Raw genomic sequence first — 113842 nt, 5'->3', positions numbered from 1 at the left:
GCGCCATCTCCTCAACGGTTGGGAGGCCTTTTCTCAGCGCGATAGCGAGATGCTGGCGGATTATCCGACAGATATGCGGCAGCTCTGGATCGAACACATCTTTCGGCCGGGCAGGTGGGCGGCCGACACGTCGCCTTGGGCGATGCGGGCGATGGCGCAATGGCTGGGAGGGCAGACGACGGAGAACGTCTTCGGCGATATCCTGCGCTCCAAGCCGTGGCAGGCGTTGCGCGGGGACAGTGGGCGCTTCGAAGCCGATATCGCCGACAGCATGGCCGTCCTGTGCCCGTCATCGATGCGTTCGACGCTGCGCGCCGAGCTTACCGGGCTCGATCCTGCCAAGAGCAGCAATGCCATTGTTTTCCTCAACCTCATGGACAGCCTGGAGACCGCAAATGCCTGAAGCCCAACTTCGCCGTCCTGCAGAACAGGTATACGCTGGCGAGCTGGCCGCCCTTGCGAAGGGCGACGACCGGCCCCGGCCCGCCAACTGGAAGCTCTCTCCGCAGGCGGTCGTCACCTATCTCCTTGGCGGAAAGGCTTCCGATGGAACACCGGTATCGGCCAAATATGTCGGAAACCGGCGATTGATCGAAACGGCCGTCGCCACGCTCGCGACGGACCGAGCACTGCTGCTGCTTGGCCTGCCGGGGACAGCGAAATCGTGGGTTTCCGAACATCTGGCCGCGGCGATATCAGGTTCGTCGCAACGCCTGATCCAGTGCACGGCCGGTACGGACGAAAACCAAATCCGCTATGGCTGGAACTATGCCTTACTGCTCGCCAAGGGGCCATCGCCGGAGGCGCTGGTCAAGACGCCCTTGGTGCGGGCGATGGAGGAGGGAACGCTGCTCCGGCTCGAGGAACTGACCCGCATGGGTTCCGACGTGCAGGACACGCTGATCACGGTTCTTTCGGAAAAGATCCTGCCTGTACCGGAACTCGATTTCGCAATCGATGCCGAACGCGGCTTCAACGTCATCGCCACGGCCAATAATCGCGACAAGGGTGTCAACGAGCTTTCCTCGGCACTGAAGCGGCGTTTCAACGTCGTGGTCCTGCCTTCGCCGAGCACGCTCGAGGAAGAGACCCAGATCGTCGTCAAGCGCGTCGGCGAGATCGGCACCAACCTCAGTCTGCCGCCGATCCAGCCCGCGGACAAGGAACTCGCCCGCGTCGTTACCCTGTTCCGTGAAATTCGCGACGGCAAGACCCTGAACGGCAAGACGAAACTGAAGACCTCGACCGGTACGCTGTCGACCGCCGAGGCGATCTCCGTCGGCGTTTCGGCCTGGGCGGAAGCCGCTCATTTCGGCGATGGCCGCATCGATGCCAATGCGCTTGCCACCAATATTGTCGGCGCCGTCATCAAGGATCCGGTGCAGGATGGCGTCGCCTTGTCGGAATATCTCGAAACCGTGGTGCGCACCCGCGACGGCTGGCGCGATCTTTACGAGGCCATCCGCGAGGTGATCTGAACCATGAAGCGGAAGGCGCATCTCTTTGGCATCCGCCATCACGGGCCGGGTTCGGCGGCGCTTCTGAAGGGCGCGCTTGACGCGCTCGATCCGGCCTGCGTGCTGATCGAAGGCTCGACGGAAGGCGATGTGCTGATCCAGCATGCGGCGCTGCCCGGCATGAGGCCGCCATTGGCCATGCTGTTTTACGCGGCCGATGAGGCCGCCAATGCCGTCTTCGCGCCTTTTGCGGAATTCTCTCCGGAATGGGTGGCCATGCAATGGGCGCTTATGCACGGCCGTCCTGTTCGTTTCATCGACTGGCCGGCCGCCGTGTCTCTGGCACTCACCAAAGAGGCCCGGGAGGCACGTCTTGCCGTCCTCGAACCGAATGCGGCGGAGATCGGAGAGGATAGCGTCGGCGAAGATTTGGAAGACGCTCCGGACGCGCCTGCGGTCCGCCTCGACCCTCTCGATCTGCTTGCCGAGGCCGCAGGATATGGTGATGGCGAGAGCTTCTGGAACGGATTGATCGAACAGCACGGCAGCGGCCAGTCGCCGCTTGAAATTTTCGCCGCCATCGAAGCGGCAATGGCGGAAGCACGTCAACATCAAGCGGATGCCGGCGGCATGAGCAATGCCGAATGGCTGCGTGAAAAGCGCCGTGAGGCCTTCATGCGCGGGCATATCCGGGATGCGCTGAAGCAGCATGACGGCGAGGTCGCGGTCGTGGTCGGCGCTTGGCATGTGGGTGGGCTGCGCGCCGAGACGACGGTCGCCGAGGACCGCGCGGTCGTCAAGGATCTGCCGAAGGTGAAGGTGGAAGCGACCTGGGCGCCCTGGAGCGACGGGCGGTTGAGTTATGCCTCCGGCTATGGCGCAGGCGTCATTTCGCCCGGCTGGTATCGGCATCTTTGGGGCCTCTATTCCAACGATCGTCATGACGGGCCGGAAGCTTTTGCCGCGGTCTGGCAGGCGCGGACGGCAGCTCTTTTGCGGCAGGAAGGTTTTGACGCTTCGACAGCCTCTGCCATCGAGGCGGCCCGCCTTGCGCTTGGGCTCGCCAGCATGCGGGGGCTGAGCCTGCCCGGACTGGCCGAAATGCGGGATGCCTCGCTTTCCAGCCTATGCCATGGCGACGAGATCCCGCTCGCCATGATCGAACGCAAGCTCTATATCGGCAGCCGGATCGGCGAGATCGACGAAGCGGTGCCGCAAATGCCGCTCGCCAAGGACTTCGAGCTGTGGTGCCGCAAGACACGGCTGAAGCCGGAAGAGACGGCAAACGAGATCAAGCTCGATCTGCGCAGCGAGGCTGGGCTGCTCAAATCGACCTTCCTGCACCGGCTAAACCTGATCGGCATCCATTGGGGCCGGTTGATCGACGCGGAGGCCGGACGCGGAACCTACCGCGAAATCTGGACGCTCACTTGGTCGCCGGACATGTCCGTCGGCCTGGCCGAGGCGCTTGTCTGGGGGTTGACGATCGAACAGGCCGCAGCGGTGGCGACGATCGATCGAGGCCGAAACGTGAATGGAATCGCGGCGCTTTCGGAGCTCGTGCGCGGCGCGCTGGTTGCCGATCTCCCCGAAGCCGCCAGCGCCTGCATCGATCTTCTGCAGGCCGCCGCCGTGCAGAACAACGACATTACCGATCTGATGAACGCCGTCGCGCCGCTCGTGCGCATTGTGCGCTACGGAACCGCCCGCAAGCTGCCGGAGCCGGAGCTTCGTGCGCTGATCACCGCGCTCAGCGTCGAAGTGAATGCCGGGGTCCGGATCGCCTCTCGCCAGCTGGACGACGAGGCCGCATCTCAGCGCATCATCGCCATGCGCGCCTATGACGAAGCTCTTGGCCTGTTTGGCGATCCCGCGCTGCTTGCGGAATGGCGGCGCCAGCTCGCCCTCCTGGTCGACGACGAGCAGGCGGCGGCGCCCGTCGTGGGCTTCAGTCTCCGCCGTCTGCATGACCTTAGCCTTTGGGACGAGCCGCGGATCTCGGCTGCCTTCTCGCGGCAGATCGTGGGCGAGAGCCCCGCACGGGCCGGCGCCTTCATCGAAGCCTTCATTTCGGGATCTGCGGAGGTGCTGATCCAGGATCAGAGGCTGCTCTTCCTCATCGACGAATGGCTTTGCGGGCTGGACGAGGAGGTTTTCGTCGAGAGCCTGCCGCTCTTCCGGCGTGCGCTGACCGGTTTCGATGCGGTCGGCCGCAAGCGGATCATGGAACGCATCGCCGGTGGAAAAACGGAACGATCGGCCGCGCCTGATCTGATCGAGGACAACCCTGCCTTCGAACGGGCGCTGCCTTTGCTGAAGACAATCCTGGGAATCGACGCATGACTTCTGAACGTATCCGACGCTGGAGGCTGGCACTTGGCGACGATGACATGGAGGGTCTCGGAGAGCGGGATCAGCGCCTGAGCCGGGCGCTGTCGGTCCTCTACGAATCCGAAGGGCGCAAGGGGCGCGGTGGCCTTGGCGCGTCCTCGCCGAAAGTCTCGCGCTGGCTCGGCGACATCCGCGAATTCTTTCCTTCCCCTGTCGTCCAGGTCATCCAGAAGGACGCGTTCGAGCGCCTCAATCTGAAGGCGCTGATGCTGGAGCCGGAGTTTCTCGAGACGCTGGAAGCGGACGTGCATCTCGTTGCCGATCTGATCTCGCTGCGCGGTGCAATGCCGGCCAAAACCATGGAGACCGCCCGTGCGGTGGTCAACAAGGTCGTCGAGGATCTGATGAAGCGATTGCAGTCCAAAATGGTGGAGAAGGTGACGGGCGCCCTGAACCGTTCGCAGCGCACCCGCCGGCCTCGTCACGCCGATATCGACTGGCCGAGGACGATCCGCGCCAATCTTCGCCACTACCAGGAGGATTTCCACACGATCGTGCCGGAGACCTTAGTGGGGTTCGCGCGCAAAACCCGCACGCAGGCCGATCTCGATCATGTCATGCTCTGTGTCGACCAGTCGGGTTCGATGGCATCTTCGGTCGTTTACGCATCGATCTTTGCCGCCGTCATGGCCTCGCTTCCGGTCCTGTCGACGAAGCTCGTCTGTTTCGACACAGCGATCGTCGACCTGACGGAAGATCTGGCCGATCCGGTCAAGGTTTTGTTCGGCGTGCAACTCGGCGGCGGCACGGATATCAATGCGGCGCTTGCCTATTGCGAGACCAAGATCGACCGACCGAACAAGACCCATCTCGTTCTCATCACCGACCTTTACGAAGGCGGGGATGCCGGCTCCATGCTGGCGCGTGTCGCCGCGCTCAAGCAATCCGGCGTCAACGTCATCGTTCTGCTGGCGCTCTCCGACGACGGCAGGCCGGGGTACGACGCCCGCCACGCCGGCGCGATCGCCGCCATGGATTGCCCGGTCTTCGCCTGCACGCCGGATCAATTTCCTGACTTGATGGCCGTTGCCCTGACGAAGCAGGATATCGGACAATGGGCAAGCGCAAATGGAATCGGACTTGTGCGCGGTACCTAGTCCCCTTCAAAGCCGTTCAGTTCAGGCCGATCGCCCTGAGCAACGCTACGCAGACGACGCCGGCCGCGACGGAGACCAGCATCGGCAAGCGAAGGGCCGCGAGCGCGGTAACGGCACAGGCGGCGCTCTCCGCGATCCCTGTCGCAAAAGCGGTCGGCGCCACCACGGCCATGAGCACTGCGGGTGGAATGGATTCGATCGCTTTGCGCCTGCTGCCGTCCAGCGACACATACCGCAGCAGAAAGAGCCCGCTGACACGCGTCAGGATCGTCGCAGCCGCCATGGCCAGAATGGCGAACAAGGTCTGCAGGTCGAGCGTCATGGCGTCACCTCCAGGCGGCGCATACCGCTGAAGGTCGCGGCCGCGACACCGGCAAGAGCACCGGCCGCGACATACCAGACGCCGGGTACGAAGTGATGGGTAAGCACGGCCGCCGCCGCACTCGCAAGCAGAACGGCGCCGGTCTCGCGTCCCTTCCAGAAACCCATGACGAGCACGATGAAGACGGCCGGAAAGGCAAAGTCCAATCCGAGCGTTGCGGGATCGCCGAGGAACGTCCCGAGTGTGGCGCCCGCCAGCCCGGAAAGAACCCATGCCAGGTAGAAGGGCGCTGCCAGCCCAGCAAACCATGCCGGTTTCAGCCTCGCCACCCCGGCGCGGAATTCCGCCATCGCCCAGATTTCATCGGCCAGAAAAAGTATCGAGAGATAACGGGCGCGCGGTGAAAACGACTGCATCTTTGTGACGATCGATGCTCCCATCAGCACATGGCGGATGTTGACGAGAAGGGCTGCCAAGCCGAGGCTTGTCCAGGAGGCGGGATGTGTCCAGATATCCATCGCCACGAATTGCGAGCCGCCGGCAAAAACCAGCGCGCTCATCAGGCCGACTTCAAGAGCCGAGAGCCCCTTCGTCGCGGCGACGGCGCCGAACACCAGCCCAATGGGGATGACGGCGGCAACGAGTGGCGCGATCGCCCGCATTCCGCCTGAAAATTCGGCCCAGATTTTATTTTTGCGCACGTTCGAACCTCCGCTTGATGCCGAGGTCATAGAACCGTGGCGAAGCGACGTCTTGAACGAAAGTGATTATCGCGCCCGGTACTGGCCAGGGGTTAATCCCGTGCGCGCCTTGAAGTGCCTGGTGAAATGGGCCTGGTCGGCAAAACCGCATTCCAGCGCGACCTCTGCCGGCAGGTCACCCGCCCGTAGCCGGCGGCGCGCGCTCCTGATGCGGACATCGGTCAGGAAGGCGTGCGGCGTGATATGGAATTCCTTGCGGAAGGCGCGGATCAGATGCGCGCGGCTGAGGCCGGCGACGGCGGCGAGTTCTTCCAGCCCCAGATCGGTCGCATAGTGTTCCGTCAGATAATCCCGCGCGCGCCGAACCGCTGAACGCTCCGAGGTGTCGGTCGGCACGATGATCGAGCTTCCATGTTGGCGAAACATTGCGTCGAGCACCAGGAACATGCTCTGGCTGGTCTCCAGTGCCCCGACTCCGGCCTCCAAGGTCCGGTGGGCACCAAGAAACGCCGCGGCCAGTTTGGGATCATGAAGGATCTGCTTGCCGAAGGCCGGCGTGCCGTGAAAGACGCGCCCGGTGACATCCTCGAGGATTTCGCGAAAGAGCGACAGGTCGGGATAGATCATGCGATAGCGATAGCCGCCATCGGTCGGCGCCCCGTCATGCGTCTCGCCTGGATTGATCAAATAGAGATCGCCGGGGCCGGAGGCTTCGCGAGCACCGCAGATCGTGGCGATCTGGCTGCCGCTCTCGATGGCGCCGATGCTGAACGTATCATGGGCGTGCGGTGCGAACTCATGCGTCAGGAAGGTTGCGCTCAGGCATTCCATGCCGCCGAAGCGCGGATCGCGCCAAAAGCGCGTCGTCTCTGCTCCCGCGAGTGGCATGGCTTCGGTCGCCTGTTCCTGGGAAATATTCTGCATCGGGCGGATATAACAGTTTTACCGCGACGCTTCTTGAACAAAAGTGATCAGCGAAACCGGCCCTTTTGCCTTCGGAGCTTCGGCAACACATTCCCAGCCGGTCGCCAAAAGATATCGGTTTCTGGAACCGTTGCTCGAGTTATGCCGCGTTCAGACGTTCGGCGCTCACCGGCATGCCCATATGAAAGCCTTGGACGCGATCGATGCGAAGATCCTTCAGCAGGGACAATTGTGCAGCAGTTTCGACGCCTTCCACCAGGATCGTATTGCCACGATTGCGGATGAGCGCAACCATGTCCTGAAGCATCGTCAAACCGCGTTGGTTGGAGCAGTCGTGCAGGAAGGTTCGATCGACCTTGACCGTCTGAAACTCGATCGCCCTCAGCCAAGAGAGACCGGCGAAGCCGGAGCCGAAATCGTCAAGCCAAATTTCGACGCCGAGAGCCCGCAGATCTGCAATGCATTTCAGCACCTCCGACTGCATATCCATGTCCAGACCCTCGGTGACTTCCAAGGCCAGCCGCGACCCGGAGACCCCGCACCGAGCAAGAATATCAGCGACGCTCGCGGCGAAGCCGGGGGAGCGCAGTTGTATGGGCGACACGTTGACGCTGACGGTGGCCATCCGATCCGTCATCAGTATGTCACGGCACGCCGCCTCGATCGCCCACTTGCCCAATTCGAGGATAGCGCCGGTTCGTTCTGCAACCGGAATGAATGTCCTCGGCGAAACCGCAGTGCCATCCGGCATCCTGAGGCGCATCAAAGCCTCGACGGCTTTTGCTCTCTCGTTCGTCAGGTCGAAGATCGGTTGGTAGACGAGCGAGACCAGTTTGCGGTCAATGGCGGCTGTCAGCAGCGGGACGAGTTTACCAGCGTTGTCGTCGGGCCGAGGCAACGAGGGATCAAACCTGCGAATGCAATTTCGGCCACTCGCTTTGGCATTGTAGAGAGCGAGATCGGCTTCTCGCACTATTCGTTCAACTTTCTCTCCAACGTCCTCGCTGGTGAAAGCGACGCCAATGCTGACGGTTACGATCGCGCTGTCATCTGGTCGCTCGTCATGAGCGATCGCAAGAAACTCGACTTCCATCCTGATCCTCTCGGCCAGGCTCATCGCGACCGAGGGGGTTTCGGCCGGCATGACCACGATAAACTCCTCGCCGCCGTATCTGCCGATCATGCCGCCGGACGATTCTACAACCGCCTTCAGCAGATTGGCGATCACAGCCAGGCATCGGTCCCCTTCCTGATGCCCGTAGCGATCATTGAAGCGTTTGAAAAAGTCGACATCGATGAGGAACACGACGAAGTCGCGGCCCTCGTCTTTCCAGGCGGCCCAGCATTCGTCGAGACGCCGATCGAGCGCACGCCGGTTGTTTATCCCCGTCAGGTAGTCGGTATTTGAAAGCTCGAGCAGCGACCGTCCGCGCTCGGACGCTTCCCAGTGCTGATAGCGCGCCTCCGCCGCATTCAGCAACACGCTTCGACGCTCGACATTCAATCGCCAATTGATGGAAGAGGTGAATACAAAGCAGGAAATGTAGAACATCCCGAAGGCAATCTTGTAGACTTGGCTGGAAGGGAAATACGTCTCGATCGTGACGAAAAATGCGCAGAGCACGACGCTGGAGGTGATCACCGACAGCCGAAACGAGAAACTGAAAAAGAGGTTGGCGCCCATCATGAAGATGGCGCCGAAAATCATATAGTAAGACATGGCAGCGACGTCACGGGTGCCGATCGCCGGATAAAGCCAGCCCAAATAGCCCGCAAGCAATGCCGCGGCGCACGTGATGTCGAGCCAGACGATTTTCGCTTTTGCCAGTCGCAGGGCTTCGAAAGCCAGCAGCGCCATCACTGCGACGACGACTCGCGCGGCGATCGTCACAGGAGCAACGTCGGGGATAAGCCACTGGTCGGGAAGTGCGAAGGACACATAAACGGCGACGGCGATCCAAAGACCATGCCGTGCGCTTTGCCTTCTGACAGAATCATTTTCGGCTTCCAGAGACTTGCAAGCCTCCGCAAATGAAAAGCTGTCGGTTGATTCATCGCACCGCACAGTCGGGTAAGCCGCGCTCATGTAACGATGCCAGCCCGGCTACGATCTATCGAAACTAAACTGCAAGCCATGCTTCGGCGCCCTCCAGAATTTCGTTCGGCAACCTGCAACGGGTTTGTCTTATTATTTAACCTTCGTAGAGAAGCAGGTTCCCACCCGCAACAGTAGAATTACCCTTATCCCGTGTAGATTCTAGTCGCATCCTGTTTCGAGGTTGATTATGCTTAACGCTAGGTCAAGGAGTCTCGAAATGGCACGAAGTCTTGTCTTGGATGGTGAAAGTCTTGTGGCGCCCGGTGAAATTCGTCAGGCAACGAGGAGGTTTGCCGCGCCAAAGCCCGGCGACCTTATTGTTGCCAAAGCCGAGCTTGCCCTCAGCCTTGACCTGTCGATCCGTCAGTTCAAATCCGGCGTCGAGCCTGGTGCGATAATCCAGCGTCTCACCGACGCCCTGCATCAGTTGCGGCGCCGCTTTCACCCCGACGTGTGGGACGTCATCGTTCCGATCGCGCAATCTCATCCGGTTGCCGACTATCTGCATCAGGATCCATTGACCCGCTGGTCGTTTGAAAAGCCGCGCGGCTATTCTGGCGACGCACGTCTTCTCGACTTCATCTACGGCAGGCCTGAGATCGAGGACGCAGTCGCATCATCGAGCAAGTTGGGACGTTCGATCTACGCCTATACCCGAAACGCTTCGTCATCCCTAGCGGTAAGGGAGCGTCGAGATATTCTGGCGCGCCGCGTCGACGAAATCGCTTCGGTTCGGCCGGGCTCCACCGAGATCCTGGCCATTGCGTCGGGGCATCTTCGGGAAGCGCCTTTGTCGCGCGCGCTCGGCGCCGGCGCGATCAAACGCTGGGTGGCTTTGGATCAGGACCCAATGAGCGTCGGAACCGTAGCCCGCGATTTCGCCGGTACGCCTGTCGAGGCTGTGAACGGGTCGGTCAAATCCCTGCTCGGTGGAAGGCATGCGCTCGGAATGTTCGATTTCGTCTACGCCGCCGGTCTCTATGACTATTTGCCGGACGCGGTCGCCGTCAAACTGACCAGGAAGTGCGTCGGCATGCTTAAGCCCGGCGGCACGTTCCTCTTCGCCAACTTCTCACCGGCAACGGATGTCGATGGTTACATGGAGACATTCATGAACTGGGCGCTGCTGTTGCGGTCAGAACACGAGATGGGGTTGATCGCAGGTGAAAGCGTGACTGGGGCGGATGTGAAGGTGTCGGTATGGTCCGGCTCAAATCGCAGCATTGTCTACTGCGAAATCGAAAGAACGTCCTAGGGCGCCCTTTGGCCGACACGCAACGGCGTTGGCGCCAAGTTAGCGCACAGGAGAGCGGCACGGACCCTGCAGAGCGGCTTTACTGAAGGATTGTTTGCCATTGCTCCCTAAGTCCCACCACCAGGTCTTTACAACTAACATGTTAGTCTGCTAAGCCTGATCCACTAGATGGGGAGGAATGATATTGCCAACAAAATTCGGGCTGTCTGTCGCCCTTGCCACGCCGTTTGACGGCAATAGCGATATCGCCCCCGAGGCAATGATTGCGCAGGGGCAACGGTGCCTGGCTGCTGGCTGCGCCAGCGTGACGCTGTTCGGCACGACGGGCGAGGGCTCGTCCATCGGAAGTCGGGAACGCGAGCGCGTGCTCGCGGACTTCCTCGACGCAGGCATTGTCGCAGAGGACATCATCGTCGGCGTGCTGGTCGACTCAGTGGAGGATGCGGCGATACAGGCGGGTCATGCCCTTTCGCTCGGAGCGAGGAACATCCTTCTGGCTCCGCCGTCCTATTTCAAAAACGTCGGCGACGAGGGCGTGTTCCAGTGGTTTTCAGCGGTCTTCGCCATGCTGGGCGATCAGGCGCGGGACATCATCGTCTACAATATTCCCTCGATCACCATGGTCCCGCTGACGGTGTCGCTGATTGGCCGCTTGCGGACTGCCTTTCCGAACATCGTCACAGGCGTCAAGGATTCTTCCGGCGACTGGCCGTTCACGGAAAGCCTGCTCAAGGCGCATGGCGACCTCATCATCCTGATCGGCGACGAACGCCATCTCGCCAGAGGCGTTCGGCTTGGCGGCCAGGGGGCGATCTCTGGCATGGCGAATTTCGTACCCCGCGACGTCAAGCTGATGGCCGAAGACGGCAAGGACGACCCCCGCATCGAGGCATTCGTGGACGAACTGCTCAAATTTCCGGTCGTCCCAGCCGTGAAAGCCATGGTGGCACATCAGACATCGGATGAGATCTGGCTTGCGGTTCGTCCGCCGCTCGTTTCAATATCGGGGGAGGGGCAGGCCCAGCTCGCCCGCGCTTTCGACGATCTTTTCCGGTCGAAAGCCGCGTAGGTCGGACATGTTGCTGGAGGAGGCGATGGACGGAACGGACGAGCAGCCGACGCTGCGGGAAAAGGCCTATGCAAGTTTCACGCGCCACCTGCTTGCGCGTGACGTGCGTCCCGGCCAGTTCGTTTCGCAGCGCCGTCTCGTGGAATTGACGGGACTGACGCTCGGCGCCATCCGCGAGCTCATCCCGAGGCTTGAAGCCGAGGGGCTGATCAAGACGGTGCCGCAGCGGGGCTTGCAGATCGCTCACATCGATTTGAACCTCATTCGCGAAGCCTTCCAGCTGCGCGTGTTCCTGGAGAAAGAGGCCGTGGCGCTCTTCACCCGGTCAGCGTCGGACGAGACGATCGCCAGGCTGTTGAAGCAGCATCGAGATATTGCCGAGGCCATCCGAAACGGCGATGGCTCGCACGAATTGGAGCTGCGTGCCCAGGCCGTCGATTGGGGCATGCACGATGCCTTTATCGATGCCCTGGGAAATACCATTATTTCGAACGCCTACCGCGTGAATTCGATCAAGATGCGCCTGATCAGCCAGGATCGCTTTCGCATCGACGGTCACGTCGGACCCGTTATGGGCGAGCATCTGAAAGTGCTCGAGGCAATCGAACGACGATCGGCGGAGGACGCCGTCAACAGCCTTGTCGCACATATCAATCATGCAAGGGATCGTGCGCTCAGGATATAATCGGGAATGAACAGCCGGGGATGAGGAGATCGCCGGCAACAGGAGGAGGATCAACATGCCATCATTCTTCAATCCGACACGCCGCGGTTTTCTGGCGGGGACTGCCGCGCTTGGGGCCAGCAGCATGCTCGGCATGCGCCCGGCCGCCGCTGCCGTCGATTGGAAGCGCTTCACCGGCACCACGCTCGAAGTCAACCTGGTCAAGAGCCCGCGCAGCGAAATCCTTCTGAAGTACCTGCCCGAATTCGAGGAGCTCACCGGCATCAAGGTCAATGCCGAAGCGACGCCCGAACAGCAGCAGCGCCAGAAGACGACGATCGAGCTCAGCTCCGGCAAGCCGAGCTTCGACGTGGTCCACATGAGCTACCACGTCCAGAAGCGGCAGTTCGAAAAAGGCGGCTGGCTTGCCGATATCAGCGGCTTCCTCAAGGATCCCGCGCTGACCGATCCGTCGCTCGTGGAAAGTGATTTCGCTGAAGCCGGGCTTGCCTTCGCCAAGGACGGTGACGGCGTGCTGCGCTCTCTCCCCTTCTCGGTCGATTACTGGATCATCTACTGGAACAAGACGCTATTCGAGAAGAAGGGCCTGGCCTACCCGACCAGCTTCGAAGAGCTGGCAAGTGCTGCCGAAGCGCTGACCGATCCCTCGACCAACACCTACGGCTTCGTAGCCCGCGGCCTGAAGAACGCCAATACGCCGGTCTGGACGTCGCTGCTGCTCGGCTATGGCTCGAGCCCGCTCGGTCCCGACGGCAAGCTGCGCACGACATCGCCGGACGCTATCGATGCGGCCAAGCTTTACCAGAAGCTGATGACCAAGACCGCCCCTCCCGGCGTCTCCGGCTTCAACTGGGCCGAGGCGCAGTCGGCTTTCCTGCAGGGCAAGATCGGCATGTGGCTCGATGGCGTCGGTTTTGCGCCGCCGATCGAGAACCCGGAAAAGTCGCGCGTCGTCGGCCAGGTCGGCTACGGCATCATGCCGAAGGGTCCGAAGGCACAGGCCGCAGGCACCTTTGGCGACGGGCTCGGCGTCGTCGCGGCAAGCCAGAAGAAGGAAGCCGCCTATCTCTTCTGCCAATGGGCGATTTCCCATGAAATGGGCGCCCGCTTGCTGCAGGCCGGCGCCGGCGTTCCGTTCCGCCAGTCCGTGCTCGAGGATGCCAAGGTCCGCGAAGGCGTCAAGATGCCGGCCGCCTGGCTCGATGCCGTCGTCGGCTCCGGCAAGATCTCGCAGCTCGCCCTGCCGGTCATCATTCCGGTCACCGAGTTCCGTGATATCTATGGCGTCGGCCTCACCAACATGATCGGCGGCGCCGATCCTGAAGCCGAACTGAAGGCGGCGACGGCGCAGTTCGAACCCGTCCTGGCGAAAAGCGAGGGATAATGGCCTCGGCAAGCATCGAAACGGCCGCAGTGGCCAAGGCGCCGAAAGGCGGGAGCAAACCGGACCGGTTTGCTCCCAACTACTGGCCCTTCGTCATCCCGGCGCTCATCGTCATATCAGCCGTCATCGTCTTTCCATGGGTGTTTACGGTGTGGATGAGCGTCAACAGCTGGACGCTCGGTCAGTCGCAGGTCTTTGCGGGGCTCGACAATTATGTCCGTCTTGCTACCGACATGCGCTTCTGGGAGTCGCTGTGGCACACGGTGCTCTATACGACGCTCTCCGTGGTCGTCCCCCTGTTTTTGGGCACGCTCGCCGCGCTGATCTTCGATGCCCAATTTCCGCTCCGCGGTGTTATCCGCGGCATATTCGTGATGCCGATGATGGCGACCCCGGTCGCCATCGCGCTCGTCTGGACGATGATGTACCACCCGCAGCTCGGCGTGCTCAACTATCTCCTCTCCTTCGTCGGCATCGGCCCGCAGGAATGGATCTACAATCAGAGCAGCGTCATTCCCTCGCTGGTTCTGGTCGAGAGCTGGCAGTGGACGCCGCTCGTCATGCTGATCGTGCTCGGCGGCCTGGCGGCGGTTCCGCGCGAACCTTATGAAAGTGCGGAGATCGACGGCGCCAATGTCTGGCAGAAATTCCGCTATCTGACGCTGCCGATGATCGCGCCATTCCTGATGATTGCGGCGATCATCCGCAGCATCGATGCCGTGAAAAGCTTCGACATTATCTACGCCATGACCCAGGGCGGCCCGGGCACGGCGTCTGAAACGATCAACATCTATCTCTACAACACCGCCTTCGCCTATTACGACATCGGCTACGGCTCGGCCATGGCGGTCGTCTTCTTCATCCTCATCGTCCTGCTCTCCTTCGTCCTTATGATGATCCGGCAGCGCGTGAACTGGTCCGACGGGGAGGCACGCTGATGAAGCGCAAGACGCTCGATCGCATCGGACTGCTGTTCGTCGCGCTGGTGATGATCTCGCCGGTCGTCCTGTTTTTCCTTTGGATGATCTCGCTGTCGCTGAAATACGAGATCGACAACGGCGCCTATCCACCGATCTTCGTTCCGGAGCGTTTCGCCTGGACGAACTATCTGAAGGTCTTCGAGGAGAACAATTTCTTCCTCTATCTCTGGAATTCAGTGCTGGTGACGGGATCGGCCACGCTTCTGGCGCTGCTGATCGGCGTGCCGGCGGGCTACGGCATCGCGCGACTGAAGGCCGAGAAGTCCGCCATGGTCATCATGATCGCGCGCATGACGCCGGGCCTGTCCTTCCTTATTCCGCTCTTCCTGCTGTTCCAGTGGCTGAACCTGCTCGGCACGCTGATGCCGCAGATCATCATCCACCTCGTGGTCACCGTGCCGATCGTCGTCTGGATCATGATCGGCTATTTCGAGACGACGCCGATGGAGCTGGAAGAGGCGGCGAGCATCGACGGCGCCACGCCGTGGCAGGTTTTCCGCCTTGTCGCCCTGCCGATCGCAAGACCCGGAATCGTCGTCGCCTTCATCCTGTCGGTCATCTTCTCGTGGAACAATTTCGTCTTCGGCATCGTGCTCGCCAGCCGCGAGACGCGCACACTCCCCGTCGCCGTCTACAACATGCTCTCCTTCGAACAGGTCAGTTGGGGGCCGCTTGCAGCGGCGGCGTTGATCGTCACCTTGCCTGTGCTGATCTTGACCGTGTTTGCGCAACGGCAGATCGTGGCGGGGCTAACGGCCGGCGCCGTCAAATGAACGGGCGAGGCGACCGTCGATGACTTCCTCTGGCTTCGACCTGCCGCCCAATCCGGCGCGCCGCGTCCTATGCGTCGGCGCGGCGGTTCTCGATACCCTCTTCCGCGTGCACTCGCTGCCCACGGGCCAGGGCAAGATCCTGCCTTACGAGATGATGCAGGTCGCCGAAGGCATGGCGTCGAGCGCGGCATTCGCCGTCGCCCGGCTTGGCGGCCATGCCAGCCTCTGGGGCGCGGTTGGCGACGATGCCACAGGCGAACGCATCATCTCCGATCTCGGCGATAGCGACATAGACACGAGCGGCATGACGGTTGTGCAGGGCGCCGGCTCGGCCGTCTCGACGATCCTCATCGATGATGAGGGCGAGCGCTTGATCGTGCCCTTTTACGATGCGCGGCTGCACGATACGGTCAGGCCGGTCACCGAGCAGGAGATTTCTGCCTTCGACGCCGTGCTTGTCGACGTCCGGTGGCCGAAGCTTGCGCTGCGGACGCTGATCGCGGCCGGCAAGGCTGCCAAGCCGGCCATTCTCGACGGCGACGTTGCGGGCGAGGGCGTCATCGAGATGCTGGCGCCGGCGGCCAGCCACATCATCTTTTCGCAGCCTGCAGCCGAGCGGCTTGCCGGGACCGCTGATCTCGTCGGCACCGTCGGCCTTCTGAAGCGGAAATTCGCACATGCCTTCATCAGTGTCACGGCTGGCGAGAACGGTTCGCTGTGGTTCGATGATGCAAGCGGCGACATCCGTCGTCTTGTCGCTCCGAAGGTAAGAGCGATCGATACGCTTGCGGCGGGCGACATCTTCCATGGCGCTTTTGCGCTGGCGATTGCGGAAAACATGCCGATCGAAGAAGCGATGCGATTGTCATCGATGGCGGCGGCTCTGAAATGCCGGAAGTTCGGCGGACGCATCGGCGCACCCACCAGAGTGGAAGTCTGCGAAGCACTGCGCGACTGGGACGTGGGCGCCGTCTCGGCAGGCAAGCGAAATCGAGAACGGTAGTCCGTACCGCGATACTGTCGCCAAGCTCCAATGACAAGCAAACAACAAACCAACGAGAAAACAGCGGCTTATACCTTTTACGGCTTCTGAAAGCAGATATCGCCGGCGACCACTCTGTTAGTCTCAGTTGCACCGAAACCAGAAGATGGAACTGCTCCGCGCCGATTTACTTGGTCAGCAGGCCTCTGGTCCGCTAGAGTCCCAAGTCTCCACCTGGCCGCAGACCGAAAAGCAGGAATACGCTTATCTCATAGTAAGCTGATGCATCTGGAGCGCCTATGATGAAGCCGAGCGGATCCACCGAGGCAGTGAGAATCGAGGACCTTGACGACGCGGGGCTGGTTGAACACGCGCGACATCGAGACTCCGCCGCATTCTGGCTGATCATCAAGCGTCACAATCAGCGGCTTCACCGGGTCGCCCGCGCCATCCTGAATGACGACACCGAGGCGGAGGACGTACTTCAGGAGACCTATATCCACGCCTTCACCCATCTGGCCGAATTCCGCGCGGAGGCGCGGCTGTCGACCTGGCTCACCCGGATCGCGCTGAACGAGGCGCTGGGACGCCGCCGGAAAAGGCGACCCACCGTGGACGCGAAAGTCATCGAAGGCATGGTCGCTCCGTTCAGCGCACACAAGCCTGATCCCGAAGAGGCGGCCGCTCTCGCTGGAATCCGCGGCCTCCTGGAGCGAGCCGTCGGTGACTTGCCGGAGCCGTTTCGCATCGTCTTTGTCATGCGGGACGTCGAGGAAATGAGCATTGAGGAAACCGCTTTTCTTTTGGCATTGCGACCTCAGACAGTGAGCACCCGTCTTTATCGCGCACGCCGGCTGCTCCGCGAGGCGCTGGAGGACAAGCTCGCAACCGTGTTCACGGATACGTTTCTCTTCGCCGGCGCTCGTTGCGACCGCCTCGCGCAATCAGTCCTCGCTCGGCTCGCAATCCTTGGTTCCAAAGGATCTGTTGAACGCGGCAACTGAGCGCAGGTAGACGCCGTCCACGCCGAGATTACGCCGGCTCCTTTCGCAGGGCCTTTGTAGCGGGACGCGGGAATATTTTGGCGGCCCGGACCATCTAATCGTCAGGCAAATGCATTCGGTGCCGCGGTGCTGACAGCGGTGTTGAATCAACAAACATAGGAGACCGCCATGCACGGCGCACTTCACCTATCCCGGCGTCAGTCGCTTCAGGGACTTATCGTACTCGGTGCCGGAGCGGCACTGAGCGGAATCGCGCGGCCTTCTCCGGTATTGGCACAGGACATATCGGTCGAGGACATTTTCCGTTTTGCGCTCAACCTCGAATATATGGAGGCTGAATACTACCTGCGCGGCACCACCGGAAAGGGCATCGACGCAGCCGATGCCGGTTCGAAACCCGGCGACGTCGTTGGTGGAAAGCAAGTCTCGTTCGAGACGCCCGCCATCGGCGAATTCATGCAGGAAGTGGCGGAAAATGAACTCGCGCACGTCCGCTTCTACCGCAAGACGCTTGGAACCGACGCGGTTGACCGGCCGGCCATCGATTTCGATGCGGGCTTCAAAGCCGTCGCGCAAGCAGCAGGCCTCGGGCCGGATTTCGACCCCTTCGGCAACGAGACGAACTTCGTTCTCGGCGGGATGTTGTTCGAGGATGTCGGCGTCACCGCCTATGCCGGTGCGGCGACAGTTCTGAAAAACAAGGACTTCCTCGCCGCAGCCGCAGGCATCCTGGCGGTCGAGGCCTATCACATGGGAATGGCGCGATCTACGCTATACCGAAAGGGAGAGGAAGCCTGGAAGGCCGCCAACGCTGTCTCCGATGCGCGAGACAAAATCGACGGGTCAGACGACAAGGACCAGGGGATTCAGGCGGACGGAAAAGCCAACATCGTTCCCTCGACGCCCGATGCGATCGCGTTCACCAGAACGCCGCAGGAGGTGCTGCGGATCGTCTACCTCACCGACAAGGACGGAGTGAGCAAGGGCGGCTTCTATCCGGAAGGGATGAACGGTACGCTCAAGACCACCTGAGCCAGTTGGTTCGACTACCCTTCAAGGCGAGGGGACTATAATTTGTCCGGGGCGCCCGACAAGGCAGGCCATCGCGTCTGAATGTTCAGTCGATCGCAAAAACGCCGATCCGAGAGATCGAGGCGCAGGGAAACGCGTCATTCGTTGACAATCCACCGCGTGGCACTCACCTGGTTCATGGCGGCTTCAGTGATCGCAATGGCATTGGCACCTGGAGATTTACGCCGAAACAAGCCGCAACCGTTCATGGCGAATGCGGATGTCGAGGCGGACGCCATGTGGGGTGCGGTTAGGCTGGCACTGGAACGAAATTTGTCCGCACAAGTTCGGGTCTGTTGAGCGAGAAGGCCCGCAAGCATGAAGATTCTGGTTATCGGAGCGACAGGGCTGGTTGGTAGCGCCGTCTGCGCCGGGCTGGCGACGGGCGGACATAATGTCATCAGCGCGGTTCGTCCTGGCAAACAGCCCGATGGAGGGCTCGGCACCTGGGTTGAAGTCGACATAGCAAAGGCGGTTGAACCCTCTGACTGGCTGCCTCACCTCGAAGGAATAGATGCGGTCGTCAACTGCGCCGGGGCGCTGCAGGACGGAATGAGGCACAACATGACGGCCGTCCACGCGCAGGGACCGCGAGCCTTGTTCAGTGCATGCGAGCAATCCGGTGTACGCCGAATTATTCATTTCTCGGCGATCGGGGTGGATCGGCAGCAGCCGTCAGCGTTCTCACGCACGAAGCTTTCCGGCGACATGGCTCTGATGGAGACGAATCTCGATTGGGTGATCCTGCGTCCCGCCGTGATCCTTGGGGACGCCGCGTTCGGTTCCAGTGCATTGTTCCGGGGACTTGCCGCTCTGCCGGTTCTGCCGGCGATGCCGTCGACCGGGAAACTTCAGGTGGTGCAGCTCGAGGACGTCACGGAGACCGTCCTTCGTTTTGTCGACAAAGCAGACCCATCGAAACTCTCGCTTGAAATCGTCGGCCCGCAACCGCTTGATTTCGACGAGATTGTAGCGCGGTACCGGAGATGGCTTGGCTGGCCTCCCGCCAAGCGCTATCTGCTGCCCCGCCCGCTCGCCAGCCTTCTCTATCGGCTCGGCGATATCGCAGGATTGCTGGGATGGCGGCCGCCGGTTCGAAGCACCGCCGCAAGGGAGATCGTCCGCGGCGCCGTGGGCGATCCAACGGATTGGACCGCCGCTACCGGAATCCGGCCGTTATCGTTGGACGATGCTTTGGCGCGTCGCCCTGTTTCGGTCCAGGAGCGTTGGTTTGCCAAACTCTACTTTCTGAAGCCGGTCATTTTTCTGCTGCTGCCACTCTTCTGGATAGCGACCGGGATAATTTCGCTGACGTCGGGTTTCGAGGAGGGCGTCGAACTGATGCTGGCGGGCGGCGCAGGTTGGCTCGCGGCACCAAGCGTGGTTGCCGGAGCTCTTGCAGACATCGTGGTCGGATGCGCTATCGCTTTGCGCCGCACAGCGCGTTGGGGCCTCTACGCAGCTGTCCTGCTATCACTCTTCTATGCAGCAGCCGGCACGGCAATATTGCCGGAGTTGTGGAATGAGCCCCTCGGCCCGCTGACCAAGATATGGCCGATCCTCGTGCTACACTTGGTCGCTCTGGCGATTCTGGAGGAGCGATGATCTATTTCGTACTGAAATTCCTGCATATCATCGGCGCCGCTGTTCTTCTCGGCACCGGCGCGGGGATCGCCTTCTTTATGTTGGTGGCGCATCGCACCGGCAATGCGATCACCGTAGCCGCCGTCGCGCGGATCGTGGTGCTTGCGGATTTCGTCTTCACGACAACGGCCGTGATCGTTCAGCCGATCACCGGCATAGCGCTGGCCTGGCATGTCGGTTATTCCCTTTGGGATCGTTGGATATTTTGGTCGATCATCCTCTATCTGGTCACGGGCGCCTTTTGGTTGCCGGTCGTTTGGATGCAGATGGAGATGCGCAATATCGCGAAGCAAGCAGTGGTGAAGGGTGAGCCGCTGCCGGCGCGCTATCACAAGCTATTTTGGACCTGGTTCTGTTTCGGCTTTCCGGCTTTCGCTGCGGTCCTGGCAATTATCTGGCTCATGATTACACGCCCGGCTTGATGAGAGCGCGGCTCTTGTTGTCTTTGCGCTGACGCGCTTTGTCATGCCGCTATGACATCAGCAACACCTTCAAAAGGGATTGACCAAGATTGATTATTGACTCATCACGCAATGTGAACATAATAGGAACATCGGCGAGGCGGCCGCCAATCTGAAAACGAATGTATAGAGCACGGATATGCGCGAGCAGCCGACCGGCAAAGTCGTGGAAGACGAAGGGCTCGAGTAATCGCTATCACAGGGGCGATATGCCAGCAGCAAGAGCAAAGTGCTGGACGACATCCGCCACCTGCGTCGGCAGTTGGCACTGACAGAAGGCGCTATGAGCCCGCGGTTGGCCCGAGCTACGATCGAGACCGATAATGCCGGAAATGAACATATCGAAGAAGCTGTCGCGCTGGTCGTTGGAGGAGGCACGGCAAGTAGGACACCTACTGGTTATCCGCTGCGGGCTTTGCAATATTACACGTCGGTTTCTGCCGGATGACATTCTTAAGCTCCATAGGAACACCACCTTGAGCCGCCTGAGGTTTGTCTGCCAAGAATGCAACAAGAGTGCTTACATCGAGGTGAACGTCTATTGCCCGTCATCATGGGAAGTCGGAAAGCTTGAGGTCCGGCGGCTGGCCGGAATGCGAGACGTCCGGAAGCCTATATAGCGAGACGGAACCCTTTAGAAGGCCGCAGCGGCGCAGAGACGCCAAGGGATCCAGCGCCGCGGGATCCAGCATCAAGCAAACGCTTAGCCGGTGATACGAGCCGGAGCCGCCCATACTGCGAAGGGCAATAGCCGGGTACTACCGACATCAAGCCCGTTCGATGTAGTTGTCGTTACGGTGTCCGACGCGGGGTTCGCCGGCTAAGGGTTGCAACCATGGGCCTCGCATCGTGCGTTTCTGCTTCAAACTCGATTATGCGGCCGTACACTCCCACGTCAAAGCCGCACCTGAATTTCACCAGGTGCGGTTTATTGGCGCTGGATGGGGAGACTCGTGATCTATTCAGCAGTTGATGTGGCCAATTGCGGACCTTCGGAAAGGGGAGAGAGTGGCTCAGGCCGGTCTTCGAGGTCGTTCAGCAGTGCCGTCCATAGCGAGACGCATAGTCCGACCATCACGACGAGGAAGGGTGCTGCGGCGATAATCGACGCGGTCTGCAAGCCCTGCAAGCCTCCCATCACCAGCAGCACACAGGCCGACGCTCCGGCGAGGCCACCCCACAGCACGACGACGCCGCGTGCGGGCTCAAGCGTGCCGCGAGACGAGAGCATGCCCATCACTATCGAGGCGGCATCCGCGCCCTAAAGAAGATGGCGACAAGGAAGATCGCGACGAATGAGGTGAGCGCGGTTGCAGGATATTGTTCAAGCAGGGCAAACAGCGAGATGGCGGCCCCCTTGGTGTTGACGGCCTCGACGAGGCCGCCGGCTCCCATCAGTTCGGAATGTAGCGCTGTGCCACCCATGATCGTGAACCAGAGGAAGGTTACGCCGCTCGGAATGAGCAGAACGCCGATGATGAATTCACGGATCGTACGCCCCTTGGAGATGCGTGCAATGAAGACCCCTACGAAAGGCGCCCAGGAAACCCACCAAGCCCAGTAGAAGATTGTCCAGCTGCCCAACCATTTAACGTCGCTGAAGGCGGCGGTGCGGAACGACATGGTGACGAGATCGGATAGATAGTCGCCAAGCGCCTCGGTGAAGGTGTTGAGGATGAAGATGGTCGGCCCGACGATGGCTAGGAACAGTAGCAGCACGGCCGCGATCACCATGTTCATGTTGCTCAGGAACTGAACGCCCTTGCCCACCCCGGAAACTGCCGAAAGGATAAATAGCACCGACAACACCGCGATGATCGCAAGGGCCACTCCCGTCCCCTCACCGATTCCCCAAAGAAAATTCAGACCGCTGTTGATCTGTTGGGCGCCAAGGCCGAAGCGATGTCGCCGTGCCGAACAGCGTGGCTATAACGGCGAGAATATCGATCGTCTTACCGATCGGTCCGTTGACGGCGCTACCGAGCAGGGGGGTGAATGCGCTCGATATCAGGATAGGCAAGCCCTTACGGTAGGTGAAGTAGGCGATCGCCAGCCCGACAATGGCATAGATCGCCCAAGGGTGCAGCGCCCAATGAAAGTAGGAGTATTTCATTGCGACTAGCGCAGCTTCCCGGCTTTGCGCGGCCGCCAGACCGTGAGGAGGTGCGCCAAAATGGAAAACTGGCTCGGCAACGCCCCAGAACATCAAGCCGATGCCCATGCCGACGCTGAACATCATGCAGACCCACGAAGCCGTCCGGAATTCCGGAACCTCGTCATCGGCCCCAAGCCTGATCTTGCCGAAACGGCTGATCGCCAGGAACCCGGCAAAGATCAGGAAGAACGCGGTCGAGACAACAAAGCCCCATCCGAAATCGCCGATAATCGCCGAAAGCGCAGCTTGGGTGACGGAGGCAAGGCTCTCCGGAGCCACCGCTCCCCATGAGATGAACCCGGCCGCTATTGCTATTGCCGGCCAGAATACCGCCGGATCTATGCTGCGGAGTCTGTTCGCAGTCGACATGCTTATCCCTCCAAGGTTTATGTGCTGACGTTCCCTTTGAATTTTAAAATCGGCATCGCGATAGAACCTGTCCGAGAGGCCAAGTCATGATGCCAATGCCGTAAAGCTAACGACGCTGAACGCGCCTTTGTGACCTTGCGGCTCTGGGGCCGCCTTCTTTATGTGACTAGCAGATCACCCGGTTTCCACTCGCCTCCGTTACGACCGTCGGCTTGTCGAAAACCGACCTCTGCTAGACAGAACCGACATTCATTGCAGCGATCAGCTGGGCTGCGATGTGGCGAAAACTGTGAAATTGATGGTTCCTGGGGGATGGCGAAACGCAGCAGACCAGCCAGCTGCGACGGCAAATTTCCATCCGGAGCGAGCTGAACCGGATGAATGCCAAGCCAAATGCGCAGAAGGAACTTGCTTGGCCTTTTTTATCCGTGTCCGGGGCATTGACGTCGTGTACAACGCCAGCCGTGAGACCGAAATGCAGGGGGCTGTAAGCTCGCCGCGACAAGCCGATCTGGCGAGGCTGGGTCACCATGGCGGGCCGCGGCGGATTGCTCAAAAGAGGAGCATCAGTTCTCGGTTTACGGAAACCGCCGCCTTTAGCCGAGCCGCTCGGATTTTTTCCTTCAGTTCTAAAATAACGACGCGCAACTACATCCTACAGGGACAAGGGTCGTCATAAGGCGCGTCTTTAGAGCTGCGGAAAAAAAGCCTCGGTCATTTGAGCCGAGGTCCGACGGTTGACCATTCCTGGAAACTCGAGCTCCCATGAAAAAATGCCGGCAGGTTTTTTGACATCGAGACCTGCCGGCGACCCGTCTTAATGGGCCTTGCTTGAGTAGAGCAGAGTGGCGGCTGCAAGAACGCAACCTACTGCGCCGACCGCCGCGAAGATGTAGAAGTTCCATTGCGGGGCGAGACCGGCGCCAAGCACGGCGCCGCCGATGGCTGGGCCGATCATGCCGCCGATACGGCCGATGCCAAGCGAGAAGCCAAGGCCCGTGCCGCGGATTTCGACCGGATAGAGACTGCCGACGAGAACATTGGCAAGAATCTGTGTGCCGATGGTGCCGGTTCCAGCGAGCGCCACGAGTCCATAGACCTGCAAGCCCTCATCGACTTGCGTCAGCAGCCAGATGGCGCAGGCACCGAGCGCGAACATGCCGGCGACGACCAACTTGACATTGCCTCGGTCAGCGATCCTAGCGCCGATCAACAGCCCGATCGCCGCGCCAAGATTGAGCGTCACCGAGAACAGCAGCGCAGAGCCAAGGTCGTAGCCCATCTTGTTCATGATGGTCGGAAGCCAATTGACCATGCCGAAGGTCAGCAGAAGCGAACAGAAGTGGATGCCCCAGGCATTCAGCGTCGGCAGAAGACGACCCTCGGAAAACAGCGACTTTACGCCGGCCTGGCGGTCCGCTGCAGGGCGGGGGTCGGGCGGGGCAGGCCGAATTGGGTAGCGATCTCGTTGGCTTCGGCCTGACGGTCCTTGCTTGCCAGCCATTCGGGCGATTCAGGGATGAGGCGCAGGAAGAGCGGCAGGAGCAGGATCGGCGCGCCGCCGATGATCATCAGTGGCCGCCAACCATAGGTCTGAACCAGCAGGATACCGAGAATGCCGGACAGGATACCGCCGATCAGATAGCCGAGGAGCGTGATCGAATAGGCCATGGCCTTCCGTTTCGGCGGAGAGAATTCAATGATCAGCGCGGTGACGGTCGGGAACAGTGCGCCGAGACCCAGACCGGCGAGAAAGCGCGTGCCCTCGAAGGCGAGGAAGCTCGGCGCGAAGCCGCTGCCAATCATCATGACGGAAAAGCTCAGCAAGCTGCCGATGATGACCTTGCGACGACCGATCCGGTCGGCGAGCGTTCCGGCGACAAGCGCGCCGAGCAGCATGCCGAACAGGGTGATAGAGGCGGCGCGTCCGACCATGCCTGGTGTCAGCGCCCAGCTCGCCTCTCTGAGCAGTGCTGGCGCGACTGCGCCATAGACAATCAAGTCGTAGCCATCGAAGAGGATCAACAGGCCGCAAAGGGCGACGATCATGTTCGAGCTGCGCACGCTTTCCTTGACGATAGCAATATCTTGTATGGCCATTGGTTCCTCCCCATACTTCCGAGTACAGGAAGTACGCTCCGCCTGCGGCAAGTTGGCGTCAATCCGTGTACAAATCCTCCAGGATCGTTGCCGGCATGGTTCCTCCCAGCGCCGAACCTCGCCCCTCCACGGACGATGTCAAAGCAACGACTAGGCGCTATTAAATACTTGCGAATAAAATATTTGCAACTGCAAACTTACCGCTCCGCACTTTTTCCTTTGGTCGAGATGGCGGGCAGGTTGCTGTGCATCCGGCGTAGCGCCTTCTTCAGCGCTTCGATCTCCTCGTCGGACATGTCCTGAACGGCGGTTCGTTCCAACTCCACCGCCAGCGGCATGAGTTGTTGGGTCAGCGCCTCGCCCTGCGGGGTAAGCCGCACGATCACTATACGGCCATTGTCTTCCGGCCGCGTCCGGGACACGAGCTTGCGTTTCGCCAGAGTGCCGACGAGGCGCGACAGCGTCGAGATCTCAACCGAGACGACGTCGGCAAGGTCGCCCAGCGTACTCTCGTTTCGCTCCTTGAGCATGGCCAGAACCCGATACATGGCGACGGTGAGGTCATGTTCGGAAATTCTCTGCGCGAACACTTCGGCAATTCGAACGCCGGCGCGGTTGAGAAGGTATGGAACGGAATCGGTAAGTTTATACATGTGCCTGATCTGCCGGTGGGATTCCGCCTGCTTTGTTCAGTCTTCGACATGCACGCAATTGACCGCGATGACAACACGGTCGTCTTTTCACGGCGCTGAAAACCGGACCATACCCCGTATTTTTTCCAACCCGAATAAATTTGCGTTGACAATAGTTGCAAATGCAATAATTTATGCCCAGGAGACACGGGAGGAAATCATGTCTGCCACAGCTTCCATCGGCGTCGTGCCGACAGCCGCCCCAAAATCCGCGGTCACGTTGGCACACCCAATGATCAGCGATGCGTTCCGCTCCATCATGCGCAGATTTCCCGCCACGGTTACGGTGATTTCAGCGTGTCGCAACGGCGCCGACCACGGAATGACGGCCACCGCCGTGACGTCGCTTTCGATGGAGCCGCCTTCACTGGTCATCTGTCTCAACAATCGCACCTACCTGCACGACATGCTGCTCGAGGCCCCGGAATTTGCCGTCAACGTGCTGACCGACCGCCAGGTGGCGGTTTCCGAAGGGTTCAGCGGCAAGGTTGCGCCGGAGCTTCGCTTCGACTCGAGCGAATGGGTGCGCCATGGACGCGGCATGATGGTGCTTGAAACTGCCCATGCTTCGGTCGTTTGCCGCCGCATGGGCGCCGTTCCCTATGGCACCCACACGATTTTCATCGGTCAGGTAATCGACACCCGCCTTTCAGAGGCGACCGTGCCGCTGATGTACGAGAACGCCAGTTATTGCGCGCCGCGGCACGCGCTTTCCACATCCCAGAGCTAAAGGGTAACCCATGACCAATACAGCAGGCCTGTTCCCCGCGCCGGTGCGGGCAGAAAAAGCATGTCTTGCAGACCGTATCGCCCCGGTTCTCGAAGAGATTCGCGCCAGTGCGCGCGAAACGGAAAGGGCGGGCAGGGTGCCCACGCGCAATATCGACCTGCTCCGCGGCGTCGGGTATTTCGACATTGTCAAGCCTGCACGCTTTGGTGGCGAGCAGGGTTCTTTCGCAGAACTGGTCGCTGCCAATATTGAACTATCGGCGGCCTGTGCGTCTACCGGCTGGGTCGCAGGCCTCTTGTCGGCTCATCAGTGGCTTCTGGCGATGTTCCGCGAACGGGTCCAGGAGGACGTGTGGAACGCCAATCCCGATGCGCTGCTGTGCGGCTCCTATGCGCCGGTGCGCATGGCCGAAAGGGTCAAAGACGGATTTCGCCTGTCCGGTGACTGGGCGTTCGCAAGTGGTTGCGAGAATGCCCAGTGGGCGCTTTGTGCGGCGATCCTTCCGCCGCACAGTGAAGGTGAGCGGCCGGTTCCGGCCTTCCTCCTTGTCCCTGCCACCGATTACGCGATAGCAGAGACCTGGGACGTGGTCGGGCTTGGCGGCACTGGCTCGAAAAGCCTGACCCTCAACGACGTCTTCGTTCCCGAATACCGCACCCTGACCTTCCCGGACGCCACAACGGGCCGTACGCCTGGCGGTAGGTTTTACAAGGGAATTGGACTGTTCAACATCCCGCTTCTGATGGGTGTCCCGTTCTGCCTCGCCAGCACGGCGGTCGGTGCTGCAAAGGGCGCGCTGTCGAGCTATCTCGACCACATGGGCAGCCGCGTGACGCGCGGCGCTGTCGCTGGCGGCAACAACAAGATCGCCGAGTTTCCGACGATCCAGCTCCGCGTCGCCGAGGCAGCCGCCTCGATCGATGCGGCGCGCGAGATCATGCTGCGCGACATCGCCCGCGCCCAGGACCTCGCTCAGCGACGCGAAGACGGCACGGTTGAAATCACCGATGACGACCGGCTTCTTGCGCGCCGCACGCAATCATTCGGCGTAGGCCTCGCGCTGCGTGCGGTCGAGGCCATGAACGCTTCAACGGGCGGGCTCGGTCTGCAGATGTCAAATCCCGTGCAGCGAGCATGGCGGGATGCGAACGCCGTCGGACGCCACATCTCCATGAACTGGGACGCCGTAGGCACGATGGTCGGCCAGCAGCTCCTCGGGCTTCCACCCAAGGGCCAATACTGACCGCTGCATAAACACCGATTTAGCGAGAGAAAGAGAGCATATCGTGCAAGGTAAGATCGCACTTGAAGAACATTTCGCCATTCCCGACACGTTGCAGGATTCGGCAGGCTTCGTGCCGGGCGACTACTGGACCGAACTGTCTGCCCGCCTTCTGGATATTCAGGACAAACGTCTGAAGCTGATGGACAACTACGGGATCGAGAAGATGATCCTGTCCCTGAACGCGCCGGCCGTCCAGGCCATTCCTGATAAAGCGCATGCAATTGACATCGCTCGCCGCGCGAACGATTTCCTGGCGGAACAATGCGCGAAGAACCCAAACCGCTTCCTCGGATTTGCAGCTCTGCCGCTGCAGGATCCGGAGGCAGCGGCAGAGGAATTGCGGCGCTGCGTCACGACAATGGGTTTTGTCGGCGCACTGGTGAACGGCTTCTCGCAGGAAGGAGATGGACAGACGCCGCTGTATTACGACCTGCCGCAATATCGGCCGTTCTGGGCAGAGGTCGCGAAGCTCGATGTTCCCTTCTACCTGCACCCGCGCAATCCGCTGCCGCAGGACAGCCGCATTTATGCCGGTCATTCCTGGTTGATGGGGCCTACCTGGGCCTTCGCGCAGGAGACGGCAGTCCATGCCCTGCGCCTGATGGGTTCGGGTCTGTTCGACGAGCATCCGTCGCTGCGCATCATTGTCGGCCACATGGGCGAGGGGCTGCCTTACATGATGTGGCGCATCGACAACCGCAATGCCTGGGTAAAGGTCGAAAAGAGCTACCCCGCTAAACGGCGCATTGCCGACTATTTCAACGAGAACTTCTACATCACCACGTCAGGCAACTTCCGCACCCAGTCGCTGATCGACGCGATGCTGGAAATCAGTTCCGGCCGCATTCTGTTCTCGGCTGACTGGCCGTTCGAGAACATCGACCATGCGGCAGACTGGTTCGACGGCGCGACGATCGCGGAAGCGGACCGACTGAAGATCGGCCGTACCAACGCGATGTCACTGTTCAAGCTCGATCGATAGCATGGTCGCGCCCTTCACCTATGCCGTCAGTCCGGCCCGTATCGTTTTCGGGGCGGGCTCGGTCGGCCGGCTTGCCGAGATGGTCGAAGCCCAAGGCTGCAAGCGTGCCCTTGTCCTGTCGACCCGGCCGCAACAGCAGATGGCGAACGAGGTTGCCGGACGGCTCGGACCGCTCGCGGCTGGGGTTTTTGCCGAGGCGGCCATGCACACCCCGGTCGACGTGACCGAACGGGCAATAGCCGCTTATCAAGATACGAGCGCCGATTGCCTCATCGCCATCGGCGGCGGCTCGACGATCGGGCTCGGTAAGGCGATCGCCTATCGCAACGACGCGCCGCAGATCGTCATTGCGACCACCTATGCGGGTTCGGAAGTGACGCCGATCCTCGGCCAGACCGAGAATGGCGTAAAGACGACGGTCCGGCATCCGCGCATCCTGCCGGAAGTCGTGATCTACGATCCCGATCTGACGCTCGGCCTACCGGTCGCCATGAGTATCAGCAGCGGTCTCAATGCAATGGCGCATGCAGTCGAGGGACTTTATGCGCAGGACCGCAACCCGATCTCGTCCATGATGGCGATGGAGGGCATCCGCGCACTGAAGCAGTCGCTGCCAAAAATCCTGTTGCGGCCGAGTGACATCGATGCCCGCAGCCAGGCGCTCTACGGCTCCTGGCTGTGCGGAACGGTGCTTGGAGCTGTTGGAATGGCGCTGCATCACAAGCTCTGTCACACGCTGGGCGGCAGTTTTGACCTGCCGCACGCGGAAACCCACGCTGTCCTGCTGCCGCATTCTGCAGCCTACAATGCAAAGGCCGCCGCCGAGGCTCTGGCACCTGCGGCCGATCTGTTCGGCGGGCCAATAGGCGGCGGGTTGCATAAGTTCGCCGCGTCGCTCGGTGCGCCGCTCACGCTGAAGGATCTGGGGATGAAGGAGGCGGATCTCGACCGTGCGGCCGAACTCGCTACGCGGGCGCCTTACTGGAACCCGCGTCCGATCGAGCAGCAAGCGATCCGCGCCCTGTTGCAAGCTGCCTGGGAAGGTGCGCGGCCGCAATGACCTGTTTGGAGGAAACTGCCATGTCCGGATATTTCAGCGAGGAGAAATCCGTTGAAACCGTCAATGCGAGGATGGGGAAGGACATCAACCCGCGTCTCGCGGAAGTCATGGCGTCGTTGGTCAAGCACCTCCACGCCTTTGCCAGGGATGTCGCCCTCTCCCAGGCCGAGTGGGAACTGGCGATCGCCTTCCTCACCCGTACCGGCCATCTGTGCCATGACGAGCGGCAGGAATTCATCCTGCTCAGCGATACGCTCGGCTTCTCCATGCTCGTGGATGCGATCAACAACCGTCGCCCGCCGGGCGCGACAGAAAACACCGTATTCGGGCCGTTTCACGTCGAAGGCGCGCCGATCCGGCAGATGGGCGACAATATCTCCCTCGACGGAAAGGGCGAGAGCTGCCTATTTAATGGCCGCGTGCTCGACCTCGAGGGACGGCCGATAAAGGGTGCTCGCATCGACGTCTGGTCCGACAATGCCGACGGCTTTTATGATGTGCAGCAGCCCGACACCCAGCCGAAATGGAACAATCGCGGCATCTTCATCACCGGCCCGGACGGCGTCTACAGCTTCGTCGGCATCAAGCCGGTCTCCTATCCGATCCCGGACGATGGCCCCGTCGGCCAGATGCTGAAAGCGCTCGGCCGACATCCATACCGGCCTGCCCATACCCACTATCTGGTCACCGCCGAAGGTTACCAGAAGCTCGTCACCCACACCTTTGTCGGCGATGATAACTATCTAGGTTCAGATACGGTATTCGGGGTTAAGTCGAGCCTCGTGGCGCCGTTCGAAAGGATCGAAGACGGCCAGACGATTTGGCGTTCAGATTTCGATTTCATTCTGACGCCAGTGGATCGGACACGATGAGTATTTTGAGGCGCGCAATTAATCGCGGAAGGGACGGATTGCTTTTTACACTGCCCATCCTCGCTTGAGCGGGGTATCGTCCTCAAAAGGCAAAAATCCCAACCGGCACGTGGTGTGACTTGCACGAAAATCGAGCTATGCCGCAGGCGGTACACAGAACAGAGCCTGTCGGCGGCGAAAACCTGTGCGATCGCCATGTTCAGGGGCGGCGCGTGCGGAAGTCAGTCCGGGGCCGGTGGCGACAATCGATACCGGATCCGTCTGCAGAGTAGAAATCGGGCGATTTAGGAATGCGCGCTGGCAGGCTGAGTTGCGACTCAATCCAAAATAAATTCATTGGCTAAGTTGTTCCCAGGCGGTTTGTTTTGCGCCACTCTTCGTACTCTCCGCGGGCATCGTCATGCAGCGGATAGTAGCGCTGCAACGACCCGCCCGCCATCAGCTTCACTCGCGAGAATTCCTCCCAATCATGATGCTTCTGCGATTCTTCGACTACCTCGGGGGCCATTGCGACGGGAAGCACCACCACCCCATCATCGTCGGCGACGATGATGTCTCCGGGGATTACCATGACACCGCCGCAGGCAATCGGAACGTTGACGGCGTTGGGATAGATGCCAGTCTGCACATGATAGTTGGGCGTCCAGCCGCGCAGCCATAAAGGCAGATCCAGCTTCTCGACATTGGGCCGGTCGCGCATGCACCCATCAATCACGATCCCAGCGCCGCCTCGGCCCTTGAAATAGGTCGACATCATATCACCGAAGACGCCCGAACTCATGTCGGCGCGCGCGTCGACCACGACCACATCGCCCTCCTGCACGTGATAAAGCACATGGCGGTGCAGCTGCGTCTCCGGATCGGCATATTCTCCCTCGGTGAAGAGGTCCGGCCGCTGCGGCAAGAATTGAAGCGTCAGGGCCGGCCCGACGATCGACTTTCCGCGATTCTGCGACACCGGACCGACCATGTGCGGATTGCGGAAGCCCATGTGGCCAAGCGTGCCGGAAACCGTCGCGGCGCCGATCTCCTTCAGTGCGTCGATCAGCTCTTTGGACGGTCGCGTAATGTCGGGCGTATGGGTCATTTTAGGCTCCGGTGGATGAAACTACCAGTTTGTGACAGAACCGTCGCGGCGCTTCAGGTGAGGCGCTTCCCAGAAACGAAAGCTCTCCGCCTTGACCGCCTCTTCGTTGACCTCGACGCCAAGCCCCGGCTGATCGCTGACCGGGTAGTCGGGGCCGTCGAGCCGTGGTTGCACGGGGAAGAAGTCGGAATTATCGAAGCCCAGCTTTGCCTCTGGCGCTCTGGTCTCGAGCCAGGCGAAATTCGGCACAGCGGCGGCGAGATGGATAGTCGCGGCCGTGCAGACTGGGCCCAGCGGATTGTGCGGCATCAGGTCCACATAGTGCGCCTCGCTCCAACCAGCGACCTTCATCGCTTCGGTGAGCCCGCCAACATTGCAGACATCGAGCCGGTTGAACTGATGGATGCCGCGCTCGATGTAGGGCAGGAATTGCCATTTGCTGGCAAATTCCTCACCGATGGCGAACGGGATGTCGGTCATCGTGCGTAGGGATTCGTAGGCCTCGGGTGTCTCGTCCCGTATCGGCTCCTCAAGGAAATCAAGCACGCCGCGGCCGAGCTTGTTGCAGAAGCTCGCCGCCTCTGCCACCGAGAGCCGATGATGATAGTCGATGCCGAGGACGACGTCGTCGCCCAGCGCCTCGCGCGCCTTGTTCAGCATCGTCGCGGTCGCGCCGATCGACTCGCGCGGCTCAAAAATGTCCTTGCTGTTTTGCCCGATGGGGAAGAAGCGGATCGCCTGCCATCCTTGTGCACGTAGTTCGCGGGCGCGTTCGATGGCTACTTCGCCCTCGGCCTCGTCGCCGGTCGAGGCGAAGGTGGGAATGAGGTCGCGCTGCTTGCCGCCCAAGAGTTCGTAAGCCGGCACCCCCAGCGCCTTGCCCTTGATGTCGTGAAGGGCAATGTCGATGGCAGAAATCGCCGCCTGCAGAACCCGCCCGCCTTCGAAGTATTGGCTGCGATAGATTTCCTGCCAGATCCGACCGATCTGCATCGGGTCGCGGCCGATGAGAAACTCGCGATAATGCTCAATCGCGCCGGCCACGGCCTTTTCGCGACCGCTCAGGCCGCTCTCGCCCCAGCCGAAGACGCCGGTGTCGGTCTCGATCTTGACCAGCATCTGGTTGCGCGTTCCTACCCATACCGGATAGGGCTTGATCGCCGTGATCTTAAGCTTCGTAGTCATCCAGGCCCTCGTTTCACACGCATCCGCTTGGCCTCAGTGGGCTTTGAGGGCCATTTCTGTTTCGCCGTCGAACAAATGCATCCGCTCCTGATCGAATTCGAGCCAGATCCGTTCGTCGGGCGCGACGGCAATGGTCGGCGGCACGCTAACATTGACGATTGCGCCGGACAGAAACGCCTGTACGAAGGTGACGTCTCCGGTCGGCTCCACCGTATAGGCCCTGGCAGGGACGCTTCCAGGCGTCGCGCTCTTGTGCAGCTTGATCGTCGAGTGACGGGCGCCGAGCACGATTCTCTTGCTTCTTGCCCTCGCGACCTTTTGGGCGTTGGTTGGCGAGAGGTCGAGGCGCCAGCCCTCCGCGCTCGTCAAGACAGTGTTGCCGCTTGCCGTTGATGCCTCCAGCGGAACAAGGCTCATCGCCGGGCTGCCGACGAAGCTCGCGACGAACATGTTCACCGGATGGGCAAAGACCTGCGCCGGGGAATCATATTGCTGCAGGTAGCCGCCGTTCATCACCGCCATCCTGTCGGCCATGGTCACGGCTTCGAGCTGGTCGTGCGTCACGTAGATGATCGTCGCCTTGAGGTCCTGGTGGAAACGCTTGATCTCCGACCGCATTTGCACGCGCAGCTTAGCGTCGAGATTGGAGAGTGGTTCATCCATCAGGAATACCGCCGGATCGCGAACCAGGGCACGGCCCAGCGCCACCCGCTGCTGTTGCCCGCCCGAAAGTTCGCGTGGCTTGCGCTCGAGCAATTGCGTCATGTCGAGCACCCGCGCCGCTTCCTTGACCTTCTTGTCGATCTCGTCTCTCGGCAGTTTGCGCATCTGTAGCGGGAAGGCCAGATTTTTGTAGACCGATTTCTGCGGATAGAGCGCATAGTTCTGGAACACCATCGCGATATCCCGGTCCTTGGGGTCGAGGTCGTTGACCACCCGGTCACCGATGACGATGTCGCCAGATGTGATGGGGATGAGCCCCGCCACAAGGTTGAGCGTGGTCGTCTTGCCGCAGCCGGAAGGGCCGACGAGCGCTACGAATTCGCCGTCGTTGACCGTCAGCGAAACATTGTTGACAGCTTTGAAGCTGCCATAGGTCTTGACCAGATTTTTGAGGACCACGTGGGCCACCGGCAACTCCCTAGTGCTTGACTGCGCCTTCCGTGAGGGCGCGTACGAAGTATCGTTGCAGGACGAGGAACAGGACCACGACCGGCACGCTCATCATGAAGCTGGCCGCCATCAGGCCCGGAAAGTCCGTCGTATTTTCTGAGAAGAAGCGCTGGATGCCGACCGGCAGTGTCAACTGGTCGTTTTTGGAGAGGAAGGTGTAGGCGTAGATGTACTCGTTCCACGCGCCGATGAAGGAATAGATCGCCGTGGCGATGATGCCCGGCGCCGAAAGCGGCATGACGATCAGGAGAAAGGCCTGGAACCGCGTTGCCCCGTCGATGCGCGCGGCCTGCTCGAGTTGCACCGGGATGTTGTCGTAGAATCCCTTAAGGAGCCAGATTGCCAGCGGCAGGCCGAATGTGAGGTAGGTGAGGACGAGCGACCCATGCGTGTTCACCAGCCCGATTGCGCGCATCAGGATGAAGAGCGGCACAAGAAAGATCACTGCCGGGAACATGTTCCGAAGCAAGACGGCGAAGAACAGAAAGTTGCGCCCCGGGAAGGTGAAACGCGAAAACGCGTAGGCCGCGGGAACTGCTACGATCACCGAAAGGATGGTCGTGGCGGTGGAGACGAAAAGGCTGTTCCAGAAGAAGCGCAAGAAGTCCTGGCCGACGCTGTTTTGCGGATCGAGCAGTTTTTGGTAGCTGGCGAGGGTGGGCTGGTCCGGCCACCATTGCGGCGGGAATTGCATGGCCGCAAAGCCGGACTTGATCGAGGTGATCAGCATCCAGATCATTGGTAATGCGGTGTAAAGCAGCATGAACACCAGGAAAATTCGTCCGCCCCATCGCCATCCGTCGATGCGCATAGGGCGACGGGCGTGGGCACGATGAGCAGTCTCGGCATTCGTGCTCATTGGCTCTCGTCCTTCCGCTCGTTACCGTTCAGCGCACGGACGTAGAAGTAGCCGAGCGACATCAGGATCAGGAACAGCAGCACCGAATAGGCCGATGCCACCCCCCAGCGCTGGCGGCCGAAGGCGAGTTCGTAAATGTGGGTGATCCAGATATGTGATGCGTTCGAAGGCCCGCCGCCCGTCATGATCCATGGGATGATGAAAGAATTGAAGTTGGCTACTGCAAGCAGAAGGACCGTCACCGTCGACACGTTTCTCAGGTGCGGAAACGTTACGTGCCAGAACCGTTGCCATGCGTTGGCACCGTCGACCTTCGCGGCGCGCAGCAACTGGTCGGGTACCGTCTGCAGGCCGGCCATCATCATGATCATGGCAAACGGGAACTCCCGCCAAATATTGACGACGATCAGCGAGGGCAGCACTGTGCCGACACTGTCGATGAAATTCGGCGGCCTGTCTGCCCATCCGAGGCCGACCAGCACCGCGCCAACGATCCCAAAGTCGGAGTGGTAGATCCACTTCCAGATATAGGACGCGGCGACCGCGCTGATGACCCAGGGAATGATCAAGATGGCGCGCAGGATGCCTCGGCCGACAAATTCACGATGGAGAGCCAGGGCGCAGGCGTAGCCAAGGACAAATGCGATCAAAGTTGACGCCAGTGTCCAGATGAGAGTGTTCGAGGTGACCTTCCAGAACACCGGGCTTGTGAGAATTGCGGTGTAGTTGTCGAAGCCGACGAAGATCTTGTCCCGGAGCTGCAGGCCAGGCGGAGTATTAAAGAACGACAGCTCGATCGTGTAGTAGATCGGGTAGGCTATGACGATGAGCATCACGGCGAGCGCAGGCAGCACGTAAGCGTAGTCAGCGCGATGCTCCCACGTCTTTCGCAGGGCGCCGAGCCTATCGGGTTTTGGTCTTTGCCGAGGCTCGGCCTTGCCAGTCAAGATCGTCACTGTGCCGTGCCCTTATTCTTCGGAGAAAACCGGCTGCAATCGAGGCGCAGCCGGTCGGAGCGTCAGGCTTGGACTAGAGTCCGCCGTCCATCAGGTCTTCTACCTTCTTGGCTGCGTCGTCCGCCGCTTGGTCGACGGTCATGGCTCCGGTCAGGGCATTTTGCAGCATGTCCGGGATGATGATGTTCATGATCTCGGGGGACTGTGGCAGCGCCGGGAAGGGGATGCCGTATGGCAGCATCGAGGTCGTGACATCGAGGAACTTGATGCTGTCCAGACGTTCCTTCATCCATTTGGTCTTGAAGCCGTTAAGGTTCCCCGGGTTCGACCCGGCATAAGCCATCTTCAGCGACCATTCGGGGCTCGTCCACATGCAGATGATGGCTTTTGCAGCCGGCTCGTCTACCTTGCCGCCCTCAACATATTCGGGCTTCAGGATGTGAATGTTGGAGCCGCCGAACACGACGGCACGCTTGCCGTCCGGGCCGGTCGGAATGAGGCCGTAGCGCATGTTGTCGATCACCGTCTGCGCCTTGTCCTTGTCGGTATCCGTCGCCTTTTTCTGCAGATCGAGCATGACGTTGTAGTCGGACGGATGCGAGATCATCATGCCGAGCTGGCCAGCGAGGAACAGAGGCTGGTTGTCGGCCTGCTGGTTGGTGAGCGCCGAAACCGGAACCGACTTGTCGCGTACATACATATCATAGGAGGCTTGCAATGCCGCCTTGCTCTGCGGGCTATTGAGCTGAACCTCCTTATAGGTCGGGTTGGCAGTAGCTTCGTCGAAAACGCCGCCGCCATAGGCCCACAGCTGCGGCATGAAGCGGTATGGCGTATTTCCGGCATTCTTGCGAGCCACGAGGCCGTATCCAGCAATGCCGAGCTTGTCGTGGATCTGCTTGGAATACTTGACGACGTCGTCCCAGGTTGCCGGGGCCTTGTCCGGATCGAGGCCTGCACGCTTGAAGATGTCGGCATTCCAGATGAACGCCATCGTCTCGTTGTTAGTTGGAATGCCGTAGGTCTCCCCCTCCCAGCTTACAGCCTTCATTGCGCCGGGCCAGAAATCCTCGGCCGAATATCCTACGTCCTCGGGTTTGAGAGGCTGCAAATAGCCCTTCGCGGCGAACTCGGTACCACCCAGGATTTGCAGGCGAACCGCCATGGGCGCTGCATTGCCAAGGAGCGCGGTCCGGAACTTGTCCAGCAGGTCATTGTAGGTGAGGGCTTGTTCCTCAAGCTGGATGTTTGGATAGGTTTTGCGGAAGGTCTCGAAGAAGTCCTTGTAATACTGGCGCAGGAGGTCGGGGTCGCCCTCGAACACGCCCTGATACCAGAAAGTCAGTCGCCCCTTGTAGTCGAGCGGGGTGACCTTGGAGCAATCGGCCGCCGTGTCAAACTCCTGTGTCCCCGCAATGGAGCGCACATATTGCGGCGACCACTTGCTCAAGTCGACCGGCGCGCTGAGCGCAGACACGGACATCAACGATACCATCAAAGCAGTGGATACAGTGCCGCGTACCACGACACCGCCGAGCGAAAGACTCGTCATAGGTATTCTCCCAGGTTTCTCCCAAGCCGCTCTCAATCAAGGCGGTCTTGCTCCCAGGCCGTGGGATTCTCCCACTTAATGTATCCCTTCGACCTTATCATACGTTTTCACGTCAAAGATTGTCTGTCAACTGAAGAAATCGTACATTGTTTTGAGGGGATTTGCGTGATATCCCCAGGATATGTGTATGGATTGGGGACAGTCTTGGCTGAAACAAGTGAATTTAAAGCACAGCCCCCCGAGGGGATCGACGCTACCGGGGCCTCGAGCGAGGGCGCCTCTGTCTACCAGCTGATCAGGGACGACATCATCGAAGGGAGGCTCGCGGCCAACGAGCGGCTCGTCATCACCGATCTCGCCCGGCGCCACGGCACCTCGACCAACCCCGTGCGGGAGGCTTTGCAACTGTTGCGCGGCGAGGGCTTCGTCACCTTCGTTCCCAACCGCGGAGCGCGCGTCCGGCCCATCGATCAGGACTTTGTTCGGGATATCTACGAGATAGGAGTTTTGATCGAACCCTCACTGACGCGCTGGTTCGTGAATATGGCCACCGTCGAGGACATTGCTGAACTCGAACGCATCCAGGGCCTGATTGAAGAGAACGACTTCGCCGACACGTTCAGGCACAGCGAGCTGGACACCGCCTTCCACACCGTAATGTACCAAAGGCACTACAACCGCCACGCAGCCGAGCTTTGGTGGAAACATCGCGAAGTGCTTCGAGCCGTGAGCCGGCGTTTCAACTTCACGCTCGCCCGGCGTGCCGCGATCCTTAGCGAGCATCGCGAGCTCATCGCGCATGTCAAAGCCGGGAATGCTGACGAAGCAGGCGAACTCATTGCGCGCCATGTCGAGGGCTCCGGCAGGCACATCCTCGAACACATGCGTGCGCGTAATGCCGCCCGCGCAGGGTAGAATACCGGGCCTGGAATATCGTTTATCCCGACCACTTGAAGGGCAGTTGAGATGAAAATCACCAGCGTTCGGCCGTGGCTAATCAAGTCCGATGCTTCTTATTGGGGAGAGTTTCTGTTCGTCGAAGTGACGACTGACGAAGGGCTGAGCGGCTGGGGTGAGATCACGACCACGACAAGGCTCGCCAATCGCGCCCTCTGCACGATCCTGCGTCAGATCGGTGCCGCTTTGACAGGCGAGGACCCGGCTCGTATCGAGTATCTGTGGCACAAGATATTCCGCAGCTTCACCTATATGGGCAGTCGCGGCGCCGCAGTGGAATGCGTCAGCGCCGTCGACATAGCCCTGTGGGACATTCGAGGCAAAGTCCTTGGTAAGCCGATTTACGAGCTGTTGGGTGGGCCGGTACGCGATGAAATTTCGCTCTACACCCATCCCAACCAGGCCAAATTTACCAGCAATGAGGCTGTGGTCCGCGAGATTCGAGACATAGTCGATTCCGGCCACACTGCGCTCAAGTTCGATCCTTTCCCTTACCAGGGACGCACCGCCGATGGAATGCCGCGCGAACAGCGGGACGGCTACCTCGATGGCGGCATGACCCGCAAGGACGAGCGCGAAGCTGCCGAACTCACTTCTCTGATCCGTGAGACAGCGGGGTCTGATGTCGACATCCTCATTGATGCGCATGGCCGGTTCGACGTACCCACCGCCATTCGCCTTTGTCGGAGCCTTGAGGAAGCTGGTCAGATCGACTGGTTCGAGGAGCCTTGTCCACCGGAGAGCCTCAACGCTCTCAGACAGGTCCGCGAGAAGGTCACGGTCCCCATCTCGTGGGGCGAGCGCGGCCACACGAAGTGGGATTTCGTGCCGGTGCTGGAAAACAAGCTTGCCGACTACATCATGCCGGATGTCACCTGGACCGGCGGCATTACCGAACTCAAGAAGATTTCCGCCCTCTGCGAAGCCTACTACATCCCGGTCTCGCCGCATGACGCCGCAGGGCCGATCAACGTGGTTGCGGGTGCGCAGGTGATGATGACCGTTCCCAATTTCTACAAACTCGAAACGTCAGAGTGGAACCTCGGCAAATACGATCACCTCATCGACAGGCCACTCGATGTTTCGAACGGCAGCCTAAAGCTTTCGGCAAAGCCTGGTCTCGGGGTCGAGATGAACCGCGACTACCTTGAAAGCCACGAGATAGAGCTGGACTAGCAACACTCCATGTCGCCCAGCGCGGACGGCGACGAGCCCGCCTACCGAAACGAGGTAAATCATGCCAGAGGCATATGGAGCCGACCAGGCGCTCAATCGGGTGAACACGCATTCCAAACCGTCCGACCTTCGCATAACCGACATGCGGGTAGCCGAAATTGTCGACGCGCCGTTCACCTCAGTGCTGCTGAAGATTTACACGAACCAGGGCATCGTCGGGCTCGGCGAGGTGCGCGACGGCGCCAGTGCCACCTACGCGCTGATGCTGAAGAGCCGGCTGCTTGGTGAGAACCCTTGCAACATCGATCGACTGTTTCGACGGATCAAGCAGTTCGGCGGGCACGGTCGACAAGGCGGAGGCGTATCGGCGGTTGAGATCGCGTTGTGGGATCTTGCCGGCAAGGCCTATGGCGTTCCCGTCTATCAGATGCTCGGCGGCCGGTTCCGGGAGAAAGTGCGCCTCTACTGCGATACTGACGCCACGGTGCCGAGCGGCACCGAGACCGGCAGACGCCTCAAACGGCGCATGGAGCTCGGCTTCACCTTCCTTAAGATGGATCTGGGCCTGATGCAGATCGCGGATGTGCCGGGTGCTGTCGTTTTTCCTGCCGGCTCACTTGAAGGGTACCGCGACCGCCCCGGCCGCGGACCGCTGAAGACCATTGAAGAGCGGCGCGTCCGCAATGCTACCTACGATCTGCACAACGTCGCGCACCCATTTACTGGTCTCCACTTTTCCGACAAGGGCCTCGACCTGCTTGAGCAATACATTGCCGAGGTTCGCGAGGTCATCGGCATGCAGGTTCCGCTCGCGATCGACCACATCGGCCATATTTCAATGCAGAACGGCATTCGCCTTGCCAGGCGAATTGAAAAGTATGTGCCGGCCTGGCTCGAGGATGTGATCCCATGGCAGTATACCGAGCAGTACCGACAACTACAGGACTCCACCACGGTGCCGATCTGCACCGGCGAGGACATATACCTCAAGGAGGGCTTCGAGCCTCTGCTCAAGAGCAGCGGCGTCTCGGTTATCCATCCGGACCTCCTTACCAGTGGCGGCATCCTCGAGACCAAGAAGATCGGCGATATGGCACAGGACCATGGTGTCGCCATGGCCATACACATGGCGGAAACTCCGATCGCCGCAATGGCCGCCGCACACGTCGCGACGGCGACCGAGAACTTCATGGCGCTCGAATACCACTCTGCCGATATCGACTGGTGGGACGATATCGTCACCGGCCTTCCCAAGCCGCTGGCGCAGGACGGCTTCATCACTGTTTCGGACAAGCCGGGGTTGGGGATTGACGATGTCGATGACGAGGTGATCTCGCAGCATCTGCAGCCGGGTGTCACCGGCATTTGGCAGCCTACGGATCACTGGGACGATGAATATTCCTGGGATCGCACCTGGAGCTGAGGCGAAATGGGCCGAAGATGAAGATCACTGATCTGCGCTGTGCCGTCATCGGCAAACACCCGATCGTCCGCATCGTCACAGACGAGGGCCTCTATGGCTTGGGTGAAGTCGAATTCACCAAGGTCTATCTCAAGCCCTGGGTGCTGCATTTCCGCGAGGCGCTGATCGGCGAGGACCCGACCGACGTCGAGAGAGTCATGCTGAAAATCCGCCAGCGAGGCTCCTTCAAGCCGTATGGCGCGGCAGTGAGCGCGATCGAGCATGCGCTGTGGGATATTGCCGGCAAGGCCGCGGGCGTGCCGGCATATAAACTGCTCGGCGGCAAGGTGCGGGACAAGGTGCTCGTCTACAATGGCTCGGTCCGCCAGAAGCGAACCGGAGACCGGCCGGAGGATTACGCCGCTGACGTTAAATGGATGATGGAGCAGCCGCAGAACTTCTTCATGATCAAGCAAGGAATCTCGTTCCACTCCAACATGAAGGACACCATCGAGGGTTTTCACTACGGGGTGACGCAGAAGAAGGCCGGCTATCACGGTGCCATGGATCAGGGCGTGATCAGCGAGCGCGGTTTCAGTCACATGCTCGACTGCGTGGCCGCGATGAAGGAAGTGCTGGGCGACAAGGTCAGCCTGGCGCTCGACTGCGGCCCGGGCTGGATGTTGCCCGATGCGATCAAGTTCGCTCGTGCGGTCGAAAAGTACAATCTGATGTGGCTCGAGGACATGCTGACTGGCGACTACGTGCCGTGGGTCAATCCGCAGGCCTACCGGGAACTGACAACCTCCACCTCGACGCCAATCCACACTGGTGAGCAGATCTACCTGCGGCACAATTTCAAGGAACTGATCGAGACGCAGGCGGTCCGCGTCATCGGGCCCGATCCAGCCGATGTTGGCGGCATAGCAGAGCTCAAATGGATCGCCGAGCACGCCTACATGCATTCGATCCTGATGGCACCGCACGGCACCGCTAACGGCCTGCTGGGCCTCGGTGCGTTGATCAATGTCTGCGCCACATTGCCGGCAAATTACATCGCCTTCGAATACCCGACGGCCTCCGATCCCTGGTGGGAGGACCTGATAATCGGATTGCCGCCGCAGATCGTGAAAGACAGCATGGTGGACCTACTGGAAGCGCCGGGGCTGGGCCTCGACATCGACGCTGAAGGGGCAATGAAGTATCTCAGGGAAGAGGATGCGGGCTTTTTCGACTGAGCCTGCCTCCACATGCCGTAGTGGCGGCCGGAGCACGGCATGAGTTCTTCGAAGAACGACTCATCCTCCGCCATCGCCGGGTCCTTCAGGGCGAGAGATTGTTCCGGACATTCTCATGTGCTCCACATCGCCTGAGACGGCGATGGGACGGAGGTTCTCGCCAGCTTGCGCACCAAAGACTAACCCGCCAGGACGTACGTAGCCAACTGCGCTGATCAGAAAGTCTCCCTTGCTTCCAGCTGGAAATATTGCCCAGGAGAGACACCGAAGGCTGACCTGAACACCGCAATGAAGGCGCTGGGACCTGAGTAGCCGAGCGAGAAGGCGATATCGCCGACGCTTCGGCCGGCCGCGAGCCACTCCACCGCTTTGAGGAGTTTCGCCTGCTGACGCCAGGCGCGGAAGCTCATGCCTGTCTCGGATTGGAAATGGCGTTGGAAGCTGCGCGGGGACATGGCCGCACGTGACGCAAGTCCATCGAGTGGCCAATCGGCACCCGGTTCGTTCCGGATGTCTGAAGCGATGCTCCGGAGGCGTTCGGATGCCGGCGAGGGAAGGGACAGCGGCGCGAGTGGACTCGTCTCAAGCTGGTCGAGAATGACGGCGACAAGCCGTTCGGCACGGGCACTGCCGGCGTCCGCACGAGGTATCTCCAGGAACGCCAGGATAAGTTCCCGCAGGAGCGGTGTCGTACCAATGACGGAGACCTGGGAGGGCAGGTTCACGACCGCGTCGGGGCGAAAGAAGAGGTAGCTGCGCTCCGTCTCCTGCAGGTATGTCACTTCGTGGAGGACGGCGGACGGCACGAATACGGCACGTTCAGGCGGAACGATGAAGTAGCCACGCTCGGTCTCCAGCCTAAGCGAACCACGCACGATCTGGAAAAGCTGCGCGCGGTAGTGCGCGTGGAAAGAGTAGGTTCGTCCGGCAGGCTCTGCGCCACCCTGAGCCACAGCTGTGTGGGGATAATCTCCAAACCCGTCTTCCGGCAGATGAACGTTGGTCAGGTTGTCGCGGGCAATCATGGCGTCTCACAGACATAAATTGACAGACTGCCGATAACACGTCGGATGGCATTTCACTAGATTGATATCACCGCTGAACAACTTGGACGTAAGTTATGACATTCGAACTCCGACAAGCTGAAATTTCCGATCGCTTTGCTCCAAGCTTTCTGACGAAGCTGGCAGCTTTGCGGTTTGGAGCGCCCATCATCCTTGGCTGGTGGCAACGGCGCGAAACAGAAGAGGCACTACAGTGGCTATCGGACCGTGATCTGGCGGACATAGGCGTCGCGCGCCATGAGATCCGCGCGGTGGCGCGATTGCAAGCGCAAGTGGATGCGATGTCGGCGAAGCGGCGGGCAAGGTGATGGCACTACCGGTCTTCAAGCGAGAGGTAAGCAAGATGCAAGACGACGGGCTTTTTGACGAAGAGGTTGCAGCAACCTACGATGACGATGGTGGCATCTCGGCCCCGGAGCTAGTTGATCCGGCCGTCAATCTCCTGGCCGAGTTTGCAGGAGGCGGGCGCGTCCTGGAGTTCGCGATCGGCACCGGCCGCCTGGCGCTGCCTCTCGCGCGGAAAGGGGTACAGGTGGAAGGCATCGAGCTTTCGAGAGCGATGGTGTCTCGCCTTCGCGCCAAAGAGGGCGGCGCGGAAATTCCGGTAGTGATCGGCGACATGGCCACCACTCGTGTCGAGCGGCGCTTTTCCCTTGTTTATCTGGCCTTCAACACGATCAATAACCTGACGTCGCAGGAAGCTCAGGTCGCTTGCTTTTTAAACGCGGCCGCGCATCTGGAAACTGGTGGGCACTTCCTGATCGAGGTTGGCGTCCCGCCGCTTCAGCGGCTTCCGCTCGGCGAGACGATCCTGGCATTCGACCGCTCCGAATCGCATTGGGGCGTCGACGAGTACGATGTGGTAAACCAGAACTTCTCATCTCACCACATCTGGTTCCGGGACGGAAGCTATAGGCACTTCTCGGTCCCGTTTCGTTATGCTTGGCCAGCGGAATTCGATCTTATGGCGCGGCTGGCCGGCTTGAAACTCAAAGACCGATGGGGCGGATGGAAAAAGGAGCCATTCACAAAGGTCAGCGATCGACATGTCTCCGTTTGGCAGAAGATCGCAGATTAGCGCAGGGAGATGATGCGCGGCACTATTGCCGATTTCTGGGCCGGAAGAGGTGTTGGCATTGATACGTGCACCCTGCGTCATAACCCAGCCGGCGGCGCGATCGTCATACGGAATCTTAGTTCCATAAACTGCATTACGCCAGATTCACCTTGTAGCCGCAAAGTTAGAATGTCCTATTGCGGCGTTGAGAGTCCCACGGATTGATGAGTGCAATTCCCATGCCGTCGAAATCCTTGATATTGCGCGTGACCAGCGTCATGCGACGGGTGAAGGCTGTCGCTGCAATATAGGCGTCATTGATCGGTTTGGGATTGGGCACATGCCATCGGGCCGCCTGAACCGCCGCCGCCTCGTCCAGAGGCAGGATACGGCCGGAAAACACAGCGAGAACGCTATTTTCCAGCCAGTTGCGCAGTACCGTCCCGGAGGCGGCATCATTATGCTCCACCAGCCGAACGCCAATCTCCAGTTCGTGCAGGACGACGGAGGAAATGAAGGTCTCGGCCGGATCGACGGTTTCGTTCCAGACCACGACATTGGGATCAGCCTTGCCGCTCGCGACCTTGCGTAGTTCGGAGACGACATTGGTATCGAGCAGCAGCATCAGGACAGATCGACCCGTTGGGCGTGTTCTGTGCGTTTCGGGAGCGGCAAGTCGATATCTTCCGCACCCGGCGCCGCCAGCATGTCACCAAGCGTTCGCACCTTACCTGTGAGGCGCTTGTACTCGTCGAACGACAGGAGAACATGCGCAGGCCTTCCCCGATCGGTGATGATCACGGGCCCGTCCTTGGTGGCGCGCTTTGCGCGGCCAAGATCCTGATTGAGCTCTCGTCCTGAAAGCGTGGTGACGGTCATGATGAGCCTCAATGTGGTTACGTAACCACATTTAATCCGCATGGACCGGGATTGCAAGGTGCAGCCCCCTCTAAGCCGCTAACGCCGCAAGATGTCCTGCGGCGTTAACACCCGTTCTCCGGACGCTTGATGTCGGCATCTCTGCGCCAGGCGCGGTCATTGTGGCTGCCGCCCCTATTCTGTGACATGGCAGAAGTTGAGCAAACAAGTGTCGCTTTAATCGGGATTTTTGCGGCAAGGCTTATAGGCTGCTCGTGTCTTCCCGAACCTTCAGAATGCGGTCGATAAGACCCCATTCAAGCGCTTCCTCCGCCGTCATGAAGCGGTCGCGATCCATCCCGCGCTCAAAGTCTTCGTAGGAACGTCCGCAATGCTCCGCGTAGAGCCGCGTCATGCGTTGCTTGGTCTTTAAAATTTCCTCGGCATGAATCAGCATGTCGGAAGCCTGCCCTTGAAAGCCGCCGGAGGGCTGGTGAATGAGGATACTGGCATTGGGCAATGCTGCTCTTCCGCCGGGCTCGCCTGCCATCAGCAGGAACGATCCCATTGAACGAGCCGTCCCCATGCAAAGAGTATGAACCGGCGCACGGATGAAGCGCATGGTGTCGTACATGGCCAGGCCGCTGGTCACGACGCCGCCCGGCGAATTGATATAGAGGTTGATGGGCTTATGGGGGTTTTCCGCTTCCAGAAACAGAAGTTGCGCGCAGACGAGCGCCGAGACGGTATCGTTCACCTCGCCATTAAGGAAGATAATCCGCTCGCGCAGAAGCCGGGAATAAATATCAAAGGATCGCTCCCCCCGGCTGGACTGTTCTATAACCATAGGGACGAGTTGCATCGCTTCGCGCATCGGCGACCTCCAGGCTTCAGAATTTTGAGGGGAGGCTCGCCGTGTCAGGCGGCGAGCATAAGGGGCGGGCTGTTGCTGTTCGCCGGCGCTCTTGCCATTCCATCGAATCTAGCGTCCGTCAGTTCGTGGACGATCCGAAGGCAAGTGCCACCAGTGGCATTCGGGGTAATCGTGAACGTCACGGTGCTTTCAAGGAAAGGCGGGTTATCGTCACGCAGCTTGTAGCGAACTTCCTGGCCGGGGATGACGGCCATCGCATCGGAATCAGCCAATGCCTCCTTCGGCAACCACCTTTCCCGAAGTTCGGGAATGGTGACGGCACGCCAGACCTTTTGCGGCGGATCGCCCAAGTCAAACTCCAACTCGACGCCGCTATCCTGCTCCTTGGTCTTCCCTTCGTTCATTGATCCATGTCCTTCAGCAAGACTTTGAGTGCTGCGATACGCTCCGGCCAATAGGCGCGGTATTTTGCGAGCCACTGGGCGATGAGAGCCAATCCATCGGGATCGACTTCGTAATTTACGAAACGCCCCTGTCGTTCTTCCCTCACCAGCTTTGCACTGCGCAGCACTGCGAGGTGTTGCGACATCGCCGGCTGGCTGATGTCCATGCCGTCGCGCAAGGCGCTGGCGTTCATGCTTCCTGCCGCCAGCTTCTCGAAGATCGCGCGGCGGGTCGGGTCTGCCAAAGCTCGGAAGAAGTCATTCTCCACCATGCGAACACATAAGCACGGACTTATGCGATTCGCAAGCTATTTCGAGGCAGCTTTCTGTTTGCCGCGGAAATCCTAAGTTCAACGACTGACTATCAGCATCAAAAAAGAATACGAAAACAGTTATCGTCCGGTGAGCTCTAGGGGCACGGAAACGCCGCGCCGCACGGCCTCTTCAGCGAGTCGCCTGGCGGTGCCGGCGGCAATCGGAATACCGTTGGACATACGTTGTACCGCCAGTTCGAAGCCGCGCTCGCCAGGAAGCCGCACAGCGTCCACGCCCTCAGCGGGGGGAAGGCCCTTGATAGCCACCGCAAGCCGGCCCACCTCCGCGCCGACACCGTGTTCGAAACCGAACGCTTCGGGATGCAGCGCAACGGCCAAACCGTTGAATCCTGCATCACGCTTCTCCGTCAGCGCGACCGAGATCAGTGGATTGCCGCCAAGCACGCTGACGAGAACCTCGATCATCAGCGAAAGTCCCGACCCCTTCGGACCCGCCATCGGCAGAACCGCCTTGACCTGCGAGGGATCGGTCGTCGGAACGCCGTTGACATCGACACCCCAGTCGGGCGGGATCGGCTGGCCCGCATCCTTGGCAGCCATCACTTTGCCCAAGGCAACGGCAGCGGTTGACATGTCGAGGACAATCGGCCGCTCCGGATCATTGCCCGGCGCTCCGATCGCGAGGGGATTGGTGGAGACCCCCTCACCTCGTGCGCCATGATAGACCATCAGCGGCTTGGAGGCCGACATGACAATACCGACCAAACCGGCTCGGGCGATGCGTTCGGCGAAATAACCGACCGCGCCCGCATGACTGGTGCGCATGACCGAACAAAGACCGATTCCGAATTTGCCGGCAAGCTCGACGGCCTTGTCCGTCGCCATCGCCATACCCGATGCGCCCGGCACGAGATCGCCATCCAGAACCGCAACGGCGGCAAATTCACGTGAAAGCGTCGGCTGGGCATCGCCCTTCACGATACCCAGTTCAACCATCTCAAGATAGCGCGGGATGCGCAGGACTCCATGCGAATCCGCTCCGCGCAGGTTGGCCCAAACCAAGTGCTCGGCGGACTGTCGGGCGTAGTCGCCCCTGAAACCACCCGCCTGGAGGAGTGCAGCAGCAAACGCCTCCAGCGTTTCCCGAACGATCAGCTTCTTTGCAGGCGCGACCGTCATGACGCGCCACCGAGTGGGGACGGGAAGAACTTGTCGAGCCAGCCCTTGATCATCACCTTCGTACGTGGCGCATCATTCGGTGCGAGCGGGAAATGCGCGGTCGTGTCGACCAGCATGAGTTCAGTCGGCTGTCCAGCCCTTTCGAACATACGGATGGATTCGACGGTCGGCGTAATGATATCGTTTGCGGTGTGGAAGAGAAGCAGCGGCCGCGGCGCGATGTTGGCGATCACGTCATCGGCGCGGAAATTGTACATCGACCATGCCGTTTCAACCGGGATTTCCATGATCGCCTTGGGCGAGAGATTCTTGCGCAGCGGCTCCGGGATCGGAACGGCGTCGAAGCGGGACATCCAGAGGCTCTCGCCCGTTTCCTGCTTATGCTTGCGACCTTTCTCGAGAATGTCGATGAACTTGTTCCAGGAGTCCGGCGTCGGATGCTGGCCGCGAAACTTGCGCTCGCCATTGCCCCAGCCGCAGGATGAAAGGCAGCAGGCGAATCGGTCGTCGACACCGGCAGTGTAGACAGAGACTGCCGCGCCGAAACTGTGGCCGGTAATGCCGATCCTTTTCGGATCGACTTCCTCGCGGCCGGCAAGGAAAGTGAGCGCGTTCTTGGCGTCAGCCACCTGATCGAAGCAACGGACCTGGGCACGTTCGCCCTCACTCTCGCCGCACGACCGGAAGTCAAACCGCAATGCGACATAGCCGAAGGCTTCCAGCATCTCCGCCTGGATCTGCGCGTGGCTCTCATCCTTGGAGCCGACGAAGCCGTGGCAAACGATGAAGGCGGGGAGTTTTCGGCCGGGCTGCCGGTTGTCCGGAATATGCAGGACTGCGGCCAGCTTAAGTCCGTCCGACGTGAAAGTCAGTTTTTCTTGCATGGTCTCTTACCTCGCATTCGGTCAGGCGATCTTGGTGAAGGGATGGAAATATTCGCGCCATTCAACCGGCGCCGGCGTGCCCCACACATTCATGTCGCGAACATTGCCGGGGCGATCGAGATTGGTGATGACATTGGGCGTGAAATCCGCGTCATCGGCGATATGGGCCATCACGCCGGAACACTCGATCATCATGCCGCTGGCGTCGGTGTAATAGGCATAGGTGTTGTCGCCGGGACGGTGGCGGCCAGGACCCCACATCATCTGCCGGTCGAACTGATCGAGAATGTCGCCCAGGCGGAGATACTGGTTGAATTCCAGGAACTCGAAGGAAACATGGTGCAGGCCGGCGGCGGCGCCCTTGACGAGACCCAGGACATGGTGCTGGCGGTTGCCGCCATACATCCAGCTGAGCGCGTCGTTGACCATACGCTCCGAAAGCCGCAGGCCGCCGATTGCCTCGAGTTGGGCGCGGGTGACGGCCGGATCCGGCGTGATCAGATTGATGTGGTCGATCCGGTTGGCGCCGACGCCCGTGGTCGGATAGCGGCGGCCATAGGTGGTGTTGCGGATCGGTGAGTGAATTTCGAACCGGAGCCCTTCTGGGGTGGCAAAGGTCACGCCCGCAGCGATGCAATCGAGGCTCGGCTCACGCGACAGGATGCGGCAGCCGGCCGCTTCGATACGGGATGCCGCCTCGTCGACCAGGTCCGGCGTCAGCGCTTCGAGACCGATCGTATGCGCGGAATTCTCACCGGCATGGACCAAAACGAGTTCTGCCGCCCGTCCATTGGAACTCAACCAAGTCTGGCGCTCGTCTTTATGGGTAACCTGCAGACCGAGGATTTCCGTGGCATCACGGATGACGGCCTGTGGATCGGTGACGTTGACCTTCATGTATCCGACGGCGTGCACGATGTGCATGTTCTGCTCCTCCCTTGGATTTCAATGCAAAGCTCTGTCGATTGGGGCTTTGATACGTGAATTATCCGATCTCTGCAAGGTATTTCGAAAAAATTCGAAATATCGAAATTATTTAGACGGTACCGGAATCGCTGATGACGGTGTTGCGCAATGTGCCAATGCCGCCGATCTCGACCTCCACCGTATCGCCTTCTGCAAGGAAGACCGGCGGGCTGCGAGTAGAGCCGAAGCCACTGGGCGTGCCCGTAACGATCACGTCGCCAGGCTCCAGCAGTGTGAATTGGCTAAAATAGGAAATCAGCCAAGAGATGGAAAAGATCAGCCTGCTGGTATCATTGCTCTGACGCAACTCGCCGTTCACCCGTGTGCTGAGCGAAAGCCCCGTCGGATCCGGTATTTCATCCGCTGACACCATCCACGGCCCGAAGCCTGCAGTGCGGAAGAAGTTCTTACCCGGCGTGAATTGCGTTGAATGTTTTTGCCAGTCGCGCACGCTGCCATCGTTAAAGCAGCTATAGCCCGCCACATACGAAAGGGCGTCGGCCTCACTAACTCGACGGCCGGCCTTGCCGATGATAACGGCGAGCTCACCTTCATAGTCGAACTTTTCCGACAGGTCCGGCTTCAGCAAGGCTTCGCCATGGCCTGTTTGCGAAGCGGCAAAACGCGAGAAGGTCAGCGGATAGTCTGGTCTCTCCCCACCTTCGCCTCCGGATTCCCAATAGTTGGTCGCTACGCATAGGACCTTGGAGGGATTGGGAATGACCGGGAGGTAGCGGATGTCGGCGACCGGATAGTCCGGGGTGAGGCCCGACTCCTTACCGAGACTTGCGGCATTGGCTGCAAGGTAGCTGGCAAGATCCGATAGTCCGCTGCGTTTTTTTAGATCGGTCACAGCGTCTCCAGTGACGCAACCGAAGCTGGCCTCCCCTCCATGCAAAAAGCTCAAATAACGCAACGGAATCTCCTATATTTTCGAAAATTTGCTGATTATCGTAAACATGAGCGGTGTTGGTCTGACAAGCTTCAGGCAGACAAAAATATCAGCGATATTGATTTTTTTCGAAATTTTTCATATCTGAGGGACATGCATATGTGCATGCGGGACGGTTGAGCGGGAGCACGTTTTGGAAGATCGAAAAGCAGGTAGCGAGACGCGGGCCGGCGACGTGCTGCAGCGCATGCGCCTGGACATCATCAACTGCGCATTAAAACCAGGGGAGAAACTTCGGTTCGAAGCCCTGCGCACCAGGTACGCAGTCAGTTTTTCGACGTTGCGCGAGGCTCTTTCGCGCCTTGCTGCGGAAAATCTCGTTATTGCCGAAGGGCAGCGCGGCTTTGTAGTCGCGCCGGTTTCCATTGCCGATCTAAATGATCTGACAAACGTCCGCATTTTGATTGAGCGCGAATCGCTTTCAAAATCGATCCGGGGCGGCGATGACCGCTGGGAAGCCAATATTCTCGCCACGTATCATCGCATGGACAAGTTGCAGCAGCGGTTGGGGCCCGAATACTACCTGTCCGAGGAATGGAGCGCCGTGCATGGCGAATTTCATTATTCGCTGGTTTCGGCCTGTGGATCGCCTGTACTCCTGGAGATAAGAAGCAAGCTTTTCGAACGGGCGCATCGCTATCGGCGGATGTCCTCGCAGTTCCGACCGTACTGGCGAGAGAAAGCGGCCGAGCACAAGATGATCGTCGACGCGACACTTGATCGCAACGAGGAAAAGGCGCTCGCGCTGATCGACCAGCATATCCGCGAAACAAGCGAAAACGTCATAGAACATGCCGGGCACCTGTTCCCCGACCTGAAGACCGTTCCGCCCAAAAAGCGAAAGTCGCTTACTGCTGCCGAATGAGGCGATTGTCAGCTCGAGCACCTTGCGCGTAGCGTTGAACCGCTTATTCAACACGACGCCGCTCCGCTCGTAACATCCTGTAATAACACCACAATGAGGCCGATCAGACGGCTCCAGGACTTGGAGATTAACGTCTGACGTGCTCATATTATTACGAAAACAGTTGAAATTTCGAAATTTTACGATTACGACTTTGATCGGGATGGAGGAACACCCGGCCTGCCGGGTCATCGAGATTTGAAGTTGAGGAGGAAACCCATGACCATTGCTCAAACCATGACCGCCGCTCGCATGCACACCGTTGGCGGTGAAATGAAAATCGAGACACTGCCGATGCCGACGCCGGGCGACATGGATGTCCTCGTGCGGGTGAAAGCCTGCGGCATCGTCCCGAACCTGCATAACATTCTTGCCAATTGGCCGACCTGGTTCCCCCACATGCCGCAACCCCCGCTACCGGCCGTCTTTGGCCTGGATCCCGCGGGCGAAATTGCCGGCCTTGGCAAGCAGGTTCACGGACTTAAGGTCGGAGACCGTGTCTACGTCAATCCGGGCCGCAGTTGCGGTTCGTGTCGCCATTGCCGTCGCGGCGACTCGATTTCTTGCAAACACTACGCTTTCCAGGGCTATTTCGGCTTCTCCGAACACGCCATGCAGACCTTTGCGGACTATCCGATCGGCGGCCTCAGCGAATTCATGGTTGCCCCGGCCTCCGCGATCGTGAAGATCCCGGATAATATGGATTACGGTCAGGCTGCACGGCTCGGCTACCTCGGCACGGCCTATTCTGCATTGAAGAAGGTGAATGCGGGCCCAGGTGATACCATTCTGGTCAATGGCGGCACCGGCACACTCGGCATCGGTGCGATCATTTTCGGCCTTGCCATGAATGTGAATAAGCTTCTCATTACCGCCCGCAACAGGAAACTGCTTGAAGAAATCAAGGCCTTGGGTTCGAACCGCATCGAAATCTTCTCGATTGAGGACGGCAGCGTCGCTGACTGGGTGATGGCGCAGACCGATGGGGAAGGTGTCGACGCGTTCCTCGATTGCAATGGTCCGGGTGCTGGGCATGACACTTTCCGCCAGGGCTTGCTGAGTATGCGCCGCGGCGGCATTGCCGTCGACATTGGCGCGATCGCAGGTCCGGTCGAAATCGACGTCCACCGCCTGATGGATCGCAACCAGCGCCTTTACGGCTCCGCCTGGCTGACCACGGCGGAAGGCCAGGAGATGGCGGATATGGTGGAAGCCGGCACTGTCGACCTCTCGATCTTCGAAACGAAAAGCTTCCCGCTAGCCGACGTCAACGGTGCAATCTCGGGGATCGAGCAGCGCCACGGCGGCTTTTCGAACTATGTCATCTGCCCCTGATGCTTTACGGGCTGCTCGCATTGCGAGGCGGGCCGCCCACCTTCTGTCAGGCTCGTCGATCGGGAGGGAAAACATGACGTTCAGACGTGTCGTCACCGCTAAAAACACATCCGGAAAATCCGTCGTTGTCAGCGACGGCGCATCGCCGCGCGAAATGGCACTGAAGCATACGCCCGGCTTCATTTCGGCCCCCATGTGGACGGTCGCCACGCCCCCTTCCCTGCCCTTCGACGGCAAGGATCCGATGGCCGGTGATGGGACGCTTCTCCATCCGGCCGCCGGCTCCTCGACGTTCATCATTATCACCTTCCCGCCGGATTCGGTAATGATGTCGCCGAACTTCCGGCCGGAGCTTGCCGGGCCGGAACATGCCGTCGCGGCGCCCGGGATCGTCGAGCATTTCGAGATGGACAATCCCGGCATGCACACCACGCCGACACTCGACTATGGCGTTGTTATCAGCGGCACGATCACCCTCGAGCTGGACGACGGTGTCGCGGTCGAGCTGAAGTCGGGTGATAGCTTCGTGCAGCACGGCGCTCGCCATGCCTGGCGCAATCCGACCAGTCAGCCGGCAACGATTGCCGTCGTACTTGTCGGCGCCAAGTAGGATCAGGATTTCTTCCCAAGACTGCGGAAGGCGCCGGTAATCCTCGGCGCCCTTTCGTTTTCAGGGACGCACCGTCTTCTCGGGCACCTGCGACCTCGCTACGTCGGCGAGAAGCTGGCGCGCCCAACGATGCAGGCCCGATCGATGCGTCCGCTCCGTCCAGTACATATCGATCTCGATCGGAATCTGGATTGGGAAGCGGAGCACCGTGAGCCTCCCGGCATAGGCGGTCGCCAGTCGGTTCGGAATGGTTGCGACGAGATCGGTCCCGGTTATCATCAGTTCCAAGCTGTCATGGCTCGGAAGCGTGAGTTGCGGTTTCAGCAGGATGTCGCGTTCGCGCAGGGCGCTGAAGTAGAGCGCCTGCCATTGGCCGTTGTGAGTGACCGCCACATGCGTAGCCTCCTGAAAGCGCTCCAGCGTTATCTCTCCCTTGGCGAGGGCGTTGCCCGGATCCATGACGCAGGAATAGTGATCCGAAAAGATATGCCGGCGGAAATAGCCCTCCCCCAAGATGCGGACCGGGCCGAGCACAATATCCGCAATGTTCTCCTTCAGCTGCTGCTTGCCGTTCACCGCCGACTCCAGGATATTGATGACGACGTTCGGCGCCAACCGGCGCATCGCTGCGATGAAACTCGGCATCAGCAGGAAACGCTCATGATGGTTGCACGAAAGGGTCACCCCGCCCTGGGCGGTCGTCGGGTCAAACTCGACCGGCACTGCGATCGCCAGCATGCGGTTGACAACCTCGCGTGCATGGCTGACGAGGTCGCGGCACTTGTCCGTCTCCGCGATGCTGTTGCCTTGGCGGACGAACAGCGGGTCGCCGAAAGCGCGCCTCAACCGCTCGATCGTATAGCTCACCGTTGACTGGCTGACGTCCATCTGCGCGGCTGCGGCCGAGAATGAGCCGGTATCGTGAACTGTCACCAGTAATTGCATCGACCTGAGGTCGATTTGCGCCAGATCCTCCGGAATCATGACTCCCCCGTTATCGAATTTTTCGATGACCTTTATCGTATCCATCCAATTGGCAGAATGGAAGCCGCCGCCTAACCTTGCTCGACATCAAAATTGCTTGGGAGGGCAAGATGGGAGGAGAAGCAATACTTACCGAAGAGACAGCCGCGACCCCGCCGGTCATTTCCGACGTCACCTTCGCTGAACTTCTGGCCGATCCCTACCCCACATTCAAACGCGCCCGCGATATGGCTGCCGTGGTCCGTATCGAGGCGGCGAACATGCTCGTTGCCACCCGCTATGAGGACATCATGGCGATGGAGCGCGATCCGGAGCTTTTCTCTTCCGAAAATCCGCAGTCGCTGGTCAACAAGGTCATGGGCCACACCATGATGCGCAAGGACGGCGAGGCCCACGCCCGCGAGCGCAAGGCGGTGGAGCCGGCACTGCGCCCCGGCGCGATGAAATCCTGCTGGGGTCCGAGGTTTGAAACCATCTTCGACGAGATCGTGTCCAGTTTTGAAAAACACGGCGAGGCAGATCTTTTCGATGCGCTGGCCGCGCCGATGGCCGGGCGTGCACTCGCCGAGGTGCTGGGCTTTCTCGACGTTGACTGGCAGACAATGGCGTTCTGGTCGCAGTCGCTGATCGACGGCGCAGGCAACTACTCCGGCGATCCGGAGATCAGTCACAAGGCTGTAGAAGCAGCAAAAGGTGTCGAGGAGGCCATCAACCGCGCCCTGCCGTATCACCGTCAAAATCCGAACACATCGGTACTCTCTTCGATGATCCACGCGGAAGATCCGCATACGATCGAGCAGATCTATGCCAATATCAAGGTGGCAGTCGGCGGCGGGCTAAATGAGCCGCGCGACTCCATCCTCACCATGGTGCTTGGCCTGCTCGAAAACCCCGAGCAGTTGGCAAGGGTCAAGGCCGACCCGAACCTTTGGCCGACGGCCTTCGAGGAGTCCGTCCGCTGGATTTCGCCGATCGGCATGTATCCTCGCCGGGTTACGCGGGATGTCGTTGTCTCGGGTGTCAGATTACGCGAGGGCGATCAGGTGGGACTATGCGTCAGCGCTGCCAATCGCGACGACAGCCGCTTTGTTGATCCAGATCGTTTCGACGTCTTTCGCGAGAAGAAGTCCCACCTCGCCTTTGGAGCGGGGGCGCATTTCTGCGCCGGCACCTGGGTCGCCCGCCATATGGTCGGTCGCCTCGTCGTGCCGGGTCTTTTTGAGCGATTGCAGAATTTGCACCTAAAGAACACCGCGGCAGCTCGAATTCACGGTTGGGTCTTTCGCGGCCCGGTTAGCTTGCCGGTGGTCTGGGACGCGTAAAACCGAAAACATCGGAGGAGAAAAAATGGCGGAGATCACGTTCATACTTCCTGACGGAGGGCACAAAGCCTGCCCAGCCAGCGAGGGCCTCAGTCTCATGGAACTAGCTCTGCAGAACTCGGTGCCGGGCATCGTTGCAGAATGCAACGGCGCGGCTGCTTGCGGCACATGCCACGTGATTATGGATGATGCCCTGATCGAAGTCCTCGATCCAATCAGCGATCATGAGAACGACATGCTTGACTTCACGAATGCGCCGCGGGAGCCGGGCAGCCGGCTGAGTTGCCAGATCCGCGTTGACGGGCGCCTGAATGGCGCGGTCGTCCGCGTCGCATCGGAGATGTAAACCATGGCGGAGCAGGTAGTGATTGTCGGTGCTGGGCAAGCGGGTTTCGCCGCCGCCGCGAAGCTGCGTCAGCTAGGGTTCAACGGTTCGATCACGATGTTCGGCAACGAGGGTGTCATGCCCTATCAGCGGCCACCGCTCAGCAAGGCCTATCTGCTTGGAAAGCTCGAAGCGGACCGCCTGTCGTTTCGCAATGCCGGCTTCTTCACGGACCAGAACATCAAGATCCTCAACAACGAACCGGTTGTCAAAATCGATCGCGGCAACCGCCAGGCCGTCACCGCCAACGACCGCTTCCCCTATGACAAGCTCATTCTGGCGACCGGCGCCGATCCGATCCGGCTGCCGGCCCCAATGTGCGCGGCCGTCACCAACATCTTCTATTTGCGCAACAAGGCGGATGCCGATCGGCTTGGCGCAATCATGAAGCCGGACGCCCGGCTGCTGGTGGTCGGCGGCGGTTATATCGGCCTTGAAGTGGCTGCTGCCGCGCGACAGGTCGGAACCGAGGTCACGCTGGTGGAAATGTCCCCTCGCATCCTGAACCGGGTCGCCGCCGAACCCACTGCGGATTATTTCAGAACGCTCCACATCTCGAATGGCGTCGATATCCGCGAGGGCGTCGGCCTTTGTAACTTGAAGCCGGAAGGGGCAGCGATCAAAACCGTTCTTGACGATGGATCCTCAGTCATCGTCGACGCGGTTGTCGCCGGTATCGGCGTGCGTCCGAACACGGAACTTGCCGAAGCAGGAGGCCTAAAGATTGATGGCGGCATCGTCGTCGATAAATTCGGCTGTACAACCGATCCAAACATTTGGGCGGCCGGAGACTGCGCCTCGTTTATTCACAACGGCGAAATGATCCGTCTCGAATCCGTGCCGCACGCAATCGATCAGGCAGAGCACGTCGCACGCAACATTCTCGGTGAAGCAACGCCCTATTGCCCGCGCCCCTGGTTCTGGTCGGATCAATACCAGACGAAACTGCAGATCGCTGGTTTCAACCGCGGCTACGAGCGCGCGGAGACCCTGGCGAGTGCCAACGACGGCGGCCTTAAGGTTTCCTACTTCAAGGAAAATCTGCTGATTGCCGTTGACTGCATCAACGATGCGCGCGGCTTCATGATGGCAAAGCGCGAACTTGGTCTTCGATAATCCAAAGAGCGGTCCGGCTCCAACCCGTTTTCAGGCGCGGCGTCAAAGCAGCGGAGTGAAATGACGCCCGGTGCGACACTTTCATCGAGCGCTCATCGGATGTGCGGCCGATCCGAGGCGACGTTCGGCACACCCATTCCGAGCGCGGCTAGCCCCGCCTGATAGATGCGTATTTCCATCACAAGATCGGTCACCGCTTTAGCGGCAAAAGCAAGAGTTTTGTCATCGCTGAACACACCGTCAATCATCTTCATATGCGCCTGGCCAACGACAACTTGTGGTCGTGCAAGTACCCGCAGTTCGCAGGCGCTGAGATCGCAGCGCAGCTGTGCTTGCATGCGCGCGCCCCCAACGGCGGAGGGCGATGCGGAGATGATCAACGCATGCTTGCCGCGGAAGACTGACCCGTGCATCGGCCGTGACAGCCAGTCGATCGCGTTCTTAAGGACGCCCGGAACGCCGCCGTTATATTCGGGCGAGCAGAATACGATCCCGTCAGCGAGCAAGATTTTCTCACGCAATGCAAGGACGGCCTCCGGCTGGTCAGCATCATCAAGTTCTTCGTTATAAAAGGGCAGCGGGCTGATGTCTGCAATGCCGGCGGATACACCTGCTGGCAGATTGCGAAAAACAGCCGTCAGCACTGCAGTGTTGAAAGAAGCGCTGCGGAGGCTCCCTGAAATCCCGATCAGCCTTATCTCTTTCATTGCGGTATCCTCGGTTCGATTACGCCGGTTGAGCACAGTTTGTGGCAGTCTGATGATTACGTTCGCACAATGATTTTGATTCTCTTGACGAGCGCTTTGACGCCTGCCGGCTTATGCGCTAACGTTCGCATTACATGCACAAGAACGAGGGAATTGCAATAACTATGGACGCATTCGAACAGTGGATAGGCCGGGAGGAGACGAGCAGCGATGTGCTGAGCCCGGAGCCGCAGCGGCGGCTGGCGGCAATACTCGATGAAGCCCCCGCATACACAAATGGCAGTCCTCTCCCGCCGCTTGGCCATTGGATGTACTTCCTGCCTCATGAAAACCAAAGGGACCTTGGTTTGAACGGCCACGCGCACAACACCGACCACTTGCCGCCGATGGAGGATTTGCCGCGGCGCATGTGGGCGGGAGTGCGCGTCGAAATCTTGCACGACCTCCCGCTTGGAGAAAGGGCGGAGCGCCGGTCGACGGTTGTCGCCATCAAGGAAAAGCTCGGGGCGAGCGGCCGGCTGCTTTTCGTAACCTTCCGCCACGAGATCGGGCTTATCGGAAAGGAGGCGTCGCTGATCGAAGAGCAGGACGTGCTTTTCCTGGGACCGACAAGTTCGCCTCGTCACGTAGAGGCGCCATCCTCGGGGATGGCTTGGCAGGATGAGGTGACGACGGATCCGGTCTTGCTGTTCCGCTTTTCAGCACTCACCTTCAATCCGCACCGCATTCACTATGATCATCTGTTCGCGACGGAGATGGAGGGCTATCCAGGCTTGGTTGTTCATGCGCCACTGGTCGCCACCATGCTTGCCCGCCGCACGGCTCAGCGCTCAGGCAACCGGCATCTCGTCTCCCTTTCCTTCAAGGCGGTCTCTCCTGCGTTTGTAAATGCGCCTCTCTCACTACGCGGAAGTTTTCCGGACTCTTCAGGCAAGGCACTTCTCTGGGCTGCAACGGAGGGCAACCGGCTGATTGTAGAGGGCGAAGCGCGCTTTGCCTGAACGCGCGCTACCCTGCTCTGTTTGCCACTTCACGGGCAGGCAGAATTTCAAAACCGAGCCCGATCGCCGTGCGAAGAACTTGCTCCATCGCCGCAAGCCTTTCGGTAGAGACGCCTGAGATATGGGGGTGGAATATGATCGTAAGAACGCCACCTCTTGCGGCGACGTCACGCAGAATGGCCCGCCAGTAGTCCGCCAGGTCGGAAGGATCGCGAATCCCGTTCGGCGACAGGATATAGTGGATCGCATCGATCATGAACCATGCCCAGGGAATGTTCACGAGACCGGACGGCAAGCGCCGAACGTCGCTTCCCGTATAGGAAGTGTCTCGTGGGATCTCCATCGACATGGAGGTGTCAACGCTGCTGTCGTAGGTAAACCCCGACTTGAGTAGGATTGCTTCGGCGTGGGCGCCGCGCGTGCCGCCAGGCGCGCGAAATCCACTCGCAACAACCCCACGCATGGACAACACGGCGAGGCCGTCATTGATGCACTGAGTCGCGCGCAGCTGGCCCAACTCGGCGAAACGCTCGTGTATCCATCCATGGAGGCCGATTTCGTGCCCCTCTGCAAGGATGGCTTCTATCGTGCCTGGATAATGCAAAGCGCTCCAGCCTTCGACGAAGAATGTTGCCCGCAGGCCGAGGTTCCGAAGGAGCTTGAGGGTGTTCGGGTAACCTTCGACGATATCGGGCGAGGTTAGATCGGGTACCGCCGCCTTCCCATCGAATACGCTTCGCGCGGCTCCAAGGTTGTCGAACGTCAGGCAAAGAATTGGCGTCTTCTGCACAGAAACCTCACAAAAGCTCATTGTGCCATCGTTAGCGCCAATAAGACCTTTTAGTTCTCCAAAGTCAAGGAACGTCAACTTGTCGAGGTTAGCAAAGCAGATACCCTATTCGGGAACAAGACCGCTTGACATTTGCGCTAACGTTCGCATACTTCTTCCACGCGTTTGGGAGGAACTGCGCGATGAAGCTTGCACGGTACGCCCTTGAAGGCGAAGCGCATTATGGCATTCTTGCCGGCGATGACCTGGCCGATCGCCTGGCTGGGTCGCCCTTTGGCGATGGGGTGCCGACGGGTCAAATGGACGATCTGGCAGCGGCCCGGATCTTAAACCCGGTGGGCTCACCTCGCATTTTCGGGCTGGGCTACAATTATCTTGCTCATATCGAGGAAACCGGAAGGCCGGTTCCGGAGCAGCCCGTCCTCTTCATGAAGCCCTCCACCAGCGCAATTGGCCCGGACGAGCCGGTGCTCTATCCACCGCACGGCGAGAACGTCCATTTCGAGGGTGAGCTTGTCGTCGTGATCGGCAAGCAGGCGCGCCACGTATCGGAGCAAGAGGCGCTCGACTATGTCCTCGGCTACACCTGCGGCAATGATGTCAGCGATCGAGTCCTACAGCGCCGCGAAAGCGCGTTCGGCTGTCTGCTCGCCGGTAAGGGCTATGACAGCTTCGCCCCGCTTGGCCCTGTCATCGCGACCGACATAGATCCGATGGACGTGCGGATCCGCACGCGCGTCAACGGGGTCGAGCGGCAGAATTCCAGCACGTCCCGCATGCATTATTCGGTGCCCTACATCATTTCATATCTTTCCCGATACATCACGCTGCTGCCCGGGGACTTGATCATGACCGGAACCCCCGAGGGGGTCGGCCCGATCAAGATCGGCGACGTGATCGAGGTCGAGATCGATGGGATTGGCATTCTTAGAAATCCCGTTGTCGCCGATGCCGGTCCTTGGCAGTCCTGATTGCATCCTTTCCATGGGAGGAAAACATGAAATTCCCCGATACCAATTATAACCCACCCTTTAATATCACCCGAGCCAGTCACCTGACGCTGACGGTAAAGGATCTCGGTCGAAGCAAAGAATTCTACACTGAGGTCTTCGGGCTGGTCGTCAGCGACGAGGATAGCGAAACTATTTTCCTGCGGGGGGTGGAAGAGGTCGCCCATCACAGCCTCGTGCTGCACAAGACAGTAGACGCGCCACGCTGCCAAAGCATCGGCATGCGCGTACAGTTCGATGAGGATCTCGACAGGGCGAAAGCACATTTCGACAGGGAGGGCATCCGCAGCGAATGGATCGAGGTTCCCTTCCAGGCGCGGACCCTGCGCTTCCATGACTGCGCCGGTACGCCGGTCGACCTCGTCGCCCGGATGGAAACGCGGCAGCGCCTGCTGGGGCAATCCCGACTTCACAAGGGCGGCGCGGTGCTGCGCCTGGACCACTATCAGCTGCACACGCCGGATCCGCATGAAGCTTCGATCTACTACTCCAATCTTGGCTTCCGTTGTTCGGACTACAATGTCGGCGGCACGCCGGAACGGATCACCGGCGCGTTCATGAGCCGGAAGGACAATCCGCATGACATCGTTTACATCCGCGGACGGGGCCCGGCGCTGCACCATTTCGCCTATGCCATCATGGAGTCGTCGCACATCTTCCGCGCCTGCGACGCAGCCGCGCAGCTGGGCTTTGGCCAGACCGTCGAGCGTGGCCCGCAGCGCCATGGTCTCGACCACATGCTTTACGTCTATTTCCGCGACCCGGACGGCCATCGAGCGGAGATCTTCATTATGCCCATCCAGCTGATCGACCTTGAAGAACCGCCGCATGAATGGGGGACGATCGGAACGCTCGAGCAGCCTTGGGGCCGGCCTGCTCCCAAATCCTGGTTCTTCGAGACCACACCTTTCGAAAATGTCGAACTTAGCCCGAGGCTCGAGGAATGGGAGCCCATGACGCTGGAGAAATCGTTGGGCCTTTAGGGTCAACCGAATGAATCAAGGGAGGAAGACATGCATCAACCGAAATTTTCGAAGCGGGCGCTTGGCCTGCTGACCGCAGCGCTTATCGCAGTTTCCGCCTGTCCGGCGCTGGCTGAATATCCTGAACGGCCCATCCATCTGATTGTGGGCGCCGCGGCAGGCGATAACTCCGACATTTTCGCCCGGCTGCTGGCCGACAAAATGACCAAATCTCTCGGTCAGCCCGTGGTTGTCGAGAACAAGCCCGGCGCCGGTGGAGCGCTGTCGGGAAGCTCGGTCGCTGGAGCCGCAGCTGACGGCTATACGCTGCTTTATGGCAACATGAGCAGCCTTGTGGTCGCACCCCAGGTCATGACCGCCACCTACGATGCCACCAAGGCCTTCACGCCAATCGCGAAGACGCAGCAAGGTGCATCCATCCTCGTTGCTCACAGGGATCTGCCTGTATCCAACGCTACGGAGCTCGTTGAATATGCCAAAAAGAATCCCGACCAGGTTCTTGCAGCGGTGAACGCGCTCGGCTCGACAGCACATCTTGCCATGGAGCTGATCCAGGTCAAATCCGGCGCGAAGTTCGCCACGATCCCATACAAGGGGACTTCGGCCGCGACACAGGCGGTGGTCACCGGCGAAAGCGGCATCACGATCACCGGGATTCTTCTGGCCAAACCACATATCGACAGTGGCGATCTCAAACCTATTGCGATCTACGGCGCGTCAGCTTCTGATCACTTCCCTGGGGTGCGCACCATAGCCGACGAGCTCTCCATTCCAGAGCTCGATCAGGATTTCTGGTTCGGCGTGGTCGGCCCGGCAGGGCTCGAGCCGGCTGTCGTGGAAAAGCTGGCCGCGTCGATTCACGGTGCGATGCAATCGCCAGATTTGCAGGAAATGGTCGAAAAGAACGGGCAGAGGTACGTTGCAAGTACCCCTGCGGAAATGGGCCAGGAGATTGCAAAGCAATGGGCTGATTTCGGCACCATCATCCGTGAACGTGGCATCAAGGTCGAATGATTTCGTAGGCGGAGGAATGACCGTGAACATTAACCAAGACGGCGCCGCTGGCGCAATGTTTGTGCTGGCGGGAGCGGCGGGTCTGTTCTTTGCTGTAGGGTATGACTTTGGGAACCTGGCGCGAGTGGGACCAGGGTTCCTGCCGACAATCCTGTCTATTGGACTCATCGTTCTGGGAATGATGATCGCTGTCAACGGGCTGCGCTCCGGAATGGTCGTCGCGCTGCCGCAAGCGCGGCCGATCCTTACCATTCTCGGCGGGCTTGGAATGTTCATTGCTTTGTTGCGGCCCGCCGGACTGGTTCCAGCGGCAACCCTGGCGTACCTCTTCCTTTCCTTCGGCGGCGGCAATCGCCGGCGTCTGGAGGCTCTGATCGTCGGCACGGTGTTTGCAATCTTCATCGCCGTCGTCTTTGTCGTCGGCCTAAAACTGCCTCTGCAGCTATTCTGGTGGTGATATGAGCCTCATCGAGAACCTCGAAACCGGGTTTGCCGTGGCTGCAAATCCAATCAACATCCTGTTTTGCTTCCTTGGCTGTTTGCTCGGAACTCTTGTCGGCGTGCTGCCAGGGATCGGGACCATCGCGACGATCGCCGTGCTGCTTCCCGTCACTTTCGGGCTCCAGCCCGAGACCGCCATCATCATGCTGGCCGGCATTTACTACGGCGCCCAATATGGTGGATCGACCACATCGATCCTCGTCAACATGCCGGGCGAGGCATCATCCATCGTCACCTGCCTGGACGGCCACCAAATGGCCAAGAATGGCAGGGCCGGCGTCGCACTGTCTATCGCGGCGCTCGCCTCGCTCTTCGCCGGCATTGTCGGGACGATCGTGGTGGCAGCCTTCGCGCCGGCGCTTGGAAGTTTCGCCAACGCATTCCGGTCTCCGGAGTACTGTCTGCTGTTGGTCTTCGGCCTGCTTTCGGCCGTCGTCCTCTCGAATGGCTCGCCGGTCAAGGCGGTTGCCATGATCTTTCTGGGCCTGCTGATCGGACTCGTCGGGCAGGACCCGACATCCGGCACCCTCAGATATACGTTCGGGATTCCCGACCTTGTCGAAGGGCTTGATTTCGTGGCGGTATCTCTCGGCTTGTTCGGGCTGTCTGAGGTCATGAACAATCTTGAGCGCAACTCCGCAGCCCGGTCGGGATTGGTGGCAAAGATCGAGACGCTTTGGCCCAGGCTCGACGACATCCGCACTTCCTGGCGGCCGGCGCTGCGCGGCACCGCGCTCGGATCGCTCATTGGCATACTGCCGGGCGGAGCCGCGACGATCTCCTCCTTTGCAAGCTATGCGCTCGAGCGGAGGGTCTCGCGCACGCCAGATCGTTTCGGCAGAGGCGCAATCGAAGGCGTGGCCGGGCCCGAGGCTGCCAACAATGCCGCCAGTCAGACGTCGTTCATCCCGCTTCTGACCCTCGGCATTCCGTCCAACGCAGTGATGGCGCTGATGGCCGGAGCCCTCATGATCCAGGGCATCGTTCCGGGTCCGCAAATCATCACCGAGCAACCCAACCTGTTTTGGGGGCTCATCGTGAGCATGCTGATCGGCAATGTGATGCTCGTCATCATCAACCTTCCGCTGGTGGGCATATGGGTGCGGCTGCTGAAGGTTCCGTACCGCGTGCTTTTCCCGATGATCGTGATCTTCTGCGCGATTGGCATCTACAGCACGAACAACAGCGCAGCGGTCATCATGGTGCTCGCCCTGTTCGCATTCCTTGGCTATCTGTTCGCCAAATTGGGCTGCGAGTGCGCCCCTTTCATCCTCGGCTTTATTCTGGGACCGCTGATGGAGGAGAACTTTCGCCGCTCGATGGCCCTGTCGCGCGGCAGTCTCGAGATCTTCGTATCTCGGCCGCTGTGCATCGCGCTCTTGATCGCGATCACCCTGCTCCTTCTCGTCGTCGTCGTTCCCTCCTTCCGCAAAACGCGGGACGAGGCTGTGTTTGAGGATTAATGACCATGGCTATCAGTTCGCGTATCGCCTTCCCCGACGAGGGCGCAATGTCTGAGGACCAGTTGCGCGTTCGCGACGAGATCGCCAGGGGACCTCGCGGCGGGGTCCGCGGCCCACTGCGCCTGCTCTTGCACACACCGCAAATTGCACAGCGTGTGCAGGCGCTGGGCGAGGTCCTTCGCTGGGGCACGACCCTCAGCAAGACGACTGTCGAGGTGACCATCCTGCTGACGGCCCGCGAGACGAGGGCCGACTATGTCTGGCATTTTCACTCCGCCCTTGCCGCGCGGGAGGACCTTCTTAGCTCCGCCGCTCTGGAGGATCTTTCGCACGGTCGCATTCCCGACGAGCTGTCGGAGAATGAGCGAGTGATCGCCTCGTTCGTGCTCGCATTGCTCGCCGATGATCACATCGGCGACGCGCAACTGGCGGGCGTGGTCGAGCATATCGGTGAAGCAGGGCTTATCGAGCTTTTGTGTCTCGTCGGATACTATCATATCGGAGGCTATATCGCCGCCGTCGCGGGGTTGCGCCATTCCAACGATGTGTGATGTGCGACCGGGTGCGTCGGGACAGCAGGCAGTGGTCCGGACGTTACGGGTCCGGCAAGTACACCCGTCCCGTATGCCCAGATAACTTCGCAAATCCCTTGATCGCGTCTGAGCAAACATCCGACCTTTCGGCTGCCCTTGATCCCTGGCGAGCGCCGCGAGAGTTGAGATTTGAAATCATGACTCGGCGCGGGCTGCGGGCTGGCTGATGTAAATATCAAGAGACAAAGGAGCCTTGAGATGTCGAAGACCATAATGCCTGTAATGCGAGCTGCCCGGATCCATGGTGTCGGCGAACCTTTCAGATTCGATGAAGTTCCGACGCCAAGGGCTACTGGCGACGATGTGCTGGTTGAGGTCAAGTCGTGCGGTCTCGTCCCGAACCTGAAGAACGTCATTCATCACTTCCCATCATGGTTTCCCCATCTCTCCTTGCCCCCCTTCCCTGCAATTTTCGGCCTGGACGTCGCCGGCGTCGTTGCTGAAATCGGTCCGCTGGTGCGTGGCATCAATGTCGGCCAACCGGTTTACATCAATCCGCTCCGCTCCTGCGGCACTTGCCCGGCCTGCCGTGCGGGGAAGCCGATGGGTTGCCCTTCGTCGACATTCGCAGGCTATTTCGGATTCGGTCCGGACTCACCGGATGTGTTTCGCCGCTATCCTTGGGGAGGATTGGCGCAATACTTGGTGGCTCCGGCTTCCAGCGTGGTCGAGCTCCCGGCCACGATGAGCTTCGATCAAGCCACACGGTTCGGATATATGGGTACCTCCTACTCAGGTCTTCTGAAAGGGGGCGCTGGCCCGAGCAGTACGCTACTGGTTCTTGGTGCTACCGGTACACTGGGGGTCAGCGCTGTGCTTCTGGCGATTGCATTGGGGGTCCCCAAAATCCTCGCGGTCGCTCGCGATGAGGTATCATTGGCGCGGTTGAAGGCGCTCTCGCCTAATCGGATCGAGACATTCTCGATTCATTCCGGCTCGGTTGCCGATTGGGCCCGGGCGGCAACCCGTGGGATCGGCGTTGACATCGTCTTAGAATGCCTTGCGACCTCGGCACCATCGTCATTATCCAAGGACGCAGCTGCCTCCCTCAACAATGGCGGCCGAATGGTCTTGGTTGGTGGAACGCGCGAACAAATCAGCTTCGACCCGGTCGATCTCATGGTGAACCAAACGCAATATATCGGGTCAAAGTGGTTCACCACGCAGGAGGGGCAACAAATGGCCGGAATGGTAGCAGCCGGCACGCTCGACCTTGGTTGCTTAGGTCATCAAACGTTTCAGCTAAGCGAAGTAAACGAGGCGCTCGACTATGTCGTAACGCATCCCGATGGGGGTTTTACCAACGTGGTGGTACAGCCCTAAAAAGTATCGTTGATGCGTGCTGCCCGCTACCGCAACGCACCTCGAGCTTTAGGTTAGCGGGACATACTTGTAGGTTCTGTTGCCATTGTCGTGCGCTTTGGCGGCACTGATCGTCCGCTCCCAGGCCGCGGCGACGGTTAGCTGTGTCGATCTTCGCTCGCATATTGCCCGTCAACCCGCATCGCTGGCCGGCCTCGCATCAGGAGCGACGTGTGCGCTTCGATCCTGGTGTTCCATTCGTCAGCAGCAAATGATGGATGAGACACACCTAAGCAAACCGCCAGGAAATCGCGCCAAGGCCATCAGATCAACGAGCCGTAGCTCACGGCGATGTTCGAGACAGAGCTAAGGGGCGCTGAACCAGCGCCCCCAGCTATTGTCGAGAAGGCGGCTATCCGACAAGCGCGTTGTCGGCACGCTTGATCGCTAGGATGGTCGAGCGTGGCAATTTGCCTTCGCCATCCGGGAAGGGCGCGTCGGGGTGCTGAATGCCGACGAACATCGTCCGCTTGTCCGCAGACCAGGTCATGCCGGTGACTTCGGACCCCTTCGGGCCTGTGAGGAAACGTTCGATGCGGCCGGTTGCCGGGTCACCGGCGAGCATCTGGTTGTTACCCTGGCCGAGGAAGTCGCCTTCGTTGGTGTCTTCGCCGTCCGTCTGGATCCACAAGAGACCGGTCGAGTCGAACATCATGCCATCAGGCGAGTTGAACATGTTGCCGGAATTGATGTTGGACGAGCCGGCATAGGCATCCTTGTGAACGTCGGGATTGCCGGCCATGACGAACAGGTCCCATTTGAACTTGCCGCCGGCATGGTCCTCACTTTCCGGATACCAGCGCACAATCTGGCCGTAGGCGTTTTTCTCGCGCGGGTTGGCGCCGCCGACCGGCATTTCGTCGCCGCCGGCATTCTTCTTCACGCCACGATTGGTGTTGTTGGTGAGCGCACAATAGGCCTCGATGGCGACCGGGTTGACGGCGACCCACTCCGGGCGGTCCATGGTCGTGGCTCCGACCTTGGAGGCGGCCTGCCGGGTGAAGACGCAGATCTCGTCCATCTTCATGCCGGTCGTTTCCGGCGTCAGCGCCAACCACTCGCCATTGCCGTCATCGACGAACTTGGCGACGTAGAGCGTGCCATCGTCAAGCAGTTTGGAGGTGTCGCCGCCTGGCACGTAGATGCCGTCGGAAACGAATTTGTAAAGGAACTCGCCACGTTCGTCGTCTCCCATGTAGACGACCACCCGACCATTGCGGGCAATCACTGCGGCGGCGTTCTCATGCTTGATGCGGCCGAGCGCAGTACGCTTGATCGGGGTGGACGTAGCATCGGACGGGTCTATTTCCACGACATAGCCGGCGCGGCGCGGCTCGTTCGGGTTTTTCGATACGTCGAAACGGGGATCGAAAACCTCGTAGCCATACCGGGTTTCGGCGGCGATGCCGTAGCGCTTGAAGTCGTCGGGCATGGCAAAGTTCGGATCGGACGAGCCGAAATATCCGTTGAAGTTTTCCTCGCAGGTGAGATAGGTGCCCCAAGGCGTCTTGCCGGCGCCGCAATTGTTGAAGGTCCCAAGACAGTCGGTGCCGTTCGGATCGGCGGCGGTCTTGACAAGGTCGGAACCAGCGGCCGGACCGGACATCTTCATCGGCGTCAGATGCGTAATACGGCGGTTGAACGGGCTGTCGAGCACGATTTCCCAACCGTTTTCGCCTTCGGCGACTTCCATGACGGTGACGCCCTGAAGGTTCTGCAGGATCTTCACGTCGTCCGCGCTCTTCGGCATGCCCTTTTCGTTGTGCGGAAGATTGATTTCGTTGTTCACATATTCATGGTTGACGGCGATGACCTGACGGCCGCCGATCACGAACAGTTCCATGCCGTCGGTGTTTTCACCGAAGACCTTATCCGAATTTTCGAGGCTGACGCCGTTGGCAGGATCGACATCCGGAACGTTGGAAAACAGCGGCTGGCCCCACTTTGCGAGCGGCTTCCAGGCATAGCCTTCCGGGACATGGACGGTGTTGTCGGTGAAGATGGGAATCGGCTTGAACGCGAAGCGCGAAGCAGCGTCCTGCGCCTGGGCCGAGGTGGAGGACATCAGACTGCCGAGCGTCCCCATCGCGGCGGCAGCCGAACCGACAGCCAAGATGCCACCGAGGAAGCCACGGCGCGAAACAGCCGATTCGACGACACGATCGAAATCGGTTTCGGCCGGCGGGGGATTTTGCAATTCATCCCATTCGTCCCAGGACAATTTGCTGGTGTCGATATTAGCCATGGCGCTTCTCCTTTGTGGCTTCTTGGAACGATTCCAACAGCGGCTTTATCTCCGTAAGATCACATCCGGATGATGAGCGAATAGCTGTTGGCATGAGGGATGAATCCGTTTCGAAGGGTCATTTTGGAAACTGGCCAACTCCAACACCCTTTCCGCCTCCGACGCGCAAGCGGGAGCATGACTGCGGTGGAAGCGAGTACCTGCTCGCCCATCAGTCAGCAACGACGCTCGATGCATCGACCGAAAGCGGCTCTTTCTGACTAAGTCCTCTCCGCATCACCAATGCCTTTGATCTGGTGCTGCAGGCTCATGCGGTCCAACGACGCAAACGGCAGATTGATAAAGATGTTCAGGCGGCGCTCCAGCCCAGCCAGCACCTGCATCAAGGCCTGATTGCGTTGCCAACCCTCATTTTCGACGAGGATCGGGTCCTGACAGCGCCAATGCGAAGTGATCGGCAGGCCCGGCCATTCCGGAGGCGCTTCGCCGGCGGCAGTAGCGCTGAGAGTGAAGACAAAATCCAGGTCGGCGGCGCCAGCATCCGCAAAGGCCCCGAAATGCCGAGGCTTTATATCTTCGATCGGGTAGTCTGCGTTCCGAAGCAGCTGCAGAACGGTAGGCTCTATCACCGGCGCCGGATCGACGGCAGCGCTGAATGCTCTGAACCGTCCTTTGCCAATCTTGTTCAAGATTGCTTCAGCCATCACGCTACGTGCGGAATTGCGGCGCGATAGAAAGAGCACGCGATAGATTCCGTCGTGCATCAATCCCCCCTCGGATCGCGTTATCGGAAATCGATCGAGCTATGCCAAGGTTGGGTGACAGTTTTATGAAATGAAGTGACTTGTGACATGCCAGGCCACGATGGATCAGAAAGAGCACTTCGAAATGCTGCCTGTGCGACCGATGCGCATAGACGACATCCCCGCTCCGGACCTATGGAAGGGAACTGCGGCCTCAGCCGATCGACTTACCCGACTATGACGTGCGGCACGAAACGCGATAGATTTGCGGTTATGCGCGAGCGGTCCTCGCGGACAGCAAGGCCGCAGGCGCGGTCGCCGGCAATCCAGCTGCCGAGCACGGCAAAGCCGTTATCGGTTTCGAAAAGCGGTGCATAGGCCTGAACGATGAAGCCTTCCTCGCCATAGTCGCCGGGCGCGGAAACCAATTCCCGCCCGTCTCGAAAGATCGTCACGTTTTCGCCTTCTCGCGACAACAGCGGTTTGCGCACGTAGTCGGTGAGGGTCGAGGCCGCCGGGTCATCGGTGAAATAGCTGGGCAGCAGGTTGGGGTGATTGGGGTAGCGCTTCCAGAGCAGCGGCAGAAGCCCTTTGTTGGAAAGCACGGCCTTCCAGGCGGGCTCGACGAAAACATCGCCAGAGCGCGCCAGCTCGCGAGCGAAGGGCTCGCGCAGCATGAACTCCCATGGATACAGCTTGAAGCAGCGGTCTATCACCCGATCCTTGAGGTCGGTGTAGCGGCCCTGCGCATCAATGCCGATCTCCCGAATATCCAAAAGCTCGACGCGATGGCCCGCCTGGACCGCACAATCCATGAGATAGACCGTCGTGCCTCGATCCTCCTCATTGTCGGTTATCGCCGCGAAGTGGAAAATCGACTCCTTGGGAAATTGGTCGAATGCCTCGACGAGGCTTTCCTGCAGAAAATTATACTGGTCCGCATCCTTGGGCAAAACACCCAAAGCAATCTGATCGGTCAGCCAGTTGAACTGGAAATAAGCGGTCTCGAACACCGAGGTGGGGGTATCGGCGTTGTATTCAAGTAGCTTGGCCGGGCCAATGCCATCATAGGCAAGGTCGAAACGGCCGTAGAGGTGCCGGTCGCGGCGCTGCCACGACCGCTGCACCACATCGCGCAGGTCTTCCGGAATGGCCAGCCTGTCGAGCGACTCTTCGCTGCTGACGATCTCGCCGACCAGATCCATGCACATATCATGGAGTTCCTGGCTGGGCTCCTCGATCTGCATCTCGATCTCATCGAGCGTGAACGTATAGGCGGCATCATCGAGCCAGTAGGGCTCGCCATACATGACATGAAATCCGAAGCCGACGGCGCGCGCCTTGTCACGCCAGTCAGGACGCGCCGGGAGGGTGATGCGCTTCATGTCAACCGCCGAAACTGAAAGACGACCGGCCGCCGAAGCCTTGTCGGGCAACGGTGCGGGTATTGACATTGACCGGCTTGACGCTCTGGCGCGAGGGCACAGTCACGCTATCACCGCCTGAGCGAACGGTGGTTGTGACCGTCTGTCCCGAGCGGTTGCGATAAATCGGCGTCGAACCGTAATAGGAACCGCTCTGCTCCTGGCGCCGGCGATAATCGTAATAATCGCCGATGTTGTTTAGCGCCGAAGACATCATGTAGCCTGCCAGGAAAGGCACGAAGAAGCTGCCGCCTCCGCCGCTATTGTTCGGGACAGTGCCGGCCGGCTGTTCGGTGCACTGGCCGGTACCGTATTCGGCCTCGCAGGCGGCCATGCCATTGAAACGTGGCGCGACGGCGAGATGGGCGCGCATCGCATCCTGATAGCCGGCCTGGCAGACCTGCCGATCCATTCCTGCAGCCACGCATTGGTCGACGGAGGTGAACATTACCTCCGAAGGAGTCTGATCGCCGCAACCGGACAAAGCCAGGGTCGAGGCAGCGATAGTGCCAAGGGCCAGGAAAGGTCGCCTGTGCCCGCTCATGCGTCTGCGCATCTTTCCCTCCCTCAATAGGTCATGCAGGCGGCGTTGAGAATACCGACGACGAGCGCGATGCCGCCGCCCCATATGCCGGCGGCGATATCGTCGGCGGTGATCTTTTCATGCAGGTCCTTCATGGTGAAATTGGCAATATAGAAAGCGAGGATCTGCGCCAAAATGCCTATTACCGCCCAGATGATATAGTCGACGATGCTGACCGAATTGGCTGCGGCCGAAGCCAGAGGCAGGCTGAAACCGACAAGGGCGCCCAAGAAGGCCGTGACGGCCGCAAGATTGCCCGCGCGAATGAGCTGCACCTCCTTTTGCGGGGTCAACCAGGTGTAGATCACCGCAAAAACTCCGTATGCGGCAAGACCGACGGCGAAATAACCAAGGAAGGCAGGCAAGCCCGCCACGTAGTCGAGCATCAAAAAAATCCTCCGTTGAAAATTGCTAGGCCCATCAGACGCGGCGAACGTCGGCCGGAGCCAGTCCGTAACCGATCAGAAATTCCACCGAGCTGCCCGCCTGGCTCTGCCCGAGATCCAGATCGCGCTCGACATTGATCAGAAGCATTTCGCGCGTCGACCCCAGCGGGCGGTAATACAGCATGCAGGTCTGATGGATGGAGCGCTGCGCTTCACCATCATTGACCCTTTCGACAAATTCCACCAACTGCGCCCGCTCCGGACCGTCGCCCCAGAATCGGTTAAAGAGGATTCCATCGGCATCATAGGATGGCTGACCGATCAGGCCGCTCGACCCGGTCCAGCGGCTCCATTCGCTCTGGCCGGCGGGCACCACGCTGTCCCAAGGCTGATAAAAGCTGATGTCGTCGATTGCTTCACCCGGCTTGCCCGACGCCGACATCACCTGAATCATCCGGTTCTCTTCATCGTAGTAGCGCGACAGAACCGTCGCTGCATCGAGCGAAACCTCACCGTAGCCGGCAATGATGAATGGCCCGCTTCGGGGCAGCGGCATGGCCGGCTCGCCGCCCAGAGCATCGGCTTCAAGGGAGAGGAAATCAATTTCAAGCGCCCCACCGATGGCCACGCTCAACGGGCCGAGCTCTTCGGGTAAGGGCTTCTCATTCTTGTCTCCGCCGAACCAGCCGATCATGTCACGTCTCCCATTCGAGCCCAAGCGATGGCAGCGGGATCTAGCCGTATTCCGCTGATGTAGTAAAGGGTATCGCCGCCCTGCATCAGCGTCTCGTCCCGGCAATTCAGGTCAGTCACGCCGTGGCTCAGCATGCCCACGAGCGTCACATTATGCCGACGCTTGAGGCTCAAAAACACGTCGCCATAGGACAGCGGCGTATGCAAGGGCGGCACCGCCAGAGAAAAGGCAGTGTCGGTGGAGGCTGCCGACAACAGCCGTGCGGCGATTTCCGAAGAGCCCGGATCACGTGCCGCACGCGACAGAAGCTCCTCGGCGAGCGAACCCACCGCCTCGACGCGCGGCCGACGCTGCTTGACCATTTGCGCTGTGCGGTCATCGGCGAAATAGGCCACGATATGGGCATTGGGCGCATGATCTTCGGCGATAAGAACCGCGGCCGGCGTTTCATCGTCATTTGCTCCGCGTGCGATGATCGCACGCGCCTGGGCCACTCCGGCCCGCAGCAAAGCGTCGGCATCGGCAAGCCGTTCCGTGCGGATATAATCGGCATAATTGCTGGCGGGATTTTCCGGCAGGTCCTTGGCGACCAGCACCGTCATCGGTTCGTTGGCGTGCCGCTCGGAATGCAGCAGCCGCAGGGTTTGGTATGTCTGCCCCTCTTGCCAGCCCAAAACGATGATGTGGCCGGCCCGTTCGCTGTAATCACCCAATCCGCGCATGCGATTCCTCCAGATCGTACCGATAGCTGTCAACAACTTGCCAAGAACAGCGGTAAAGATGGCAATACCACCAGGAAGGACGACCATAATGGTAATGATCCGGCCGAATCCTGATTTTGGAGAAAGATCGCCATAGCCGACAGTCGTTGCGGTCACCATATAGTAGTAAAGAAAGTCGACCGGGTTGCCGACGAGATCGCCTTCGCCGGCCAGTAAAAACAGAAGGTAGGAAGCGACCAGATGGGCAACGAGGATAACCAGAAGGGCTGACCACGCCAATTCGCTGAGCGACAGATATACACGCCGCAATAATGAAGCGATAAATGGCAAGCGATTCCCCCCGTTGCTGATCGGTAGCCTAGCAAAATTTATTTCGCGCGCCAGACCTTTAAGTTGTAAACCGACTACCCAGATATTTCGACGCTCTAACCGATGGAGGACTTTTTGGAGACCTGGAACCTTACCACTTTAACGCGCCTGTTCGCGGCCGATCCGGATGCGCTGGGCGATGTTGATGTAGCCGTACCCGAACATGGTGACGTCATCTGCGTAACGCTCAAGGAAAGAGGCGATCTCGACGTCTTCGTCGCAGTGAGCGGAGAGCGCGATATTCTTGTCAGCGTTGTCCTGGTGCCGTGCAAGGACGTGCCCAAGCGGGAAGCCTTCGAACGGATGGTTCTCAAGACGCACAAATTCGTGCCGCTGTCGAGCTTCGGCATCACTACAATCGACGGTGAGGAATGGTACGAATTGTTCGGTTCACTGTCGGCGCGCTCGTCGGCCGAGACCGTCGTCGAGGAAGTCGCCATTCTGGCTGCCAATGCAGTCGATGCAGCGCATATGATCGAAGAATGGAAAAGCGGGGAGATTGCAGCGTGAGCACCTGGGGAAAGATTTTTACCGCCATTCGTGGCGGCATCAACGAGGCGGCCGAAGCCGCCGCCGACAGCCAGTCGATGCGCATTCTTGACCAAGAAATCCGCGACGCCGAACAGTCGCTGCGCAGGGCGCGATCCGATCTGGCCGGCATCATGGCATCGAACAAGAGCGTCATGCGCCGGCTTGAGGAAAACCGCGCAAAGGAAACCAAGGATACCGAGAGCGCCCGCGCTGCGATCTCGGCGGGCCGCACCGATCTCGCCCAGGGGCTCGCTCAGCGCATTGCCAACAGCCGCGCCGAAATGCAGCGAGACCAGGAAGAGCTCGACCGGCTGCTGCCCCGCCAGCAGCAGATGCTGCGCACCATCCAGGAAACCGAATCGCGCATTGCTCAGATGAAGCGTGAGGTGGAGAACGTCAAAGCCAACGAGTCGCTGCTGCGTGCTCAGTCGGCGATCGCCCATAGCCAGTCGGGCATCAACACCCGCCTCGGCAGCGCCGTCCAAAGTCTCGAACGCATCAAGAAGCGCCAGGAAGTCACCGCCGGACGCATCGAAGCCGGGGCTGAACTGGCCGCGCTGGAAAACGGCAGCGATCTCGACCGCCAGCTGCGCGAGGCCGGCATCGGCAGTTCGAGCCAGTCGGCCGACGACGTCCTTGCACAGCTGATGGCGCCGACGCGCTCGGCCGAGCCGGTGTTGCTGCCCGCCCCTGCCGGCAACAAGGACAAATAATTTCCGGAGCGGCCGCGCCGTCGTCAGAGTGATCTTGAAGACGGAGCGGCCGCACGTGGAGCTTCGGCGTTGCAGCGCCCGAGCAAGTCGGAGAATGATACGGCTCCTGCCGTTGATCTCGTCAGGGGCGGCCGGCCGAGCACGTGCTCACCGACCGCGCCAATGACGCAAGCACGAACCCGGATTTCGGCGCCGTTGCGGGTTTGAACCGGAGCTTTTGCAGCGATCGGCCCTCCTGGATTGACTTGCCTGCATGCGTTGGAATGGTGATCACCAAGCGAAGCGCATCCACCGTTCCCACCTTGCGCTTGCAGCCGAAGCACGCTACTTGGAATCTGTAATGTTATTACATGACAGGTAAGGCGCGAGCCGTGCCGGCCAATCGAAAGGTTTCAGTGAATGAACAAGGCGATCACAACACTCAGCTACGCTCTGGCTGTATCCGCAACATTGACTTTTGCGGGAACGGCTGGCGCCCAGACATCTTCCGGAAACAATCACGGCCACAGCCATTCCCACGAGAAGAAGGGGTCAGTGCATGATGGGTATTTCGATGACGATCAGGTAAAGGCGCGTGAACTGTCGGATTGGGAAGGCGACTGGCAGTCGGTCTACCCCTATCTAGGTGACGGGACCTTGGATCCTGTAATGGCCGACAAGGCGAAACATGGCGACAAGAGCGCCGGGGACTATCGTGCCTACTATGACGCAGGATACAAGACCGACGTCGACCGGATCGTCATCAACGGAAAGAAGGTTACGTTTTTCCGCGGCAAGGACTCCGTGACCGGAGACTATGAGACGGATGGGCACGAAATCCTCACCTACAAGAAGGGTAATCGAGGGGTTCGTTTCGTCTTCAGGAAAAGCGCCGGTGATGAGGCCGCACCACGCTTCATTCAGTTCAGCGACCACATCGTCGCCCCCGAGAAGGCCGACCACTACCATCTTTACTGGGGTAATGACCGCGCCGCGCTGTTGAATGAGGTAACCAACTGGCCGACCTACTACCCCGCGAACCTGAATGGCAAGCAGATCGTCGAGGAGATGCTGGCCCACTGACCCGCCGGGGCAACCGCACGTGGCCAAATCGGGCGCTGAGCGCCCTCTCAAGCACGGAGCATCCGGCGGTCTCCCGCCGGGTCTCCTCCCCGAAGCTGCGGCGCGTCGAGGAACCTTTGTCAAACACCAAAGTTGGGGTTTCAAAGCCTCAAGCACCAGTGACTTCGGCGAAGAGAGATTCAACATGCACGTCGAAACGACAATTTTCGAGCCGAGCGACTGGGTCCCGAACAACCAGCGCCTTCCTGTATTGCTTTACAAGGGGCTTGTTGACGACGACGGACCTTGCGATTTCGAAGAGCGCTTCGCGGCAAGCGGTTGGACAGGCATCTGGACAAACGGTGTATTCGATTATCAGCACTACCATGCCGGCGCACATGAGGCGCTCGGAGTGTCACGGGGTAGTGCCACCCTTCTGATTGGCGGTCCCGACGGTCAAGCCATAAAGGTCGAGGCGGGGGACTGTTTTGTGCTTCCGGCCGGGACAGGGCACCAAAATCTCGGCTGCACGTCGGACTTCCAGGTCGTCGGCGCTTATCCCAAGGGACAGCATGCCGACATTCAGACTTCGGCTGCATCGAGCGACATGTTGGCAAAAATCGCGTCCGTACCCCTCCCCCACAGCGATCCCGTTCAAGGTCCGTCGGGATTTCTCACCAAAAAATGGCGGTAGCTGTTCGCCACCCAATCGCGGGCCACCATGACGACTCCAGCATGTCACCCGGAAGTGTGCGGCGGTTCCGGGACAACGACATGCATAAACAAAGAGCTAAAGCGCGTCGCATGAATCAAATTTGATGCGACGCGCTTTAGCCGACACCGAGAAACTGCCTGAGCTCGGCAGTGTGAGGATTGGCGAAGACATCCTCCGGGCGGCCTGCTTCGTGAATCCTACCCTGATGCATGAAGACGACGCGGCTGCAGACGTCGCGAGCGAACTTCATCTCATGGGTGACCATCAGCAGCGTCATTCCCTCGGCGGCAAGCTCCCGCACCACGGCCAGAACTTCGGCGACCAGTTCCGGATCGAGCGCCGAGGTAATCTCGTCGCAGAGAAGCGCGGTCGGCTGCATGGCGAGCGCGCGGGCGATGGCAACACGCTGCTGCTGGCCGCCCGAGAGCTCATCCGGATAGGCATCGAACTTCTGAGCCAGCCCCACCCGCTCCAGCATCTTGCGGGCGGTCGCTTCTGCCTCGGCCTTCGGGGTCTTCTTGACCACGGTCTGCGACAGCATGACATTGCCGCCGGCGGTCAGATGCGGAAAAAGGTTGAACTGCTGAAAGATCATGCCGACCTTGAGGCGCAGTGCCTTCAGATGGACTTCGTCGTCGAGAAGCTGCGCGCCGGCCACGGAGATGGAGCCGTCGGTAATGGTCTCCAGGCCATTGATGCAGCGAAGCAGCGTCGATTTGCCCGAACCGCTCTTGCCGATGATGGCAATGACCTCGCCAGGTTCCACATTGAGGTTGATGCCCTTCAGCACCTCGTTGGTCCCGTAGCTTTTCCGGACGTCAGTGATTTCGATGAGCGACATTGAGTTTTCTCTCCAGGATCTGGCTGCTTTTTGACAAGGGCCAGCAAAGGGCAAAATAGATGAGCGCGACGAGCCCATAGACGGTGAAGGGCTGGAAAGTGGCGTTGGTGACCACGGTGCCGGCTTTCGACAATTCGACGAAGCCGATGATCGAGGTCAGCGCCGTTCCCTTGACGATCTGGACGGAAAAGCCGACCGTGGGCGGTATGGCGATCCTCAGCGCCTGCGGAAGGATGACGTGGCGCATCTGCTGCAGACGGCCCATGCCGAGGCTGGCCGAGGCTTCCCATTGCCCCCTCGCGACCGCTTCGACGCAGCCTCGCCAGATTTCGGTGAGGAAGGCGGCACTCCATAAGATCAGCGCCAATCCCGCCGCAAGCCAGGCCGGCACGTCTATCCCGAAGAGACCGAGACCGAAAAAGGCGATGAACAGCTGCATCAGCAGCGGCGTGCCCTGGAAGAGCTCTATGTAGTATTTCGCGAATGCCCTGGCGGCCTTGCGCCTGCTGATGCGCAGGAATAGCAGACACAGCCCAGCCAGACCCCCGCCAAGGAACGAGACCAGGGAAAGAAGGATCGTCCAGCGGGTGGCAAGCAGCAGGTTGCGCAGGATATCCCAGAGTGTGAACGTAATCATCGTGCTGTTCTCCTCGGGAAAATGAACCCGCCGATCAGACCCAGCACCTGCCGGAGCAGGATCGCCAGCACGAGATAGATGGCGGTCGAGACGATATAGGCCTCGAAGGCCCGGAAGGTTCGCGATTGTATGAAATTCGCCGCGAAGGTCAGATCCTCGGCGGCGATCTGCGACACGACCGCCGAGCCGAGCATGACGATGACCACTTGCGACGACAGCGCCGGCCAGATGCGCTGCAGCGAGGGCACGAGAACCACATGCCGGAAGGTCTCGAAACGAGTCATGGCAAGGCTCTCGCCCGCCTCGAACTGGCCTTTCGGCGTGGCCTGGATGCCGGCACGGATAATTTCGCAGCTGTAGGCGCCGAGGTTGACGATCATCGCGAGATTGGCGGCCGTCAATTCAGAGAGCTGGATGCCAAGCGACGGCAGACCGAAAAAGATGAAGAAAAGCTGGATCAGGAACGGCGTGTTGCGGATCAGTTCGACATAGGCCGCGACGACCGGCTTCAGCCAGGCCGGGCCGAGCGCCCGTACCCAGGCGCAGATGATGCCGAGAGAAATGCCGAGCACGCCGCCGACCGCGATAAGCTCCAGGGTGATCAGTATGCCCTTGATGATCTCAGGGTAATATTGAAGCAGCCAGCTGAATTCGAAATGGTAGCTCAAGGAATGTCCCCTCTTGCGGTGACGGAGCGCATGTCATCCAGCCTGGCGCGGGAGACATGCGCAAGATCCTGGTTCCTTACAGATCGGCCGGTAGATCGGCGCCGAGCCACTTCTGCGATATCGCGTTCAGCGAGCCGTCGGTCTTGGCGGCGGCGATAATGCCGTTCACCTTTTCCAGGAGGGCGGACTGTTCCTTGTTGAGGCCAATGTAGCAGGGTGAGTTCTTGATCAGGAATTTCAGCTCAGGACGCTTCGGAGGATTCTTGGCGAGGATCGCAGCCGCCACGACATTGCCGGTGGCAATGATGTCGACCTGACCAGACAGGAAGGCCGAGATGGTGCCGTTATTGTCCTCGTAACGCTTGATCGTCGCATCGGCCGGCGCGATCTTCGTCAGTTCGAGATCCTCAACGGCGCCGCGCGTGACGCCGATGCTCTTGCCTGCGAGATCTTCCGTCTTGGCGACCGCAAGATCGGCGGGTCCGAACACACCGTTGAAGAAGGGAGCGTAGGCAACAGAGAAATCGATCACCTTTTCGCGCTCTGCATTCTTGCCAAGGCTTGATATGACCAGATCGACCTTGTTCGTCTGCAGATACGGGACGCGGTTGGCGCTCGTCACCGGCACGAGCTCGGTTTTCACGCCCAGCTTTTCGGCAATGAGATTGGCGACGTCGATATCGTAGCCCATCGGCGCCATATCGGTGCCGACGCTGCCGAAGGGCGGGAAATCCTGGGGGACCGCGACACGCAGCGTACCGCGCGCCGAAATGTCGGCAAGAGCATCGGCGTGGGACGGCGAGTTGAAGCTGAAGGTCGCGGCCAGGGTCGCGATCGCGAAGAAGACTCGTCTTGTCAGCATGTGTTCATTGCTCCTTTGAGGTGGTGGTTTTTGGGTCCGATTGTTGGAAGGCGGATAAAGCGGTCTTGGGCGGAAGCGACAGGGAATTGCGCAGATCCGAAAGTGGATCCGGGCGCGCCGTGAGGTCGAGGCCCATTTCAACTTCATCAAGATGTTCGACGGAGAGCGCCGCAGCTCTGACGAAATCGCCCGCCCGCATGGCCTCGAAAATGCGGCAGTGCCCCTCGTGAGACTGCGCCGCATGAAATTCGGATTGATAAAGCATCGAAATGAGGATCGTCCGGGCGGTCAGGTCACGCAGGATATCGACGATGATGGCATTGCCGCTCAATTCCGCGATGCGGATATGGAAATCGCCCATCAAATAGGTCAGCCGCTGGCGGTCGCCCGCTGCCATCGCATTTCGTTCATCGGCGAGATGCGCGTCGAGGGCCTTGCTGCCCTCGTCCGTCAGCACGCGCATGCCGCGCAGCAATCCGGCCTCGACGACACGCCGTGCCTCATAGACCGCGATCGCATCTTCAGCGGACGGCTCGACGACAAACCAGCCCCGCCTTGGGCTGACATGCACGATGCCGCGTGTCTCCAGGCGCATCATCGCTTCACGGACGCGGGTGCGGGACACGCCGAAGAGTGCCGCCAGCTGATTTTCGCCAAGGCGCGTACCTGGCCTGATCTTGGCAGAGAGGATGCCGGATACGATCGTTTCCTCGATCGACTTCTGCGTGGTCTCCGATGTGTGACTATCTTGCATACAAGACAGAAAGCAAAGCGCATGCCAAAATCTTGCGCTCTCAGGATTTCAGCATGTCTCAGATGCTTTGCGGAGAATTTGCCTGCCGGGAATGCAGACTGAACGTAATTTAGGCGAGCGGTCCCCTTTCCCGACATCGACCTCTCGATCTCCGGTCGCCTGGCAGCGACGCCGGCGCCCGAAGTCGCGAACTCCGCAGGCTTTCGCCCCTTCTTAGCTGAAGCTCGAGGTCTTGAGGAATTCCGCGAGCCGTTCGGTCTTCGGGCGCACGAACATTTCCTTGGGATCGCCCTCCTCGCAGATGACGCCCTGGTTCATGAAGATGACACGCGATGAAACTTCGTAGGCAAAGCGCATCTCGTGGGTGACGAGCAGCATGGTCATGCCGTCGGCAGCAAGCCCCTTGATCACCTGCAGCACCTCGCCCACCAGTTCCGGGTCGAGCGCCGAGGTCACCTCGTCGAACAGCATCAGCCGCGGCGACATGGCGATGGCGCGGGCGATCGCGACGCGCTGCTGTTGGCCGCCGGAGAGCTGACCGGGATAATGGTTGGCGCGGGCGGAAAGGCCGACACGGTCGAGCCATTTTTCCGCAATAGCGCGGGCCTCCGGCTTCGTCATCTTCTTCACCTTGACGAGGCCGAGCATGACGTTTTCGGCGGCGCTCATATGCGGAAAGAGATTGAACTGCTGAAAAGCCATGCCGGTCAGCGCGCGCTGGCGGGCAATCTCCTTCTCGCTCTTGCGCCGCCGCGTCGCGCCTTCGACGCGATAGCCGATCTCTTCGCCGTCGAGGCTGATCGTGCCGCCCTGGAATTCCTCGAGCATGTTGACGCAGCGCAACAAGGTGGTCTTGCCGGAGCCGGACGAACCGATGATCGAGATGACCTCGCCTTCCCGGACGGCGCAGTCAACGCCTTTGAGAACTTCGTGGATGCCGTAAGTCTTGCGCAGACCCTTGATGTCGAGAATGGTCTTGGCCATCGGAAACTCTCCTCAGGACGGCAGGGCGGTCTTGCGCTCGACATATTTGCCGAAGTGCTCGATACCGTAATTGACGATGAAATAGAGACCACCGGCCAGAAAATAGAACTGGAGGCTCATGAAATTGCGGGAAATGATCTCTTGCGTGCGCAGCAGAAGCTCGGCGACGCCGATAACCGAGAGCAGCGTCGAAGCCTTCACCATTTCGGCGGCCGTGTTCACCCAGGCCGGCAGGCACTGGCGCAAGGCCTGCGGCCACAGCACCGAGGTGAAAGTCTGGGTAAAGGTCAGGCCGATCGCTTTGGCGGCTTCGGTTTGCCCCTTCGGGATTGCCTGAAGCGCGCCGCGCACGATCTCGCCAACATGGGAAGAGCAGAAGATGGCAAGGGCGAGCACCCCGGCGGAGAACGGCCCGAGATCGAGACCGACTGCAGCAGAGACGTAATAGCTTGCCAGCACGAGCACGAGCACCGGCGTGCCGCGAATGATATCCGTATAAGCGCGCACGATAAGGCGTAAAATCATGCCGCCATAGACGAGCGCCAGGCCGACGAAAACGCCGAGGACGGAGCCCGCGAGAATGGCCAGCAGAGAAATCGACACCGTCATGGCCACGCCGTTCATGATGACGTAGCGGGCGATCCAGAGTTGTTCGAAAAATGTGTGAGACATCGGGACTATCTCGGCAGGGCCAGACGGCGCTCGACGAGGCGCATCAAGGCGGCGATGAGGAAACAGGTGGCGACATAGAGGGCTGATGTCACCATCCAGGTTTCGATGACGCGGAAGCTCTCGACATTGATCTTGCGGGCGGCAAAGGTCAGTTCGGGCACGGCGATTGCGGCGGCGAGCGAAGTGTCCTTGAAGAGCGAGATGATCGTCGAGGAGAGCGACGGCAGCACGTTGCGCAGCATCAGCGGAGCGATGACCGAACTGCGGATCTGCATTCCCGTCAGGCCTATCGCAAGGCCGGCTTCCGTCAATCCTTTCGGTATCGACAGCAGTCCGGCGCGGAACACCTCGGCCAGATAGGCGCCGGAATAGAGGGAGAGAACCAGCACAAAGCTTTTGTACTTGTCTAAGCGCAAACCCATCTGCGGCAGCGCGAAAAAGGCGAAAAGCACCAGGACGAGAATGGGCAGGTTGCGAATGACGGTGACATAGACGCGCGCCGGCACGAGCGCAAAGCGGTTCTTCGACGTCAGCGCGAAAGCCACGAAGAGACCGATGGCAGCGCCGATCAGGATCGAGATCACTGCAAGGCCAAGGCTGAGGGCAAGTCCGCTTAGAAGAAAGTCGAAATTGCGCCAGACGGCAGCGAAATTCAGCGTGTAACCCATGCGGGCCCTTTCAGATCAGAGCATGCCGTTGAACGTACGAGCGGGCCGGACGACGTCATGCTCCAACCATTCGATTCGAAAACAGGATTCAGATCTTTGCCCGACCTGAACCAATATCATTCTGTTCCAGCGGAGCGGGATTGCGCTCCCGCTCCCCGCATCCGGGTTACTTGAATTCGACCGGAAACCCGATCTGCGGTGGCGTCAGATCCTTGCCGAACCAGGTCTTGAACGACTTGGCGTAAAAATCGAATTCGACGCCGGTCATCGCTTCGTGGAGAGCGGTGTTGACGAAGTTCAGCCAGTCCTGATCGCCACGTTTGACGGCGCAGGCATAGGTCTGGGGATTCCAGCCGTAGCCGGCGTCCTTGTAGCGGCCGGGGTTCTGCGTCATGTACCAGGCGAGCGAAGACTGGTCAGTGGCGGCGGCGTCGGCCCGACCGGACTCCAGCGCCTGATAGATCAGGTCGACGGATTCGTACTGATCGACGGTCGCCTCCGGCAATGCCGCATGCACCATAGCCTCGGCATAGACGTTCTGCAGAACCGAGATGGTGACCGAGGAACCTGCCGTCTTCAGGGCGGCATAGTCGGAATATTTTCCGTCCGCCTTGAGCATCAGGCCGACACCTTCGCGATAATAAGGAATGGTGAAGGCAACCTGCTGGGCGCGTTCGCCGGTCACGGTCATGAACTGGCAGGTGATGTCCACCTTGTCGGTGGTGATGTTCGGAATGCGGGCGTCCGAGGACTGGTTGACATATTCGATCTTCTCCGGATCGCCGAACAGGGCCTTGGCGATGATACGGCCCATGTCGACATCGAAGCCCTGAAGCTTGTCGTCCGCGCTCTTGAAGTGCCAGGGCGCGTTGGTGCTGCCCGTGCCGAGGACGAGGTGGCCGCGGGCCAGCACTTCATCAAGCTTGCTGCCCTCGGCCAGCACAGGCGTGGACAACAAAGCGACGGCGACCAGCGATATCACACCGGTGCGAAAGGAAATGGTCATGGCGTTCCCCTTATGGATAGCTTCTGTTATTCCAGTATAATGGACGCATGTCTGTTTTACTGGAATAACCTATCAAGTGCCATCAGGGCTGAATTGTCAATGGGTCATGCCGAAAAAACGCGCAGCAGTGCGCGTGGTGATTTTTTTGGCAGTGCAGCATTTTTCTAGGCTTCCGGGGGGACTGTTGGCAGCGTTCTGAGCGTTTCGGTTTGCCAAAGTTAATCTAAGCAAAATGCGCGGCGATCTTGGCGCGGATGTGGAATGCAAAGAGGTCGCCCAAGCGCCTTCTGGAGAACTCTCCTATAAAAGGTGTTCCCGGTCAGTCCTGGGGCGCGGCTGCCGTTGGACTGAGTTGTACGGGAATATCGTCGCCGGGAAGCCAGGAGTCAGAAATGTCTCTCGTTCGCTCAGGCGGCGCCAATGCCGGCGGCAAAAATCGCAATTGAGCGGCGAAGATGGGCAAGCAGGGCCGCCCGATCGGGCCAGGCCTGAGCACGGCCCTCCGGCGGTCCCATGCCTCCGAAAATCATGTCCATCAGCATCCGGGCTCCGCTCACCGGATCGTCCAGGGTGAGCCGGCCTTCGGCCCGGCGATCGCTCAGCCAGTCGGCCAGTTCCTGTCGGCTGGCAAGCATGCCTTCCCGTTGCAGGATTTCGACCAGCTCGGGGAATTGCGCGGCTTCACGGAAGACGAGCTGCAGGAAACCGGCGCGGTCCGCATCTCTGTCCTCGTCCATGTCGAGCATGAAGATCCGTTCGAGGCTTTCGGCGATCGAACAATCTTCGGCAGGCCGCGGCAAATCAAGCATCAGGCGCCGGTGCGCAGCGACGACGGCGGCGAACAGCTCTTCCTTGCTCTCAAACAGGCGGTAGAGCGTCTGCTTGGAAACGCCCGCTTCGGAGGCGACGACCGCGGTCGTGCTTCCGGCATACCCATATTTCACAAAAACGCGGCGGGCGACTTCGACGATCTGCACCCGCTTGTCTTCGTCGGTGGAGACTTTCGGCCGGCCTCGTCTGCGCGGCTCGCCTGCGGGCTCATCCATAGCTTTCATGATTGTCTAAGCCGCCCTGCCGAAGTGCATGCCGATGACCTGAGACAACCCAGTACGATTTCTGAAGACTGATTGTGAGGTTGTAGCATTAGCAATTTCGATTTATAGAACTCGTTCCTGTAATGCGTTGCTCCTACCCCTTAGCGATGGAGCGCTTGTGACGACCATTTTTGCTGCAACATCACTCTCTTCCTATTCTTATAGTAGGAGCTAGACGTCCGCATCCGAGGACATCCCTTCGTGTAATACGGTTAGAAAATAAATCAACCACAACCCAGCAGTTCGCCGAACACGCCTCCAGCAGCGCCGTCAAACTTATGTCGCAGATGATGAAATTGTCGACGAACCGCTTCTCGGATCAACCCGGAGTATAACCCGCCCCCTCCACCATGAAAGTGGCGGGGTGATGGCTCGATACCCGATATAGCAAGATCGACCCAATTTTGGTCACTTGACAGCTCGCAAATAGCTTTTCCGGGCCCCTGAGATCCAAAAGTATTAACTATATCGCAGCGTTCTTGCGAAATAATGATCCACGTACATCAGGCATCTCGAAGAAGAGACGCCGCAAAATTATTTGGAGACGGTCTTGGCATTTACTATTGCCCGCAGTTTGGTGGCGTTCGGCGTCGCTGTTTCAACCGGCATTTTCATGTCGATCGGGTTGCAGCAATCGGCGCTCGAACGGCTGAAGGTCAACGGTCCGGTTTACGAGCAGGTGGTTTACGGCAAGGATCTGATCGCCGATATTCTGCCGCCGCCGCTGTTCGTGGTCGAATCCTACATGCTCTCTTTCGAAGCCAGTAAATTTCCCGAACTGACCGAGACCAATCTTGCCAAAATCGCAAATCTCAAGGCCGCCTACGACGACCGGCGCGCCTATTGGAAATCGACGCGGCTGCCGCAGTCTTTGAAGGACGAGCTCGAGAACGATGTGCTCGCCAAGGGCGATGTCTTCTGGGAGGTGATGAACCGAGCGATCATCCCAGCCCTGAACGCCAAGGACGAAGACAAGGCGCATGGTGCGATCGGGCAATTGCGCATCGCCTTCCATGCACATCAGGATGCGGTCGAGAAGCTCGTCGCAAATTCCGACGCTTTCCTGAAGGGCGAAGAGAGCAATGCAGCCTCGGAGATTGTCACGTGGACGATCTATGCCGGCGCCGCAGGCTTCGGCTCCTTGGCCCTTCTGCTGGTTGGGCTTTATCTTCTGCGCCGCCGGGCCATCGTGCCGCTGGATGGCATGAAGGCCTATATGGGCAATCTCGCCGAAGGCGATTTTTCGACCGAGGTTCCCTATTCCGACCGCTCCGACGAGATAGGCGCCATGTCCAAGGCGGTGGCGGTGTTCCGCCGCAACGCGCTGGAACGGCAAGACGCGCAGAAGCGCGAGACCGCGCTTCGCGATGCCGAATTCGAACGTGAACGCAACCAGATGGCCGAAAAGGCGGCCGAGGAACAGACACGCGAGACGGTCATCGATCAGCTGACTTACGGCCTGGACCAGCTGTCGCACGGCAATCTCGATTGCCGGATCACGACCGCCTTCGCCCCTGCCTACGAAATGTTGCGGGCCAAGTTCAACGACAGCATGAATGCGCTTGGCGCCTCGATGGCGCAGATTGCCCACACGTCCAGACAGGTGGGCAGTTCCTCTGCCGGCATCACCAATGCCGCCGACAGCCTGGCATTACGCACCGAACAGCAGGCCGCGATGCTCGAAGAGGCGACCGCCGCGCTCGGCGAAATGAATGCCAAGGCCAAGGACGCTTCCAACCATGCCGGCAAGGCGACCGGCATGATGGCCGAGACCCGCAGCAGCGCCGAACATTCGGCCGCCGTCGTGCGCGATGCGATCGCCGCCATGCAAAAGATCGAAGGCTCGTCCGCCCAGATCGGCGCGATCGTCAACGTCATCGACGAGATCGCCTTCCAGACCAACCTCTTGGCGCTCAATGCCGGCGTCGAGGCCGCCCGCGCCGGCGAAGCGGGCAAGGGTTTCGCCGTCGTGGCGCAGGAAGTGCGTGAGCTCGCCCTCCGTTCGGCCAACGCCGCCAAGGAGATCCGATCTCTGATTTCCACATCATCGTCTGAGGTTTCCACCGGCGTGGAGCTCGTCAACCGCACCGGCAAGGCGCTTATGGAAATCGAAGGCCAGGTCGAGCAGGTCGCCGGCCTGATCGCCCGCATCGTTTCGGTATCGTCCGAGCAGGCCGTGGCGATCGGGGAAATCAACGCCTCCGTCAATGCGCTCGATGAGGTCACGCAGCGCAACGCCGCCATGGCTGCGGAAACCGTCTCGGCCTGCCGCGCGCTCGGCGGCCAGACGCAGACGCTGGAAGGCGTTGTCAGCCGCTTCCAGATCGATGCGGCAGCTGCCGGGTCGAGATCGCCGAAAGCGGCTTGAGATGGCCGGCCGGCGAAACGCATCTCGCCGCGCCTGCCCGTCATCTCAGCTCGTCACGGTCGCCATCACTGCAACGCAGTCGCCTGGTTTGACGAGCCCCGGAAAATGCCGGGCGCAGAGAATACCGTCCATGGCGGCGTGGATCTCGCGCGGCGCCTCACCCGTCCGCCCGGTCGGGTAGATGCGAGCGATGACCGCACCCTCGGTGACGACGTCACCGAGGTCGATGACGGCTTCGATCAATCCACCCTCCTCCGCGAAGGAGAAACAGCGGCCATCCGGCATGTCCAACCAGGTCGTCGGACCGGTATCGACGGCGCCGGCGACGATCCCCGCATGTCGCAGCACGTTTATCACGCCGCGTTTGGCGATCGCCGCACTTTTGGCGGTCGCGGTGCCGCCGCCGCCGAGTTCGGTGGTGATGAAGATCTTGCCCATTTCCTCGGCCGCCGTGTCGTACATGCCGACCGCATCGATCTCCAGCATCTTCATCGAATAGGGCGCGGCAAACGCCGTGACGAAGTCGAAGGCTTTTTGCTCCTGCTGCTTGTTGGGCAGAATGTGCGCGGCGCAGAAGGGCAGAAAATCGAGCGTCTTGCCGCCGGAATGGAAGTCGAGAACGATATCCGCCATCGGCAGGAGCACACGGCTGAAATAGTCGGCGATCTTCTCGGTCACCGTGCCGTCCGGCCGGCCGGGGAAACTGCGGTTCATATTGCCCCTGTCGATCGGCGACGTCCTTGTGCCCGCCAGGAACGCCGGATAATTCATCGCCGGCACGATGATGACGGCGCCGCTCACCTCCTCAGGTTTCAGCGAGCGGGCGAGATCGAAGAGCGCGATCGGTCCCTCATACTCGTCGCCGTGGTTGCCGCCGGTCAGAAGCGCCGTCGGCCCCTTGCCGTTCCTGACGACCGTTATCGGGATCATCACCGATCCCCAGGCGGAATCGTCGCGGCTGTAGGGCAGCCTGAGGAAACCGTGCTGGACGCCCTCGGCGGCGAAATCCACCGTCGCGCTGATCGGCGACGGCCGCAAGCGGGTCTCTGTCATGACAGCCTCAATCCTTGACCATCAGCTTGCGCGGCACGTTGGCGAGGCACTCGACACTGCTTTCGGTGATGAGAATGCTCTCCGTCGTCTCGAACCCCATATCGTCGAGCCAGAGGCCGGTCATGAAATGGAAGGTCATGCCGGGCTTCAGCTCCGTCCGGTCGCCCGGCCGCAGGCTCATAGTGCGCTCGCCCCAGTCCGGCGGATAGGAAAGGCCGATCGGGTAACCCGTACGGTTGTCCTTGACGATGCCGTATTTCTTCAAGACCGCGAAGAAGGCGTTGGCGATATCCTCGCAGGTGTTGCCGGGCTTGGCGACCGCAAGACCGGCTGCCATGCCTTCCAGCGTCGCTTTTTCGGCATCGAGAAACGCCTGCGTCGGCTTGCCGAGGAAGACGGTGCGCGACAGCGGCAGGTGATAGCGATTGTAGCAGCCGGCGATTTCGAAAAAGGTACCCTCGCCCTTCTTCAACGGCCGGTCGTCCCAGGTCAGATGCGGTGCCGATGCTTCGACGCCGGACGGCAGCAGCGGCACGATCGCCGGATAGTCGCCGCCGATGCCGTCGACGCCACGGGTGCCGGCGTCATAGATTTCCGCCACCAGGTCGCACTTGCGCATGCCGACCTCAATCTTGTCGAAGATGCGGGCATGCATCGCTTCGACGATGCGGGCGGCATTGCGCATGTACTGGATTTCGGTGTCGCTCTTGACCGCGCGCTGCCAGTTGACCAGCGCGGTCGCATCGGTGAAACGCGCATTCGGCAGGTGCTTTTGCAGCGCGGCGAAGGCGGCCGCTGAAAACCAGTAATTGTCCATCTCGACACCGATCGTCAGCTTGCCGAAGCCGCGCTCCGTCAGGACGCCGGAAAGATAGTCCATCGGATGGCGCTCGGTCGACTGCACGTAGTGATCGGGATAACCGACGATATTGTCGTGGCTGAGATAGGCGGTGAGCTTGGCGCCGTTGGCGTCCTGGCCGCGACCGAACCAGATCGGCTCGCCCTGCGGCGGCACGATCACCGCCTGGTGCACGTAAAAGGACCAGCCGTCATAACCTGTCAGCCAGGCCATATTGGACGGATCGCTGACAATAAGCAGGTCGACGCCTTTCGCCTCCATGGCACGCCGTGTCTTTTCCAGGCGCGCGGCATATTCGCCGAGCGAGAACTTCAGATGGGGCTGGGTCATATCTCTTCCCTTCTTGTCCGGCGCCGCGCCGGTCAGCTTTCGAATGTGGTGCCGGCATTCGCCGCGCCGGCGCGGGCAAAGGCGAGCGTGGCGATGGCGGTGTCCTGAATGCCGGTTCCCGTGAGGTCGGCGATGGTGATCTGGTCGCTACTCGTCCTGCCCGACATCCGCCCGGCGACGATCCGGCCGAGTTCGGCGAAATCGGCATCCCTTTCGACGAGGCCTGCTTCGATCGCATGGTGCAACTCGCCCAGCCGGCGCGTCTGCTTCAGGCTGTCGGCGACATAGAGGCCGGCGCCGGCGATGGCCGCGGGATCGATCTCGTTCTTGTGCTCGGCATCCGATCCCATGGCCGTCAGATGCTGCCCGGGTTCGAGCCAGCCGGCGTCGATGATCGGTTTTTCCGCCGGCGTGGTGGTCACGATGATGTCGGCGCCGGACATTGCTTGCCGCGGGTCGGATATCGCCTTGACGGGAAAGCCGAGCCTTGCCGCCAGTTCCGCAGCCACGCCCTTAGCCTTGGCCGCATCCCGCGCCCATATCCTGGCGTCACGGATCGGCCGCACCAGCGTCAGCGCTTCCAGCTGCAGCCGCGCCTGCATGCCGGCGCCGAAGATCGCCGCCACGCTGGAATTTTGCCGCGACAGATATTTTGCCGCGACGGCGCCGGCCGCGGCGGTGCGCACGTCGGTGAGATAGCCGTTGTCGAGCAGCAGCGCCTGCACCAGCCCGGTCCGGCTCGACAGCAGCACCATCATGCCGTTGGTGCTCGGCAGGCCGATTTTTGGATTGTCGAAGAAACCGGGGCTGATCTTGATCGCGAAACCCTCGATGCCGGGGATGTAGGCGGTCTTCACATCGACCTCACCCCGATACTCGGGAATGTCGAGCCGCAGGATCGGCGGCATGGCGACCGCCTTCGTCGCAAGCGCGGCGAAGGCCTGCTCGACGCAAGCGACCGCGCCGGCATCGAGCCCCACAACCTTGCGCAATTCCGCTTCCGTCAGAATGATCATGCGGCTCATGGGTTATCCTCCGCGAACGCCGCGCCCTCGCCGTTGATCACGCGACGGTGCTGTTCCATATCGACATTCCGTCCCGAAAGGATCACAACGACCGGGCCGCCGGAGCGGATCTTTCCGGCCAGCAGTGCCGCTATGCCGACTGCGCCCGCCCCCTCGATAATCTCGCCCTCGCGGGCATAGGCACGGCGCATGCCGGCGGCGATCTCCGTCTCCGTCAGCAGGACGACGTCGTCGAGAAGGTCGCGGCACATGGCGAAGGTCACGCGATTGTCGAGGCCGATGCCGCCGCCGAGAGAGTCGGCAAGGCTCCTCACCTCCTCGACCTGCACCGGTCGTCCGGCATCGAGGCTCGCCTTCATCGCCGCGCCCCGTTCCATCGTCAGGCCGATCACCTTCGTCTTCGGATTGACGCCCTTGACCGCGGCGGCGACGCCCGCCGCAAGGCCGCCGCCCGAAAGCGGCACCAGCACCGTCGCCACCGCAGGCACGGCGTCGACGATTTCGAGCCCGAGTGTCCCCTGCCCGGCGACGACGTCGGGATGGTCAAAAGGCGGGATCATCACCAGCCCCTCCTCTCGCACCAGCCGGTCGACTTCCTGCTGCGCCTCGTCCTGCGATCGGCCGACGATGCGCACATCGGCGCCGAGGCGGCGGATTTCCGCAACCTTGTTCTCCGGTACCAGCTGCGACATGCAGATCGTCGCGACCGCGCCTTGCGCCCTCGCCGCGTGGGCAAGCGCCCGGCCGTGATTTCCGGTCGAAGCGGCGACGACGCCGCGCGCTCGCTCTGCCGGTGACAATGACAGCACCGCATTGGTCGCCCCGCGCAGCTTGAAGCTGCCCGTCGTCTGATGATGTTCAAGTTTCAGCCAGACCGGAGCGCCGGCAATCTCGGCAAGCGATGCCGACAGCACCATCGGTGTTTCGATGACCCGGCCGGCGATCCGCCGCGCCGCTGCGCGAATATCCTCCAGTGCAACCGGCAAGGCGCTCGCCATGATCTCAGCCTTCCCTATAGGGCATGGTCATCAGATGACCGAGCTCGGGCCGCGCCCGATCATCGCCGCAAAGCCTCAGGCAGGCCCAGGCGGTTGCGAGATTGCTGGTTACCACGGGTTTGCCGGTTTCCATTTCGATGCGGGCGGCGACCTGTGCGGCGCGCAGAGCAGTGCAGGAGATGAACAGCGCGTCGGACTGCGGCGCCAACGCCTCACGCGCGAAGGCCGCGATCTCATCCGGCGCGATCCGCGCCATCTCACGATCGTCGCTGAGGCCGAGGCAGGTGAAGCGGTCGATCGCAAAACCGAGATCCGCGAAATACTCCGCCATCGGCCGGCTGGTCTCGAGTGTATAGGGCGTCAGCACCGAAACCCGGCGGGCGCCGAGCGCCTTCAGACCCTTCACCGCCGCCGCCGTCGGCGTCACCACTGAAGCACCCGGTTTCGACGCGTGGATCGCCGCCTCGATATTACGGTCGCCAATAACGACCGAGGCGGAGGTGCAGGAATACATGACTGCATCCAGCGGCTCGTCCGGCAGGATCAGCCCGGCGGCTTCCGCCAGCGATGGCTGCATCTTCAAGAGATTTTCCGGCGTCACCGGATTGGCATAATGGATGCGGCTGACATAGACGCCAATGCGGTCGCTGGCGACCATGCGCTGGAAATCGACTTCGGTTGTGTGGTCCGTCGCCAGGATGATGAGGCCGATGCGTTTTTCGAGTGGCCGGTCTTCCAGTCGCGGCCGCCCGCCGGCGGGTATGATTTCGATCCTTGTCATCTCAGTCATCCATCCTGGCGTAACGCTCCTCGAGCCAGCGCAATCCGAGAACCGAGATCAGGCTGATGACGAGGAAAAAGACGCCGACCAACGTCATCGGCTCGATATAGCGGTAGTTGCTGTTGGCGATGCTCTTTGCCTGGTTCATCAGTTCGAGCACGGTGATCGCCGAAAGCAGCGGCGTCTCCTTGAACATGGCGATGAAATAATTGGCGAGCGCCGGGATCATCGGCGGGATTGCCTGCGGCAGGACCACGTGGATCCAGGCCTGGCGCGTCGTCAGATTGGTCGCCTTGGCCGCTTCCCATTGTCCGCGCGAGACGTTCTCGATGCCGGCGCGATAGACCTCCGCGGTATAGGTGGCATAGTGAATGCCGATCCCGATGACGCCGGCGGTGAGCGGCGACAGCCGGATGCCGATATCGGGCAGCACGTAGAAGATGAAGTAGAGCTGAACCAGCAGCGGCGTTCCGCGAATGAATTCCGAGACGAAGCCGACCGTCCGGGAAACGGCGGCGACCGGGGATCGCCGCGCGATGGCGAGCGCCAGCCCGACGACCATGGCGACCGCAGCGCCGAGGATGGTGGCAAGAATAGTGATCTTGAACCCTTCGAGAAGGGTCGGCATGATCTGCCAGACGAACTCCCAATCCCATTCCATATGATCAGGTCCTCATACCGTCGAGGCCGCGTGTCATCCGCCGCTCCAGCCAGCGCATCGCCGCGGAAATCGCCAGGGCCATGAGAAAATAGAGGATGAGGATTGTCGCAAAGGGCACCAGCGTGTTGCCGGTCTGCGCCCGCACCACCTGCGCCTGGAAGGTCATGTCAGTCAGCGAGATCAGCGATACGACGGCCGTGCCCTTCAAGAGCTCGATCGCATTGTTGCAGAAGGTCGGCAGCATCAGCGGCAGCGCCTGCGGCAGGATGACGTGGCGCATGCGCTGATAGCGCGACAGGTTGAGGGCGACACAGGCTTCCGACTGTTCGCGTCCGACGGCCTTGACGGCGCCCCGCACCACCTCCGCGCCATAGGCGCCGACATTCAGCCCGAGCGCCAGAACGCCAGCCTGCAGCGGCGTCAGCGTCATGCCTGCGAAGGGCAGGACGAAATAGACCCAGAAGAGCTGGACGAAGATCGAAGTGCCGCGAAAGAATTCGATATAGGTTGTCGCCAGAGCCCGCACGGCAAAGAAGCGCGACAGGCGGCCGAGGCCGGCCAGGAAGGCCATAACGAGCGCAAGCGCCGAGCCCATGACCGTCAGCTGGAGCGTCACTAGGGCGCCCTGAAGGATCAGTGTCAGATAGCCGGACCATACCGACATCGGCAACTCGCTTCTCTGGAGATCGTTTGAGGAGCACACCGGCCGTGCGCCCTGCCCGTGGCCGGTGTGCTCACATCAGGTTACTTGGCCGGGGCGCAGAGCTTTTCGCGGCTCGTCGACATCGCCGCCTTGGCCGAGAAGCCGTAGGGTTCGATGATCTTGGCGAACTCGCCCGATTCCTTCAGCTTCTTCAGCTCCACATCGAAGGCATCGCGCAGCGCAACGTCCTGCTTGCGGAAGGCAGCACCGTCGCAATAGACCGGTGCATTGATGACGGGGGCGACGATTTCGAGGTTCGGATCCTTCGCCTTCGCCATCAGATCGTGGATCGACAGGACCGGCAGCGAATAAACGTCGATGCGGCCGTCCTGCAGCATCTTGATGCCGCTCTGGCCATCCGGAACCACGATAACGCGGTCACGCGGCACGCCGGCTTCCAGCGCCAGCTTCTCCTCCGTGCCGCCGCCCGGCGCGCCGATCTTGGCATCCGGATTGTCGGCGATATCCTTGTAGCTCGTCAGCTTCAGCGGGTTGCCCTTCTTGAGAGCGAAGGCTTCGGCATCGCAGAGGATCGGTTCGGAATAGGCAACGGCGCTGCAACGTTCCGGCTTCATGAACAGGCCGGCGGTGATCGCGTCGTGGCGGCCGGCCTGCAGGCCGGGGATCATCGCGCCGTATTCCGAGATCGAGGCGACCACTTCCTTGATGCCGAGCTTTTCGAAGATCACGCGTGCCACGTCGGGGGCGGCGCCGGAAACCTTGCCGTCGGCGCCGACGGCCGTGAATGGCGGCTCGTTGGCGATGGCGATGCGGGCAAAACCCTGTTCCTTCAGCTGTTCGAGCTTGTCGTCGGCGGCGGATACCGGAGCGGCCGCCGTAACCAGAAGCACCGACAGGCTGACGGCGCTCAAAACATATCCTGCTTTCATCGTTCCCAACTCCTCTGGCTTTCTCTTTGCGTTTTGTTCTTTGCGGGCAATGTCTGAGGTCAGACGCGGTGCCCTGCCGCGATGATCTTGCGCAGGAAGGTCTGCGTCCTTTCCTGCGTCGGATTACGGAAGATGTCGCCGGGCCTGCCTTCCTCGACGATCCTGCCGCGATCGAAGAACAGCACGCGGTCGGCAAAGTCGTGGGCAAAGCCCATTTCGTGGGTGACGAGAAGCATCGTCATATCGGTCTCGGAGGCGAGCTTCCGCATGACGTTCAGCACCTCCTCGACCAGTTCCGGGTCGAGCGCCGAGGTCACCTCGTCGAACAGCATGATCTTCGGCGACAGCGCTAAGGCCCGGGCGATGGCGACGCGCTGCTTCTGCCCGCCGGAAAGCTGCGCCGGCACACTTTTCGCCTTGTCGGCAAGGCCGACCATATCGAGAAGCTCCATCGCCCGCTTCTCGGCTTGCGGCCGCTTGATGCCCTTGGTCAGCATCGGCGCCAGCGTCACGTTGTCGAGAACGCATTTATGCGGGAACAGGTTGAAGTGCTGGAAGACCATGCCGATCTTTTCCCGCATGCGATGCAGGTGCCGCTCATCGGCCGCCACCAGTCCGCTGCCACCAGGCATGTGGTAGAGCTGCTCGCCGTCGACCTCGATATGTCCGCCGCTGATCGTCTCCAGCGTCATCAGGATGCGCAGGATCGTCGTCTTGCCAGAGCCGGACGGCCCGATCAGCGCCAGTTTCTCGCCCGGCATGACATTCATCGACAGGCCGTCGAGCACGGTCAGCGGACCGTATCTCTTGACGATGTTGTCGATGCGGATGATGGGCGCAGGCATCATGTCTCTCCTTGTTGAGACAAGCAATGACCTAACGATGACGGCCCAAGAAAATCATGTCAATTCGTAAAATAATATCATGACAATTATTCTGCGCCTGCCGGCAAATGCGGCGGCAACGTCAAATCGCAAGCAGCAGTTCCTCCGGATTTCCCTGCGCCAGCGAGGCAACGATCCCGAGTCCTGTCCGCAGCTCGCCTTCCGTCGTCGAGCCGAGCGAGATGCGCACCGCTGGCGTCCAGCCGTGGTCGGTGGTGTGGAAGGATTTGCCCGGCGCAATCGCTACGCCGCGCAGCCTTGCCTGCGACACGAAACCATCCTCCGTATGGCTGCCGGACAGCGGCAGCCATACATGCAGGCTTTGCGGGTGCGTTCGATAGGACAGGCCGGCCAGCATCTCCGCCGCGATCGCGTGGCGTCCGACAAGGGCGCGGCGCTGCCAGTTGACGAGTTCCATCGCCGTGCCGTCGCTGACCCAGCGACTGGCGATCTCGGCCATGGCAGGCGTCGCCATCCAGCTGGAGACGAGATGCCGGTTGGCGACGGCCGCGACATAGCGGTCGGGCGCGACGAGGTAGCCGATTCTGAGGCCGGGAACGGTGATCTTGGTGAAGCTCGTGACGTATAGCGTGCGCTCCGGCGCGAAGGCCGCCATCGGCGGCGCCCGGTCCTCGACCATCGGCCCGAGAATGTCGTTTTCGATGATCGCTATATCATGCTTGGCGGCGACGGCGGCAAGCGCCTGCCGGCGCTCCGCGCTCATCAGCGCCGCCATCGGGTTGATCACCGAGGGCTGCAGGAAAATTGCCCGGATCGGCCCGGTCCGGCAGGCCTCGTCCAGCGCCTCCGGGATCATGCCCTCCTCGTCGATCGCCAGCCCTTCGAGGTGCAGGCCGAGATAGCCGCAGAGCGGCACCAGCGTATGGTGGCTGACCGCTTCGGTCGCAATCGTCGAGCCGGGCGGTGCGACGCTCATCAGCGCCACCGTCATGCCCGAGGTCGCGCCATTCGTCAGGCTGATATTCAGCGGCGACACGTCGAGTCCGCAGCGCGCCAGCCATTCGGTGGCAACGACGCGGTGACGCGGAAATACCATATTCGGTCGGAACGACAGGGCCGAGCTGGAAGGCAGGTTTTCGGAAAGCCAGCCGAAGGCCTGGCGCATTTTTTCCAGATGGATCTGCTCGCAGACCGGCTTCAGGATCGACAGATCGATCACCTCGCCCAGCCGTTCCGGCAGATAGGGCGGCTCCGGCTCGGGCGGCCGGGTCTGCACGAAACTGCCGCGGCCGATCTCGCCTGAAATCAGCCCCCGGCGGCTGAGCTCGTCATAGGCGCGGCTGACCGTCTGCACGGAAAGATGCAGATCATCCGCCAGCTTGCGATGCGGCGGCAATTGCGCCCCGTCGGAGAGCTTGCCGTCGGTGATCGCGTTGGCGATCTGCTCGGCGAGGGAGAGATAGGCCGGCCGGCGGAGTTGCGAGGGATCGGGGCGCCAATTTGTCATGATTTCAACAGTGCTGAAAATCAGTTCAATTGACAATGCCAAAATGCGCTTTCATTGTCTTTTCGCTGCGTTTGAAATGATTTCTTTCTGAAGAAAGCACCATGAAGCTTGACGCCATCGACCTGCGCATTCTCGACGCCGTCCAGCGCGACGGCCGCATCACCAAGCTGGCGCTGGCCGAGAAGGCCGGACTGTCGCCGACGCCGTGCTGGATGCGGCTGCGCAAGCTTGAAAAGGCCGGTGTGATCACCGGCTACCACGCCCGCATCGCCCCGCGGCGCATCGCGCCGGTTGCCAGCGTGATGATGGAGGTGACGCTCGCCAATCACCGCCAGGCCGATTTCGAGCGCTTCGAACGCACTATTGCCGCAATCCCCGAGGTCGTCGCCTGCTGGTCGGTGGGCGGCGGCGTCGATTACATTCTGAAGATCATGACGGCCAATATCGACGCTTACCAGCGACTGGTCGATGGGCTTCTCGACCGCGAACTCGGCATCGACCGCTATTTCACCTATATCGTCACCAAGACGGTGAAGGAGGAAACAGTCGTTCCGGTCGCTTGCTTTGCCGGGTCCGGCGATGAGGAAAGCGATTCCTAGAACAGGATTCAGATTTTAGGCCGACCCGGTCTAAAATCTGAATCCTGTTCTAAGTTAAAGAGTTCGAGCATGATGTCGTCCGAAAACCGCTCACACTTTTCGGCATCATGCTCTAGACAATCTCTCTATCCGGTGGCTGTGCTTTAGCCCGTTTCTCTCTTTTCGCCATCGCCAAAGGACAATCTCTCGTCCGCTCCTGTGGAAGACTTCACGTCACCGCAAAGAGGAGATTGGACATGACTGCCGTTTTTGCCCGCCCCGCCTATCACGACGCGCTGTCGCGGCTCGCCGATCGTCATCTCCTGCGCGATCTCGCCTATGTCGGCGGCCGGTGGATCGCCGGGACCACGGGCAAAAGCTTCGCCGTCACCGATCCGGCTTCTTCGGCGACGCTCACCTGGGTTGCGAGCCTCAGTGCGGAGGAGACGGCGGCGGCGATCGATGCCGCCTCCGAAGCTTTCACCGCCTGGCGCGCCATGCTGCCGCAGAGCCGCGCGGCGATCCTGCGGAAATGGCATGCGCTGATGCTCGCAGCCAAAGAGGATCTGGCGCTGATCATGACGCTGGAACAGGGCAAGCCGCTGGCCGAAGCGCGCGGCGAGATCGATTACGCTGCTTCCTTCATCGAATGGTATGCCGAGGAAGGCAAGCGGCTGAACGCCGAAAGCGTCACCAGCCATCTGGCCGGGGCGGAAATGATCGTCCGGCGCGAAGCGCTCGGCGTCGTCGGCGTCGTCACGCCCTGGAATTTTCCTTCCGCCATGCTCACCCGGAAGGCAGCCGCCGCGCTTGCCGCCGGCTGCACGGTCGTCGCCCACCCCTCCTCGGAAACGCCGCTTTCTGCCCTCGCCCTTGCCGAACTCGGTGAACGCGCCGGCATTCCCGCCGGTGTCTTCAATGTGGTCACCGGCCATGCCGCAACGATCGTCGGACGCATGTGCGCCGATGTCCGCCTGCGCGCGATGAGCTTCACCGGCTCCACCGAGGTCGGCCGCCTCATCGCCGCGCAATGCGCGCCAACGATGAAGCGGCTGGTGATGGAGCTCGGCGGCCACGCGCCGCTGATCGTCTTCGACGATGCCGATGTCGCAAAAGCGGTCGAGATCGCCGTCGACGCCAAGTTCGCCACATCCGGCCAGGATTGCCTTGCCGCCAACCGCATCTTCGTCCAGCGGCGCATTGCCGATGCCTTCGCCAAGGCCTTTGCCGCCCGCATCGGCGAGCTGAAGGTCGGCGCAGGACTTGAGGATGAAAACGAGATCGGGCCGCTGATGCATGAACGGGCCGTCATCAAGGTCGAGGAGCAGGTCGCCGACGCGCTGGCGCAGGGCGCCCGGCTCGTCATCGGCGGCAGCCGCCACAAGGCCGGCCGGCTCTTCTATCAGCCGACGCTTTTGACGGATGTGCCGGCGAATGCGCTGATCATGCGTGAGGAAACATTCGGTCCTGTGGCGGCGTTGACCACCTTCGACACCGAAGACGAGGTTGTCGCCCGCGCCAATGATACCGAATACGGCCTCGTCGCCTATGTCATCACCGACAACGGCGCCCGGCAGATGCGTCTCGGGCGCGCGCTGGAATATGGCATGGTGGCGGTCAACCGCGTGAAAATCACCGGCGGCCCGATACCCTTCGGCGGCTGGAAGCAGTCCGGCCTCGGCCGCGAGGGCTCGCGCCACGGGCTCGAAGCCTTCACCGATCTCAAATATCTCTGCATCGACACCGCCGCCTGAGCGCCATTTCAAGAAGAGGACAGAATATGCTCGAGAAAAGCAACGAACTCACCGCCTGGGACCGCGATCATTTCTTCCATCCCTCGACCCATATGGGCATGCATGCGCGCGGCGAGACGCCGACCCGCGTCGTCGCCGGCGGCGAAGGCGTCTACATCACCGATACGACGGGACGCAGAAGCCTCGATGCCTTTGCCGGCCTCTATTGCGTCAATGTCGGCTATGGCCGTCAAAAGATCGCCGACGCCATTGCCGAACAGGCAAAGAACCTTGCCTATTACCACGCCTATGTCGGCCACGGTACGGAAGCCTCGATTACGCTGTCGAAGATGATCATCGACCGTGCGCCCGCCGGCATGAGCCGCGTCTATTTCGGCCTCTCAGGCTCGGATGCCAACGAGACCAACATCAAGCTTATCTGGTATTACAACAACATCCTCGGCCGGCCGGAGAAAAAGAAGATCATCTCCCGCTGGCGCGGTTATCACGGCTCCGGCGTCATGACCGGCAGCCTCACCGGTCTTGCACTCTTCCACAATGCCTTCGACCTGCCGCGTGCGCCGATCCTTCACACCGAGGCGCCCTATTATTTCCGCCGCCCCGACCGCTCGATGAACGAGGAACAGTTTTCGCAATATTGCGCCGACAGACTGGAGGAGATGATCCTCGCCGAAGGCCCCGATACCATCGCCGCCTTCATCGGCGAACCGATCCTCGGCACCGGCGGCATCGTGCCGCCGCCGCAAGGTTACTGGCAGAAGATCCAGGCCGTGCTCGACAAATACGACATCCTGCTTGTTGCCGACGAAGTCGTCACCGGCTTCGGCCGTCTCGGCACGATGTTCGGCTCGGATCACTATGGGATGAAGCCGGATCTGATCACTATCGCCAAGGGCCTGACCTCCGCCTATGCCCCACTTTCCGGCAGCATCGTTTCAAGCAAGATGTGGCACGTGCTGGTGCAGGGTTCCGATGAATTGGGAGCGATCGGCCACGGCTGGACCTATTCCGCCCATCCGATCTGCGCCGCCGCCGGTATCGCCAATCTCGAACTGATCGACGAACTCGGCATCGTCGAAAATGCCGGCGCGACTGGCGCTTATTTCCGCTCGGAACTGGCAAGAGCCGTGGGCAGCCACCGCAACGTCGGCGAGGTCCGCGGCGACGGCCTAATGGCAGCCGTCGAGTTCGTCGAGGACAGGGATGATCGGGATTTTTTCGATCCCGGCCGCAAGATCGGCCCGCAGGTCGCCGCCGCCCTTCTTGAACGCGGCGTCATCGGCCGCGCCATGCCGCAGGGCGACATCCTCGGCTTTGCGCCGCCGCTCTGCCTGACGCGTGAGGAGGCGGACATTGTCGTCAAGGCGACAGCGGATGCGATCGAAAGCGTTTTCAAGAACATCTGAGGAGAGGCCGCATGACGATCCCGGAAAAGATGCCAGCCGTTTTGCTCACCGGCCACGGGGGATTGGACAAGCTCGTCTACCGCACCGACGTGCCCGTCCCGGCGCCGGCGGAGGGCGAGGTGCTGATCCGCGTCACCGCCTGCGGCATGAACAATACCGACGTTTGGGTCCGTGAAGGAGCCTATGGCACCGAGGACGATCCCTCCGCAATCTCGACCTGGCGCAGGCAGGGCAATACGCTGACATTTCCGCGCATTCAGGGAACCGATACGGTCGGCCATATCGTCGGCGTCGGCGCTGGCGTCGATCCCGGCCGCATCGGCGAGCGCGTCATGGTCGACTTTTCGATCTATAATCGCGACGACGATAGCCTCGCCGACATCGATTATATGGGTCATGGCCGCGACGGCGGCTACGCCGAATATATGGCGCTGCCGGCCGAAAACGCCCATGTCGTTGCAACCGATCTGACCGATATCGAGCTCGCCACCTTCTGCTGCGCCTATCTGACCGGCGAGCGCATGCTGGAACGGGCGCGGCTTGCCGCCGGCGAACGCGTCCTCGTCACCGGCGCCTCGGGTGGTGTCGGCTCAGCGATCATCCAGCTCGCGCGCGCCCGCGGCGCCATCCCGATCGCCGTCGCCGGTCCCGGCAAGGAGGCGGCGATGCTCGACATCGGCGCAGAAGCGGTCGTCACCCGCGGCAAGGGCGATCTGGTCGAAGCGGTCCATTCCGCCAGCCGTGGCCAACCGATCGATGTCGTCGCCGATCTCGTCGGCGGGCCGCTGTTCAACGACCTTCTGAAGATCCTGCGCCCCGAAGGCCGCTACACGACGGCCGGCGCCATTGCCGGCCCGGTCGTCCAGCTCGATCTCAGGACCATGTATCTGAAGCAGCTGGAGCTGCACGGATCGAGCCAGGGAAGCCGCGCCGACTTCCGCCGGCTCATCGGCTATATCGAAAGCCGCAAGATCCGGCCCCTCGTCGGCGGCGTCTATCCGCTGTCGGAATTCCATCGCGCCCAGACCGAGTTCATGGCGAAGAATTTCGTGGGCAAATTGGTCGTGGTGCCCGACCGAGGATAAGGCGAGATTCCAATCGCGCCGCTGGCGAACCTTATCGGCGTATCGGCGTTTTACGGCCATGAACAATCGTCGCGATCACATCGGCCATTCGTTGAACCAGGCAATCTGGGGCGTCTCTGCGGCCTTGAGGGCGGCGAAACCGCCGGTCGCGCCAGAAGGTCTCTGATGCCGGCTGCCAAGACGACATACCTGACCCCTGCCGAACTCGAAAAGATTCGACGTGCTGTGGGCATTGCGCGGCTGATGGACACCGCAGTCCGACTGCCTTTCATCGGCGTACGGATCGGCGCCGATTCGGTGCTCGGTCTCCTCCCCGGCGTCGGCGACGTTGCCACGTCGCTCATCGGCCTTTACATTCTCAATGAGGCCCGGCGTCTCGGCGTTCCCAACCACAAGCTCGCACGCATGGCCCTCAATCTCGGCATCGATGCGGCCGGAGGGACGGTTCCGCTGGTCGGTGATCTCTTCGACGTCTATTTCAAATCGCATCGCCGCAACGTCGGTATCATCCTCGAACATTTCGGCATCAGCGAAGACGAGCTGAACCGGAGAATCTGAGCCGCTTGTCGTGCTTCGCCGACCGAAGAAGCTGCGCGAGGCCTTTCGAACAGAACACGCCGCTGGCTCTCAACGTCTAAAGTTCAACCAAAGCGCCCGCCGTTTTCACGGCGTGATCGAGGACGAATTGCAGCTTGGCCGCGTGGGCAAAACCCGGCTCATCCGGCTGCCCTTTTTGCACGGCCTTTGCAAATCGCTGGAAATTGGTGATGACCGGTTCGACGTCTATCTTGCGCCAGATTGCCTTGTCGGCGTCAGGGCCTTCACAGACCCTGAGCGTCGAACCTTCAGGCGTATGCACCACCTCGAGCGCGCCCTTGTCTCCATGCAAGCGCAGGCGCAACTCGTTCAGATGGCCGGTCGCCCAGCGCGTCGCATGGATGACGCCGGCCGCGCCGTTTTCAAGCTCGGCCATCATCAGGAAACTGTCGTTGGCGTCGAGCTCATACTCGCCGATCCGGTTGCCAGGGCTCTTGTCGAACACCTTGAGGTGCGATGCCGCCGCCTTGACGTCGCTTCCCGCGGCAAAAACCGCGAAGTCGAGAATATGGATACCGACATCGCCGAGCACGCCATTGGAACCGTGCTTCGTCGACAGCCGCCAGAGCCATTGCGATTCCTTGGTCCAGTCGCCCCAGGCCTTTGAGACCAGCCAGCTCTGCAGATAGGACGCTTCGAAGTGACGGATCGCGCCAAGACGGCCGTCCAGCACCATCTTGCGGGCTGCCTGCAGTGGCGCGACATTGCGATAGGTCAGGTTTACCATCGTGACCTTGCCGGACGCCGCCGCGGCGTCGGCCATCTCCTTGGCTTCCCGGTAGGTGACCGCCAGCGGCTTCTCGCAGAGCACATGTTTGCCGGCGCCGAGTAACTTCATCGTCGTCGAATAATGCGCGCGATCCGGCGTGACATTGGTGACGGCGTCGAACTCTCCCCAGGCAAGGGCGTCATCGAGCGACGTGAAAGTCAGCGGGATACTATGCCTGAGCGCGAAGGCCCGCAGCCGGACCTCGTCCGTATCGACGGCAGCAACAAGTTTGACGCCGGCAATTTCCGAAAAATGCATGGCATGGGTGTTTGCCCATCCTCCGGTACCGAGAATGATCAAGCGCATTCTTTTGTCCTCATGGTTAATCCATCGAAGCGTGAGCGGCAGCGAGAGCATCGCGGCGTCTTGCGGGGCCGAACGAGCCACCGCCGCCCACGGCATCTCACCTTTTAACGGTAACCGGCTTCGCCGGCCTGGTGCAGTCTCGGGCCGCGTTCGACGATCGGCTCCAGTGCTTTTTCTACCGGCACATTTGGAGCGTCGGTAATGCTCGTCAACGATCCCTCAGGGTTATAAGCCCACTTGACGCTGTTGATCAGCACCTTCTGGACGGTGGCGTCGTGATAGGTCGGATAGGTCTCGTGGCCGGGGCGGAAATAGAAGATGTTGCCGGCGCCGCGCCGCCAGGTGAGGCCGGAGCGGAACACTTCCCCACCCTGGAACCAGGAGATGAACACCGTTTCGAGCGGCTCCGGCACCGAGAACTGCTCGCCATACATTTCCTCATTCTCGAGCTCGAAATGCTCGCCGATGCCGGCGGCGATCGGATGGCGTGGATTGATCGTCCACAGCCTCTCACGCTCGCCGGCCTCGCGCCATTTCAGCGCGCAGGGCGTTCCCATCAGCCGCTTGAAGATCTTGGAGAAATGGCCGGAATGCAGCACCAGTAGGCCCATGCCCTCCCAGACGCGCTTGGCGACCCGTTCGACCACGACGTCGGAAACGGCGCCGTGATCCTTGTGGCCCCACCAGGTCAGCACGTCGGTGTCGGCAAGCCGGGCTTCGCTCAGCCCATGTTCCGGCTCCTGCAGCGTCGCCGTCGTCGCCGAGATGCCGGGATCGGCATTCAGCGCATTGGCGATCGTCGTGTGCATGCCCTCGGGATAGATGCCGCGGACGATCTCATTGGTATTTTCGTGGATGTTTTCACCCCACACAACGGTGCGTATGGTCACGTCGTTTTCTCCTTGTCATTAAAACGGATCGAGCTTTGGGAGGAACGTCGATCCTGGGAAGGTCAGGCAGCCTGCATGGATTGACGCTCGAGCGCCCGGCCCGAATGGTCGAAGCGGTGGACGTGGCCGGCAAGCGGCGCAAGGCCAAGCGTCTGCCCCGGCTCGTGACGGGAGACACCGGTTTCCCGCACGATGAGCGGCTCGTCTGCCCCGATATCCACATAGACGAAGCTATCGGAGCCGAGGATTTCCGAATGGATGACCGTGCCGCTCCAAACCGGCGACTCGGGCGCGACGCGAACATGCTCCGCGCGCACGCCGATCGTATGGCTACCATAGGGCTCCGCCAGTCCGGCCGATAGGAAATTCATTTTCGGCGAGCCGATGAAGCCGGCTACGAAAAGCGAATTGGGGCTTTCATAAAGCTCCAGCGGCGTGCCGATCTGCTCGACGACGCCGTCCCGCAACACGCAGATCCGATCGGCGAGCGTCATCGCCTCGACCTGATCATGCGTCACATAGATCATCGTCGTGTTGTGCATGCTGCGATGAAGCTTCGCGATTTCCAGCCTCGTCGCGACGCGAAGCGCCGCATCGAGATTGGACAGCGGCTCGTCGAAGAGAAAGACCTTGGGATCGCGAACGATCGCCCGGCCGATTGCGACGCGCTGACGCTGTCCGCCGGAAAGCTGCCGCGGCAAGCGCTCAAGGTACGATGAGAGCTGCAGCATGCCGGCCGCCTGTTCAACGCGCTGGCGGCACTCGTCCTTGGTACGGCCTGACAGTTTCATGCCGAAAGCCATATTGTCGAAAACCGTCATATGCGGATAGAGCGCGTAGGACTGGAACACCATGGCGATCCCTCTCTTCGAGGGCGCGTGCTGGTTCACCATCTTGCTGTCGAAGGAAAGGGTCCCCGACGTAATGTCCTCAAGGCCGGAGATAAGCCTGAGCAGCGTGGATTTGCCGCATCCCGACGGCCCCACGAACACCATGAACTCACCGCGGCGGATGTCCATCGTCACGCCCTTGATGACCTCGAAAGCGCCGAAGCGCTTGCGAATGTTCTCCAGTCGTATCTCTGCCATGTCCTACTCCCTCACCCCTTGACGCCGCCGGCGGTCAGCCCCGAAATGATCCGGCGCTGGAATATCAAAACGAGCACCACAACCGGCACGGTGACGATCACCGAAGCCGCCATGATGTTGCCCCAGGGGATCTCGAATTCGCTGTTGCCCGAAAGCAGGGCGATGGCGACCGGCACGGTTCTCTGCGTATCCGACGATGTGAAAGTCAGCGCAAAAAGGAACTCGTTCCATGCGGTGATGAAGGCGAGCAGCCCTGTTGTCACCAGCGCCGGCCACATCAGCGGCATGAACACCTGGGTGACGATGACCCATGGCGAGGCGCCATCGACGATCGCCGCCTCCTCGATCTCGATCGGCAATTCACGCATGAAGGTCGTCAGCACCCAGACGGTGAACGGCAGCGTGAAAATCATGTAGGAAAAGATCAGCGCGAAGGGCGTGTTGAAGATGCCGATCCAGCGAATGAGTTCGAAGAGGCCGGCAAGAACGGCAATCTGCGGAAACATCGACACCGAGAGGATGGTCAGCATCAAGAGCGCCCGACCTCGGAAATGCACCCGCGCCAAGGCGAATGAGGCGGTGACCGAAAGCAACAGTGACGCTGAAACCACGACGCAGGCGATCATCGCGGAATTTGCAAGACTGCGGACGAACCCGCCCTGGCCCATCACGGACGTATAGTTGCCGAACGAGATCGAGGTCGGCCAATAATCGACTTTGAAGAGGGCCGTTCCGGTCTTCAGGCTCGTGAGGATCGCATAGTAGAACGGAAAGACCGCAATGATGACGATGATCGTGACGAGCAGGTAGAAGAGCGTATTCTTGGCAATCGACATCAGCATCAGCGTTCCTCCCCGCCGAGTCTGACCCGGCCGAGCCAGATATAGAAGACAGTGACGGAGGCAATGATCAGGAAGAGCACCGTTGAGGCGGTGGCGCCATAGGCGAACTTGTCGAAGTCGAACAGGTTTTCGCGCGCCATGACCGACATGGTCTTCGTCTGTGCATTGTTCGGTGTCAGAACATAGATCAGATCGAAGATGCGCATCGCATCGAGCATCCGGAAGATCACCGCAACCATGATGGCAGGCCGGATCAGCGGCAGCGTCAGGCGCCAGAAAACCTTGATTGGATTGACGCCGTCGATCTTGGCGGCCTCATAGATATCGCCCGGAACCATCTGCAGACCGGCAAGGATCAGCAGCGCCATGAAGGGTGTCGTCTTCCAGACGTCGACGATCAGCACCGCGACCATCGCCGTTTCCGGATTGGCGGTCCAGGCAATCTTCTCGCTGATAAGGCCGAAGCCGAGCAGGATGTCGTTCAGGATACCGAACTGGTCGTTGAGCATCCAGGCCCACATCTTGGCCGAGACGATCGTTGGGATCGCCCAGGGAATGAGGATTGCGGCCCTTACGATCCCGCGCCCGGCGAACCGTGCGTTGAGCACCAGGGCGACGATCAGCCCGAGCACGGTCTCGAGCACCACCGAAAGGAGGGTGAACTTGGCGGTGCTCCAGACCGCCTTCCACCAGACCGGATCGGCAAGCAGCCCACGAAAGACGGTCCTGCCGCTCTTCAGCGTCACCCACGACAGGTAATTGGAAAAGCCGACAAACTGCGCGTTGCCGAGGTCGTTCAGCGACGCATTGGTAAAGCTAAAATAGATCGTTCTGAACAGCGGCCAGCCGGCAACGATTGCCAGGATCAGCAGCGTCGGCGCCAGAAACATCCATGCCGATCGAACGCGCTCGGATCGCAGCTCCGTCGAGGCTTTTAAACGGGAAAGCCTTGGATTGACTGCCTGCGGAACTACGATTTCGCTCATGAAACGCCTATCCCTCGTTAAGTCGTCCGGAGGTGGGACCGACGGCCTGAGAGCCGCCGGTCGGCATACTCACCAGGCGTCGCCCTTGAGGGTGGTCAGGTCGGCTTCGAGAAGCTCGAGGTTCTCGGCGGCTGAGCCGCTGCCGGACAGTGTATTGTGCACGGCCGTCCAGAACTTCGAGGACACTTCGTTGTACTTTACCTTGGCGGTCGCCGAAGGCCGCGGCACCGCGTTCTGGAAAATCGGTTTCCAGTTCGGCATAAAGGGCTGGGCGGCGGCAACATCCTTGTCGTCATAAAGATCCGTCAGTGTCGGCAAGTTGGACAGCTCGATGGCGCGCGCTTTCTGAACCTCCTTCGACGCCAAGAACTTTACCAGCGCGATGGCTGCTTCCTGCTTTTCGGAATATTTCGAAACCGCCAGGTTCCAGCCGCCGAGCGTCGAGGATGGCTTGTCGCCGGCCGCGGCCACGGGCAGCGTCATGACGTCGAACTTGCCCTTCACAGCGCTGTCGGCACCATTGCCGAGGGAATAGGCATAGGGCCAGTTGCGCATGAAGACGGCGTTGCCGGTCTGCCAGACGCCGCGCGATTCTTCTTCCTGATAGGCGAGCACGCCTGGCGGTGAGATCGTGCCGATCCAGCCCTTGGCGCGGTCAAGCGCAGCCGCCGCCTTGTCGTTGTTGATCGAGATCGCCCCGTCCGGCTCGACGATTTGGCCGCCACCCGACGACTTCACCCATTCCAGCGCGTTGCAGGTCAGCCCCTCATAGGAATTGCCCTGGAAGACGTAGCCCCAGAGATCCTTCTGTCCGGCCTGGCGTTCCTTATCCTGAACCTCTTTGGCGGTTGCGGCCATCTCGTCCCAGGTCTTCGGCGGCTGCTTGCCATATTTCTCGAGCAGGTCCTTCCGGTAAAACAGCGCCGGAGCATCGGTAAACAACGGCAGCGCCACCAGCCGGCCATTAACGGTCTGCGAGGCAATGATCGACGGGAAAAACTGGCCGTCCACATCCTTGGTGGCCTCCTTGAGATCGATGAACTGATCGGCAAGCTGCGGCGCCCAGATGACGTCGGTCTGATAGACGTCGATGTCCTTGTTTCCAGCCGCGAGCCACAGGCGATATTGGGAGAACTGTTCGCTGCTCGATGACGGCATCGTAACGAGCTTTACCTGATTGCCGGTCTCCTTCTCGAAAATTGCCAGCTGCTTGTTCAGGAATTCGACGTTCTTTCCCGTAGTGTTGGCGGCAAACGAAATTTCGGCGGCACGGATCGGGCCGGCAAACGCAATGGCAATGCCTAGCGCAGACATGCCCAAAGCAAACTTTTTCATGATCTCCTCCCAGAAATTGAAATCGATTTGGCCAGCAGAACATTGCAGAAGGCATGGACGGCGTCAAGTCGCCAAATGAGCGCTTCACAGTTGCGCAGAAGGGCCATTGCAGTGCAATATACAGCTTAAAAGGAAGTTCATGACCGCCAGAGGCTACGCTCTGGGGCGATATTTTTGAAATCGATTTCAATTATGGCCTGATTGGGTACGTGCCCGTTGCGCATCGCCAACGCATCGTCCATTGATTGCCTGGACAAAGAAGACATCCGATGAAACTTCGTGAATTCGCAAAGCAGCTTGGACTTTCTCCGACCACGGTCAGTCGTGCGCTCGGCGGCTACCCTGAGGTCAGTGAAGCCACGCGCGCCCGGGTTGCAAGCGAAGCAGTACGGCTTGGTTATCGCCCCGATATCAATGCCGTGCGTCTGAAGACAGGAAGAGCCGGTGCGATCGGCGTCATGATGGCCCGGTCGGGAGAAATCCATTTCACCGAATTCATGTCGGGCATGGCGCAACGCCTGGAAACGACCGACACGGATATTCTCATCACGCCGATTACCGCACACAATGACGACGACGAGATGCAGGAGTACAGACGCCTGGTTGAAAGCCGTCGCGTGGACGCAGTGATCATTCACTCGCCTCGCCCTCGCGACCCGCGGATCGAGATGCTGAGCAGCCTGCGTCTGCCTTTCCTGGTTCACGGCCGGTCGGAGACGGAGCACGTTCACGCCTGGCTTGATATCGATAATGAAAATGCGGTGCGCAGGTCCACCGAACACCTGCTCGATCTCGGGCACCGCCGCATCGCCATGATCAATGGCCTCAGGGGCAAGACTTATTCGATCCATCGCGAACAGGGTTTTCGGCTCGCCCATCAGGAGCGTGGGCTCATTGCCGATCCCCACATGATGGTCTGCGATAAATTCTCAGACGAGAGCGGTTTTCGTCATGCCCGCTCTTTCCTGGAGAGCGCCAATGCGCCAACCGCCATCGTTGCCGGCTCCACGATGACAGCGCTCGGCGTTTACCGCGCCGTCCGTTCGCTTGGGATGACGGTCGGCCGGGATGTCTCCGTTATCGCCCATGACGACGTCTTCCCTTATCTGACGGCCGAAAATATGGTGCCGTCACTCTCGACAACGCGATCTTCCATGCGTGCTGCGGGCACACGTTGCGCCGAGCTGACGCTGCAACTTATTGCGGGGCGCGCCGCCGAGGAGATCCACGAATTATGGCCGGTCGAGTTGATCCTGCGAGAAAGCACTGCGGCCCCGCGCTGACAGATGCGGAACGCCGCTTCAGAGCGGGAGATGGCAACGCGCGCGGCACCTCTCGCACCAGATCCGCGAACAAGCCGGCGATTAGAGTAAGGTTTGCCGGACGGGCCAACCGACTGCGTTGTCGCCGAAGTCCATTAGCCGGCATTTCGCCGTACCCCGCCATTCGCCCTGACGAGCGCCATCAACATCGGGCCGATGGCAAATTCGCCCCTTTCGGTCCTGCGGGTGAGATCGCGGAGATAACCGCCGGGCGAATTGATATGCCCTCCCCGTTCCAGGATGCAGGCGATCACGGTCGCGGCGTTTTCCGGCCCCATGCCGGCGCAGGCGTCCTCATAGGCCGAGGGGCTGACGCCGAGCATCGAGCGCACGACGACGGCGGCCGACATCAGGTCGCGCCAATTGCCGATCGCGCCACCCGGCCCATAGTCGAGAATGGCGGGGCAGGCCTGCAGGACGAGGCCGAGCGGGAAGGATTTTAGGCTGTGGCCGGCGACAGGATTGGCCGCACCCGGCCCCTTGCCACCTGGTCCCGTGGAAGGCCTCGGCGGTTTCAGCCTTTGTGCATCCAACGGCTCGGCCATCCCTTCGTTGTTTGCCAGTGCCTTTTCGCCCTGCTTCGTTTCGAAGCTTGGTTCAAGTTCTGAATTGGATTCGGGGTTTGAATTCTGTTTGTGGCGCTCAATTTGAGACTCATTGGCGTTCATTTTTTCTATTTTTATCTGCCTTTCCAGCAGGTTGACGGCCTCGTCGCGCAACAGCGCCATCTCGTAGAGCAGCGATGCCAGTTCTTCGATGCACGCCACCCGCGGGATCCTTGCGACAAGCGCACGAAACATCACGGTCATCTCTTCCCAGTCACCGGGAACCGCTTCGTCGATGGCCGCCGAAATCAGCTTGGAGATATCGCGCCGGCAGACCGTCAGGCGTTCTCTCGTCGCCCGGAGCAGCTCCCGGTCGGCAATTACCTGGGCCGCCAGGTTTTCAATCTCGACCGCACGGGCCAAAAGCGGCGCGACGCTGAAGCCGAAGGCTTCGCCGATCGCCCCTGCCCTGTCGCGGCGGGCATAGCGTTTCCCGTTCGGACTGTCCTTGCGCAGGATCAGGCCGGCCTCGACCAGGACGGCCAGGTGCCGCCGCAGCGTCGCCGGCGTCATGCCGCGGGCGCGCAGCGATAGCTGGGCATTCGAGGGAAAGACGATCAGGCCCTTCTCCTCGGAGATTTCATCGTCGGGATAGAAGGTCAGCAGCGCGTCGAGCACCGTCAGCGCCCGATCGGTCACGCCGAGCGCCGGGCGCGCCTCGCAGATCGCCCGGAACAGCTTCCACTTGCTGCGCTTCATCCCCGGCTCGATCGTCTCGGCCAGTTGCTGGCTTGCCAGCATGCCAAGCGACATCGGCCGCCGCCCAAAGGGCGTCGTCACATATCCACTCTCCATTTGCCTTCACCTTCGTTCAGGCAAAAGAAAACCATCCACCAATTTGGTGCCTAAGACGCTTGACTGTGATTCGTGGAAATGCGATTCTCGATGTGCTTAAGATCTGAGAAGGGCTTCCACGACGGCGTCGTTGGGGGCCTTTTTCTTTTGCGCGCTACGCTCCTCTGTGCTTCTTGAATTCCTGGAATAGGTCTTGCAGCCGTTCCTGGACGAATTGATCGAAACCCGGCGCGGTCTTGCCGTCGAAGACGAAAGTAGCGCCGGCTGCTGTCTTCTTGATCATCACAGGAACGCCGCTGACTTCGGTTTTGGCCACCGCCGGCTTTGGCGTGGCCGTCTTCGTCGTCGCCAGAACCAATGCCCGGTGGAAGCGTTCGTCGCTCGAAATCTTGCGTGCGTCGTCCGCGGACAACTCCGCGATGATCGTCCCGACGTCGGCTTTCTCCAGTCGCTCGCCCAGCTCCAGCCAGCGGCGGCGGCCGATCTCGGGCGCAGCACCGATGGCGTTGATGAGGTCGAGCGGCACCTGCCGCATGACGATCAGCATTCTCGACAGCGCCGCTTTGTCGACACTGAGCGCCGCCATGATGACATCCCGGCCGAAGCCGCGTTCCTCGAGCCGCGACGCGAAGAGCGCGCGCTCGATATAGGAGAGATTGGTGCGGGCGCTGTTTTCCTGCCCCTGGCTGACGACCAGCTGGTCATCCGTGAGATCGCGCACGACCGCACGAACCTTGATGCCGAGGTCTCGGATGGCCGCCAGCCGTCGATGGCCGTAGGCGACCTGATAACGTCCCTTGGCTTCAGGATGCGGGCGCACGAGGATCGGAACCTGCTGCCCGTGTTCGCGGATCTGCTCGACGAGCTCGCTAAGACCGGACGCGTCGATCGCCAGGCGGTCGCTGACGAAGGAGGCGTCGATCAGGCCTGGGTCGAGCTCGATTATCATCTGGCCCGCCGCCAGCTGCCGTTCCAGCTCGCCCGCTCGCTCCATCTTTTCGGTGATGTTGCCGAGCGTCTTCGTAATGCCGCCGACCGGCCCGCCGACACGCTCCTGCGGCACGAAGCCGGCGATCGGACGATTGTCGCGTGGCGCGACCGCTTCCACCCTTGCCGGGCTCGGAGCGGAGATTTCGATGAGATTCTTGCGCGCCATTTCTATCTCCTTCCCCAGGTGGAGCGAATATGCGCTTCGATCTCACCATTCACGAGGTTCAGCGACTCCAGCGCCCGGTCATAGGTTCCGCGCGTGAATTGCGACCGCTCGACCTCATAAAGGGTTTGCTTGGTGACGCCGGCGTCGGCGACCGCGGTCGATTTCACCATGGCGTTGTGGAGCATGCGGTTGCCGAAGATCGCCCGCATGAAGCCGGTCATCTGGCTCTGCGGTCCGTCATTCGGCTCGAACCGCGTCACGAGATAGCGCATCCAATCATAGCTGGTGCGCCCGCCGGCCCTCTCGACGACCGACATGAGTTCGCTCGTCATCGTCAGGAACTGCGACATCGACATGACGTCGAGCATCTGCGGGTGGACCGTGATCAAGACCGAAGTCGCCGCGCAGAGCGCCGACATTGTCAAGAAACCAAGCTGCGGCGGGCAGTCGATGACCACGATGTCGTAGAGGCTTTCGATGTCGGTCAGCACCTCGCCGATGCGGGCGAAGAACATCGTCTCCGCCGTGCCGGACGCCATAGCCTTCGGCGTCTCGTGCTCGAATTCCATCAGCTCGAGATTTCCCGGAATGAGATGCAGATTGGGCGTATAGGTGGCGCGCACGATATCGGCGATCGGGCGCGGTTCTTCATAGCGGATCGCACCGTAGATCGTCTCGCCCTCGCCGACGTCGAACTCCGGCTGGTGACCGAACAGCGCCGACAGCGATGCCTGCGGATCGAGATCGACGGCGAGCACGCGGTAGCCGCGCAGCGCCATGAATTGCGCCAGATGTGCAGCCGTGGTGGTCTTGCCCGAGCCGCCTTTGAAATTCATGACGGAGACGATCTGGAGCTTTTCGCCGGCTCTGCGGGCCGGCACATATTTCGGCGTGCCGTTGCGCTCGTCGAGGACCCGGCGAATGCGGTCCATGTCGGATGCGCTGTAAAGCCGACGTCCGTTTGGCAGCGGATCCGGTCCGTGGCCATCGGCCGCCACCTGCCTGAGATAGCCTTCACCGATGCCGATGAAGGCTGCGGCTTCCGCCGGCGAGAAGGTCCTGATCGTCTTCTGGGAAAGCGGCGGAAAGATTTTCGCCTGATGCTGCTGAAGCTGATAGGACAACTCCTTCGCATCTGTTGCCAGAAGCGACGGGAGATGCTCTTGATCGTCTTGAAGAGCAAGACTCGGCTGCAT

General features: G+C 60.5%; 111 protein-coding genes and 3 pseudogenes (1 of these 114 cut by a window edge). 52 read left to right on the top strand and 62 right to left on the bottom strand.

Annotation, left to right across the window (positions count from 1 at the left end):
- The 4 genes in view from N2597_RS26090 to N2597_RS26075 are tightly spaced (at most 3 nt apart) and all read left to right on the top strand, a layout consistent with a single transcriptional unit that may run on beyond the window.
- Positions 1-403 carry the final stretch of a DUF5691 domain-containing protein gene (locus N2597_RS26090; RefSeq protein ID WP_183601993.1) on the top strand. 1010 nt of this gene lie to the left of the window's left edge, so the window shows 403 of its 1413 coding nt (coding positions 1011-1413); its start codon lies beyond the left edge, outside the window; its stop codon occupies positions 401-403.
- Positions 396-1478: an ATP-binding protein gene (locus tag N2597_RS26085; RefSeq protein ID WP_183601995.1), complete on the top strand. Its 1083-nt coding sequence runs from the start codon at positions 396-398 to the stop codon at positions 1476-1478. The genes N2597_RS26090 and N2597_RS26085 overlap by 8 nt, the downstream gene beginning before the upstream one ends.
- Positions 1479-1481: 3 nt before the next feature.
- Complete coding sequence (locus N2597_RS26080; protein WP_183601997.1) at positions 1482-3800, top strand: DUF5682 family protein; 2319 nt, start codon at positions 1482-1484, stop codon at positions 3798-3800.
- Positions 3797-4945: a VWA domain-containing protein gene (locus N2597_RS26075; protein WP_183601999.1), complete on the top strand. Its 1149-nt coding sequence runs from the start codon at positions 3797-3799 to the stop codon at positions 4943-4945. Before N2597_RS26080 ends, N2597_RS26075 begins: the two co-directional genes overlap by 4 nt.
- A 16-nt stretch (positions 4946-4961) precedes the next feature.
- Here N2597_RS26075 and N2597_RS26070 read toward each other — a convergent pair whose 3' ends face one another.
- The 4 genes from N2597_RS26070 to N2597_RS26055 all read right to left on the bottom strand — a co-directional run bounded on the left by N2597_RS26070 (position 4962) and on the right by N2597_RS26055 (position 8978).
- Positions 4962-5267 carry a branched-chain amino acid transport AzlD family protein gene (locus N2597_RS26070; protein ID WP_077989843.1) on the bottom strand — a complete coding sequence of 102 codons (306 nt, stop codon included), beginning with the start codon at positions 5265-5267 and terminating at the stop codon, positions 4962-4964.
- Complete coding sequence (locus N2597_RS26065; protein ID WP_077989842.1) at positions 5264-5998, bottom strand: AzlC family ABC transporter permease; 735 nt, start codon at positions 5996-5998, stop codon at positions 5264-5266. Before N2597_RS26065 ends, N2597_RS26070 begins: the two co-directional genes overlap by 4 nt.
- Before the next feature lie 36 nt (positions 5999-6034).
- On the bottom strand, positions 6035-6892 hold the full coding sequence (locus tag N2597_RS26060) for an AraC family transcriptional regulator (RefSeq protein WP_086156599.1): 858 nt from the start codon (positions 6890-6892) through the stop codon (positions 6035-6037).
- A gap of 139 nt (positions 6893-7031) precedes the next feature.
- Positions 7032-8978 (bottom strand): putative bifunctional diguanylate cyclase/phosphodiesterase, encoded by a 1947-nt coding sequence (locus N2597_RS26055; protein ID WP_183602000.1) that lies wholly within the window; start codon positions 8976-8978, stop codon positions 7032-7034.
- A 229-nt stretch (positions 8979-9207) separates the two neighbouring features.
- Between N2597_RS26055 and N2597_RS26050 the strand changes: the two genes are divergently transcribed.
- The 11 genes from N2597_RS26050 (at position 9208) to N2597_RS26000 (ending at position 20259) form a co-directional block, all read left to right on the top strand.
- Positions 9208-10245: a class I SAM-dependent methyltransferase gene (locus tag N2597_RS26050; RefSeq protein WP_077989839.1), complete on the top strand. Its 1038-nt coding sequence runs from the start codon at positions 9208-9210 to the stop codon at positions 10243-10245.
- Positions 10246-10429: 184 nt separating this feature from the next.
- Positions 10430-11314: a dihydrodipicolinate synthase family protein gene (locus N2597_RS26045; RefSeq protein WP_096762522.1), complete on the top strand. Its 885-nt coding sequence runs from the start codon at positions 10430-10432 to the stop codon at positions 11312-11314.
- A gap of 7 nt (positions 11315-11321) precedes the next feature.
- Positions 11322-11999: a GntR family transcriptional regulator gene (locus N2597_RS26040; RefSeq protein WP_179363806.1), complete on the top strand. Its 678-nt coding sequence runs from the start codon at positions 11322-11324 to the stop codon at positions 11997-11999.
- 55 nt (positions 12000-12054) lie between these two features.
- Positions 12055-13383 (top strand): ABC transporter substrate-binding protein, encoded by a 1329-nt coding sequence (locus N2597_RS26035; protein WP_096762470.1) that lies wholly within the window; start codon positions 12055-12057, stop codon positions 13381-13383.
- Positions 13383-14321 carry a carbohydrate ABC transporter permease gene (locus tag N2597_RS26030; protein WP_096762471.1) on the top strand — a complete coding sequence of 313 codons (939 nt, stop codon included), beginning with the start codon at positions 13383-13385 and terminating at the stop codon, positions 14319-14321. The genes N2597_RS26035 and N2597_RS26030 overlap by 1 nt, the downstream gene beginning before the upstream one ends.
- Positions 14321-15136 carry a carbohydrate ABC transporter permease gene (locus N2597_RS26025; RefSeq protein WP_040112059.1) on the top strand — a complete coding sequence of 272 codons (816 nt, stop codon included), beginning with the start codon at positions 14321-14323 and terminating at the stop codon, positions 15134-15136. Before N2597_RS26030 ends, N2597_RS26025 begins: the two co-directional genes overlap by 1 nt.
- A gap of 19 nt (positions 15137-15155) precedes the next feature.
- On the top strand, positions 15156-16139 hold the full coding sequence (locus N2597_RS26020) for a sugar kinase (RefSeq protein ID WP_096762472.1): 984 nt from the start codon (positions 15156-15158) through the stop codon (positions 16137-16139).
- Positions 16140-16417: 278 nt separating this feature from the next.
- The gene (locus N2597_RS26015; protein WP_096762473.1) at positions 16418-17122 is read left to right on the top strand and encodes an RNA polymerase sigma factor; all 705 of its coding nucleotides are present in this window, start codon (positions 16418-16420) and stop codon (positions 17120-17122) included.
- Between the two features lie 168 nt (positions 17123-17290).
- Complete coding sequence (locus N2597_RS26010; RefSeq protein ID WP_406549916.1) at positions 17291-18154, top strand: ferritin-like domain-containing protein; 864 nt, start codon at positions 17291-17293, stop codon at positions 18152-18154.
- A gap of 357 nt (positions 18155-18511) precedes the next feature.
- A complete protein-coding gene (locus tag N2597_RS26005) occupies positions 18512-19798 on the top strand; it encodes an SDR family oxidoreductase (RefSeq protein ID WP_086156601.1) in 1287 nt (428 codons plus the stop codon).
- On the top strand, positions 19795-20259 hold the full coding sequence (locus tag N2597_RS26000; RefSeq protein WP_040112063.1) for a DUF2269 family protein: 465 nt from the start codon (positions 19795-19797) through the stop codon (positions 20257-20259). Before N2597_RS26005 ends, N2597_RS26000 begins: the two co-directional genes overlap by 4 nt.
- A gap of 997 nt (positions 20260-21256) precedes the next feature.
- Here the strand turns inward: N2597_RS26000 and N2597_RS25995 are convergent.
- The 3 genes and pseudogenes from N2597_RS25995 to N2597_RS25985 form a co-directional block, all read right to left on the bottom strand.
- Positions 21257-22822, bottom strand: a pseudogene (locus N2597_RS25995) (BCCT family transporter).
- 817 nt (positions 22823-23639) lie between these two features.
- Positions 23640-24922, bottom strand: a pseudogene (locus N2597_RS25990) (MFS transporter).
- Positions 24923-25119: 197 nt separating this feature from the next.
- Complete coding sequence (locus tag N2597_RS25985) at positions 25120-25575, bottom strand: MarR family winged helix-turn-helix transcriptional regulator (RefSeq protein ID WP_040112066.1); 456 nt, start codon at positions 25573-25575, stop codon at positions 25120-25122.
- 199 nt (positions 25576-25774) lie between these two features.
- Between N2597_RS25985 and N2597_RS25980 the strand changes: the two genes are divergently transcribed.
- From N2597_RS25980 to N2597_RS25960, 5 genes are read left to right on the top strand one after another with little or no spacing between them, the layout of a single operon-like run.
- Positions 25775-26344, top strand: a complete 570-nt coding sequence (locus tag N2597_RS25980; protein WP_040112067.1) for a flavin reductase family protein — start codon at positions 25775-25777, stop codon at positions 26342-26344.
- Positions 26345-26354: 10 nt separating this feature from the next.
- The gene (locus N2597_RS25975; protein ID WP_096769998.1) at positions 26355-27587 is read left to right on the top strand and encodes an acyl-CoA dehydrogenase family protein; all 1233 of its coding nucleotides are present in this window, start codon (positions 26355-26357) and stop codon (positions 27585-27587) included.
- 43 nt (positions 27588-27630) lie between these two features.
- Positions 27631-28611, top strand: a complete 981-nt coding sequence (gene tsdA, locus N2597_RS25970) for a gamma-resorcylate decarboxylase (protein WP_183602002.1) — start codon at positions 27631-27633, stop codon at positions 28609-28611.
- A gap of 1 nt (position 28612) precedes the next feature.
- A complete protein-coding gene (locus N2597_RS25965) occupies positions 28613-29671 on the top strand; it encodes a maleylacetate reductase (RefSeq protein ID WP_183602004.1) in 1059 nt (352 codons plus the stop codon).
- A 20-nt stretch (positions 29672-29691) separates the two neighbouring features.
- Entirely contained in the window at positions 29692-30543 is an 852-nt protein-coding gene (locus N2597_RS25960; protein WP_106796459.1) for an intradiol ring-cleavage dioxygenase, read from the top strand.
- A 340-nt stretch (positions 30544-30883) separates the two neighbouring features.
- Here N2597_RS25960 and N2597_RS25955 read toward each other — a convergent pair whose 3' ends face one another.
- From N2597_RS25955 to N2597_RS25930, 6 genes are all read right to left on the bottom strand, one after another.
- Positions 30884-31630 carry a ribonuclease activity regulator RraA gene (locus N2597_RS25955; protein ID WP_183602006.1) on the bottom strand — a complete coding sequence of 249 codons (747 nt, stop codon included), beginning with the start codon at positions 31628-31630 and terminating at the stop codon, positions 30884-30886.
- Positions 31631-31651: 21 nt separating this feature from the next.
- Positions 31652-32815: a mandelate racemase/muconate lactonizing enzyme family protein gene (locus N2597_RS25950; RefSeq protein WP_183602008.1), complete on the bottom strand. Its 1164-nt coding sequence runs from the start codon at positions 32813-32815 to the stop codon at positions 31652-31654.
- A 33-nt stretch (positions 32816-32848) separates the two neighbouring features.
- Complete coding sequence (locus N2597_RS25945) at positions 32849-33946, bottom strand: ABC transporter ATP-binding protein (protein ID WP_040112522.1); 1098 nt, start codon at positions 33944-33946, stop codon at positions 32849-32851.
- Positions 33947-33956: 10 nt separating this feature from the next.
- The gene (locus N2597_RS25940; RefSeq protein ID WP_040112074.1) at positions 33957-34847 is read right to left on the bottom strand and encodes a carbohydrate ABC transporter permease; all 891 of its coding nucleotides are present in this window, start codon (positions 34845-34847) and stop codon (positions 33957-33959) included.
- Complete coding sequence (locus N2597_RS25935) at positions 34844-35803, bottom strand: carbohydrate ABC transporter permease (protein WP_077989820.1); 960 nt, start codon at positions 35801-35803, stop codon at positions 34844-34846. Before N2597_RS25935 ends, N2597_RS25940 begins: the two co-directional genes overlap by 4 nt.
- A gap of 73 nt (positions 35804-35876) precedes the next feature.
- Entirely contained in the window at positions 35877-37355 is a 1479-nt protein-coding gene (locus tag N2597_RS25930) for an ABC transporter substrate-binding protein (protein ID WP_040112075.1), read from the bottom strand.
- Between the two features lie 204 nt (positions 37356-37559).
- On the opposite strand from N2597_RS25930, the gene N2597_RS25925 reads away from it, so the two are divergent.
- The 4 genes from N2597_RS25925 to N2597_RS25910 all read left to right on the top strand — a co-directional run bounded on the left by N2597_RS25925 (position 37560) and on the right by N2597_RS25910 (position 42128).
- Complete coding sequence (locus N2597_RS25925) at positions 37560-38270, top strand: GntR family transcriptional regulator (protein ID WP_096762524.1); 711 nt, start codon at positions 37560-37562, stop codon at positions 38268-38270.
- 51 nt (positions 38271-38321) lie between these two features.
- On the top strand, positions 38322-39488 hold the full coding sequence (locus N2597_RS25920) for a mandelate racemase/muconate lactonizing enzyme family protein (RefSeq protein ID WP_077989819.1): 1167 nt from the start codon (positions 38322-38324) through the stop codon (positions 39486-39488).
- 61 nt (positions 39489-39549) lie between these two features.
- Positions 39550-40911, top strand: coding sequence for a mandelate racemase/muconate lactonizing enzyme family protein (locus tag N2597_RS25915; RefSeq protein WP_096762480.1), 1362 nt, complete (start codon positions 39550-39552; stop codon positions 40909-40911).
- Between the two features lie 17 nt (positions 40912-40928).
- On the top strand, positions 40929-42128 hold the full coding sequence (locus N2597_RS25910; RefSeq protein WP_077989818.1) for a mandelate racemase/muconate lactonizing enzyme family protein: 1200 nt from the start codon (positions 40929-40931) through the stop codon (positions 42126-42128).
- Positions 42129-42343: 215 nt separating this feature from the next.
- On the opposite strand, the gene N2597_RS25905 is transcribed toward N2597_RS25910, so the two are convergent.
- Entirely contained in the window at positions 42344-43153 is an 810-nt protein-coding gene (locus N2597_RS25905) for an AraC family transcriptional regulator (protein ID WP_077989817.1), read from the bottom strand.
- A 95-nt stretch (positions 43154-43248) separates the two neighbouring features.
- Between N2597_RS25905 and N2597_RS25900 the strand changes: the two genes are divergently transcribed.
- Positions 43249-43500, top strand: coding sequence for a DUF1127 domain-containing protein (locus tag N2597_RS25900; protein WP_009990068.1), 252 nt, complete (start codon positions 43249-43251; stop codon positions 43498-43500).
- Positions 43501-43535: 35 nt separating this feature from the next.
- On the top strand, positions 43536-44270 hold the full coding sequence (locus N2597_RS25895) for a class I SAM-dependent DNA methyltransferase (RefSeq protein WP_077989887.1): 735 nt from the start codon (positions 43536-43538) through the stop codon (positions 44268-44270).
- Positions 44271-44433: 163 nt separating this feature from the next.
- Here the strand turns inward: N2597_RS25895 and N2597_RS25890 are convergent, their stop codons facing one another.
- From N2597_RS25890 to N2597_RS25850, 9 genes are all read right to left on the bottom strand, one after another.
- A complete protein-coding gene (locus N2597_RS25890) occupies positions 44434-44874 on the bottom strand; it encodes a type II toxin-antitoxin system VapC family toxin (RefSeq protein WP_040112082.1) in 441 nt (146 codons plus the stop codon).
- Positions 44874-45128: a type II toxin-antitoxin system Phd/YefM family antitoxin gene (locus tag N2597_RS25885; RefSeq protein ID WP_009993817.1), complete on the bottom strand. Its 255-nt coding sequence runs from the start codon at positions 45126-45128 to the stop codon at positions 44874-44876. Before N2597_RS25885 ends, N2597_RS25890 begins: the two co-directional genes overlap by 1 nt.
- A 241-nt stretch (positions 45129-45369) precedes the next feature.
- Positions 45370-45981, bottom strand: coding sequence for an ATP-dependent Clp protease proteolytic subunit (locus tag N2597_RS25880; protein WP_009993816.1), 612 nt, complete (start codon positions 45979-45981; stop codon positions 45370-45372).
- A gap of 44 nt (positions 45982-46025) precedes the next feature.
- Complete coding sequence (locus N2597_RS25875) at positions 46026-46385, bottom strand: SRPBCC family protein (RefSeq protein ID WP_040112083.1); 360 nt, start codon at positions 46383-46385, stop codon at positions 46026-46028.
- A complete protein-coding gene (locus N2597_RS25870) occupies positions 46382-46696 on the bottom strand; it encodes an ArsR/SmtB family transcription factor (RefSeq protein WP_009993813.1) in 315 nt (104 codons plus the stop codon). The genes N2597_RS25875 and N2597_RS25870 overlap by 4 nt, the downstream gene beginning before the upstream one ends.
- Positions 46697-46816: 120 nt before the next feature.
- Positions 46817-47878 carry an Ldh family oxidoreductase gene (locus tag N2597_RS25865; protein ID WP_040112085.1) on the bottom strand — a complete coding sequence of 354 codons (1062 nt, stop codon included), beginning with the start codon at positions 47876-47878 and terminating at the stop codon, positions 46817-46819.
- Positions 47875-48762: an alpha/beta hydrolase gene (locus N2597_RS25860; RefSeq protein ID WP_096762481.1), complete on the bottom strand. Its 888-nt coding sequence runs from the start codon at positions 48760-48762 to the stop codon at positions 47875-47877. Before N2597_RS25860 ends, N2597_RS25865 begins: the two co-directional genes overlap by 4 nt.
- A 21-nt stretch (positions 48763-48783) precedes the next feature.
- Positions 48784-49686 (bottom strand): VOC family protein, encoded by a 903-nt coding sequence (locus N2597_RS25855; RefSeq protein WP_096762482.1) that lies wholly within the window; start codon positions 49684-49686, stop codon positions 48784-48786.
- A 112-nt stretch (positions 49687-49798) separates the two neighbouring features.
- Positions 49799-50644 carry a fumarylacetoacetate hydrolase family protein gene (locus tag N2597_RS25850; RefSeq protein WP_183602010.1) on the bottom strand — a complete coding sequence of 282 codons (846 nt, stop codon included), beginning with the start codon at positions 50642-50644 and terminating at the stop codon, positions 49799-49801.
- 223 nt (positions 50645-50867) lie between these two features.
- On the opposite strand from N2597_RS25850, the gene N2597_RS25845 reads away from it, so the two are divergent.
- From N2597_RS25845 to N2597_RS25835, 3 genes are all read left to right on the top strand, one after another.
- Positions 50868-51545 (top strand): GntR family transcriptional regulator, encoded by a 678-nt coding sequence (locus N2597_RS25845; RefSeq protein WP_077989886.1) that lies wholly within the window; start codon positions 50868-50870, stop codon positions 51543-51545.
- Between the two features lie 258 nt (positions 51546-51803).
- Positions 51804-52919 carry an alcohol dehydrogenase catalytic domain-containing protein gene (locus tag N2597_RS25840; protein ID WP_077989812.1) on the top strand — a complete coding sequence of 372 codons (1116 nt, stop codon included), beginning with the start codon at positions 51804-51806 and terminating at the stop codon, positions 52917-52919.
- 73 nt (positions 52920-52992) lie between these two features.
- Entirely contained in the window at positions 52993-53529 is a 537-nt protein-coding gene (locus N2597_RS25835; protein ID WP_077989811.1) for a cupin domain-containing protein, read from the top strand.
- Positions 53530-53589: 60 nt separating this feature from the next.
- Here N2597_RS25835 and N2597_RS25830 read toward each other — a convergent pair whose 3' ends face one another.
- The gene (locus N2597_RS25830) at positions 53590-54513 is read right to left on the bottom strand and encodes a LysR family transcriptional regulator (protein WP_225881350.1); all 924 of its coding nucleotides are present in this window, start codon (positions 54511-54513) and stop codon (positions 53590-53592) included.
- Positions 54514-54590: 77 nt separating this feature from the next.
- Between N2597_RS25830 and N2597_RS25825 the strand changes: the two genes are divergently transcribed.
- From N2597_RS25825 to N2597_RS25815, 3 genes are read left to right on the top strand one after another with little or no spacing between them, the layout of a single operon-like run.
- Positions 54591-55835 (top strand): cytochrome P450, encoded by a 1245-nt coding sequence (locus tag N2597_RS25825; protein WP_341356270.1) that lies wholly within the window; start codon positions 54591-54593, stop codon positions 55833-55835.
- Between the two features lie 25 nt (positions 55836-55860).
- The gene (locus N2597_RS25820; protein ID WP_040141632.1) at positions 55861-56181 is read left to right on the top strand and encodes a 2Fe-2S iron-sulfur cluster-binding protein; all 321 of its coding nucleotides are present in this window, start codon (positions 55861-55863) and stop codon (positions 56179-56181) included.
- Between the two features lie 3 nt (positions 56182-56184).
- On the top strand, positions 56185-57336 hold the full coding sequence (locus N2597_RS25815) for an NAD(P)/FAD-dependent oxidoreductase (RefSeq protein ID WP_183602014.1): 1152 nt from the start codon (positions 56185-56187) through the stop codon (positions 57334-57336).
- Positions 57337-57428: 92 nt separating this feature from the next.
- Here the strand turns inward: N2597_RS25815 and N2597_RS25810 are convergent, their stop codons facing one another.
- The gene (locus N2597_RS25810; RefSeq protein ID WP_183602016.1) at positions 57429-58043 is read right to left on the bottom strand and encodes an NADPH-dependent FMN reductase; all 615 of its coding nucleotides are present in this window, start codon (positions 58041-58043) and stop codon (positions 57429-57431) included.
- A gap of 134 nt (positions 58044-58177) precedes the next feature.
- On the opposite strand from N2597_RS25810, the gene N2597_RS25805 reads away from it, so the two are divergent.
- Positions 58178-59044: an HTD2 family dehydratase gene (locus N2597_RS25805; RefSeq protein ID WP_183602018.1), complete on the top strand. Its 867-nt coding sequence runs from the start codon at positions 58178-58180 to the stop codon at positions 59042-59044.
- A 7-nt stretch (positions 59045-59051) separates the two neighbouring features.
- Here N2597_RS25805 and N2597_RS25800 read toward each other — a convergent pair whose 3' ends face one another.
- On the bottom strand, positions 59052-59855 hold the full coding sequence (locus N2597_RS25800; RefSeq protein ID WP_225881351.1) for a polysaccharide deacetylase family protein: 804 nt from the start codon (positions 59853-59855) through the stop codon (positions 59052-59054).
- A gap of 104 nt (positions 59856-59959) precedes the next feature.
- On the opposite strand from N2597_RS25800, the gene N2597_RS25795 reads away from it, so the two are divergent.
- The 7 genes from N2597_RS25795 to N2597_RS25765 all read left to right on the top strand — a co-directional run bounded on the left by N2597_RS25795 (position 59960) and on the right by N2597_RS25765 (position 66721).
- Positions 59960-60805 (top strand): fumarylacetoacetate hydrolase family protein, encoded by an 846-nt coding sequence (locus N2597_RS25795; protein ID WP_225880887.1) that lies wholly within the window; start codon positions 59960-59962, stop codon positions 60803-60805.
- A 26-nt stretch (positions 60806-60831) separates the two neighbouring features.
- Positions 60832-61827, top strand: a complete 996-nt coding sequence (locus N2597_RS25790) for a VOC family protein (protein WP_183602022.1) — start codon at positions 60832-60834, stop codon at positions 61825-61827.
- 30 nt (positions 61828-61857) lie between these two features.
- Positions 61858-62841: a Bug family tripartite tricarboxylate transporter substrate binding protein gene (locus N2597_RS25785; protein ID WP_183602025.1), complete on the top strand. Its 984-nt coding sequence runs from the start codon at positions 61858-61860 to the stop codon at positions 62839-62841.
- Between the two features lie 16 nt (positions 62842-62857).
- Positions 62858-63298: a tripartite tricarboxylate transporter TctB family protein gene (locus N2597_RS25780; RefSeq protein WP_183602027.1), complete on the top strand. Its 441-nt coding sequence runs from the start codon at positions 62858-62860 to the stop codon at positions 63296-63298.
- A gap of 1 nt (position 63299) precedes the next feature.
- Positions 63300-64805: a tripartite tricarboxylate transporter permease gene (locus tag N2597_RS25775; RefSeq protein ID WP_040112097.1), complete on the top strand. Its 1506-nt coding sequence runs from the start codon at positions 63300-63302 to the stop codon at positions 64803-64805.
- A gap of 5 nt (positions 64806-64810) precedes the next feature.
- The gene (locus N2597_RS25770) at positions 64811-65356 is read left to right on the top strand and encodes a hypothetical protein (RefSeq protein ID WP_183602029.1); all 546 of its coding nucleotides are present in this window, start codon (positions 64811-64813) and stop codon (positions 65354-65356) included.
- 240 nt (positions 65357-65596) lie between these two features.
- Entirely contained in the window at positions 65597-66721 is a 1125-nt protein-coding gene (locus N2597_RS25765; protein ID WP_210282073.1) for an alcohol dehydrogenase catalytic domain-containing protein, read from the top strand.
- A gap of 391 nt (positions 66722-67112) precedes the next feature.
- Here N2597_RS25765 and N2597_RS25760 read toward each other — a convergent pair whose 3' ends face one another.
- From N2597_RS25760 to N2597_RS25730, 7 genes are all read right to left on the bottom strand, one after another.
- The gene (locus tag N2597_RS25760; protein WP_077989806.1) at positions 67113-69005 is read right to left on the bottom strand and encodes a PhoX family protein; all 1893 of its coding nucleotides are present in this window, start codon (positions 69003-69005) and stop codon (positions 67113-67115) included.
- 260 nt (positions 69006-69265) lie between these two features.
- Complete coding sequence (locus tag N2597_RS25755) at positions 69266-69769, bottom strand: arsenate reductase/protein-tyrosine-phosphatase family protein (protein ID WP_009986969.1); 504 nt, start codon at positions 69767-69769, stop codon at positions 69266-69268.
- A gap of 206 nt (positions 69770-69975) precedes the next feature.
- The gene (locus N2597_RS25750; RefSeq protein ID WP_040112101.1) at positions 69976-71133 is read right to left on the bottom strand and encodes a glutathionylspermidine synthase family protein; all 1158 of its coding nucleotides are present in this window, start codon (positions 71131-71133) and stop codon (positions 69976-69978) included.
- 1 nt (position 71134) lies between these two features.
- Positions 71135-71728, bottom strand: a complete 594-nt coding sequence (locus tag N2597_RS25745) for a DUF1190 domain-containing protein (RefSeq protein WP_040112102.1) — start codon at positions 71726-71728, stop codon at positions 71135-71137.
- 11 nt (positions 71729-71739) lie between these two features.
- Entirely contained in the window at positions 71740-72141 is a 402-nt protein-coding gene (locus tag N2597_RS25740) for a DUF350 domain-containing protein (RefSeq protein WP_009994737.1), read from the bottom strand.
- Between the two features lie 34 nt (positions 72142-72175).
- Positions 72176-72835 (bottom strand): YjfK family protein, encoded by a 660-nt coding sequence (locus N2597_RS25735; RefSeq protein WP_040112103.1) that lies wholly within the window; start codon positions 72833-72835, stop codon positions 72176-72178.
- The gene (locus N2597_RS25730; RefSeq protein WP_183602031.1) at positions 72832-73887 is read right to left on the bottom strand and encodes an ion channel; all 1056 of its coding nucleotides are present in this window, start codon (positions 73885-73887) and stop codon (positions 72832-72834) included. The genes N2597_RS25735 and N2597_RS25730 overlap by 4 nt, the downstream gene beginning before the upstream one ends.
- Before the next feature lie 102 nt (positions 73888-73989).
- Here N2597_RS25730 and N2597_RS25725 point away from each other — a divergent pair, with 102 nt between their 5' ends.
- The 4 genes from N2597_RS25725 (at position 73990) to N2597_RS25710 (ending at position 76905) form a co-directional block, all read left to right on the top strand.
- Positions 73990-74436 (top strand): YjfI family protein, encoded by a 447-nt coding sequence (locus N2597_RS25725; RefSeq protein WP_010059709.1) that lies wholly within the window; start codon positions 73990-73992, stop codon positions 74434-74436.
- On the top strand, positions 74433-75170 hold the full coding sequence (locus N2597_RS25720) for a PspA/IM30 family protein (RefSeq protein WP_183602033.1): 738 nt from the start codon (positions 74433-74435) through the stop codon (positions 75168-75170). The genes N2597_RS25725 and N2597_RS25720 overlap by 4 nt, the downstream gene beginning before the upstream one ends.
- A gap of 399 nt (positions 75171-75569) precedes the next feature.
- On the top strand, positions 75570-76232 hold the full coding sequence (locus tag N2597_RS25715; RefSeq protein WP_077989803.1) for a ZinT family metal-binding protein: 663 nt from the start codon (positions 75570-75572) through the stop codon (positions 76230-76232).
- A gap of 184 nt (positions 76233-76416) precedes the next feature.
- Positions 76417-76905 carry a cupin domain-containing protein gene (locus N2597_RS25710; protein WP_040112109.1) on the top strand — a complete coding sequence of 163 codons (489 nt, stop codon included), beginning with the start codon at positions 76417-76419 and terminating at the stop codon, positions 76903-76905.
- Positions 76906-77041: 136 nt separating this feature from the next.
- Here the strand turns inward: N2597_RS25710 and N2597_RS25705 are convergent, their stop codons facing one another.
- From N2597_RS25705 to N2597_RS25660, 10 genes are all read right to left on the bottom strand, one after another.
- Positions 77042-77767 carry an amino acid ABC transporter ATP-binding protein gene (locus tag N2597_RS25705; protein WP_096762497.1) on the bottom strand — a complete coding sequence of 242 codons (726 nt, stop codon included), beginning with the start codon at positions 77765-77767 and terminating at the stop codon, positions 77042-77044.
- Positions 77745-78404 (bottom strand): amino acid ABC transporter permease, encoded by a 660-nt coding sequence (locus tag N2597_RS25700; protein WP_077989801.1) that lies wholly within the window; start codon positions 78402-78404, stop codon positions 77745-77747. Before N2597_RS25700 ends, N2597_RS25705 begins: the two co-directional genes overlap by 23 nt.
- Positions 78401-79072 (bottom strand): amino acid ABC transporter permease, encoded by a 672-nt coding sequence (locus N2597_RS25695; RefSeq protein ID WP_040141668.1) that lies wholly within the window; start codon positions 79070-79072, stop codon positions 78401-78403. Before N2597_RS25695 ends, N2597_RS25700 begins: the two co-directional genes overlap by 4 nt.
- A 76-nt stretch (positions 79073-79148) precedes the next feature.
- Entirely contained in the window at positions 79149-79934 is a 786-nt protein-coding gene (locus N2597_RS25690; protein WP_183602035.1) for a transporter substrate-binding domain-containing protein, read from the bottom strand.
- Positions 79935-79938: 4 nt separating this feature from the next.
- Entirely contained in the window at positions 79939-80688 is a 750-nt protein-coding gene (locus N2597_RS25685; protein ID WP_096769966.1) for a GntR family transcriptional regulator, read from the bottom strand.
- 213 nt (positions 80689-80901) lie between these two features.
- A complete protein-coding gene (locus N2597_RS25680) occupies positions 80902-81672 on the bottom strand; it encodes an amino acid ABC transporter ATP-binding protein (RefSeq protein WP_040112115.1) in 771 nt (256 codons plus the stop codon).
- 12 nt (positions 81673-81684) lie between these two features.
- A complete protein-coding gene (locus tag N2597_RS25675; protein WP_096769965.1) occupies positions 81685-82344 on the bottom strand; it encodes an amino acid ABC transporter permease in 660 nt (219 codons plus the stop codon).
- Between the two features lie 5 nt (positions 82345-82349).
- Positions 82350-83012 carry an amino acid ABC transporter permease gene (locus N2597_RS25670; protein ID WP_077989797.1) on the bottom strand — a complete coding sequence of 221 codons (663 nt, stop codon included), beginning with the start codon at positions 83010-83012 and terminating at the stop codon, positions 82350-82352.
- Positions 83013-83178: 166 nt separating this feature from the next.
- Positions 83179-84018 carry a transporter substrate-binding protein gene (locus N2597_RS25665; RefSeq protein ID WP_183602037.1) on the bottom strand — a complete coding sequence of 280 codons (840 nt, stop codon included), beginning with the start codon at positions 84016-84018 and terminating at the stop codon, positions 83179-83181.
- A gap of 407 nt (positions 84019-84425) precedes the next feature.
- The gene (locus N2597_RS25660; RefSeq protein WP_183602039.1) at positions 84426-85073 is read right to left on the bottom strand and encodes a TetR/AcrR family transcriptional regulator; all 648 of its coding nucleotides are present in this window, start codon (positions 85071-85073) and stop codon (positions 84426-84428) included.
- Positions 85074-85230: 157 nt separating this feature from the next.
- Here N2597_RS25660 and N2597_RS25655 point away from each other — a divergent pair.
- A pseudogene (locus N2597_RS25655) lies at positions 85231-85435 on the top strand (EF-hand domain-containing protein); the annotation flags it as partial.
- A 227-nt stretch (positions 85436-85662) separates the two neighbouring features.
- On the top strand, positions 85663-87480 hold the full coding sequence (locus N2597_RS25650; RefSeq protein WP_183602041.1) for a methyl-accepting chemotaxis protein: 1818 nt from the start codon (positions 85663-85665) through the stop codon (positions 87478-87480).
- A gap of 45 nt (positions 87481-87525) precedes the next feature.
- On the opposite strand, the gene doeB is transcribed toward N2597_RS25650, so the two are convergent.
- The 10 genes from doeB to ehuR form a co-directional block, all read right to left on the bottom strand.
- Positions 87526-88533 carry a N(2)-acetyl-L-2,4-diaminobutanoate deacetylase DoeB gene (doeB, locus tag N2597_RS25645; protein ID WP_097667482.1) on the bottom strand — a complete coding sequence of 336 codons (1008 nt, stop codon included), beginning with the start codon at positions 88531-88533 and terminating at the stop codon, positions 87526-87528.
- Between the two features lie 7 nt (positions 88534-88540).
- Complete coding sequence (doeA, locus tag N2597_RS25640) at positions 88541-89722, bottom strand: ectoine hydrolase DoeA (protein WP_183602043.1); 1182 nt, start codon at positions 89720-89722, stop codon at positions 88541-88543.
- Positions 89723-89754: 32 nt separating this feature from the next.
- Entirely contained in the window at positions 89755-90747 is a 993-nt protein-coding gene (gene eutC / locus N2597_RS25635) for an ectoine utilization protein EutC (RefSeq protein WP_183602045.1), read from the bottom strand.
- On the bottom strand, positions 90744-91745 hold the full coding sequence (gene eutB / locus N2597_RS25630) for a hydroxyectoine utilization dehydratase EutB (protein WP_183602047.1): 1002 nt from the start codon (positions 91743-91745) through the stop codon (positions 90744-90746). Before eutB ends, eutC begins: the two co-directional genes overlap by 4 nt.
- Positions 91746-91749: 4 nt before the next feature.
- Complete coding sequence (eutA, locus tag N2597_RS25625; protein ID WP_183602049.1) at positions 91750-92526, bottom strand: ectoine utilization protein EutA; 777 nt, start codon at positions 92524-92526, stop codon at positions 91750-91752.
- 1 nt (position 92527) lies between these two features.
- Complete coding sequence (gene ehuD, locus N2597_RS25620) at positions 92528-93187, bottom strand: ectoine/hydroxyectoine ABC transporter permease subunit EhuD (RefSeq protein ID WP_183602051.1); 660 nt, start codon at positions 93185-93187, stop codon at positions 92528-92530.
- A gap of 4 nt (positions 93188-93191) precedes the next feature.
- Positions 93192-93851 carry an ectoine/hydroxyectoine ABC transporter permease subunit EhuC gene (gene ehuC, locus N2597_RS25615; RefSeq protein WP_183602053.1) on the bottom strand — a complete coding sequence of 220 codons (660 nt, stop codon included), beginning with the start codon at positions 93849-93851 and terminating at the stop codon, positions 93192-93194.
- A gap of 80 nt (positions 93852-93931) precedes the next feature.
- A complete protein-coding gene (gene ehuB / locus N2597_RS25610) occupies positions 93932-94780 on the bottom strand; it encodes an ectoine/hydroxyectoine ABC transporter substrate-binding protein EhuB (RefSeq protein ID WP_183602055.1) in 849 nt (282 codons plus the stop codon).
- Positions 94781-94839: 59 nt separating this feature from the next.
- Positions 94840-95625, bottom strand: coding sequence for an ectoine/hydroxyectoine ABC transporter ATP-binding protein EhuA (ehuA, locus tag N2597_RS25605; protein ID WP_020919732.1), 786 nt, complete (start codon positions 95623-95625; stop codon positions 94840-94842).
- A 121-nt stretch (positions 95626-95746) separates the two neighbouring features.
- A complete protein-coding gene (gene ehuR, locus N2597_RS25600; protein WP_183602057.1) occupies positions 95747-97132 on the bottom strand; it encodes a MocR-like ectoine utilization transcription factor EhuR in 1386 nt (461 codons plus the stop codon).
- A gap of 101 nt (positions 97133-97233) precedes the next feature.
- On the opposite strand from ehuR, the gene N2597_RS25595 reads away from it, so the two are divergent.
- From N2597_RS25595 to N2597_RS25575, 5 genes are all read left to right on the top strand, one after another.
- Positions 97234-97731: an Lrp/AsnC family transcriptional regulator gene (locus tag N2597_RS25595; RefSeq protein WP_096769953.1), complete on the top strand. Its 498-nt coding sequence runs from the start codon at positions 97234-97236 to the stop codon at positions 97729-97731.
- Positions 97732-97967: 236 nt separating this feature from the next.
- On the top strand, positions 97968-99464 hold the full coding sequence (locus N2597_RS25590) for an NAD-dependent succinate-semialdehyde dehydrogenase (RefSeq protein WP_183602059.1): 1497 nt from the start codon (positions 97968-97970) through the stop codon (positions 99462-99464).
- A gap of 26 nt (positions 99465-99490) precedes the next feature.
- Entirely contained in the window at positions 99491-100870 is a 1380-nt protein-coding gene (locus tag N2597_RS25585; RefSeq protein WP_183602061.1) for an aspartate aminotransferase family protein, read from the top strand.
- A gap of 11 nt (positions 100871-100881) precedes the next feature.
- On the top strand, positions 100882-101955 hold the full coding sequence (locus tag N2597_RS25580) for an alcohol dehydrogenase family protein (protein ID WP_183602063.1): 1074 nt from the start codon (positions 100882-100884) through the stop codon (positions 101953-101955).
- Positions 101956-102120: 165 nt separating this feature from the next.
- On the top strand, positions 102121-102513 hold the full coding sequence (locus tag N2597_RS25575) for a DUF4112 domain-containing protein (protein WP_183602065.1): 393 nt from the start codon (positions 102121-102123) through the stop codon (positions 102511-102513).
- Between the two features lie 76 nt (positions 102514-102589).
- Here the strand turns inward: N2597_RS25575 and N2597_RS25570 are convergent, their stop codons facing one another.
- From N2597_RS25570 to N2597_RS25545, 6 genes are all read right to left on the bottom strand, one after another.
- Positions 102590-103627, bottom strand: coding sequence for a Gfo/Idh/MocA family protein (locus N2597_RS25570; RefSeq protein WP_040112145.1), 1038 nt, complete (start codon positions 103625-103627; stop codon positions 102590-102592).
- A 104-nt stretch (positions 103628-103731) separates the two neighbouring features.
- Complete coding sequence (locus N2597_RS25565; protein ID WP_040141722.1) at positions 103732-104517, bottom strand: ThuA domain-containing protein; 786 nt, start codon at positions 104515-104517, stop codon at positions 103732-103734.
- Positions 104518-104579: 62 nt separating this feature from the next.
- On the bottom strand, positions 104580-105605 hold the full coding sequence (locus tag N2597_RS25560) for an ABC transporter ATP-binding protein (protein WP_183602067.1): 1026 nt from the start codon (positions 105603-105605) through the stop codon (positions 104580-104582).
- An 11-nt stretch (positions 105606-105616) separates the two neighbouring features.
- Positions 105617-106447, bottom strand: a complete 831-nt coding sequence (locus tag N2597_RS25555) for a carbohydrate ABC transporter permease (protein WP_183602069.1) — start codon at positions 106445-106447, stop codon at positions 105617-105619.
- Positions 106447-107433 (bottom strand): carbohydrate ABC transporter permease, encoded by a 987-nt coding sequence (locus tag N2597_RS25550; protein WP_183602071.1) that lies wholly within the window; start codon positions 107431-107433, stop codon positions 106447-106449. Before N2597_RS25550 ends, N2597_RS25555 begins: the two co-directional genes overlap by 1 nt.
- A gap of 69 nt (positions 107434-107502) precedes the next feature.
- Positions 107503-108768: an ABC transporter substrate-binding protein gene (locus tag N2597_RS25545; protein WP_106796492.1), complete on the bottom strand. Its 1266-nt coding sequence runs from the start codon at positions 108766-108768 to the stop codon at positions 107503-107505.
- Between the two features lie 269 nt (positions 108769-109037).
- Here N2597_RS25545 and N2597_RS25540 point away from each other — a divergent pair, with 269 nt between their 5' ends.
- The gene (locus N2597_RS25540; RefSeq protein WP_040141731.1) at positions 109038-110051 is read left to right on the top strand and encodes a substrate-binding domain-containing protein; all 1014 of its coding nucleotides are present in this window, start codon (positions 109038-109040) and stop codon (positions 110049-110051) included.
- Between the two features lie 134 nt (positions 110052-110185).
- On the opposite strand, the gene repC is transcribed toward N2597_RS25540, so the two are convergent.
- From repC to repA, 3 genes are all read right to left on the bottom strand, one after another.
- The gene (gene repC, locus N2597_RS25535; protein ID WP_183602073.1) at positions 110186-111490 is read right to left on the bottom strand and encodes a plasmid replication protein RepC; all 1305 of its coding nucleotides are present in this window, start codon (positions 111488-111490) and stop codon (positions 110186-110188) included.
- A 154-nt stretch (positions 111491-111644) separates the two neighbouring features.
- A complete protein-coding gene (gene repB / locus N2597_RS25530) occupies positions 111645-112646 on the bottom strand; it encodes a plasmid partitioning protein RepB (RefSeq protein WP_183602075.1) in 1002 nt (333 codons plus the stop codon).
- A gap of 2 nt (positions 112647-112648) precedes the next feature.
- Entirely contained in the window at positions 112649-113842 is a 1194-nt protein-coding gene (gene repA / locus N2597_RS25525; protein WP_077989142.1) for a plasmid partitioning protein RepA, read from the bottom strand.

Origin of the sequence: Rhizobium sophoriradicis (genome assembly GCF_025200795.1) — a bacterium.
GTDB classification, from domain to species: Bacteria; Pseudomonadota; Alphaproteobacteria; order Rhizobiales; family Rhizobiaceae; genus Rhizobium; species Rhizobium sophoriradicis.
This window is presented reverse-complemented; position numbering and strand designations above follow the sequence as displayed.

Bases quoted from the DNA above. Each gene is read 5' to 3' on its own strand.
- N2597_RS25885 (WP_009993817.1), bottom strand. From the start codon at position 45,128: ATGACCGTCACCACGCTTTCAGGACGAGAGCTCAATCAGGATCTTGGC.
- N2597_RS26070 (WP_077989843.1), bottom strand. From the start codon at position 5,267: ATGACGCTCGACCTGCAGACCTTGTTCGCCATTCTGGCCATGGCGGCT.
- N2597_RS25775 (WP_040112097.1), top strand. From the start codon at position 63,300: ATGAGCCTCATCGAGAACCTCGAAACCGGGTTTGCCGTGGCTGCAAAT.
- N2597_RS25905 (WP_077989817.1), bottom strand. From the start codon at position 43,153: ATGATTGCCCGCGACAACCTGACCAACGTTCATCTGCCGGAAGACGGG.
- N2597_RS25910 (WP_077989818.1), top strand. From the start codon at position 40,929: ATGAAGATCACTGATCTGCGCTGTGCCGTCATCGGCAAACACCCGATC.
- doeB (WP_097667482.1), bottom strand. From the start codon at position 88,533: ATGACAGAGACCCGCTTGCGGCCGTCGCCGATCAGCGCGACGGTGGAT.
- N2597_RS25755 (WP_009986969.1), bottom strand. From the start codon at position 69,769: ATGCACGACGGAATCTATCGCGTGCTCTTTCTATCGCGCCGCAATTCC.
- N2597_RS25790 (WP_183602022.1), top strand. From the start codon at position 60,832: ATGAAATTCCCCGATACCAATTATAACCCACCCTTTAATATCACCCGA.
- N2597_RS25865 (WP_040112085.1), bottom strand. From the start codon at position 47,878: ATGACGGTCGCGCCTGCAAAGAAGCTGATCGTTCGGGAAACGCTGGAG.
- N2597_RS25760 (WP_077989806.1), bottom strand. From the start codon at position 69,005: ATGGCTAATATCGACACCAGCAAATTGTCCTGGGACGAATGGGATGAA.
- N2597_RS25920 (WP_077989819.1), top strand. From the start codon at position 38,322: ATGAAAATCACCAGCGTTCGGCCGTGGCTAATCAAGTCCGATGCTTCT.
- N2597_RS25770 (WP_183602029.1), top strand. From the start codon at position 64,811: ATGGCTATCAGTTCGCGTATCGCCTTCCCCGACGAGGGCGCAATGTCT.
- N2597_RS26015 (WP_096762473.1), top strand. From the start codon at position 16,418: ATGATGAAGCCGAGCGGATCCACCGAGGCAGTGAGAATCGAGGACCTT.
- N2597_RS26085 (WP_183601995.1), top strand. From the start codon at position 396: ATGCCTGAAGCCCAACTTCGCCGTCCTGCAGAACAGGTATACGCTGGC.
- N2597_RS25750 (WP_040112101.1), bottom strand. From the start codon at position 71,133: ATGAAGCGCATCACCCTCCCGGCGCGTCCTGACTGGCGTGACAAGGCG.
- N2597_RS25895 (WP_077989887.1), top strand. From the start codon at position 43,536: ATGCAAGACGACGGGCTTTTTGACGAAGAGGTTGCAGCAACCTACGAT.
- N2597_RS25765 (WP_210282073.1), top strand. From the start codon at position 65,597: ATGTCGAAGACCATAATGCCTGTAATGCGAGCTGCCCGGATCCATGGT.
- N2597_RS25670 (WP_077989797.1), bottom strand. From the start codon at position 83,012: ATGGGTTACACGCTGAATTTCGCTGCCGTCTGGCGCAATTTCGACTTT.
- N2597_RS26060 (WP_086156599.1), bottom strand. From the start codon at position 6,892: ATGCAGAATATTTCCCAGGAACAGGCGACCGAAGCCATGCCACTCGCG.
- N2597_RS25590 (WP_183602059.1), top strand. From the start codon at position 97,968: ATGACTGCCGTTTTTGCCCGCCCCGCCTATCACGACGCGCTGTCGCGG.
- N2597_RS25595 (WP_096769953.1), top strand. From the start codon at position 97,234: ATGAAGCTTGACGCCATCGACCTGCGCATTCTCGACGCCGTCCAGCGC.
- N2597_RS25880 (WP_009993816.1), bottom strand. From the start codon at position 45,981: ATGCGCGAAGCGATGCAACTCGTCCCTATGGTTATAGAACAGTCCAGC.
- ehuC (WP_183602053.1), bottom strand. From the start codon at position 93,851: ATGTCGGTATGGTCCGGCTATCTGACACTGATCCTTCAGGGCGCCCTA.
- N2597_RS25710 (WP_040112109.1), top strand. From the start codon at position 76,417: ATGCACGTCGAAACGACAATTTTCGAGCCGAGCGACTGGGTCCCGAAC.
- N2597_RS25540 (WP_040141731.1), top strand. From the start codon at position 109,038: ATGAAACTTCGTGAATTCGCAAAGCAGCTTGGACTTTCTCCGACCACG.
- N2597_RS25545 (WP_106796492.1), bottom strand. From the start codon at position 108,768: ATGAAAAAGTTTGCTTTGGGCATGTCTGCGCTAGGCATTGCCATTGCG.
- N2597_RS26020 (WP_096762472.1), top strand. From the start codon at position 15,156: ATGACTTCCTCTGGCTTCGACCTGCCGCCCAATCCGGCGCGCCGCGTC.
- N2597_RS25560 (WP_183602067.1), bottom strand. From the start codon at position 105,605: ATGGCAGAGATACGACTGGAGAACATTCGCAAGCGCTTCGGCGCTTTC.
- N2597_RS25550 (WP_183602071.1), bottom strand. From the start codon at position 107,433: ATGAGCGAAATCGTAGTTCCGCAGGCAGTCAATCCAAGGCTTTCCCGT.
- N2597_RS25860 (WP_096762481.1), bottom strand. From the start codon at position 48,762: ATGCAAGAAAAACTGACTTTCACGTCGGACGGACTTAAGCTGGCCGCA.
- N2597_RS25830 (WP_225881350.1), bottom strand. From the start codon at position 54,513: ATGATTCCGGAGGATCTGGCGCAAATCGACCTCAGGTCGATGCAATTA.
- N2597_RS26065 (WP_077989842.1), bottom strand. From the start codon at position 5,998: ATGACCTCGGCATCAAGCGGAGGTTCGAACGTGCGCAAAAATAAAATC.
- N2597_RS25835 (WP_077989811.1), top strand. From the start codon at position 52,993: ATGACGTTCAGACGTGTCGTCACCGCTAAAAACACATCCGGAAAATCC.
- ehuB (WP_183602055.1), bottom strand. From the start codon at position 94,780: ATGAAAGCAGGATATGTTTTGAGCGCCGTCAGCCTGTCGGTGCTTCTG.
- N2597_RS25740 (WP_009994737.1), bottom strand. From the start codon at position 72,141: ATGCTCGACTACGTGGCGGGCTTGCCTGCCTTCCTTGGTTATTTCGCC.
- N2597_RS26005 (WP_086156601.1), top strand. From the start codon at position 18,512: ATGAAGATTCTGGTTATCGGAGCGACAGGGCTGGTTGGTAGCGCCGTC.
- N2597_RS25845 (WP_077989886.1), top strand. From the start codon at position 50,868: ATGCGCCTGGACATCATCAACTGCGCATTAAAACCAGGGGAGAAACTT.
- N2597_RS26050 (WP_077989839.1), top strand. From the start codon at position 9,208: ATGGCACGAAGTCTTGTCTTGGATGGTGAAAGTCTTGTGGCGCCCGGT.
- repC (WP_183602073.1), bottom strand. From the start codon at position 111,490: ATGGAGAGTGGATATGTGACGACGCCCTTTGGGCGGCGGCCGATGTCG.
- N2597_RS25570 (WP_040112145.1), bottom strand. From the start codon at position 103,627: ATGCGCTTGATCATTCTCGGTACCGGAGGATGGGCAAACACCCATGCC.
- N2597_RS25815 (WP_183602014.1), top strand. From the start codon at position 56,185: ATGGCGGAGCAGGTAGTGATTGTCGGTGCTGGGCAAGCGGGTTTCGCC.
- N2597_RS25585 (WP_183602061.1), top strand. From the start codon at position 99,491: ATGCTCGAGAAAAGCAACGAACTCACCGCCTGGGACCGCGATCATTTC.
- N2597_RS26055 (WP_183602000.1), bottom strand. From the start codon at position 8,978: ATGAGCGCGGCTTACCCGACTGTGCGGTGCGATGAATCAACCGACAGC.
- N2597_RS25780 (WP_183602027.1), top strand. From the start codon at position 62,858: ATGACCGTGAACATTAACCAAGACGGCGCCGCTGGCGCAATGTTTGTG.
- N2597_RS25745 (WP_040112102.1), bottom strand. From the start codon at position 71,728: ATGCGCAGACGCATGAGCGGGCACAGGCGACCTTTCCTGGCCCTTGGC.
- N2597_RS25725 (WP_010059709.1), top strand. From the start codon at position 73,990: ATGGAGGACTTTTTGGAGACCTGGAACCTTACCACTTTAACGCGCCTG.
- N2597_RS26080 (WP_183601997.1), top strand. From the start codon at position 1,482: ATGAAGCGGAAGGCGCATCTCTTTGGCATCCGCCATCACGGGCCGGGT.
- N2597_RS25715 (WP_077989803.1), top strand. From the start codon at position 75,570: ATGAACAAGGCGATCACAACACTCAGCTACGCTCTGGCTGTATCCGCA.
- N2597_RS25660 (WP_183602039.1), bottom strand. From the start codon at position 85,073: ATGAAAGCTATGGATGAGCCCGCAGGCGAGCCGCGCAGACGAGGCCGG.
- N2597_RS26075 (WP_183601999.1), top strand. From the start codon at position 3,797: ATGACTTCTGAACGTATCCGACGCTGGAGGCTGGCACTTGGCGACGAT.
- N2597_RS25735 (WP_040112103.1), bottom strand. From the start codon at position 72,835: ATGATCGGCTGGTTCGGCGGAGACAAGAATGAGAAGCCCTTACCCGAA.
- N2597_RS25940 (WP_040112074.1), bottom strand. From the start codon at position 34,847: ATGAGCACGAATGCCGAGACTGCTCATCGTGCCCACGCCCGTCGCCCT.
- N2597_RS25985 (WP_040112066.1), bottom strand. From the start codon at position 25,575: ATGTATAAACTTACCGATTCCGTTCCATACCTTCTCAACCGCGCCGGC.
- N2597_RS25800 (WP_225881351.1), bottom strand. From the start codon at position 59,855: ATGAGCTTTTGTGAGGTTTCTGTGCAGAAGACGCCAATTCTTTGCCTG.
- N2597_RS25665 (WP_183602037.1), bottom strand. From the start codon at position 84,018: ATGACCATTTCCTTTCGCACCGGTGTGATATCGCTGGTCGCCGTCGCT.
- N2597_RS25900 (WP_009990068.1), top strand. From the start codon at position 43,249: ATGACATTCGAACTCCGACAAGCTGAAATTTCCGATCGCTTTGCTCCA.
- N2597_RS25685 (WP_096769966.1), bottom strand. From the start codon at position 80,688: ATGCAAGATAGTCACACATCGGAGACCACGCAGAAGTCGATCGAGGAA.
- repB (WP_183602075.1), bottom strand. From the start codon at position 112,646: ATGGCGCGCAAGAATCTCATCGAAATCTCCGCTCCGAGCCCGGCAAGG.
- N2597_RS25965 (WP_183602004.1), top strand. From the start codon at position 28,613: ATGGTCGCGCCCTTCACCTATGCCGTCAGTCCGGCCCGTATCGTTTTC.
- N2597_RS25890 (WP_040112082.1), bottom strand. From the start codon at position 44,874: ATGCTGCTGCTCGATACCAATGTCGTCTCCGAACTACGCAAGGTCGCG.
- N2597_RS25690 (WP_183602035.1), bottom strand. From the start codon at position 79,934: ATGCTGACAAGACGAGTCTTCTTCGCGATCGCGACCCTGGCCGCGACC.
- N2597_RS25975 (WP_096769998.1), top strand. From the start codon at position 26,355: ATGACCAATACAGCAGGCCTGTTCCCCGCGCCGGTGCGGGCAGAAAAA.
- N2597_RS25700 (WP_077989801.1), bottom strand. From the start codon at position 78,404: ATGATTACGTTCACACTCTGGGATATCCTGCGCAACCTGCTGCTTGCC.
- N2597_RS26035 (WP_096762470.1), top strand. From the start codon at position 12,055: ATGCCATCATTCTTCAATCCGACACGCCGCGGTTTTCTGGCGGGGACT.
- ehuA (WP_020919732.1), bottom strand. From the start codon at position 95,625: ATGCCTGCGCCCATCATCCGCATCGACAACATCGTCAAGAGATACGGT.
- N2597_RS25810 (WP_183602016.1), bottom strand. From the start codon at position 58,043: ATGAAAGAGATAAGGCTGATCGGGATTTCAGGGAGCCTCCGCAGCGCT.
- N2597_RS25580 (WP_183602063.1), top strand. From the start codon at position 100,882: ATGACGATCCCGGAAAAGATGCCAGCCGTTTTGCTCACCGGCCACGGG.
- N2597_RS26025 (WP_040112059.1), top strand. From the start codon at position 14,321: ATGAAGCGCAAGACGCTCGATCGCATCGGACTGCTGTTCGTCGCGCTG.
- N2597_RS25820 (WP_040141632.1), top strand. From the start codon at position 55,861: ATGGCGGAGATCACGTTCATACTTCCTGACGGAGGGCACAAAGCCTGC.
- eutC (WP_183602045.1), bottom strand. From the start codon at position 90,747: ATGAGCCGCATGATCATTCTGACGGAAGCGGAATTGCGCAAGGTTGTG.
- N2597_RS26040 (WP_179363806.1), top strand. From the start codon at position 11,322: ATGTTGCTGGAGGAGGCGATGGACGGAACGGACGAGCAGCCGACGCTG.
- ehuR (WP_183602057.1), bottom strand. From the start codon at position 97,132: ATGACAAATTGGCGCCCCGATCCCTCGCAACTCCGCCGGCCGGCCTAT.
- N2597_RS25950 (WP_183602008.1), bottom strand. From the start codon at position 32,815: ATGACTACGAAGCTTAAGATCACGGCGATCAAGCCCTATCCGGTATGG.
- N2597_RS25855 (WP_096762482.1), bottom strand. From the start codon at position 49,686: ATGCACATCGTGCACGCCGTCGGATACATGAAGGTCAACGTCACCGAT.
- eutA (WP_183602049.1), bottom strand. From the start codon at position 92,526: ATGACAAGGATCGAAATCATACCCGCCGGCGGGCGGCCGCGACTGGAA.
- N2597_RS25575 (WP_183602065.1), top strand. From the start codon at position 102,121: ATGCCGGCTGCCAAGACGACATACCTGACCCCTGCCGAACTCGAAAAG.
- eutB (WP_183602047.1), bottom strand. From the start codon at position 91,745: ATGGCGAGCGCCTTGCCGGTTGCACTGGAGGATATTCGCGCAGCGGCG.
- N2597_RS25915 (WP_096762480.1), top strand. From the start codon at position 39,550: ATGCCAGAGGCATATGGAGCCGACCAGGCGCTCAATCGGGTGAACACG.
- N2597_RS25870 (WP_009993813.1), bottom strand. From the start codon at position 46,696: ATGGTGGAGAATGACTTCTTCCGAGCTTTGGCAGACCCGACCCGCCGC.
- N2597_RS25930 (WP_040112075.1), bottom strand. From the start codon at position 37,355: ATGACGAGTCTTTCGCTCGGCGGTGTCGTGGTACGCGGCACTGTATCC.
- N2597_RS25555 (WP_183602069.1), bottom strand. From the start codon at position 106,447: ATGCTGATGTCGATTGCCAAGAATACGCTCTTCTACCTGCTCGTCACG.
- N2597_RS26000 (WP_040112063.1), top strand. From the start codon at position 19,795: ATGATCTATTTCGTACTGAAATTCCTGCATATCATCGGCGCCGCTGTT.
- doeA (WP_183602043.1), bottom strand. From the start codon at position 89,722: ATGACCCAGCCCCATCTGAAGTTCTCGCTCGGCGAATATGCCGCGCGC.
- N2597_RS25675 (WP_096769965.1), bottom strand. From the start codon at position 82,344: ATGTCTCACACATTTTTCGAACAACTCTGGATCGCCCGCTACGTCATC.
- ehuD (WP_183602051.1), bottom strand. From the start codon at position 93,187: ATGGAATGGGATTGGGAGTTCGTCTGGCAGATCATGCCGACCCTTCTC.
- N2597_RS26030 (WP_096762471.1), top strand. From the start codon at position 13,383: ATGGCCTCGGCAAGCATCGAAACGGCCGCAGTGGCCAAGGCGCCGAAA.
- N2597_RS25960 (WP_106796459.1), top strand. From the start codon at position 29,692: ATGTCCGGATATTTCAGCGAGGAGAAATCCGTTGAAACCGTCAATGCG.
- N2597_RS25955 (WP_183602006.1), bottom strand. From the start codon at position 31,630: ATGACCCATACGCCCGACATTACGCGACCGTCCAAAGAGCTGATCGAC.
- N2597_RS25875 (WP_040112083.1), bottom strand. From the start codon at position 46,385: ATGAACGAAGGGAAGACCAAGGAGCAGGATAGCGGCGTCGAGTTGGAG.
- N2597_RS25980 (WP_040112067.1), top strand. From the start codon at position 25,775: ATGTCTGCCACAGCTTCCATCGGCGTCGTGCCGACAGCCGCCCCAAAA.
- N2597_RS25680 (WP_040112115.1), bottom strand. From the start codon at position 81,672: ATGGCCAAGACCATTCTCGACATCAAGGGTCTGCGCAAGACTTACGGC.
- N2597_RS25840 (WP_077989812.1), top strand. From the start codon at position 51,804: ATGACCATTGCTCAAACCATGACCGCCGCTCGCATGCACACCGTTGGC.
- N2597_RS26010 (WP_406549916.1), top strand. From the start codon at position 17,291: ATGCACGGCGCACTTCACCTATCCCGGCGTCAGTCGCTTCAGGGACTT.
- repA (WP_077989142.1), bottom strand. From the start codon at position 113,842: ATGCAGCCGAGTCTTGCTCTTCAAGACGATCAAGAGCATCTCCCGTCG.
- N2597_RS25805 (WP_183602018.1), top strand. From the start codon at position 58,178: ATGCACAAGAACGAGGGAATTGCAATAACTATGGACGCATTCGAACAG.
- N2597_RS25785 (WP_183602025.1), top strand. From the start codon at position 61,858: ATGCATCAACCGAAATTTTCGAAGCGGGCGCTTGGCCTGCTGACCGCA.
- N2597_RS25705 (WP_096762497.1), bottom strand. From the start codon at position 77,767: ATGTCGCTCATCGAAATCACTGACGTCCGGAAAAGCTACGGGACCAAC.